The organism is Alloacidobacterium dinghuense (assembly GCF_014274465.1).
GTDB classification, from domain to species: Bacteria; Acidobacteriota; Terriglobia; order Terriglobales; family Acidobacteriaceae; genus Alloacidobacterium; species Alloacidobacterium dinghuense.
Genome location: NZ_CP060394.1, coordinates 288357 through 403699, shown reverse-complemented (window position 1 = coordinate 403699; position 115343 = coordinate 288357). Strand labels below are relative to the sequence as shown.

General features: G+C 54.9%; 95 protein-coding genes and 2 pseudogenes (2 of these 97 cut by a window edge). 42 read left to right on the top strand and 55 right to left on the bottom strand.

The genetic code is table 11. The features are described from left to right. A protein-coding gene (locus H7849_RS01645; protein ID WP_186743693.1) for a putative quinol monooxygenase crosses the window boundary here: on the top strand, window positions 1-29 show its 3' end. Its footprint begins 268 nt before the window's first position; 29 of the gene's 297 nt are visible here — the last part of the coding sequence; its start codon lies beyond the left edge, outside the window; the stop codon is at window positions 27-29. 305 nt (window positions 30-334) lie between these two features. Then, window positions 335-580 (top strand): carboxymuconolactone decarboxylase family protein, encoded by a 246-nt coding sequence (locus H7849_RS01640; RefSeq protein ID WP_186743692.1) that lies wholly within the window; start codon window positions 335-337, stop codon window positions 578-580. Window positions 581-608: 28 nt separating this feature from the next. On the opposite strand, the gene H7849_RS01635 is transcribed toward H7849_RS01640, so the two are convergent. The 9 genes and pseudogenes from H7849_RS01635 to H7849_RS01595 all read right to left on the bottom strand — a co-directional run bounded on the left by H7849_RS01635 (window position 609) and on the right by H7849_RS01595 (window position 8577). Further along, window positions 609-1223, bottom strand: coding sequence for an HD domain-containing protein (locus H7849_RS01635; RefSeq protein WP_251106537.1), 615 nt, complete (start codon window positions 1221-1223; stop codon window positions 609-611). Between the two features lie 2 nt (window positions 1224-1225). After that, window positions 1226-3241: a protein-disulfide reductase DsbD family protein gene (locus H7849_RS01630; protein WP_251106536.1), complete on the bottom strand. Its 2016-nt coding sequence runs from the start codon at window positions 3239-3241 to the stop codon at window positions 1226-1228. A 168-nt stretch (window positions 3242-3409) separates the two neighbouring features. Next, complete coding sequence (locus tag H7849_RS01625; RefSeq protein ID WP_186743690.1) at window positions 3410-4021, bottom strand: peroxiredoxin family protein; 612 nt, start codon at window positions 4019-4021, stop codon at window positions 3410-3412. Between the two features lie 236 nt (window positions 4022-4257). Next, complete coding sequence (locus tag H7849_RS01620; protein ID WP_186743689.1) at window positions 4258-5679, bottom strand: DUF7482 domain-containing protein; 1422 nt, start codon at window positions 5677-5679, stop codon at window positions 4258-4260. A gap of 610 nt (window positions 5680-6289) precedes the next feature. Further along, a complete protein-coding gene (locus H7849_RS01615; protein WP_186743688.1) occupies window positions 6290-6721 on the bottom strand; it encodes a DoxX family membrane protein in 432 nt (143 codons plus the stop codon). A 20-nt stretch (window positions 6722-6741) separates the two neighbouring features. After that, window positions 6742-7215, bottom strand: a complete 474-nt coding sequence (locus H7849_RS01610) for a hypothetical protein (protein WP_186747934.1) — start codon at window positions 7213-7215, stop codon at window positions 6742-6744. 40 nt (window positions 7216-7255) lie between these two features. Beyond that, window positions 7256-7336, bottom strand: a pseudogene (locus tag H7849_RS01605) (hypothetical protein); the annotation flags it as partial. A gap of 78 nt (window positions 7337-7414) precedes the next feature. Next, window positions 7415-7702, bottom strand: a complete 288-nt coding sequence (locus H7849_RS01600) for a hypothetical protein (RefSeq protein WP_186743687.1) — start codon at window positions 7700-7702, stop codon at window positions 7415-7417. 167 nt (window positions 7703-7869) lie between these two features. Further along, complete coding sequence (locus H7849_RS01595) at window positions 7870-8577, bottom strand: DUF1223 domain-containing protein (protein ID WP_285288951.1); 708 nt, start codon at window positions 8575-8577, stop codon at window positions 7870-7872. A 239-nt stretch (window positions 8578-8816) separates the two neighbouring features. On the opposite strand from H7849_RS01595, the gene H7849_RS01590 reads away from it, so the two are divergent. Genes H7849_RS01590 through H7849_RS01580 form a run of 3 tightly spaced genes read left to right on the top strand, consistent with a single transcriptional unit; the run spans window position 8817 to window position 10143 of the window. Further along, a complete protein-coding gene (locus H7849_RS01590; RefSeq protein ID WP_186743685.1) occupies window positions 8817-9284 on the top strand; it encodes a DoxX family protein in 468 nt (155 codons plus the stop codon). Beyond that, complete coding sequence (locus H7849_RS01585) at window positions 9281-9907, top strand: sigma-70 family RNA polymerase sigma factor (protein WP_251106534.1); 627 nt, start codon at window positions 9281-9283, stop codon at window positions 9905-9907. The genes H7849_RS01590 and H7849_RS01585 overlap by 4 nt, the downstream gene beginning before the upstream one ends. Beyond that, window positions 9898-10143, top strand: a complete 246-nt coding sequence (locus H7849_RS01580) for an anti-sigma factor family protein (protein ID WP_186743684.1) — start codon at window positions 9898-9900, stop codon at window positions 10141-10143. The genes H7849_RS01585 and H7849_RS01580 overlap by 10 nt, the downstream gene beginning before the upstream one ends. 33 nt (window positions 10144-10176) lie before the next feature. On the opposite strand, the gene H7849_RS01575 is transcribed toward H7849_RS01580, so the two are convergent. Then, on the bottom strand, window positions 10177-11109 hold the full coding sequence (locus tag H7849_RS01575; protein WP_222439750.1) for a ketopantoate reductase family protein: 933 nt from the start codon (window positions 11107-11109) through the stop codon (window positions 10177-10179). Between the two features lie 93 nt (window positions 11110-11202). Between H7849_RS01575 and H7849_RS01570 the strand changes: the two genes are divergently transcribed. Both H7849_RS01570 and H7849_RS01565 read left to right on the top strand, forming a co-directional pair. Continuing rightward, window positions 11203-11496, top strand: coding sequence for a hypothetical protein (locus H7849_RS01570; RefSeq protein WP_186743683.1), 294 nt, complete (start codon window positions 11203-11205; stop codon window positions 11494-11496). Between the two features lie 1561 nt (window positions 11497-13057). Further along, the gene (locus H7849_RS01565) at window positions 13058-13579 is read left to right on the top strand and encodes a Cif family virulence factor (RefSeq protein WP_186743682.1); all 522 of its coding nucleotides are present in this window, start codon (window positions 13058-13060) and stop codon (window positions 13577-13579) included. Here H7849_RS01565 and H7849_RS27245 read toward each other — a convergent pair. The 8 genes from H7849_RS27245 to H7849_RS01520 form a co-directional block, all read right to left on the bottom strand. Further along, window positions 13515-13790, bottom strand: coding sequence for an anti-sigma factor family protein (locus H7849_RS27245; RefSeq protein ID WP_186743681.1), 276 nt, complete (start codon window positions 13788-13790; stop codon window positions 13515-13517). The genes H7849_RS01565 and H7849_RS27245 overlap by 65 nt on opposite strands. A gap of 30 nt (window positions 13791-13820) precedes the next feature. Next, window positions 13821-14303: a sigma-70 family RNA polymerase sigma factor gene (locus tag H7849_RS27240; protein ID WP_186747088.1), complete on the bottom strand. Its 483-nt coding sequence runs from the start codon at window positions 14301-14303 to the stop codon at window positions 13821-13823. Beyond that, window positions 14210-14587 (bottom strand): hypothetical protein, encoded by a 378-nt coding sequence (locus H7849_RS01550; RefSeq protein WP_186743680.1) that lies wholly within the window; start codon window positions 14585-14587, stop codon window positions 14210-14212. The genes H7849_RS27240 and H7849_RS01550 overlap by 94 nt, the downstream gene beginning before the upstream one ends. Before the next feature lie 1065 nt (window positions 14588-15652). Then, window positions 15653-15796: a helix-turn-helix domain-containing protein gene (locus H7849_RS26610; protein WP_251106778.1), complete on the bottom strand. Its 144-nt coding sequence runs from the start codon at window positions 15794-15796 to the stop codon at window positions 15653-15655. After that, window positions 15783-16154, bottom strand: coding sequence for a DoxX family protein (locus H7849_RS01535; RefSeq protein ID WP_186743679.1), 372 nt, complete (start codon window positions 16152-16154; stop codon window positions 15783-15785). The genes H7849_RS26610 and H7849_RS01535 overlap by 14 nt, the downstream gene beginning before the upstream one ends. 50 nt (window positions 16155-16204) lie before the next feature. Further along, window positions 16205-16522 (bottom strand): hypothetical protein, encoded by a 318-nt coding sequence (locus H7849_RS01530; RefSeq protein ID WP_186743678.1) that lies wholly within the window; start codon window positions 16520-16522, stop codon window positions 16205-16207. A gap of 153 nt (window positions 16523-16675) precedes the next feature. Next, window positions 16676-18085, bottom strand: a complete 1410-nt coding sequence (locus H7849_RS01525; protein WP_186743677.1) for an ATP-binding protein — start codon at window positions 18083-18085, stop codon at window positions 16676-16678. Window positions 18086-18093: 8 nt separating this feature from the next. Further along, window positions 18094-18783: a response regulator transcription factor gene (locus H7849_RS01520; RefSeq protein ID WP_186743676.1), complete on the bottom strand. Its 690-nt coding sequence runs from the start codon at window positions 18781-18783 to the stop codon at window positions 18094-18096. A gap of 147 nt (window positions 18784-18930) precedes the next feature. Between H7849_RS01520 and H7849_RS01515 the strand changes: the two genes are divergently transcribed. From H7849_RS01515 to H7849_RS01505, 3 genes are read left to right on the top strand one after another with little or no spacing between them, the layout of a single operon-like run. Further along, complete coding sequence (locus H7849_RS01515) at window positions 18931-19419, top strand: Spy/CpxP family protein refolding chaperone (RefSeq protein ID WP_186743675.1); 489 nt, start codon at window positions 18931-18933, stop codon at window positions 19417-19419. 42 nt (window positions 19420-19461) lie between these two features. Next, window positions 19462-20406 (top strand): hypothetical protein, encoded by a 945-nt coding sequence (locus H7849_RS01510; protein WP_186743674.1) that lies wholly within the window; start codon window positions 19462-19464, stop codon window positions 20404-20406. A 39-nt stretch (window positions 20407-20445) separates the two neighbouring features. Further along, a complete protein-coding gene (locus H7849_RS01505; protein ID WP_186743673.1) occupies window positions 20446-21138 on the top strand; it encodes a hypothetical protein in 693 nt (230 codons plus the stop codon). Between the two features lie 367 nt (window positions 21139-21505). Here H7849_RS01505 and H7849_RS01500 read toward each other — a convergent pair whose 3' ends face one another. From H7849_RS01500 to H7849_RS01485, 4 genes are all read right to left on the bottom strand, one after another. Further along, window positions 21506-22771 carry an MFS transporter gene (locus tag H7849_RS01500; protein ID WP_186743672.1) on the bottom strand — a complete coding sequence of 422 codons (1266 nt, stop codon included), beginning with the start codon at window positions 22769-22771 and terminating at the stop codon, window positions 21506-21508. 82 nt (window positions 22772-22853) lie between these two features. After that, window positions 22854-23948: an SIS domain-containing protein gene (locus H7849_RS01495; RefSeq protein WP_186743671.1), complete on the bottom strand. Its 1095-nt coding sequence runs from the start codon at window positions 23946-23948 to the stop codon at window positions 22854-22856. A gap of 107 nt (window positions 23949-24055) precedes the next feature. After that, on the bottom strand, window positions 24056-25027 hold the full coding sequence (locus tag H7849_RS01490) for a 3-keto-disaccharide hydrolase (RefSeq protein ID WP_251106533.1): 972 nt from the start codon (window positions 25025-25027) through the stop codon (window positions 24056-24058). An 80-nt stretch (window positions 25028-25107) separates the two neighbouring features. Beyond that, complete coding sequence (locus H7849_RS01485) at window positions 25108-26466, bottom strand: Gfo/Idh/MocA family protein (RefSeq protein ID WP_186743670.1); 1359 nt, start codon at window positions 26464-26466, stop codon at window positions 25108-25110. A gap of 183 nt (window positions 26467-26649) precedes the next feature. On the opposite strand from H7849_RS01485, the gene H7849_RS01480 reads away from it, so the two are divergent. Then, complete coding sequence (locus H7849_RS01480; RefSeq protein WP_251106532.1) at window positions 26650-29133, top strand: GH92 family glycosyl hydrolase; 2484 nt, start codon at window positions 26650-26652, stop codon at window positions 29131-29133. Window positions 29134-29176: 43 nt separating this feature from the next. Here the strand turns inward: H7849_RS01480 and H7849_RS01475 are convergent, their stop codons facing one another. Then, window positions 29177-31042: a beta-L-arabinofuranosidase domain-containing protein gene (locus H7849_RS01475; RefSeq protein ID WP_186743669.1), complete on the bottom strand. Its 1866-nt coding sequence runs from the start codon at window positions 31040-31042 to the stop codon at window positions 29177-29179. 238 nt (window positions 31043-31280) lie between these two features. Here H7849_RS01475 and H7849_RS01470 point away from each other — a divergent pair, with 238 nt between their 5' ends. Beyond that, a complete protein-coding gene (locus H7849_RS01470; protein ID WP_186743668.1) occupies window positions 31281-34856 on the top strand; it encodes a response regulator in 3576 nt (1191 codons plus the stop codon). Continuing rightward, window positions 34853-36010 carry a PP2C family protein-serine/threonine phosphatase gene (locus tag H7849_RS01465; RefSeq protein ID WP_186743667.1) on the top strand — a complete coding sequence of 386 codons (1158 nt, stop codon included), beginning with the start codon at window positions 34853-34855 and terminating at the stop codon, window positions 36008-36010. Before H7849_RS01470 ends, H7849_RS01465 begins: the two co-directional genes overlap by 4 nt. A gap of 92 nt (window positions 36011-36102) precedes the next feature. Here the strand turns inward: H7849_RS01465 and H7849_RS01460 are convergent, their stop codons facing one another. From H7849_RS01460 to H7849_RS01430, 7 genes are all read right to left on the bottom strand, one after another. Next, window positions 36103-36693 carry an alpha-galactosidase gene (locus tag H7849_RS01460; RefSeq protein WP_251106777.1) on the bottom strand — a complete coding sequence of 197 codons (591 nt, stop codon included), beginning with the start codon at window positions 36691-36693 and terminating at the stop codon, window positions 36103-36105. A gap of 127 nt (window positions 36694-36820) precedes the next feature. Continuing rightward, window positions 36821-38212, bottom strand: coding sequence for an efflux transporter outer membrane subunit (locus tag H7849_RS01455; RefSeq protein WP_186743666.1), 1392 nt, complete (start codon window positions 38210-38212; stop codon window positions 36821-36823). Window positions 38213-38214: 2 nt separating this feature from the next. Further along, on the bottom strand, window positions 38215-41406 hold the full coding sequence (locus tag H7849_RS01450) for an efflux RND transporter permease subunit (protein WP_186743665.1): 3192 nt from the start codon (window positions 41404-41406) through the stop codon (window positions 38215-38217). Window positions 41407-41408: 2 nt separating this feature from the next. Beyond that, window positions 41409-42677, bottom strand: coding sequence for an efflux RND transporter periplasmic adaptor subunit (locus H7849_RS01445; protein WP_186743664.1), 1269 nt, complete (start codon window positions 42675-42677; stop codon window positions 41409-41411). 313 nt (window positions 42678-42990) lie between these two features. Beyond that, the gene (locus tag H7849_RS01440) at window positions 42991-44058 is read right to left on the bottom strand and encodes a GTP-binding protein (protein WP_186743663.1); all 1068 of its coding nucleotides are present in this window, start codon (window positions 44056-44058) and stop codon (window positions 42991-42993) included. Beyond that, entirely contained in the window at window positions 44055-46772 is a 2718-nt protein-coding gene (locus tag H7849_RS01435; RefSeq protein ID WP_186743662.1) for a GH116 family glycosyl-hydrolase, read from the bottom strand. Before H7849_RS01435 ends, H7849_RS01440 begins: the two co-directional genes overlap by 4 nt. A 12-nt stretch (window positions 46773-46784) precedes the next feature. Then, window positions 46785-48410, bottom strand: coding sequence for a fucose isomerase (locus tag H7849_RS01430; protein ID WP_186743661.1), 1626 nt, complete (start codon window positions 48408-48410; stop codon window positions 46785-46787). A gap of 462 nt (window positions 48411-48872) precedes the next feature. On the opposite strand from H7849_RS01430, the gene H7849_RS01425 reads away from it, so the two are divergent. Then, the gene (locus H7849_RS01425; protein ID WP_186743660.1) at window positions 48873-52310 is read left to right on the top strand and encodes a TonB-dependent receptor; all 3438 of its coding nucleotides are present in this window, start codon (window positions 48873-48875) and stop codon (window positions 52308-52310) included. 412 nt (window positions 52311-52722) lie between these two features. On the opposite strand, the gene H7849_RS01420 is transcribed toward H7849_RS01425, so the two are convergent. Beyond that, window positions 52723-54639, bottom strand: a complete 1917-nt coding sequence (locus H7849_RS01420; protein ID WP_186743659.1) for an alpha-L-arabinofuranosidase C-terminal domain-containing protein — start codon at window positions 54637-54639, stop codon at window positions 52723-52725. Window positions 54640-55075: 436 nt separating this feature from the next. Here H7849_RS01420 and H7849_RS01415 point away from each other — a divergent pair, with 436 nt between their 5' ends. Then, window positions 55076-56827 (top strand): proline--tRNA ligase, encoded by a 1752-nt coding sequence (locus H7849_RS01415; protein ID WP_186743658.1) that lies wholly within the window; start codon window positions 55076-55078, stop codon window positions 56825-56827. A 132-nt stretch (window positions 56828-56959) separates the two neighbouring features. Continuing rightward, window positions 56960-58543 carry a rhamnogalacturonidase gene (locus tag H7849_RS01410; RefSeq protein ID WP_186743657.1) on the top strand — a complete coding sequence of 528 codons (1584 nt, stop codon included), beginning with the start codon at window positions 56960-56962 and terminating at the stop codon, window positions 58541-58543. 18 nt (window positions 58544-58561) lie between these two features. On the opposite strand, the gene H7849_RS01405 is transcribed toward H7849_RS01410, so the two are convergent. From H7849_RS01405 to H7849_RS01365, 9 genes are all read right to left on the bottom strand, one after another. After that, complete coding sequence (locus H7849_RS01405; protein ID WP_285288921.1) at window positions 58562-59836, bottom strand: oligosaccharide flippase family protein; 1275 nt, start codon at window positions 59834-59836, stop codon at window positions 58562-58564. Then, the gene (locus tag H7849_RS01400) at window positions 59829-60974 is read right to left on the bottom strand and encodes a glycosyltransferase (protein ID WP_186743655.1); all 1146 of its coding nucleotides are present in this window, start codon (window positions 60972-60974) and stop codon (window positions 59829-59831) included. The genes H7849_RS01405 and H7849_RS01400 overlap by 8 nt, the downstream gene beginning before the upstream one ends. Continuing rightward, on the bottom strand, window positions 60974-62185 hold the full coding sequence (locus H7849_RS01395; RefSeq protein WP_186743654.1) for an acyltransferase family protein: 1212 nt from the start codon (window positions 62183-62185) through the stop codon (window positions 60974-60976). Before H7849_RS01395 ends, H7849_RS01400 begins: the two co-directional genes overlap by 1 nt. Window positions 62186-62196: 11 nt before the next feature. Continuing rightward, entirely contained in the window at window positions 62197-63384 is a 1188-nt protein-coding gene (locus tag H7849_RS01390) for an O-antigen ligase family protein (protein ID WP_186743653.1), read from the bottom strand. Window positions 63385-63514: 130 nt separating this feature from the next. Beyond that, the gene (locus tag H7849_RS01385) at window positions 63515-64444 is read right to left on the bottom strand and encodes an SLBB domain-containing protein (protein ID WP_186743652.1); all 930 of its coding nucleotides are present in this window, start codon (window positions 64442-64444) and stop codon (window positions 63515-63517) included. Next, window positions 64428-66767: a GumC family protein gene (locus H7849_RS01380; protein ID WP_186743651.1), complete on the bottom strand. Its 2340-nt coding sequence runs from the start codon at window positions 66765-66767 to the stop codon at window positions 64428-64430. Before H7849_RS01380 ends, H7849_RS01385 begins: the two co-directional genes overlap by 17 nt. 13 nt (window positions 66768-66780) lie before the next feature. Beyond that, window positions 66781-67539 carry a GHMP family kinase ATP-binding protein gene (locus tag H7849_RS01375; RefSeq protein WP_251106531.1) on the bottom strand — a complete coding sequence of 253 codons (759 nt, stop codon included), beginning with the start codon at window positions 67537-67539 and terminating at the stop codon, window positions 66781-66783. Window positions 67540-67763: 224 nt separating this feature from the next. Further along, entirely contained in the window at window positions 67764-68519 is a 756-nt protein-coding gene (locus H7849_RS01370) for an NTP transferase domain-containing protein (RefSeq protein WP_186743649.1), read from the bottom strand. Further along, the gene (locus tag H7849_RS01365) at window positions 68512-69507 is read right to left on the bottom strand and encodes an NAD-dependent epimerase/dehydratase family protein (RefSeq protein WP_186743648.1); all 996 of its coding nucleotides are present in this window, start codon (window positions 69505-69507) and stop codon (window positions 68512-68514) included. The genes H7849_RS01370 and H7849_RS01365 overlap by 8 nt, the downstream gene beginning before the upstream one ends. Before the next feature lie 351 nt (window positions 69508-69858). Here H7849_RS01365 and H7849_RS01360 point away from each other — a divergent pair, with 351 nt between their 5' ends. Genes H7849_RS01360 through H7849_RS01350 form a run of 3 tightly spaced genes read left to right on the top strand, consistent with a single transcriptional unit; the run spans window position 69859 to window position 72542 of the window. Then, complete coding sequence (locus tag H7849_RS01360) at window positions 69859-70830, top strand: glycosyltransferase family A protein (RefSeq protein WP_186743647.1); 972 nt, start codon at window positions 69859-69861, stop codon at window positions 70828-70830. Next, window positions 70827-71768 carry a WecB/TagA/CpsF family glycosyltransferase gene (locus H7849_RS01355; RefSeq protein WP_186743646.1) on the top strand — a complete coding sequence of 314 codons (942 nt, stop codon included), beginning with the start codon at window positions 70827-70829 and terminating at the stop codon, window positions 71766-71768. The genes H7849_RS01360 and H7849_RS01355 overlap by 4 nt, the downstream gene beginning before the upstream one ends. A gap of 24 nt (window positions 71769-71792) precedes the next feature. After that, window positions 71793-72542: a transaldolase gene (locus H7849_RS01350; RefSeq protein WP_186743645.1), complete on the top strand. Its 750-nt coding sequence runs from the start codon at window positions 71793-71795 to the stop codon at window positions 72540-72542. On the opposite strand, the gene H7849_RS01345 is transcribed toward H7849_RS01350, so the two are convergent. The 4 genes from H7849_RS01345 to H7849_RS01330 all read right to left on the bottom strand — a co-directional run bounded on the left by H7849_RS01345 (window position 72531) and on the right by H7849_RS01330 (window position 75480). Further along, on the bottom strand, window positions 72531-73085 hold the full coding sequence (locus H7849_RS01345) for a D-glycero-alpha-D-manno-heptose-1,7-bisphosphate 7-phosphatase (protein WP_186743644.1): 555 nt from the start codon (window positions 73083-73085) through the stop codon (window positions 72531-72533). The genes H7849_RS01350 and H7849_RS01345 overlap by 12 nt on opposite strands. Beyond that, window positions 73082-73690, bottom strand: coding sequence for an SIS domain-containing protein (locus H7849_RS01340; protein ID WP_186743643.1), 609 nt, complete (start codon window positions 73688-73690; stop codon window positions 73082-73084). Before H7849_RS01340 ends, H7849_RS01345 begins: the two co-directional genes overlap by 4 nt. A gap of 53 nt (window positions 73691-73743) precedes the next feature. Then, window positions 73744-74676 carry a glycosyltransferase family 2 protein gene (locus tag H7849_RS01335; protein ID WP_186743642.1) on the bottom strand — a complete coding sequence of 311 codons (933 nt, stop codon included), beginning with the start codon at window positions 74674-74676 and terminating at the stop codon, window positions 73744-73746. Between the two features lie 117 nt (window positions 74677-74793). Further along, a complete protein-coding gene (locus H7849_RS01330) occupies window positions 74794-75480 on the bottom strand; it encodes a DNA alkylation repair protein (RefSeq protein ID WP_222439749.1) in 687 nt (228 codons plus the stop codon). Between the two features lie 107 nt (window positions 75481-75587). On the opposite strand from H7849_RS01330, the gene H7849_RS01325 reads away from it, so the two are divergent. The 3 genes from H7849_RS01325 (at window position 75588) to H7849_RS01315 (ending at window position 79780) form a co-directional block, all read left to right on the top strand. Beyond that, on the top strand, window positions 75588-77276 hold the full coding sequence (locus tag H7849_RS01325) for a lipase maturation factor family protein (RefSeq protein ID WP_186743640.1): 1689 nt from the start codon (window positions 75588-75590) through the stop codon (window positions 77274-77276). Then, entirely contained in the window at window positions 77269-78723 is a 1455-nt protein-coding gene (locus tag H7849_RS01320) for a phytoene desaturase family protein (RefSeq protein ID WP_186743639.1), read from the top strand. The genes H7849_RS01325 and H7849_RS01320 overlap by 8 nt, the downstream gene beginning before the upstream one ends. Before the next feature lie 142 nt (window positions 78724-78865). Next, entirely contained in the window at window positions 78866-79780 is a 915-nt protein-coding gene (locus tag H7849_RS01315) for a LysR family transcriptional regulator (RefSeq protein WP_186743638.1), read from the top strand. Between the two features lie 634 nt (window positions 79781-80414). Here H7849_RS01315 and H7849_RS01310 read toward each other — a convergent pair. Continuing rightward, entirely contained in the window at window positions 80415-81509 is a 1095-nt protein-coding gene (locus tag H7849_RS01310) for a LacI family DNA-binding transcriptional regulator (RefSeq protein ID WP_186743637.1), read from the bottom strand. A 172-nt stretch (window positions 81510-81681) separates the two neighbouring features. Between H7849_RS01310 and H7849_RS01305 the strand changes: the two genes are divergently transcribed. The 14 genes from H7849_RS01305 (at window position 81682) to H7849_RS01240 (ending at window position 100228) form a co-directional block, all read left to right on the top strand. Next, window positions 81682-82374 carry an L-ribulose-5-phosphate 4-epimerase gene (locus H7849_RS01305; protein WP_186743636.1) on the top strand — a complete coding sequence of 231 codons (693 nt, stop codon included), beginning with the start codon at window positions 81682-81684 and terminating at the stop codon, window positions 82372-82374. 81 nt (window positions 82375-82455) lie between these two features. Continuing rightward, the gene (locus tag H7849_RS01300; RefSeq protein ID WP_186743635.1) at window positions 82456-84195 is read left to right on the top strand and encodes a sodium:solute symporter family protein; all 1740 of its coding nucleotides are present in this window, start codon (window positions 82456-82458) and stop codon (window positions 84193-84195) included. A gap of 9 nt (window positions 84196-84204) precedes the next feature. Then, window positions 84205-84417 (top strand): hypothetical protein, encoded by a 213-nt coding sequence (locus H7849_RS01295; protein WP_186743634.1) that lies wholly within the window; start codon window positions 84205-84207, stop codon window positions 84415-84417. A gap of 147 nt (window positions 84418-84564) precedes the next feature. Then, a complete protein-coding gene (locus tag H7849_RS01290; RefSeq protein ID WP_186743633.1) occupies window positions 84565-85986 on the top strand; it encodes an L-fucose/L-arabinose isomerase family protein in 1422 nt (473 codons plus the stop codon). A 273-nt stretch (window positions 85987-86259) separates the two neighbouring features. Next, window positions 86260-87864, top strand: coding sequence for a ribulokinase (locus H7849_RS01285; RefSeq protein WP_186743632.1), 1605 nt, complete (start codon window positions 86260-86262; stop codon window positions 87862-87864). Window positions 87865-88011: 147 nt separating this feature from the next. Beyond that, window positions 88012-89241: a S41 family peptidase gene (locus H7849_RS01280; protein WP_186743631.1), complete on the top strand. Its 1230-nt coding sequence runs from the start codon at window positions 88012-88014 to the stop codon at window positions 89239-89241. A gap of 52 nt (window positions 89242-89293) precedes the next feature. Continuing rightward, window positions 89294-91507 (top strand): penicillin-binding protein 1A, encoded by a 2214-nt coding sequence (locus H7849_RS01275; protein WP_251106529.1) that lies wholly within the window; start codon window positions 89294-89296, stop codon window positions 91505-91507. Window positions 91508-91539: 32 nt separating this feature from the next. Further along, complete coding sequence (locus tag H7849_RS01270) at window positions 91540-91773, top strand: glutaredoxin family protein (RefSeq protein ID WP_186743630.1); 234 nt, start codon at window positions 91540-91542, stop codon at window positions 91771-91773. A gap of 190 nt (window positions 91774-91963) precedes the next feature. Beyond that, window positions 91964-92245 (top strand): hypothetical protein, encoded by a 282-nt coding sequence (locus H7849_RS01265; RefSeq protein ID WP_186743629.1) that lies wholly within the window; start codon window positions 91964-91966, stop codon window positions 92243-92245. Between the two features lie 390 nt (window positions 92246-92635). Continuing rightward, entirely contained in the window at window positions 92636-93505 is an 870-nt protein-coding gene (locus H7849_RS01260) for a c-type cytochrome (protein ID WP_186743628.1), read from the top strand. Window positions 93506-93539: 34 nt separating this feature from the next. After that, window positions 93540-95114, top strand: a complete 1575-nt coding sequence (locus H7849_RS01255) for an acido-empty-quinoprotein group A (RefSeq protein WP_186743627.1) — start codon at window positions 93540-93542, stop codon at window positions 95112-95114. Window positions 95115-95155: 41 nt separating this feature from the next. Further along, window positions 95156-96715 carry an acido-empty-quinoprotein group A gene (locus H7849_RS01250; RefSeq protein WP_186743626.1) on the top strand — a complete coding sequence of 520 codons (1560 nt, stop codon included), beginning with the start codon at window positions 95156-95158 and terminating at the stop codon, window positions 96713-96715. 194 nt (window positions 96716-96909) lie between these two features. Then, window positions 96910-98982 (top strand): S46 family peptidase, encoded by a 2073-nt coding sequence (locus H7849_RS01245; RefSeq protein WP_186743625.1) that lies wholly within the window; start codon window positions 96910-96912, stop codon window positions 98980-98982. Continuing rightward, window positions 98957-100228, top strand: coding sequence for a PP2C family protein-serine/threonine phosphatase (locus tag H7849_RS01240; RefSeq protein ID WP_222439748.1), 1272 nt, complete (start codon window positions 98957-98959; stop codon window positions 100226-100228). The genes H7849_RS01245 and H7849_RS01240 overlap by 26 nt, the downstream gene beginning before the upstream one ends. Before the next feature lie 77 nt (window positions 100229-100305). On the opposite strand, the gene cysK is transcribed toward H7849_RS01240, so the two are convergent. Further along, window positions 100306-101361, bottom strand: coding sequence for a cysteine synthase A (gene cysK / locus H7849_RS01235; RefSeq protein ID WP_186743624.1), 1056 nt, complete (start codon window positions 101359-101361; stop codon window positions 100306-100308). Window positions 101362-101746: 385 nt separating this feature from the next. Here cysK and H7849_RS01230 point away from each other — a divergent pair, with 385 nt between their 5' ends. Then, window positions 101747-101986, top strand: a complete 240-nt coding sequence (locus tag H7849_RS01230) for a hypothetical protein (RefSeq protein WP_251106528.1) — start codon at window positions 101747-101749, stop codon at window positions 101984-101986. A 204-nt stretch (window positions 101987-102190) separates the two neighbouring features. Here the strand turns inward: H7849_RS01230 and H7849_RS01225 are convergent, their stop codons facing one another. The 3 genes and pseudogenes from H7849_RS01225 to H7849_RS27235 form a co-directional block, all read right to left on the bottom strand. Beyond that, a complete protein-coding gene (locus H7849_RS01225) occupies window positions 102191-102856 on the bottom strand; it encodes an HAD-IA family hydrolase (protein ID WP_186743623.1) in 666 nt (221 codons plus the stop codon). A 91-nt stretch (window positions 102857-102947) separates the two neighbouring features. Continuing rightward, window positions 102948-104153: a pyridoxal phosphate-dependent aminotransferase gene (locus H7849_RS01220; protein ID WP_186743622.1), complete on the bottom strand. Its 1206-nt coding sequence runs from the start codon at window positions 104151-104153 to the stop codon at window positions 102948-102950. A 346-nt stretch (window positions 104154-104499) separates the two neighbouring features. After that, window positions 104500-104919 (bottom strand): annotated as a pseudogene (locus H7849_RS27235) (Clp protease N-terminal domain-containing protein); the annotation flags it as partial. 173 nt (window positions 104920-105092) lie between these two features. Here H7849_RS27235 and H7849_RS01210 point away from each other — a divergent pair. Next, window positions 105093-106349 (top strand): cation:proton antiporter, encoded by a 1257-nt coding sequence (locus H7849_RS01210; RefSeq protein WP_186743620.1) that lies wholly within the window; start codon window positions 105093-105095, stop codon window positions 106347-106349. Here the strand turns inward: H7849_RS01210 and coaD are convergent. The 4 genes from coaD to H7849_RS01190 all read right to left on the bottom strand — a co-directional run bounded on the left by coaD (window position 106346) and on the right by H7849_RS01190 (window position 110098). Then, a complete protein-coding gene (coaD, locus tag H7849_RS01205) occupies window positions 106346-106840 on the bottom strand; it encodes a pantetheine-phosphate adenylyltransferase (RefSeq protein ID WP_186747078.1) in 495 nt (164 codons plus the stop codon). The genes H7849_RS01210 and coaD overlap by 4 nt on opposite strands. A gap of 115 nt (window positions 106841-106955) precedes the next feature. Next, entirely contained in the window at window positions 106956-108032 is a 1077-nt protein-coding gene (recA, locus tag H7849_RS01200; protein ID WP_186743619.1) for a recombinase RecA, read from the bottom strand. Window positions 108033-108187: 155 nt separating this feature from the next. Next, window positions 108188-108538, bottom strand: coding sequence for a nuclear transport factor 2 family protein (locus H7849_RS01195; protein ID WP_186743618.1), 351 nt, complete (start codon window positions 108536-108538; stop codon window positions 108188-108190). 3 nt (window positions 108539-108541) lie between these two features. After that, window positions 108542-110098, bottom strand: coding sequence for an FAD-dependent thymidylate synthase (locus H7849_RS01190; RefSeq protein ID WP_186743617.1), 1557 nt, complete (start codon window positions 110096-110098; stop codon window positions 108542-108544). On the opposite strand from H7849_RS01190, the gene H7849_RS01185 reads away from it, so the two are divergent. Both H7849_RS01185 and H7849_RS01180 read left to right on the top strand, forming a co-directional pair. Then, the gene (locus tag H7849_RS01185) at window positions 110097-111014 is read left to right on the top strand and encodes a YqjF family protein (RefSeq protein ID WP_251106527.1); all 918 of its coding nucleotides are present in this window, start codon (window positions 110097-110099) and stop codon (window positions 111012-111014) included. The two genes, H7849_RS01190 and H7849_RS01185, sit on opposite strands and share 2 nt — an antisense overlap. Window positions 111015-111068: 54 nt before the next feature. Next, complete coding sequence (locus H7849_RS01180) at window positions 111069-111401, top strand: hypothetical protein (protein ID WP_186743616.1); 333 nt, start codon at window positions 111069-111071, stop codon at window positions 111399-111401. Between the two features lie 71 nt (window positions 111402-111472). On the opposite strand, the gene H7849_RS01175 is transcribed toward H7849_RS01180, so the two are convergent. Continuing rightward, the gene (locus H7849_RS01175; protein WP_186743615.1) at window positions 111473-112492 is read right to left on the bottom strand and encodes a hypothetical protein; all 1020 of its coding nucleotides are present in this window, start codon (window positions 112490-112492) and stop codon (window positions 111473-111475) included. A gap of 326 nt (window positions 112493-112818) precedes the next feature. Between H7849_RS01175 and fabG the strand changes: the two genes are divergently transcribed. Continuing rightward, window positions 112819-113562: a 3-oxoacyl-[acyl-carrier-protein] reductase gene (fabG, locus tag H7849_RS01170; RefSeq protein ID WP_186743614.1), complete on the top strand. Its 744-nt coding sequence runs from the start codon at window positions 112819-112821 to the stop codon at window positions 113560-113562. A 178-nt stretch (window positions 113563-113740) separates the two neighbouring features. Continuing rightward, window positions 113741-114508 carry a DUF1223 domain-containing protein gene (locus H7849_RS01165; RefSeq protein WP_186743613.1) on the top strand — a complete coding sequence of 256 codons (768 nt, stop codon included), beginning with the start codon at window positions 113741-113743 and terminating at the stop codon, window positions 114506-114508. Window positions 114509-114524: 16 nt separating this feature from the next. On the opposite strand, the gene H7849_RS01160 is transcribed toward H7849_RS01165, so the two are convergent. Continuing rightward, window positions 114525-115343, bottom strand: partial view of a YihY/virulence factor BrkB family protein gene (locus H7849_RS01160; protein WP_186743612.1) — the 3' portion only. Its footprint extends 120 nt past the window's final position; only the last 819 of its 939 coding nucleotides appear in the window; the start codon falls outside the window, past its right edge; its stop codon occupies window positions 114525-114527.

Sequence of the window (115343 nt, the reverse complement as noted above, 5' to 3'; positions counted from 1 at the left end):
CCGTGGATATCGTCGCCGAGAAACTCTAGTCTCAGGACACGTTCCACTTCCGCCTGTTTTATCGCGGCTTCGACAGCTCAAGCGCTCTGCGGGGAGGCCGAACTCGATCACGCACCCAGTGTAACCTTCGCGCAGAATGGCTCGTCAGAGTTCGAGCGATAGTCGATTGGCCATAGCGCGTAAAGACTGAAAAGGATATCAACCGTTTCGGGTCTTCTCCGTGGGATGAGCTTTTCGGCTAAATTTGATTCCAATCTCACGAGGAGATAGTGAAGATGTATAACACTCAAATCTTGCGAAGCTGAAGCAGCTCGATGAAAACGCTTCGGATGCAATGAAGGCCTTTTGGAATTTCGACAAAGCGGCGTTTGCACCGGGCGCGATCGATGTACTAAACAAGCAGTTAATGGCGGTCGCAGTCGCGCTGACTACGCAGTGCCCATACTGTATCGAGCTGCATGTCCAGGCGGCGCGCAAAGAAGGTGCGACGGATGCGATGCTTGCTGAAACGGCGGTCATCGCTGCGGCGATGCGTGCCGGTGGCGCGATCACACATGCGACGCATCTTTTTAAAGAGTAGCTTTGTTTGGCTCGCTGTTGGGGCCTTCCTAGGATGTGGACGCCGCAAAGAAGCCCTTGCGGCGCCCCGCTTCCAACTGAGGCTTCAGATATTCCCACAGCTCAAGACAACCACTCTCGATCTCAGGGCCCACCCGTTCGACTACCCTCTCGTAACTCACGCCGTGTTCCAGCCAGCTTCCACCTTTTTTGTTGAGGTTCAAGAGGACAGGCATGCAGCGGTCGATAGCCTTGGCGAAGCGAGCCTCATCCGATTCTCCCGCATCGAATTCTTTCCATAGCCCCAGGAGGAAGTCGCCTGTCTTCTTGGGTGCCAGGCCACAGATGCGCTCCAAAGCCTTGAGTTCTGCAGCCTTCCTTTCCTCCCACCCGCCTTGAGCAAATACGAACTTGTCGCCAGCGTCGATCTCGCCAAGATCATGTACGAGCAGCATCGCGACGACGCGGGTGACATCGATCTTTAGCTCAAGCGTGCGCGCCATCGACATAGCGAACAACGCGATCTGCCAGCTGTGCTCGGCTGTATTCTCGTAGCGCTCTTCCCAAATGGGCCGAACCTTTCTCAAGACGCCTTTCAGCTTGTCAATTTCCAGCACGAATTGGATGGTGTCTGGGATGTCCGTAGCCGCTGTGTTTCGGGTCATCTTTAGCTTCCAGTCTTTCCGCCAGGCAGCGGAGCCGGCATCTGACTATTTTGCTGTATTCCGGCCTGGCGGATCGCATCGAGGACAACGCCGCGTGTAAGCAGCTCAGGCAGAACGTGCGTTGCTCTTTCCCACGGTCCCGAAATGATTACATAGGTCGGGACTCCGCTACGCCCAACACGGCTGAGTTCGCTCGTGATCTCCGGATCGTAGCGAGTCCAGTCAGCGCGTAGAAGGACGTAGTGTCGACGAAGGAGCTCCTGCTCGACGACGCGATCTTGCAAAACCGCCTTTTCATTTACCTGGCATGAGAGGCACCAGGCTGCCGTGAAATCAACGAAGACCGGCTTGCCTTGGCTCTGCGCCTCTTCGAGGGCAGCATTAGAGAAGGGGCTCCACCGCAGGCGATCAGGTTGAGCCGTGACCAAAGGAAAAGCGAGAGCTGCTGCCGCCGTCACTGCAACGGCGATATATCCCCAACGTCGGGCAGGCCAACGTCCGAGTATCCATCCTCCGATAGCGAGGATCAGCAATCCGACCAGCAGTCGGGCGACATGATCGGTGCTGTCTCCGGTTGTGCTTCCGCTGAGACGGCCATAGATCCAAATCAACCAAACCACGGTAAGGAAAAGGGGCACGGAAGTGAATTGCTTCAAGGTCTCCATCCAGCGGCCAGGGCGCGGCAACTTACTTGCCCATCCAGGAACAAAGGTCAGCGCGAAATATGGTAACGCTAAGCCAAAGGCGAGGGACGTGAAGACCGCGAAGGTCACGAGTGCATTTTGAGACAGCGCAAACCCAATGGCAGCTCCCATCAGCGGTGCAGTGCAAGGTGTTGCTACCACCGTTGCGAGGACACCCGTGAAGAACGAGCCGAAATAACCGCCTTTGCGGGCGAGGTCGTCTCCGGCGCTCGTCCAAGTCAGACCGAGGTCAAACATGCCTGCTAACGAGAGCGCCATAAAAAACAGCAGGCAGGTCATAGCGACAACAAAGCCTGGGGACTGAAGTTGAAATCCCCATCCAGCCTGTTTGCCTAGAGCTCTGAGCGTAAGCAGCGCGCCTACGATTAACCAAAATGAGCAGAGGATGCCGGCTGTATATGCCATCCCATGCGCTCGCTGACGTGTCCTACTCTCGCCGGCACGGCCTACAAGAGCCAGTGCCTTGAGGAAAAGCACCGGGAAAACACACGGCATCAGATTCAGGATGATTCCGCCCGCGAAGGCAAGCACGACTGCGAGAAGAAGCCCTCGTTCATCGCCAGCACCTGAGTGCGCAGTCGCTGATCCGACTGGCACATCAAGCATGTATGACCGTCCATCACTCAGCTTCAGGACGCCCTTAAGCTCTTTCGGCAGCATATCGGAGATGTCGGCTCGCTCTGTCACGAGCCTTATGCCGTCGGCTATGGGCTCGATCTTCTGATCTGCTGCGTTCCGGATCGAATCGTCATCAAGCGGATAATATTCCGCCGAAATCTCTTTCTTGCCAGTGACTACGTTGAGCATCAACGTGTCACGAGTCGCAGTCACGCCGATCTTAACCGCTGTCGGCACCTTGACTGGCTCTGCGCCCACAGCGGCATCGATGAGCTTGTTGGTTTCTGAAGATGCCTGCGGAATTACGTTGAGATTGAGACCGAGGTACGCCTTTCCAGGAACGCACACTTCTCTGCAGACAAGCCATCGTACGTGCGCTTTAAGGTCAGCGTTCCCGAGTGGAGCTTGCGGGGAGGTCGAAACGTTGAACGGAAATACGGCCGTACCCTCGTATCCATAGTCCATCAACGGGCCAAGCGGTAGTCTCGAAGGCGCGGGATACTGCATTGGCCCAATGGAAAATCCTGACGGCACCGACCATTGCACTTGCGGAGGCTCGCCGGAGTCTCCAGCGTAGACCCAGTAAACATGCCAACCGGGCTCAAGAGTCAGCGCCAAAGCGACTCGGCTTCTACCACCAGGCGCGATTGTCCCGGCATCGGAGATCAACTCCGCAGTTAGGTGCTGTGCTTTCACTGGCCCGGGTGCACCGGTTCCCGATTCCCGTAATTGAGCTTGGCAAAATGGGGCAAGAGCTATAAGGACTGAGAGGAGAAGTAGAAGACGATGGTGAAAGCTTTGCATGTTCGACCTGCGGCGCTTGAAGAAAAGGCTGCGCCGGAAATTCTCGACGCAGCCCCCACGTTAATTCGTGGAAAGGTGGTCAATGGCATCCTGTGCAGACAGGCGATCGCCGTGGCTATGGCTGATCTTCTCAAAGGTGACTATTCCCTTTTTGTCGAGAACGAACGTAGACGGATACGCCGTCTCGTGCGGCGCGTCCCAACGCAGTCCATACAAATTAGTGACCTTATAGTCTGGATCCGCTACGAGAACAACATTGGATGGTAACTCGGCCTGTTTTTCAAGAAACTCCTTCGCATGTTGATCCAGATCGGCAGGCGGTCCTGGGTAGACCAAAAGCACTCTCGTGTTCTTCTCTTTGAAGTCTGAGGCATGATCCGCGAAATCATGAACCTGCTTTACACAGTAAGGGCACTCATAGCCTGGGAAACCTCGCAAAATCACCAGAACGAGATCGTGTCCACTCTGCTCAGCCGACAGCTTAACGGCCTTTCCTGTTGGAGTCGAGAGCGTAAAGTCAGGTGCCTTAGCGCCAACAACCGGAGTCTGGCCAAAGGCGGATGCTCCCAGAACCAACGCGCAGGTGATGGCGAGCAAGGATCCCCAAGCTCGATTGAGATGAACTCTGGCGGCCTTTGGGGCTCTACCGGACAGAAATGCAAAATCGGACATGACGAGGCACCCCCTCCTATGGAATGCATATCTGACAAGCAGCTTTAAGAAAAGTTACAATGCGCCGCTACTCTTATTCACTTTGCGGTGAAGTAAGATGCTCGAGGCTGGCGTTTGAGCGCTAATCGAACCTCTCAAAGAGATCGAAGTCATATGGATCGTTGAAAGGAAAGGAGGGATTGTTCAAACCTGATGATGTCATGTCTGAACAATCCCATGGGGAACAGGGTTGTTGATCAATCCAATCTCTGGACGATTGGGCAGTTGATGGAGAAGCCGGCGCTGCCGAACGGCTTCCCACCTGGACCAGTTAACAAACCATCCTGGACGAAGGTCAATATCTGAAACTCCTCGCGAAGTTGACCGCGATATCCGCGATTGATAGCGTCCTCCGTCCACTCGTAAAGATTGGCATCCCACGCCGGGCTGTAGTCCAGTGCGATCGTGGGAATACCGCCGAGTGTGTTGTTCGGTCTGTATCCGTCGGCGAGATCTGCAGAGAGACCTTGGCGCAGGGGGTTGTTGCAGCTACCGTCCTCCGCTCCGTTAGTTGCAATAAAGATTCGCTCGATCGGGCTGGAGAAGCTGTCGTCGTGACCCAACAGAAGCTTGTCCATCAAAGGTGCGTAGGTGTTGTGTTCTATCGCGGCTGCGAGAGGAATGCTCGCATCCATGGAGAGGTACCACACCGGCCTTCCAAAGCTGAAGCCGTTGATGAGGTTGAGGGTGACGGTCATGTTGTATGGGTCGATCGCAACAACCTGATCATGTACCTTCGAATAGTCGACGTGTCCGTCGGGGAAATTGATCTGGCTCGCGTCTACATTAAACGCCACCATTGGAGCGTTGTAGACAACGTTGCCAGCGTTGGTGATGGTCACATATGGGCTATAGTTTTTGTCTCCAATTTCTCCAGGTGCAAATGACTTCGGGGGAAATTCCTGACCAGCAGGTCCAGGAACAATGTTCCGTTGCGGGCTAAAGTCAACCGTCCCTTTGTCGAACACGATGTTTCCATTGCCATCGAGTGTACCGGTTCTAGCGGCATTCTCGGCGAAACCCAACTTCGCTGAGAAGTTCAACCCCAGTTCGTTGGCGATTCCTTGGTCGGAAACATCAGTAAGGATGTACCAGATAGTCTTCTTGGTGCCTTTGAGAGTGCCCTTGTACAGGGGGATCGTGATTGTACCGTTGACCGCGTCGACCTTGCCCGTATTTAGGAGTTGGACCGGCCCGACCAAACTCGGATTGACCGTGGAGGGCGACGGGCCAAAGTATGACAGACCGACGGCGGCACCGGTAGACGCGGGAGCAGGAAAGAGATCGCATCCTGGCCCCGGGCCACGTGGGCCGGGGCCAGGGCCTTGTTCAGAGTTAAAGTTAGACGAACTCCCGGCTACCGAAGCGGCGGCATCTGTCCTGACTGCCGACTTTGCAACTGGTCGTTTCGCAAGACGGTGTATGGCCATCGCTTCCGGAGATACAGGTGGCTTCGAGACAACTTGGGCCTGTCCGAAAGCTGCGGCAGGGATGAGACTACTCATCATCGTTGCGCCTGCAACGATGAATACTTTAGTGGACGAGATAATGCGTGATCGCATGGCGGTCACATTCAGGTCTTTACCGATGGGGAAGGACCTACGAAGAGCGGGAACCATTGTCGGACTCCTTTGAGGCGCTGCACGACAAGATGTCGAGTAAGTATCTCTGCACCTAGCCGTGTGGTTATAAGAGTGGTCAGTATGTGATTAGTTACAAGAAACACCATTCATAATTACGATTTTTATAAGTCACTAAGTAGACCCTGGGGACTGGTAGCTATTTCCGACGTGCTTGTAACTTTTCTGGAGCGAACAACTCTAACAATGAGCAGCCACGCAGGGCGTTAAGTGCCTATTAGCATTCTTATTGGTGGGATCATCAAAGAGTACCGCGTCCCGACGTGCCTTGTTTACGACGCCGGCAGCCAACGTCCTGATTAAGGGACTGAGTGGTGAGGGAAGGTGTGAGGCTTGTGTTGTCTGCTTAGGTACTGTCTCTAAGTGCAGCTGCGTTAGAGGCCCTCCGCCAGCATTGTGGCAAGGCGAAGTGAGCTCAAGCCGAAGGCCCGTGCCATTCGTTTGCGGGAATCGACTCGATCGTCGAGACCGATGGAAGTCTAGCGAGCATCTTCCCACCCGCGGGCATTAATACCTAACCGAATTGGTAAAGAGCTGTGAGTGACGGATAACCACGCGATGACTGTCGCGGAGAATAGTCCCGGATCCTCTACAGTGAACGACTCAGCTGGCGATCTATGCTGTAGGAATTGAATCGAATCCCCGCCAGCAGAAGAGAATAGACCAAGGAATACGTGAGTTGTACTCCGACCGTCGGCCAGTCTTGGCGCAATGTAGAGCCGAACATTAAGACAAGCATTAGAACCGAACCCGAAATTAAAGCGCGACGAGTCTGGAAACCGAAGAGTACGCAGGCGCCTATCACTGCCTCGACAATCGGCAACACATAGCCGAAGCCGTACACAGACCACACAGGCAGGGCGGTCTTCTGGAACATCGGAAGCAGGGACTCTGCGAAGTTCCTGAGACCGACTCTCCAACGAACGACGCCATGCAGGCAAATGTTCAAGCCCAATGCGATACGCAGAAGCGCATAGGGCAGCGCTATACTCCTCAACCACAGGTCCATCTCTTCGGTCATCACACTCTCCCTCGTTGGGGTCACATGACAAGGGCCTCAGAATCGTCCTCGACCTGGGGAGGGCAAAACCACCCCAATTCAGAGGCGTGCGCGAAGCTCTCGCGCAACACGGTGGCTTGCTCTTTGGCGTTGAGCTTCGTCTTCTCGAAGGCCAGTGTCACAGCCTCGGAGACGGACGCGCCGGAACGCAAAGCGCTCAACAACAGGAATGTTTCTCGACCAATTCGGCGATAGTAGACAGAGTCTTCAAAGCGATGAACTGCTAACCAGACTCGTTCCCGCGTCATCATAGGCAGCTTCGGGCGGTTCTGCGATTCGCGTCGACTCGCAGCGTTGCTCACGATCTCGGTCTCTGGGGCATGCTTCTTGACGGCGAGCACAAGGCTGTCGACCGGATAGCTCAATTCCAGCAGTTGGAGATGCGGTTGCAAAGACAGCTTCGACTCTGGTCTTATCGCTTGTGCCTCTTCCGCCGTAAGTGGCGTCCGCGCCATCGACCATGTAGTTTTCCGAGATGATCTCCAGCCAGTCAACCACCGGCTTCTTGGAGAGAATGTGGTCGTAATGTGGAACTCTTAGGCCGATGCCGACGCCGTAGAAACGATTGGCAGACATGATTACTCCGATTCTGAATCCAGCGAGAGGCGCGTGTAGGAGATCCGTCGAGAGTTGGATCTCCTACACGAGTTGAGGTTACTTCGAACCGTCTGTGGCGCAGGCGCCTTGACCCTTGCAGGCATTCTTACCAGCGTGCTGCTTGTCGCCGCCGCCCTGGCCCTTGCAATCGTTCTGTCCCTTGCAGGCGTGCTTGGGCAGGTCCTTCTGATCGGCTGCTACCGCGACACCGGCAAATGCGGAGGAGCTGGCGGTCGCTTCCGAGTGTCCGGAAACAGGTTGGGCGTTGAGACGGGCAGTGGTGCCGCCAAGAAGGCCGGCGAAAGCCGCGGCCAGCACGAGGTGGTTTACATTGTTGCTCTTCATGAAGAGTTCCTTTCGTCGGTTGGGCATAGGGCTCTATACCTCGTGATATTGATTACTGCCTACTGCAGATGGCTTGGAGGAGTGCATTCGGATTTCAATGAGTGCCCTTACCTTGCCGCATGTTTGAAGCTTAAGGAAGAGGATGGTTACATCGCGTCTCACATTCCTCAAAGAGGCATCGTCGCAGCGCCGAGGATTGCCCCCCGGTGCGACTCCTGAGCGAAAAGAATCAAGTGATGGCCTGAGCCGCTACTTCTTGAGAGCCCCTCCGGAAACGAAACGTGGATAAGTTGCTCACCCTCATCCCTCACCGTAGCCACGCGCGCCAGGGAGCGAGCAACGGAGACATGTTGAAGTTGCCTGCCGCTGTTCTCTCCTCGCAGAACGTTGGATCGGTCCGTATCATCCGCTAGAACTGCGATGACACCGAGGGGCTTCGATGGATTTCCGGCGAAGGCAAACTTCACGTCGATTCCCTCTGAAGTAAGCGCAGAAGAGACGATGCGGAGCTTGAGATGCTCTCTTCGTGCATCGTCGCGCAAAGCGCGCTCCAACGCGGGGCCATCACTCCCAACGAACTGGTCGCGACCATTCAAGACCATTTGTGGTGTGTAAGATCCCTCCGGGGAGAGGCGCGAGGCGTAAACACTCTGCCTTTCGGTAAACACTCGCGAGGAGTAAGGATCTTTCCTGCCGAGATTGTTCCAATAGGTCACGTGCTCGCTGATACCAACGATGAGTTGCCCGGCAGTCGTCTGCTTCAAATTGATCTGCCGCAAGAGCGAGTCGGCTGGCGGGCAACTTGAACATCCTTCCGAAGGTAAACAGTTCCACGATCGCCACCGATGATGGCGTGGCGTTGATTGAACTGTCAGGAGAAGCGGCCATGCGACTCCAGGGGGACAGCCAGGAGAGCAAGCGAAATTGCGAACACGGGACGAAGCTGCATTGGGATTCCTCCTGCCAAACGGCCAACATCTGACGTACGAGCCGCGAAACGGTTACACATCCCGCCTCTGACATGTCTTGTAACCAAAACGTTCCCCGCGTTTCTAACGAGGCACAACGATGTTCTCGCTACTCGCAAGCGAGGCATACACGTCACGAGGAAACGATGGCTCATCTGTTACATCTTTATCGCCGCGTCGCATCGGCGTTTTCATCCTTTCAATCCGCGATGCTTCTGCTGGTGCGCCTCTACTGGGGATTTCAATTTGCCCAGACTGGGTGGGAAAAATTACACAACTTGGCGAAAATTACGGGGTTCTTCGACAGTCTCAATATTCCGTTCCCAGCTTTCAGTGCCCTGTTCGTCTCCACCCTTGAGTTTGTCGGAGGTATTCTTCTTATGCTCGGCCTCTTTTCGCGCCCCGTCGCACTTCTGCTGGCGTGCAACATGTTCGTTGCCTACTGGACCGCGGACCATGAAGCGCTCTCTGCGATCTCTTCCAACCCTAGAAAGTTCTACGCGGCGGATCCTTATACCCTTCTGTTTGCGTCGCTGATGGTTCTGATCTTTGGGGCAGGTTTCTTTACAGTTGATATTCTCGTCGCCAAGCGGCTGAAAGCGGTTGAGCAGTGAACGTGGTTTTGAACTGGACAGAGCCAGAAATAATCGCTGCTATTCTTGCGGGAGAAATTCAGCTATATCATGAATTGATCCGTCCCTACGAGCGCAGTGTCTACGTCATGGCTCTGTCGTATATGAAGAACGAGGCAGAGGCAGAGGACGTAGCGCAAGAGGCCTTCATTAGGGCGTTTCGAAAGCTCGAATCATTTCGCGCTGAATCTAAATTCAGCACGTGGCTTATCAGTATCGCGATCAACGAGGCGAGAACTCGCCTCCGGAGGCAGGCTCTTGTCCGAATGGAGCCGCTCGATCAACTTCCGGACGAAGATAAAAGCATCTCACCTGCTCTCTTGCGTGACTGGCGCGAAATACCATCACAGGCCGTGGAGCGGGAAGAGGTTCGAAATCTGATTCAGCTGGCGGTTGAGCAGCTTCCGGACATCTATCGCCAGGTTTTCCTTCTGCGCGATGTGGAAGAACTCACGATTAGCGAGACAGCAGAGGCTTTGAATGTCAGTATCCCCAGCGTTAAGGTCCGATTGCATCGTGCACGTTTGATGCTACAAAAGCAACTGGCCCCTCAGCTAAGGACTGTAAATCGATCATCGAAGAGGGGGTGGCTCCCATGGTCATAGATTGCAAGCACGTTTGGAACTACATTTCTGAATATCTGGATGGAGCGCTCCCCGACGAAACGAGGGACACGGTGCAAAAGCACCTGGACCACTGCGAGATCTGCTCGGCCGTTCTGGACTCCACGCGCAACGTGATCATCCTGACTGCCGACGATCGCATCTTCGAACTTCCGGTTGGCTTCAGCGAGCGGCTTCACGCGCGCATCGATCTCGAGTTCATGCGTATAGAGCCGTGAAGAACGCAGGTCCTCAGGACGACGCGGCCGTGATTAGTCCGATTTGTGGCCGGCCACGTAGAGTGCGAGGATGTCGGTCACGGCTCTGTTGCGAGGGACGGGTATACCCATCTTCTCTCCCAACTCTGCAACTGATGCACTCAGCCAGGGCAACTCCAGACGATTCCCGCGGAGGAGATCCTGATACATCGAAGCTGTCATTTCGGCTGGGAGGGTATCGCAGAACTCCAATTGCTGGTCGGCATAGTCCTTGGCAAGCGTTACGCCACGAGCACGCCCTACATTTACGGTTTCGCGCATCACATCGAGTAGAAAGCCTCGCGTCTGTTCGTTCGTCCTGATCGCCCCGATCGGTTGCCGCATGGTGGCTGTTGTGGCTGACAAGCCGACGAGGAAAACGAACTTCTCCCAAATCTCCCGTTCGATCTCATTGCTGATCCTGGCTCCGATGCGGGCACTCTCGCAGGCGCTCAGGAGTTCCAGGGCTCGCTGTGAACCTGCACCGTCAAATTCTCCAAAAACGAGATTTTGAATTGGCCCGAAGTGCCGGATGACGCCGGGCTCTTGGATGGCAGCCGAAATGTAGCTTACACCGCCCATCACAGACGGTTTAGGAAGAACCCTCAACAAGACTTCTTCCTTCTGAACTCCGTTCTGAAAAGAGATCACCGCCGCGCCTCGTTCCGCCAAGGGGACGAGCTCTGGAATAGCCTGCTGTGTGTCCCAGAGCTTGACCGTGAGAAACACGAAGTCGGCGTATTTGATTTGAGCCACTCTGTTAACAACTTCCACCTCAGGAAGAGAGACGTCCCCCAATGGGTTAACGACGCGAAGTCCAAGCGACCGCATAGCTTCGAAATGTGCACCTCGGGCAACGAAAGTCACATCATTGCCCGCAGCCGCTAGCCTGGCGCCAAAATATCCTCCGACGCCTCCCGACCCGAAAATTACAATCTTCAATGACATCTGAGTACCGCCTTTCACGATAGAGCCTGTGCGAGAATCTGACGCGTTGACCAGCCTGTCAGATACACCATCCATCGAGTTCAGAGACGTAAGTTGCTTCGCAAGCGACCTCCGGTTGCGATTGCCGAACACTCGCTTCCGCCATTTTCGATGACGATATCCGTACCTGTCGTTCCGCATACCGTGGCTGAACAGGCCCGGGAATGGAAGATCGCGGTCGAGCAGGCAGAGAATGTCGCAAAATGGCAGGTAAGCTTCCACCCGGAGCCACTCGTAGCCTCGAACAATCCGAAGCGGCGGGGGTGGACTTGTTACCACGTCTTATGCGCCTCCACGGAGTCACGCCGGGCACCATTCGGTCAAGTCATTCCAGTGGAAGCGGCTTAGTAGCCGCTTGCGTTGCTTTTAGAGTTTCATTTGACTCCTGGGGAAAGTGACGGTAGTAGGTCGTGTCCGGTAGCCCATCATCCGCCCAAAGCAATGCCGGTCTCGGGGAACCTTGCCACGAGGCGACTTCTGGTAACAGATCCCAATAGACTAGTGCCGCGGCGATTCCCATGAACCCAATCGAGGCTGTCGCGCACAAATCGCGGACTTCGGCGATTCTGGTCCGTGCCCTCATCGGTGGGGTGGCAATCGAGTCTCTCCCCCAGTGGTTTCGGAGACAATTCTTTGCGCCTCGGTGCGTTATCTTCTCGTTTTTCCATTAGGCCATTATCGTCGCTTCCGTTTGAGCAGTGTAGGCAGCATCCGCGCTTCCTACACTCTTAAGCGTTAGCAGGCGAGCAATCATGACATCTCGCCGCGAGCATCTCAGACGAAGGGCGCAGTCCTGCTCCGACCACCCTTCGAGAATCGACATAACGAAGACAAAACGCTCGAAAGCGCCCAGGTCACGAATTGCGGCGAACGGACTGTTCTGTGCTGGAGAACGGATCAGTGAAAAGCTATCGCCTTTCTCGGCACGGGCTGAATCATTTGTATTGCATGCTCAATGATTGCGCGCCGTGTGAATGTGATCGCCCACGCACTGACGACACCCGTCTGTTCCACGCACTCATCCAACGCAGAGATGAAACATCGTTCAGCTTTGCCATCGTTTCCGGCTAGCAGCAACGCGAGCAGATAGAGGCTACATCTCTTGAATAAACGTTTTGCAGAAATCACTCGCCGTTGCATACAATCTGATCTCATCCCCAACGAACTCTACGGTATCCAACATATCCACCTCCCTCGCTCCAAGGACTCCTGGGCGCCGAGTATCGAATAAACCAATTCTGAGAGAGCAGAACAACTCCATCAGAACACTTCACGCCGCGTTTGCTCGAAATTGTGCAGAGTGATTTGGATCTGCGCTTGCGTGATGCGAGCACAAGGGCTGCCAGCAGCCAGCATATGGGCCGTTTGCCATCGGGTTATCACAACCGCAGCGCACAAGTACATCATTCGTGGTGTCTTGTATGCGCGTACTTGGTCTATGTAATTTCCGGATTGCTTTCGAAACCGGCTTCGTAAGCAGGAAGGCATTTGAAACATATGCCCCTGCAGCAAAGTCCAACTCAGATCGCATCGTATCCTCTGCGGCCTTGAGGTTTGATCTACTCCTCGATGGCCTAAGTGGAATTCTGCGGAGGAGCTGTGGTTATGCTTATAGGCAGAGAGCTCACATAGGTAGCAACAAGTGTGCGCATGGTCATAACCTCGTTTCGTGAAAGAGCTTGGATGCCAGATCGAGGATCGCTAGCAAGGAATTGCCGTTGTACCTCGTCGACCCACAAAAGTTCGCTGGCCAGGAAAGCTGGTTGGCTTTCTAGAATCTCTTCGATATCAGGGCCAGCTGGCTATACGATTTCCAGGTCGAGCAAAGGTGACAACAAACAAGAAAATAAAGGTAAGATTTATGGATTGCTGGGAATTGTGGAAACGCACTTCTCCGAGGGCCAGTACCGTGGCTATGGACGACACGTATGCAATCAATCTGGCGAAGAGCCGTTTTCGAGAGGGCTTTAACAGAGCAGACGAGGAAATGGTGTTGTCGGTTTATGACTCCTTATTCTGTGATATGTCCTTTGGTCTGCCCAGTTTTTACGACTCCGATGCAAAGGACGTCTTCCGCGCGCGGTTGAAGCGGTTGTTTCGCGACTACAGCGCGGAGATGGCGGTCCTCATCATCAAAATCGTTCTGCACGCAGATACAGCCTATGATTGGGGATGGCATGTATTGAATCTGAGCGACCGGCTAATCGGCACCCGGCGTCAGGTGCGAACCCGTTATTTCGAGACATGGAGGCGGGATACAGACCGCGGATGGGTGATTACCAGCTTCATTGATAATTTGGATGAAGCTCCGAAGATGCCCGAAGAGATGATCTGGGAGATGCAAAATACTACGAGCGACGCTCGTGTCACTCGCCTTCGCGAGAATGATTTGCAATTCTCCGGGATAGAGCGTTCGTCAGGCGTTCACTGATTGCATCATCGAATGCAAATGTCTGCTCATCACCTACCAGAGCGATAACGTTCCGTGTGCCATTCAGTATGGCCTTGCAATGTCTGCACCGGTCAAAATGGAACTCAAGCCGTGCCTTCATCTCGGGGTCCACATCGTCATCCACATAGTTGGAGATTTGCCGCCACACTTCAAAACAGCTGATCTCAACTATGATCCTCTCGTCCGGCATTTGGCCCTCGTTTCTCACCTGCTGAACTCCTCAGAACGGCCTGATGCGTTTGTACCCATGACCGCTCACGTTCCAATAGCCATCGAATCCCGGCGCCAACACATCTCTCACCTGGAATCGTGCTCGCAGCAAGCGTGTCTTCACTGACGCCTCGCTGATTCCCAACACTGTTGCCGTTTCCGCGACACTCATATGCTGAACGTCGCGAAGAATAAGCACATCACGGTACATCGGCTTCAACGAAAAAATCGCGCCTCGTAGTGCTTCTCTCAACTCCTTCCGGTGTAAGGTCTCAGAAGGTATTTCCCTCCAGTCCGCAAAATCAACTGGTATGTAGTCTCCTTCTTCGTTGTCGATACCGCAATCTATGGATTCCTCACCAGCTCTCTTGAGCCGCCTCAGTCGCAAACGTGCCTCATTCATCGTGATCTGCGTAATCCACGTACTGAACTTGCACTCTCCTCGAAATTGCTTGAGATTCTTGAATGCCTTGAAAAGGGCCTCCTGCGCGATTTCCTCGCATCATACTCATTCCTAACAATAGAAATGGCGGTGATATAAACCATCTTTTGATACGGACGAACAAGCTCCGCAAAAAGCTCGCTCTCGCCATCGCATATTCGGCGTATCAGAACTGCTTCTTTCAATGCCCCTTCGTCTTTCGGCTCGCCTGCATGCGCCGGCTTCCAGCCTGAATCGGAACGGGAGCGGTCAGCCGGGACGACCCGCGCCGTGGCGAGCGCTTGATTCTCCGCGTCTATCCTTCCTTCTTCGTGTTCTGGAAGCTCCGCGTTCATGACTTTTTTGTCAACCGTTTCTTCCGTTATCCTGTAGTTTTTCTCCGGATCAGCGCTAATTACAAGGGAAAACTAGCCGCCAGTAGCAAATCCTGGGTAAAGCGTCATTCCGCCATCGACGAACAAGGGGGTGCCGGTGACGTAATCAGACTCATCGGAAGCCAGAGCCCAATTGCATTGCCTCCTTCTGCGAGAATCTCCTCAACGATCGACGCCGCGGCATCCGGTGCATTCGGATGATCGATGGCCACCTTGCGCCGGCCTTCGCCAGGGCCTTTGCAACGCCTGCTCCGATTTCCGAGCTCGCGCGGTAACCAGTGCCACCTGTGTAAAGGTTGGTACGTTCTGTTTTTCATACCTTGCCCTCAGAAGGGTATTTGTGAACTGAACCGACAGTGCTCTCCGCCACGTGCCTGCCGAAAATCGGCGAGCTGCGACGAGAGGCTTTTCCGGGTACGAGCCTCAGAAATCCAGACGCTTAGCGGATCATCTCCCTCAGCGATAACAGCGCCGACGATCCATTCATCCACAGTGCGTCTGATTAGCCAAAACTGAGAAAGTTACGAATCTGCGGGAATTCTTGATTCGATCAACTCGCCAACCCCCACAGCAGGCACATGTCATTTTCGGCGGGCACAGAACCTAGCATCTGGACGCTGAGGTGAGAACGGCCGTACAGGAGATTGGAGTCGACCTCAATAATATGGACCCTCAGCAGCGCACGGAGGAGCTTGCAAAGCAGGGAGCACCGTCTCATCATAGTGATCCTCCCCTCATCTCGACTGCGTTGCACTACGGATTACGCTACGGTCTTGCTCCCGCAACCGGGGATTTCCAACGACTTAGAGGTCGTCCGCCTCTTGTAAGTCCTTTAAGGTCGTGCAGGGGCCGCGCTTTCACGGCAGCAACGAGGGTTCGAATCCCTCCGGGGACGCCAAATATATCAACGATTTGGATGCTGCATCGACGTGTCCGATGTTGACTGCGGAGCGAAGAAGAACCAGAAACGAGCCAATTCAATTCGCATTGCTGAATCGCCGGAAGTTCGGGCAAACGTGCTCCCCGTTATTCGCTCGATTCCATGCCAAGCGCTTTCATCTTTTCGTAGAGAAGCCTTCGCTGAATTCCCAGTCTACGCGCCGCATCAGCCTTATTTCCGCCGGTCTCGTTAAGTACGTTTTGGAGAAGCTTCCGTTCACTTAGCCGAATTACTGTATGCCACGAATGTACATAAGGCCGAGAGGACCAACGTTGTGATGGTCTTGGATGCTGGATCTTTGCGCTGAATATGAAAACCCGTGGCGAGGATCATGACGACCGTTAGACCGGCTGCAGCTGCCGGCGTCAGTTGCGGCATTACCCCTGTCAACGTAGGCAGGATCACGCCTAAACTGCCGCCAAGTTCGGAGACGCCGATAAAATGCAACATCGGCCTTGTTAAGCTCAGCTTGCCGGGTCCTGGTGCCGCGTCTTTGAGAACCTTTTCGATGCCGAAGAACTTCATCCCACCAGCGAACAGGAATACCACGGCAAGCAATGCTTGGACTACCCACAGAAAAGTATTCATTTTTCCACCTACTTTCGCTCTGGTTTCATCGATTCGATCACGAACCACAACTATTGCGCGTGCTTAGGCTCGGTGATGTCGCCCGTGGAACTCCATGTCACGCCTTTGGTTCCTGTCAGTAGAGCGATTGTCGAGAAAATCGTCGCTAGCACCCAAAATACAGGGCCTAGAATGCTAGGCCAGACGGGCGAATAACCGGGAACAAGGACGAAGAAGATAAAGCCGGTATCCGCGATGCCTACAGTAGCGAAGTTGATCCAATACCCCCACACGCTGTTCCGCCAGTTCAACGTCGCAGCCACGGAAATGGCAATGATCGAAAAGAAGAGGAGGTTCCATGCATCTTGGAATACTCGGCCTCGCACCATTGAAGAATCCAACGATCGACCAAGCACGTATACCGAATATGCGGCCAGAAGATGCAAGCAGGCCCAGATAATGTAGAAAGCTGCACCGATCCTTGAAATTGTGTTCGACGCACTCATAAGATCACCTCTTAGGAAGACACCCATTCTCAAAGGTCAATTTGGCGAGAACACGGAAGCGATGAAGCGAGCAGCATTGTCCTCTAACAACTCTGGCAACGAGATATTGATTTGCAAGCCGTGTGGCATAGCGTTTTCGGCACGGATCGTTCCTTTATGGCTTCGGATTACCCGATCGGCAATCGCCAAACCTAAGCCAGCACCTCCCGATCTACGATCCCGCGCATCCGCGACCCGATAGAAGGGCTGGAATATGTTGCCGAGATCAGACTCACAAACTCCAGGCCCGTAATCACGGATGGTCAAGGAGACAAAACATGAGCCATCCATTTCCTCGCGTTGAAGGGCGACTTCGACTGTCGTCCCGTCTGCCGTGTAATGAATCGCATTTCGCACTACATTTTCGATCGCACTGTGCAGAAGCTCTGCATTCGCGTGCACGAAATGCTGTTCCTGGGCTTTCAATGTCACAACCACATTCCGTTTCTGCGACTCGAATCCAGCGTCATGAACAATCTGAGATACGAGTTCGGTTGCATTCACTGTTGCCATTTCAACCGGGATTGCAGAGGTATCAAGCCTCGCGATGGTCAACAATCGCCCGATCATCTCGTTGAGCCGCTCGATGTCACGTTCCATATGGTCGAAGGCGGGATCGTTCCCCTTTTTTCGGCGTCCAAGATCGAGCGCCACGTTCAGCCTGGCTAATGGCGAGCGCAGTTCATGAGAGACATCGTAGATGAGCTGACGTTGACGTGCGACGAGCTCCGCGATGCGGTCTGCCATGACGTTGAAGTCGCGCACCAGCGCTCCCAATTCGTCGTGCCGGCGCGCGATCTTCTCAGTTGCACGAGTACTTAAATCTCCGGCGGCCAGCTGTTGAGATGCTTCTCGCAAGTGCAGGATCGGCGTAGTGAGATAGCGGGTGAGCAGGTAACAGATACCTCCGGAGACAAGCAAAGCGACACCCCATCGCAAGGCAATGGCTGCCCAATCGACGCCCAAGGCGGCGCGAGGTCCGGCAGGAAGTTCAGTGGCAAAAATATACTCCCGTGCGCCGCTGCCCGGGAGTATCAACGCAACACGAACGATGCCGTATTTGATAGCGAAGTCGGACGCTCCTGTGGCTGTTACATGAGACCTCATATCGGCAAAGGTCCCGCAGTCTTTTCCAGCGATGGGTTGTCCGTTTAAATCAAAAAGACACGCTCGCAGTTGCGTATCGCGTTCAAACCTTTCGATGTAAGTCGATGCGGCTGGAACGCCTCCCCGTTCAAGTTCTGCGAGCGCGATCATGCCGGATGATCGCGCAGTGTCCGTCAAGCTCGAATGCCATCGCGAAGGAACGCTTCCTGGGCCGAAGACAAATGTAATAATCAACGCGATGCCTGTAGCAATCGCTGTCGCCCAGAACCAGAGAAATATCTTTAGGAAAAGGCTACGCATCGGGATCTTCATTCTGCCTCGGATCGCGCCACGAGGAGATAGCCACTGCCACGGACAGCTTTGATTCGTTCACCCCCATGGTTCGAACCAAGCTTCTTGCGGATATTGCTGATATGCACATCGATGACACGATCGAAAGGGCCGAGCTTGCGGCCGAGCACAGTCTCCGTGAGTTGCTCGCGGGTCACGACATGTCCGGCATGCAGCAACAACATTTCGAGCAACGTAAATTCCACGGTGGTCAGGTTCAATAGAGAGCTTTGCAATCGGGCCTCGTGCCTTGCGGGATCGAGTCGTATATCGCCGACAATCAATGGATCGGCTGCCGCGTTGACGCGATGAGTGCGCCGCAGAATCGCGCGAATGCGTGCAATGAGTTCTCGTGCGTTGAATGGCTTAGGCAGATAATCGTCCGCTCCAACCTCCAACCCGAGAATCCGTTCAATGTCATCACCCCGGGCAGTCAAGATCAACACGGGAACAGGAGACCGCGCTCGCAGGCGGCGCAATAGATCGAGGCCGCCCATGCCGGGGAGCATCAGGTCAAGGACAACAAGAGCATGTTCCTGTGATAGCGCCCGCTCAAGGCCGTGTGGACCATCCTGCACTGTCTCAATTGCGAAACCTTCGGTGCTCAGACGCTCGGAGAGGAGCTCGCACAGTTCGACATCATCATCGACGATAAGGACTCGATCCATTCTGCGCAGCTACCGCAGATTCGATACTAGTCCAAACCCCCTGACCACAGCGCCAGCCTTTACAAAACTTTACCCTGCTTAACCAATCTTTATCGCACGCTTGGGCCTTGAGTGCTGGAATCGAAATGTGGCGAAGAGGTGCCTGATATGAAGCGAAAAGTAATCTGGGCAAGCATAATTTTAGCGCTCGTTGTAACTGGTATCACCATTGTTCGAGCAGAGACACGAGGCTGGCACGGGTGGTGTGGTCGCGGATTACGCCATCCCGGTCCTCTCGGCTACGTGGCACACGAATTGGATTTGAGCAACACGCAAATATCACAGATCAAATCTCTCTGGCAGGCTGAACGTCCGACAATCTCGGCGCTTGTTCACGAGGCTGCAGCCGAAGTCAGAGAAATGGATGCAGCCACAGTCGAGGAAAATCAGGATGTAGACAAAGTCCAGGAAATTGCCTCTCGCCAGGGCGCAACCATTGCAAAGCTGCTCATTGAGAAAGAACAGCTGAGCTCGAAGATCTACACATCGGTGCTAACCCCTGTTCAGCGCACCCAGGCAGATGAACTTCAGAAACGGTGGCACTTGCGACTGGATAAAATGGCAGACCGGTTGGGCAGTGCTTCAGGCAGAGAGTGAGGACAACCAATGCTTTCGCTACCTAGAAAATCCTCTTATTTCGTGGCCTTGATTGTCGCACTTCCAATTCATGGCTTTGCTTCACCTCTGGACAGCAACTTGCTGCCACTAGTTCCAGCCGGCGCCCAAATCGTAGCGGGTATCGAAGACCCGCACAACCCAGGCTCAAAAGGCCGCTTGCTTCTAGTCACACATAACAACAATCTCGATTTTTACGATTGGGTGTCCTTGGTTGGAGTGGATGCTCATAGAGAAGTCGATGAGGTCATTGAGGTCGCTGCATCTTCTTCACGGGAAGAATTGACAGAACATCTGCTATTGGTTGCAGGTCGCTTCGATCGGGAATACATCTTTCGCGCGGCAGCACGGAACGGCTTGGCAACAAGCGAATACGAGGGTGAAAAGGTACTCCTTGTGAAACCCTTTGCGCGCGAACAGCAAGAGATGCTGGATACGCGCTGGATGGCGATTCTCAATGACCGAATAGCGATCTTTGGAACGCCGTGGCTAGTCAAGAAGGCGTTGGAGCGCAATGCTGCACACGCGTCAGCCGACACACTCCTATTAAACCGGCTGGCGCAGTTGCCTCCGGATGTAAATTCCTGGAACGTGCTCGTCATGTCATCGCCGATGCTTGCCAGACATATTGCGGCTGAACAATTGCACGCTCCGTGGGCACATATATTGGACGGCGCGAACGATCTAACAGTGGGTATCCATTATGGACCCAAAGCCCGTGTGGATTTCGCACTTCGCACTGATAACAACCCGCAGTCGGCATATCTCGCATCGGTGTTAGCGCAACCGCATCTGTTGCAAATCAGTTTGTCGCAGACATTCCGTCCACAGATCGTGAGTCTCTCTTCAGAGCAGCGCCGCGTGCAAGGTTCGATCACCTTGCCGGGAAAGCAATTCGATGCGTGGCTTGCCAGGGTTTACCACAGTCGCTCTCCTACCTCTGTTTCCGATACAGCGGGAGCACGCTAAAAAAACCTGTTATCGATGCGAATCATTCGGAGATCACTCATGTCGGGAAAACGCCATACAAGCTTATCTCTTTTGCTCCTTACCATCGTCTATGTGCTGCTCCTCTTTGCCGGAGGTTCGAAGCTGAGCGCGGCCTTCCACATTCCTCATGACTCTTCCGCCGTTAGCTTCATGGCAAAGAACAGTTGGGCGATCAAGTGGGGTTCCTTCTGTGAATTAATTTCTGCGCTCTCACTCGGCATCTTCATGGCTGCCTGTGTCAGCCGTCTCCGGTTGCTTGGCATTCGGGCTGTGGGAGTACAAATTGCTTCCTTCGGCGGTATTGGAACGACCACGATGCTGACCTTCTCCGCCCTGACGAGCTGGTCTCTTACCAGGCCCGGAGTTGCGGAAGCCAGCGGTGCGGTGACCGCACTGCAGGCGCTGACCTTCGATGGAGGTGGGCCTGGTTTTGCTGTCTTCCTGGGGCTTTTTATCGTCGGGGTATCCGTAGTTGCGGGTCTCAACAAACAAATCCCGCATTGGCTTATGTGGCTCGGCATCGTGGTCGCGACCTCATGCGAACTGGCTTCCCTCACGGTACTGACCTTCACGGCTGGCTATTTCATTCCGGTGGGCCGCTTTATCAGCATCGTTTGGATGATCGGCATTTCGCTAAAGCTGCCGGGCAGCACCGCTGACAAGTGGTCAAAAGACCCGTACCGGACATCCATGCAAGCTACAGAAGCCTGATCTCTCTGTCTAAGATCCTGAGGAACGATACATCGGCTTCGCGCACCTGATGAACTGCTCCCCACTGTGCGAAGTCAAGTTGCCGAATGACCGGCATCGGCGGCGCGCCGTCGTAGCTGTAGGTGTAGACAAGATGGTGCTCAAAGTGGCCTCGCTAAGAAATATGGGAGAGGCAAAAGCACCTTATCACAAGTCTTTGGTCTCTTTGGTTGTTACTGAAGTGTGCAGGTCTACAAGAAGTGGAATACAGGAATTATCTTGCACCAGTGGTGCAGCCTAAATCCTGTTTTCGGTGCAGAATTATTCCGGCAGCCACACGTCGCATTGGCGTAGTAATTCCCTGAACTTGTTGAACTGGCCTCGCACTTCAAGCGGCAGTGGAAAGATCTGTCTTCTTTAAGCGAATCGTCGCATTGTTGACGAGCGGTTTCGCCCAGAACCCAACGCTGAAAATAAAGCCGAAGGTCAGGTAAAGAAGGATCAGTCCATTTCTCAATCCAAATTGATCGCCAATTCGCCCGATGACAGCTGGCATCACAGCGCCGCCCATGATCCCAGTCGCAAGAATGCCTGTGAAAGAACCGTGGTACTGCGCAACCGAATTGAGCGCCAGCGAAATCAGGATCGGCCACATCACCGAAGCGAACAAACCGACCAGTGGAAAGGCGACAGCCGATATTCCGGCAGGACCGAAAAGCGCCAGAGAAAGAAAGCAGAGAGCGCCAGTGGAAGCTCCAATCAACACGCGCCGGCTATCGAATACCTTCAGCAGCAACACTCCGGCCAGACAGCCGGAAGTCATCAGCCCCCAGAACCACGAGACCGCGCGAGCGCCGGTAGTATGAGGATCAAAGCCGTGATACTGGCTGAGGAACTGCGAAATCCAGTTGGCTGAACCCTGTTCGCAACCGACGTAGGCAAAGATGGCGAGGAAATACAACCACACCAGCCGCTTGCGTATCAGGCTTCTGTACATCTCGAGCGTGCCAGGGCGTTCCTCATCCGTATGCTGGACGCGTGGAAACCTCGACACGCACAGCACCAGAACCATCGCAACCGCAATCGCGCTGAAGATCCAGTAGAGGGAGACCCACGGTAACGCAGCAGGAGTGATCTTTCTCAGCCCTAGGAGCAGCAGGTTCGAATCCTGCAAGCTGGGACGCAGGTTCAGTACTAAATAGGAATAGATATGCGGACTAATAAACGACGCGGTACCAAAGAACAGCTGAGCCAGCACTTCGTTGAAGGCAAAGTGTTCTTCTCCGCCTGAGACGCGCAGTAAAGGATTGATAGCAACCTGCAGAATCGCCATTCCCGTGCCAATCAGAAACAAAGAAACCACCGCCACTTTATAGGTCGGAAAGAGCGCAAAACTGATGGAGCCAATCGCTGCGGCCACAAAGGCCCAAATCATCACAGGCTTTTCCCTGAAGCGCTCAACCAGGAATCCAGCCGGGATCGACATCACTCCGTAAGCAATGAAGAAAGAGAAAACCAGAAATCCAGCGGCGGTCAAACTTACACGGAAGTTACTGATGATATCCGGCACGATCGGCCCGAGGATATTCGTGAGCAGAGATATGACAAAGAACGTAAGCAGGACCAGGAAGACCATGTATCGATTTCGAGCCATACACTATCCTGAAAATCCGATCATTGGCAGACGTGCTTCCTGTCCAGTGCGAACCGATCCAATTGCCTCATAGATAACTCAACTATGTTTCACTCACTTTTGATTCCATCCTTGTTGAAGACGTACTTCCGCCGGTCTGAAGTCCGTAATCATCTTCGACGATGTAGGAAGCAAAGCGGAATGAGTCACAATCGACGCCGGCAAGCTGCGCCAGGCGCTCTGCCGCAAGTTGTGCCGGGATAACGTCCGTCAGGAACTGCCAATGCACAGGTGATCGAGGAAGCTGAAAGATCAGGTCCGCGGCGTCTTTTGGTAAGTCGTGACCGGTCAGCATCACCGAAGCGCCTAAGTCTCGCAAGTCATGTGCTACCGCCAGGTCTTGGTCGCGCATCTGCTCTCCGTCGATCCAGATTGCGATTCGCACGTCCTTCATCATCACTTCCTGCGGTCCATGCCGAAAGCTACCAGTTCCCATCGCGGTTGCCGGCAATTTCGCACCCTCTTCCCAAAGAAGGCCGGCCTCATAAGCGCTTGCCAAGCTAGAGCCGCGTGCCATGAAGTAATAAGGCACACCCGGCAGGAGCCACGAGGTATCCGCCAGCAGGTCCCGCCACTCTGTGATGCTCTTCGCCGTCTCGGCAACAGTAGAGGAGAGCGCAGCTGCGATGTCCTCATCGAAAGAACTTACCGCTGCACTGGCTATGGATGCTGCCGCAACCGCCAGTGCAGAATAAGTATTCACAGAGATGCCGTGGTCAGCTTTGACCGGAATCACCAAGGGGATCTCGGCCTCCTTCGCCAATGGACCATCTTCAAAATTGGTTACACCGATCACAGTCGCGCCAGCCGCGCGGGCCTTGGCCAGCAATTTCACAATCTCAATGCTTCGACCGCTGCGAGAGAGAACCAGGATCGTTGCATCCGAAGGAATTTTGCTGAACTGCAGCAACTCTGCTGCGTCGAGCATATACACAGGCAGACCGCCGGCATGGAAGATCGATCCTGCACTCAACGCTGCGTTCCAACTGGCGCCGATTCCGGTAACGTAGACGTGGCGAGCGCTACGTATCACGTCCGCCGCTGATTCAAGCAGTTTTCGTTCTGTCCCGTTCAGATGATCGATCACTCGCAGCAGCTCATCAGGCTGGCGGAGTATGTCCTGCAAAAACCGGGTCATTCAGTCCCTCAACACTGCTTATCTCTGATGAAACCTAATCCAAGGAGTCTGAAGAGTCGTTTGCACCACCCTGTCTGGACTCTCCAGAATTCTCAATGCGAAGGCACTTACTGTGATGGCGTAATCACGATATTGCGAAAGGCGACGTGACCCTTTTCGCTGCCTTGCAGGTAGATCGGCCCGGGCATTCCTTCGTGACTGTCCACCGCGCCTCCTGTAATACCGGGGATCTCCTGGTTATCGATGACCGTCTTGCCGTTCAGAACAACCGTGACTCTGCGCCCAATCAGAGTGATATCGAACGTCTGCCAAACATCCGGCGTGCGAGCCAGTTCCGGGGACGGAGCAAGAAAACCATAGACTCCTCCCGTATGGTGACTTGGCGGCTCTGCTTCCGACTCAGTCTCAATCTGCACCTCGTAGCGGCCACGGATATAGACTCCGCTGTTCGAATCCTTGCCGCAGTTAAATTCAAGATGCAGCTTGAAGTCCTGGAACTTCGTGTCGCTGATCAGCTCGGGACCGTTTCCGGGGCTGACAAGGTTTCCATCCTTCGCTGTCCACACAGGCGGACCAGGGGCGCTCATCTTCCATCCGGTCAGGTCTTTTCCATTGAATAACTGAATTGGCTTACCCCACTTCGGTTCGCCTGTTTTCACAAGAGCAGGCGCCTTTACCCCAACCCATTGCCATGTCTTCCCGTCCGGACCATTGACTGTGCCTGTCAGCGTTTTGCCTGTCAGCCTAGCTTGAAATACCAGGTCTGTCTTGCTGCCTTCTTCGTCTTTTGGAGAAACAAAGGTAAGCTGGCCATCCGACACCTCAACTTTGGGCAAGGGCCTTGCATTTCCCCAACGGCCAACCATCTGCGCCTTCAGTTGGCCATCTTCCTGCCGTATCTCCAGCCATGAAGGATAGTCTCGATCTGGAGACTTCAGGGTAAGATCCCACCGTCCAAGAAAAGGCCCGGCTGAAGACGAACTGCTACCGGAACTCGCTGCCTGGGCACGCATCAAGGTGCCGGCAAAGATCATTGCAATGGCTGTAACTGTGATGAAGCCGATCCTCTGCAATTTCACGAAATCAGAACTCCTTTGCTCTTGGCTTGACCTGTGGAATGAACTTGATGAGCCGTGAGAACTCTGCTGGTGAGTTCCACTCATCCAAGCGATTTGATCGTCTGAGAAGTCTCATCCCAGCACACCGGATTCTTACGGAAATAGGACTCATTCGCAAGGTGACAAGCCAATGCTGCGTGGTGACCGAAAACTGCATCCTGCACAACCGGCTTGCGCGACCGAACCGCTTCGAAGAACTTCCAGAGATGCGGCTTGAGGTCGTCATAGTCGTTTCCGTTGAAAGTGATCGACTCCGGTGCGGGTTCCTGACCAGGTATGGGATCGTGCTCCTCGTGCCATTGCTTGACGTAGGCGTTCCTCATGCTGGCTGGAAACGATGCTGAGTAGTAACTTGGAGAAAGATCGACCCCAGCCTGCGGGATATACGTAACACTGAACTCGCGGAGTTCGATAGCACCTTTGTGTCCCTGAAAGCGCGTGACTTCGGTGGATTCACAGGCGAGCGTCAACCGCATATACACAGGGATGCCGCCGTATTCAAAGAGAACGGGATGCACGTCCGGCATATTGCGTCCGTCCTTCCATTGATAAATGCCTCCAAATGCCGACACTCGCTTCGGAGCCTCATTGATGCCCAGGACAAACTGCATGCCGCTGATCAGATGAACGAGCAGGTCTCCGGCAACCCCCGTTCCGTACTCCTTCCAGCAGCGCCAGCGTGCGAAGACCTTTGGATCCAAAGGTATCTTCGGCGCTGTTCCCAGCCATGTATTCCAATCCAGGTTCTCGGTCGACAAGTCCGGTGGAGGAGGATATTCCCAGGCGCCATTGGGATCGTTGCGCCCGTAAGTTGCTTCGACCAGATTCAGCTCTCCTATCGCGCCCTTCTCATAGAGTTCCTTCGCTTTCGCGCAAAGAACTGAGCTCGTGCGCTGCGCGCCTATCTGAACAATTCGATCCGTCTTCTTCGCAGCCGCGACCATCGCCACTCCATCCGCCGGATTGTGGGACATGGGCTTTTCACAATACACATCCTTGCCTGCGGCCAGGGCATCAACCACTACCTGTTTGTGCCAATGATCGGGAACAGCCACAATGACCGCGTCGATATCTTTTGAATCGAGCAGTTCCTGATAACGGCGGGTCGTCCGGATTGGTTTACCGACGATCTCCTTTGCGAGTTCGTGGCGGCCGTCGTATAGATCGGCTGCGGCTACGCACTCCACTCCGCGAAGCTGCACGGCTGTTGTCAGCAGTCCTGAGCCTTCCATCCCAACGCCGATGATTCCAAAACGAACCCGATCACTTGCAGGAACCGCTTGCGATGCGGAAGGAATTGGCTCGGCACTAAGGAAGTTGGATCCGGAGATCAGAGAAGCACCCGCGACGCCGGCAGTAGTCTGCAAAAAATCGCGCCGCGAAAAGAGCGCCTTATTCATAGTTTTGATTCTCCTCGATGATTTTCAGGACTTGTGCAGTCTGCCCATACAAGGTCCGTGGCCATTACAAGCTTTCGCGCTAGGGATTTTCAAGTTCTTATTTGCTGGAAGCGATTCTCAAGGCTGACTGCCTCAAATACTTGCCATCTACAATGCAACCAGAGCCTGCGGTGAATTTTCCGCGTGCAGATCCTGTTGGGAGTGATGATGCGCAAGGTGGAGTGGAGCGATCGGTGGATTGGGTGGTCGGCTGGGTTGTTGATCTTGTTAGCGGTGGGCGCGGCAACTGCGTGGACGCAAGCAAGTGACAATGTGGGAGGCGATCCGGCGGCGCTGGTGAATCCGCTGATCGGGACGACGAATGGAGGCAACGACTACCCAGGCGTAACATTGCCACTGGGCATGTTTGCGTGGAGCCCGGAAGAACCGCGGAACCGTCCGCGGCAGCAGGTGCAGGGCGTGCCCGGGTCGATGCACGACGACCGTGGGCGTCCCGCGGCTCCGGGCGGCTATGAGTATTCGGCTAATCGTATCAGCGGATTTTCATTAACGCACCTGATGGGCACGGGTTGCGCCGGCGCCAGCGGTGATATTCCGTTTATGCCGTATGTCGGCGAGGTGACCTCATCGCCGGCAGACGATGCAGGCGCAGAAATTTATGGCAGCACATTTTCACATGACGAGGAGACGGCAAAGGTCGGCTATTACAAGGTTAAGCTCGCGAATGGCGTGACGACGGAATTGACGACCACGCTCCGCACCGGGTCGGGACGCTTCACTTACCCCGCAGGCAAGCCGGCGGTCATGCTCGTGCGTACCGCGTATTCCGAAACCGGAAGCACGGACGCGCGTGTAAAGATTGACGCGGCAAACCGAACAGTTTCAGGATCAGTGACTAGCGGCAACTTCTGTGGATATCTCGGCACCGCCGACCGCCGTAGTTACTACACGCTGTATTTTGTGGCGCATTTCGATGCGCCGTTCTTGAGCATTGGCACTTGGCAGGATTCGGTCGCGCGACCGAAGTCGAAGGAAGCGCACGGTGGCACGACTTACGGCCCAAAGGGATTCGTCCCCCCAGGAAAGGGATCGGGCGGATGGATGGTACTCGACACTTCAAAGTCTGCAAGCGTAGGTGTGAGCGTTGGCATTTCGTATGTGAGCAAAGAAAATGCCGAGGCGAATTTGCGCGCAGAGAATCCTGCGGGAACCACGTTTGAGACAGTGCGCGAGACGGCACACGTAGCCTGGAAGAATGCGCTGAGCCGCATCGAGATCGAAGGCGGCACGCATGACGAGCAGGTGGTCTTCTACACTGCTCTCTACCACACACTCATGGGCGAGAACCTGTACAGCGACGCAGACGGCCACTACACAGGCATGGACGGAAAGGTGCACACAGTCGCTGCACCGCAAAAGGCGCAGTACAGCACCTTCTCCGGCTGGGATGTGTACCGTTCACAGTTACAATTACTGACTTTGCTGGAGCCCGAGATAGCCGGAGACTTCGCCCAATCATTACTGAACCAAGCGAACCAGAACGGAGGCGAGTGGGACCGCTGGACGCATAACTCGGGAATCACCCACGTCATGAACGGCGACCCGGCAGCACCGGCGATTGCCGACATTCTGGCCTTCGGCGGCACAAACTTCGATACGAAGGCCGCCTACAAATCGCTGTTACAGGCGGCTATCGTGCCAACTGCACATGACCTGAGCAATGAGGGATGCGAAGTCGAGTGCGTGGGGCAGCGACCCTCTCTCGATCAATGGTTAAAGCTGCATTACATCCCCGTAGGCGCAAATGCCTGGGGGCCGGCAGCAGACACTCTGGAAGACGCTACGGCGGATTTCGCTGTGTCGGAGCTGGCGCGCCGCATGGGCGATGACACAACGCGCAGACAGTTCCTGGAGCGGGCGCAGTACTGGAAGAACATTTTTAACCCGCAGGCGACGCCGGAGGGTAGCTATATCCAGAATCGCAATGCCGACGGCACATGGCCGAAGTTTGATCCCGCGTCCGACGATGGCTTCGTGGAAGGCAGCGCCGCACAGTACCTGTGGATGGTGCCCTTCAATGAGAAGGGGCTGTTCACAATGCTGGGCGGGATGGAAAAAGCGAGCCAGCGCTTGAATGCATTCTTCTACAACCCGGATGGCAGCCTGGCGGTAACACAGTCCGGCGGCCTGCACGCAGAGTTGAGCAACGAGCCTTCCATTGAGACGCCGTGGCTATTCGATTTTCTGGGGCAGCCGTGGAAGACGCAGGAAGCTGTGCGCCGGGTACTGAACACCATCTGGACAAACTCCCCAAAGGGCATGCCTGGCAATGACGACCTGGGTGAGATGTCGTCGTGGTATGTGTGGTCAGCGATGGGCATGTATCCGGAGATTCCAGGGCGCGCGGAACTAGTGCTTGGGAGTCCGTTGTTTACGGCGATACACATCCGGCGCGCCGCAGGCGATATCGTCGTGAAAGCGCACGGTGCTGGAACCAATGCACCTTACGTGCAAAGCCTGAAGGTGAATGGAGAGAGCACGATGAAGACCTGGCTGCCAGAGAATTTTGTGGAGCACGGCGGGACGCTGGAATTTGAGCTGAGCGGAACACCGGATAAGCAATGGGGAACCAAAGCCGAAGATGCGCCGCCCTCGTTCGAGCCATGAGACAGGAATCTTCAATCGGCACCATGACAAATAGTAAGCAGGGTCAACTTACCTTCAAATATGTCGTATAGGGCCGCTCACCTAATGACGTAAAGGACAGCATCGTCATTGGGCCACTTGCCGAATCCACCCGCCACTCACGTTGGCTCATGCGTTTGGCCGCGAGCAATTCTGCGCGTGTCACCTTGGGCAATGGCCCGTCCTGATCCTGCTTCACAGCCATCAGCACCAGCGGTCCTTGTAGCAGAGCTACCGTTTCAGCGTGCCGCGCATCAATCATCTCCAATCGCATTTTCAGCGGGAGTTCAAGCTCAATGCGGTCACCAGTCTTCCACTCGCGGCGTATTGCTGCGAATTTTCCGGGAACTGAGATCCCGGTTTTCCTGAACCCATTCACTGAAATCGACGAGCCCTCCGCCCATGCAGGAATGCGGAAGTGTAGCGTTAATTCTGTCGGCATTGAGCTTGTAACCGTAAAAGTTACATGATCCTCATACGGGTAGTTGCTCTCTTGCGTGATTGAGAGACTAGCCCCATTTTCGGCCCATCGCAGCGTCGAAGGCACATAAAGATTCACATATACAGCTTGGGGGCCGCGGAAATAGGCGTTGATTTGGTAATCTGCTGCCACCTGCGGCAGCGTGCCCGAGCAGCATGCCCAGCGAGCCTGCTTATAGACGCGCTTCCCATCAAAGTTGTAGTCGGCATAGTAAAAGTTCTCACCATCACTCTGCAAAGGTTTCGCTCCTAACACGGTGTTGTACATCACACGCTCCATGCTGTCGCCGTAGCGAGAGTCGCGGGTTACCCGCAACAGATACCGCGTGAGCTTGAAGTGGGCGTACGAACCGCAGGGAGTCTCAAAGCTGTGGTGGGTGTTCGTCAAGCTGTCGAATACATCGTTGCTGTCAGGCGCACGCAATGCCTCATCCGGCCCCCACCCACCTGTTGCGTAGCTCTGCTCCTGCAACATCGCAAAAGCATTCTTCGCCGCGTGCAGATGCTTTTCGCTTCCCGCAACCAGGTAAGCCATCATTGCCGAGCTTAGCGAGTTCACATAACTATACGCATGCCTGCCCTTCAGCACGTTTTCATTTCGCGAAAGCGGATCAAACCAGGTCTCGTCATCAAGGTACTGTAGTCCGAGATCGTAGTACCGTCGCCCAGCGCCGCGTTGGTATGCCAGGAAGAGATTCTCCGGCATTGTGTACGATTCGTCCCATGTCCATGAAGCATCGTCCTTGGGCTTGTCTGTTCGCCAAGGGACGTCGTGCTCTACGGCATGTCCAGGGAGGTGTGGCAAGGCTGTATTCGTTGTTTGCTCTAGAATTGATAGTGCTGCTGGATCCTTCACGTATGTGTGCGAATCGAGCAATCCTAGCAACAGCTTGTCGTAGGTGTACGCTGGAAAGCGATTCTTAGTGTAGAAATCGTCGGTGATAGTTTGCGCGTATAGCTGGTTTAATCTCAGTACTTTGTCTCGCGTCGCCTGATCGCCAGTAATGGCGAAGACGCGAGCTAACGCAGATACCCATTGTCCAAATGTGCACGCAGGCGCAAACCCTGTATCAAAACCTGTGCGATAGTCATAATCGGGATTGTATTGGTACCATCCACCGAGATCCTCGCCGGGTGCCGGCATTCCAGACATCTGCCTGAATGGCTTCAGTAGACTGTCTTCACTCAGCTCCATTAACACCGCATGGGTGTTCATCAGTTGCGACTCGGGCAGGTCGCTCGAAATCAACACGTCGCCGTAGCTAAACTCGGCGAGAGGCGCGATTGTCGTCTCTGCTCCCCAGGCATTACGGCCGGATAATCTGCCGGCGAACGCTCCAGCCGCAAGAGAACCTGTCTTAAGAAATCGTCTGCGTGAAATTGGCGCTGGTCCCTGTAATCTGATTCCCATTTAGACATCATGCAACCTCATCAGCACGGCTGTCACGTCAGCAATCAACTTGTCCAACGTAATCAAGGTCGAAGCAGCCCATCTTATATCTTCAAACGCTCTTCTTGAACGATGATTGGCCGTTGCAGTCTCCTTAGTTTTGGTAAACGGAAGTTCAATAGGTCGAAACTCCTCTTTCGCAGCTACAATGGTCCATCGTCGGGAGCAGCACTTCCGATTCTCTAGATCGGAGCTTTCAATGAGTCTGCTGGCTAACTTCAAGATTCGGACCAAGGTTCTAATTGCCCTGCTCCCGCTGGTCGTCATGGTTATCGTAGGGGCGACGTATGCATCGATCGAAATGCAGAGAATCGACGGTTGGTACAGCAACCTGATCAACAACGATGTCAAAGCACTTCACGATCTGACCATTGCTCGTTCACTAAGCACTCAATTCGGGCTTCTCCTGTATAAGGAGATTGCAGAAACTGACGTCGACACGATGGAGGTGATCGACGCGCATCTCGAAGAGACTGTGACACAATTTCACGAGTCCGTCGACGAAGCGAAGCGTGCCAGTCTAAATCTTGGAAGCACGATTGACGTCGCTACTACCCAATTCGATCTGGTGGTCTCTGATTCACGGCCTGTACGAGCCGCAACCTTGGCCAGTGACAACGTCAAGGCCATGCAACTGATGCGTGGGAAATTAGACCCTGAATTGCTCAAGGCCCGACAAGCTCTGATCCAGTTGGATGATGGGTTGAGGTCGACACTTGACCAACGATCGGAGGAACTCACTCTTAGGACCCATCGCACAATTCTGTTCACGTGGATCGTAATAACACTTGGTCTGACCGCATCCTTTATTCTTGCGCTCACGATCGTACAGGTCGAGGTGGTGAAGGTGGTGTTATCATTCCGCGGCCGCATTCTGGATGTGGTGGCTGGACGTCTGGATGAACCAATCACCAATCTCCACCGCCCCAATGAGATTGGCGAGATGAGCCGTGCCTTGCAGGCCTTGCAGGCCGCCGCCCGAGAGCGCGAGACGCAGGGATGGGTCAAAGCTGAGGTCGCTGCCACGGTTGAGCGACTGCAATCAGCAGACGACTCAGCGGAGTTCGCTACAATCCTGCTCTCGCGGATCTCGGAGTCGTTCAATCTCCTGTATGGCGCGTTCTATCTAGCTGAACAAGACCGTGCGCGCTTCGCTCGCGTCGGCGCATTCGCAACGGATATTTCGACAAAACCGCGGGAGTTTGCGCTTGGCGAGGCCCTGGTGGGCCAAGCCGCTATCGAGCGACGTACCCTTCAGATTGCTTCGACGACGGATGAGCCTCTCCAGGTTTCTGCAGGTGTCGGGATCGTGACGCCTGCGTGCGTCCTCTTTGTACCGGTGATCAATCAAGACGCTGTTCTGGCTGTTATTGAGTTGGCGCCTTCCGTCGCAGTGTCAGCACGCCAGCAGGCGCTTCTCGACGCGCTCTTACCCACCGTGGCGCTCAATACCAAGATCCTTCTCAGCAAGCTTGAGACGAGGAAACTGCTGGAACAGACACGTGTACAGGCTGCAGAGCTGGCAGTTGCGAAAGAAGCCGCAGAAGCGGCCACAAAAGCCAAGTCGGATTTTCTGGCCAACATGAGCCATGAAATCCGAACACCGATGAACGCCATCATCGGCATGACACATCTTGCTTTGAAGACCCAACTATCTCCTAAGCAGGAAGACTATCTGAAGAAGGTGAAATCTGCAGCGCAGGCGCTCCTTGGGATAATCAACGACATCCTCGATTTCTCCAAGATCGAAGCGGGCAAGCTTGATATCGAGAAGACAGATTTCAGGCTGGAAAACGTCCTCGACAATCTATCGACGATTGTTGGTCAGAAGGCTCACGACAAGAACCTCGAATTTTTGATCGCACCACAGCACGACATCCCGCCCAATCTGATCGGCGACCCACTACGCCTTGGACAAATTCTGATCAACCTCGTAAATAACGCGGTCAAGTTCACCGAACGCGGCGAGGTGCTAGTGACAGTTGCTCTGGAAGAGCAGCTGGCAGACCGCGTCAAGGTGAGGTTCTCAGTCCGCGACAGTGGCATAGGCATGACACCCGAGCAGAGCGCTCGCCTGTTCCAAGCGTTCGCGCAGGCGGACACCTCGACGACGCGAAAGTACGGCGGCACCGGGCTCGGGCTATCAATTTCTAAGCGCTTGGTAGAGATGATGGAGGGTAACATCTGGGCCGAAAGTGAGCCTGGCGTAGGCAGCACCTTTCATTTCAATGCCTGGTTCGGCATTGGAACCGCAGAGAAACACAAACGCTTCATCCCTGATCTGGCGGGTGTTCGCGCCCTCGTTGTCGATGACAACGCACAGGCGTGCGAGATTCTGACCGATGCACTACGCGTATTCGCGCTCAAAGCTGAATCGGTTTCGTCCGGGGAGGATGCCGTGCGGGAAATCGTGGCCGCAGATTCTCAGGATCCTTATCGACTGGTGTTGATGGATTGGCACATGCCAGGGATGGACGGTCTGGAGGCGAGCCGCATCATCAAGCGCAGTGATCGGCTGCAGCACATTCCAAAAATCGTGATGGTGACAGCATTCGGAAGAGACGACATCCGGGCGAAAGCGGAGGAAATTGGAATCGACAGCTACTTGCTGAAGCCTGTCAATTCGTCGCTGCTCTATGACACTCTTGTCGATTTGTTCGGTGTTGCGGGGCCCGAGGAGCACCGTTCTCTCGCGAGAAAAGACGACGCCGTTTTGCACGACGCGACCGGCATCCGGATCCTGCTGGTTGAAGACAACGAGATGAACCAGCAGGTTGCCACGGAATTGCTGGAGAGCGCCGGAGCAATCGTAACCTTGGCCAATCATGGTGGAGAAGCAGTAAAAATCCTGACTGAAGGCGATCGGCCTCCGCCATTCGATGTGGTGTTCATGGACCTGCAAATGCCCGAGATGGACGGTATCACCGCAACCAGGCTGCTGCGGAGTGATCCACGTTTGCAGAAGTTCCCAATTATCGCAATGACCGCTCATGCTCTTGTTGAAGAACGCCAACGCTGCCTCGATGCAGGCATGAACGATCATGTGCCGAAACCGATTGATCCGGATACCCTGTTTTCCACTTTGCTGCGATGGGCAAAACCGCGTCCAAAGCAAACCGCCGAGGCGCAAGAAAAAACCGTAAGCACCCCTGATGAGGAGAGACTACCGGAGATCGCAGGCATCAATATGGCGGACGGCCTGAATCGCGTTGCGGGTAACAAGCATCTCTACCGCAATCTGCTGATGCAATTTGCCGCGAAACAAGGCGACGCCGCCTCCGAGATTCTGGCTGCAATTGCGAGCGGGGATCTCAAGCTGGCGGAACGCGTCGCTCATACGGCGAAAGGCGTCGCCGGAAATCTTGGAATAACCGATGTCCAGTCTGCGGCTCAGAACCTGGAAAAAGCAATTCGCGACGGAAGTGACTCGGTCCTCCCACTGCTCGACGAGTTTGCAGCAATCCTTGGAACTCAGGTTGACATCATCAAGCGCGTATTGCACGAACCGCAGTTCAACAAAAGCGACGAAGTGCAGCCGCCGTTCAATGGAGAAGCGACAGCTGATGCGATCTCTCAACTCAAAAGCCTGCTCCAGGCAAGTGACGGAGCTGCGGAAGAGGTATTTCATCGTCTTCAGGAAGCGGTTGGAGTAGTTGTGGAGAAATCCAAACTAGATGCGTTAGGCGCTTTCATCAGTGAGTTTGATTTTGAGAAAGCGCTCGTAACGCTTGATGAGATCACTGACGATGTGAGCGCGAAACGGGAAGTGAAATGAATCAGCCAGATCAAAAAAAGACCATTCTTTTGGTAGATGATGCTCCGGCCAACATTCAAGTCGTGAATTCAATTCTGAAAGACACATACAGAATTCGGATAGCGACCAACGGTGCGAAGGCACTTGAACTAGCCAGCACACTACCTTATCCGGATCTCATTCTCCTCGACGTCATGATGCCTGAGATGGACGGGTACGAGGTATGTTCGCGATTGAAATCAAATCCGGATACAAAAGATATCCCTGTGATCTTTCTTACGGGGCAAACCGAGATTGAAGATGAGACAAGAGGCTTCCAGGTCGGGGCGGTCGATTACATTCACAAGCCGTTTTCACCGGCAGTTGTGATGGCGCGCGTGGAAACTCATCTAGTGCTCCGCGGAATCCGCGAGCAACTCGCGCAGCAATTGAAGACGATCCAAAAGGAAATGGAGACCGCGCGGGAAATCCAGCTGTCAATTCTTCCAACGGAGATCCCAACCCTCGAAGGCCTGGAGATTGCTGCTCGCTACATTCCCATGACATCGGTCGCAGGCGACTTCTATGATTTCATTATTGTCGACAAAGAACGCATGGGGATTCTGGTTGCCGACGTCTCTGGACACGGTATGCCCGCCGCGCTCATCGCTTCAATGCTGAAGATTGCACTGGCCGCTCAAGTTGCACATGCTGCCGATCCAGCCCGGGTATTATCGGGTTTGAACGAGACGCTGTGCGGCAAATTCCAGCATCATTACGTTACAGCGGCATACCTTTTCGTCGACATGGCAAAGAAAACATTAAAGTATGCAGGCGCTGGACACCCTCCCCTGTTGTTCTGGAGTGCCTCCTCTGATGGGATACGATCCATAGAAGAGAATGGCTTGTTTCTCGGCAAATTTCCATGGGCAACGTACTCTTCTGTTGACCTGCCCCTTAAGAGCGGCGACTGGTGCCTGCTTTACACCGACGGTATTCCGGAAACTACAAATCAATTGGGTCTTGAATTCGGCGCAGAGCGCTTCAAGCAATTCCTTGCAATGGAACAGAGCCCAGATGCAAATCAATTTGCAGATCATTTGCTTCAGGAATTATCTCGGTGGGCGGCTCGTGGTCTGAGCGAAGACTTGGATGACGATATTACCATGCTGGCAATTCACGTAACTGGCAACTGAGTACACGAATCAGTGTCACTTGGAAATTTCTTTAATAAAAACGAGCTCTGAAGGATTCGAAACAGGAAGAAACACTTGTGCGCCGTCTCTCATCAGTTCGCGACCTGAAAGACGATGGTCTTGGGAAGTGTGGTCTTGAAATGAAAGTTGATATATCCCTCCGGTTTCAAGCCTTGTAATACAAATGCGTGCCGTGGCTCGTCAGTTGATGATCCATGAAAGGCAAAGAGGACACCCTTGCCATGCACGCCATCGAAATATTCGGTCCCATCCCAGTGAACACCATCAGGTCGAGGCGAAACGTGATAAAGATCAGCTTCTCTGATCAGGGGTCTCAGCTCTGATTTATAGGGCGCGATTGCTTTACGAGCGGTTGCATGCTCTTCCGCATTCCATGCCGTATCAAGCATCAGCGTGAACCACCCCATCATGCCGCTACGCAACACATATCGAAAATTATCGATGGACGCCGTTGGCCATTTTTCAACGTAGGTTTCGAGCATTGCCGGTGGCAGAACATAGCTCGCATCGAAAAAGGCTCGCCGGTTCGATAACGGATCATACGAATCCGAGATTGAGAAATAGTCCCCGTTCGCCGCGCTGCTAAAATCCACCATTCTGCCACCATCATTGCAGATTTCAAGAAGCAGGTTTGGGAACAGACTCCGAAGCTGAGACTGAATGTCATAGTACGCCAGAGTCGCATGGTAACTGACATCCGTGGCATTCGAACTATCAGCCCAGAGATGGCTAAGAGAAAGAACAATTGCTTGATCGTTTTATTCATCGCGAAATTCAGACTCTCCGCGTTTACTGTTGCCATCCCCCGCCGAGTGCATTGTAGAGTTGCACCAGCGCCAGCCGCTCATTGAGCTCTGCTTGGGCCAAAGCGATTTGAGCGTTGAAGTATCGTGTGTCACTGTCTAGTACTTCCAAGTAGCTCGTGACGCCGCCATCATAGCGAACATTTGCTAGCCGGACGGTGTCTTGCGCCGCAACAGTCAACAACTCCTCCTGAGCACGATATTCCTGGTCCTTCCTGTACGCTATCAACGAGTCTGAAACTTCACCGAAAGCCTGCTGAATGGACTGCTGGTAGAACAGCACCCCTTCCTGCTGTTGAGCCTCCGCCAGCCTGACATTGGAGCGAAGCTTTCCGGCGGTGAAGATAGGCTGAGCCAATTGGCCACCGAAACTCCAGAAACCTGCCGGGCCTGTGAAGAGATTCGTAAGAGCTGTACTGTTATAGCCGGCTATTGCCGTTAAGCTGATATCTGGAAAGTACGCCGCTTTTGCTACCCCAATTTGCGCGTTGGCTGCAACCAGTTGTTGCTCGGCAGATTGAATATCGGGTCGCCTTTCCAGCAAAGATGAAGGTAGACCTGCGGGAACCGTGGGTGGAAAGTGGTTTTCGACTAGAGTCTTTCCACGTGTGATGGGTTCGGGGTTATCGCCCAAAAGAATGCTGATCAAATTTTCCTGCTGCTCGATCCGCCGTTCAAGATCAGGAATGCTCGCAGCTGCCGTGTAAACCAGCTGCTCAGATTGGCGTACATCGATCATGGAGGTCGTGCCGCCGGTTTGGCGTATCTCTACCAGCCGTAGTGATTCTTTGCGGGACGTCAGCGTCCGGCGCGATATCTCCATCTCAGCATCCAATTCCAGCAATTGAAAATATGCGGACGCAACATTGCTCACGAGGCTCCAGATCACAGCCTTTTGACCCCATTCTGTTGCGAGCAAGCTGGCGCGTGCCGACTCAGTTGCTCTGCGATACTTTCCCCAAAAATCCAGCTCCCACGACAGTGAAAGGTTCACGAGGTTTGAGCTGGTATTTGTCGCGTCCAGCAGTTTTGTCTTAGGTATGCGTGTGTTGGCTGCAGACGCGCCACCATAAATGGCCGGAAACTGATCCGCGCGCGTGATTCCCACCTGGGCCTGCGCCTGCAAGACGCGAGTCGCCGCAATGCGCACGTCATAGTTTTGCGCCAGTGCTTTACGAATCAAGGCTTGCAGTTGTTGATCGTCGAAGACAGTCCACCACTTTTCATCGGCAATCGACGCTGTGGTCTGAGCCGCTGCGTCGGGAGCGAGTCCGCGGTAGGCATCTGGAGCGGCGATCTGCGGACGCTTGTAATTTGGGCCTACAGTGCAGCCCGTCAGCGTTAAGACGAGGAGAACCAGCCAAGCCCTATCGATCATGGCTAGTCCCCCTCCGAGTGCGTGACGGTTGGCAAAGTAGCTGGCGGTTTTTCTTTCTCTTTACTGAAGAGGTTGCCGAAGCGTTCCACTACATCAAAGAAGACCGGAACGAAGAAGATTGCGATGACGGTGGAGGCGAGCATGCCCCCGATCACGGCGGTTCCCAGCACCTGGCGCGAGATAGCGCCTGCACCGGTCGCCGTATACAACGGCACACAACCCAAAATGAAGGCGAATGCAGTCATCAGAATGGGTCGCAGTCTCAATCTGGCGCCGGTCAGGGACGCTTCCATGAGTGGCTTGCCTTTGTCATACTCGAGCTTGGCAAATTCCACAATCAGAATGGCATTCTTGGCCGATAGTCCAATCAGCATGACTAGCCCGATCTGGGCAAACACATTATTTTCAAGCTCGCGGTAATAAAGTGCGAAGAGCGCTCCAAACACAGCGATCGGCACACCCAGCAATACGCTGAAAGGCAAGGTCCAACTCTCGTATTGCGCAGCCATGATGAGAAAGACGACGAAGAATGCCAGACCAAAAATAACAGCGGGAGAAACACCCTGTGCCGCCTTTTGCTCCTGGTAGGACATTCCCATGTAATCGAATCCCATCTGACTGGGCATTGTCTTGTGGAACACGTCTTCCAGTGCTGCCATGACCTGACCGGAACTGTAACCGGGTGCCGCCGAGGCATTAATCTGTACGCAATTGAACAGGTTGTAGCGCATGAGAAACTCTGGGCCACTGCGCGGATATGTGCTAGTAAGCGTACTCAAAGGAACCATGTCACCCGATGCGTTCCTGACGTAAAACTTGCCGAGATTCTCCGCGTTGGTCCGGAAATCGCCATCGGCCTGAACATATACCTGCCACTGCAAGCCAAAGCGGTTGAAAAAGTTAACCAGCGACCCGCCCATAAATGTCTGCACCGTTTGATACAGGTCACCCAGTTGGATCTGCTGAGTCATGGCCTTGGCGTTGTCGACGTTGACTCCAACTTGAGGAACGCTAAGCAGTGCGGTCGTCAAGACTCCCGCCAGTTCCGGTCGTTTTCGCGCTTCCTCCCAAAAGAGCCGCGCATTTTTTGCAAGAAGCTCAACACTTCCACCGGACCTGTCTTCAAGAATGAAAGTAGCGCCTCCAGAAGTGCCTACACCCGGAATGGCCGGCGGGGGGAAAGAAAATGCAATCCCCGATGGATCTTTTGAGAGCGCTTCCTGCAGATGGCGCTTGATCCCGTTGTAGCTTTCCTCTGGAGTCTTGCGTTCTTCCCAAGGCTTCAGCGAGATAAAGAAGAAGGAGCTGTACGTTGCGTTAACACCGCTTAACAGGCTGTATCCGACGACCGTGCTGACATATTGCACGCCGGGCGTGTCCATGATGATTTTTTCAACTGCGCGTGCCGCATCCGACGAGCGTTGGAGCGAAGCCGCATTAGGCAATTGCAACCCGCCGTACAGGTACCCCTGGTCTTCATCAGGTAGAAAGCTCGTCGGGATTTTCTTCCCGTAGTAGCCGGCGCCAACGACGATCAGGCCGAGGATGAGAAACGCAAAGATTGCCTTGTGGATCAGGTGCCTGCACACATTCACGTACCCGTCCGTCGCATGCCCGAAGACACGGTTGAACCCGCGGAAGAACATGCCGAGGGGCCCTCGCGCCTCTTTTCTAGGGCGCAACAACAAGGAGGCAAGCGCTGGGCTGAGCGTCAGAGCATTAAATGCAGAGAAGAGCACTGAAATCGCGATGGTGACTGCGAATTGCTTATAGAGCTGTCCGGTTATGCCGGGAACGAAGGCCGTGGGAAGAAACACCGCGGCCAGAATGAGTGCGATGGCAATGACTGGTGACGAAACCTCCTCCATCGCTTTCTCGGCAGCGTCGTGGGGATTCAACCCATGCTCGATATGGAGTTCCACCGCCTCTACGACGACGATGGCATCGTCCACAACCAGCCCAATCGCAAGAACAAGCCCGAGAAGCGATAGCGTATTAATCGAGAACCCGAGTATCGGAAAGACGACAAAGGTTCCGATCAGTGAAACGGGTACGGCGAGCAGCGGAATCAGCGTTGCCCTCCAACCCTGCAGGAAAATGTACACGACGATGATGACTAGGATCAGAGCTTCTATCAGTGTCTTGTAGATTTCGTGGATACCGGCGCTGACGGCAAGGGTCGTGTCAAGGGCTACGATGTAGTCCAAGCCCTGCGGGAACCGCCCTTTTGCTTCCTGCATCATCTTGAGGACGTTACTTCGCGTCTGCAGCGCGTTGCTGCCGGGCGTGAGGTATAGCGCGACGAGGGCCGCGGATTGTGCAGGCTTACCTTCTCCCACTACTCCCAATCGCGCTTGATACGAATAATATTGGGATCCCAGCTCGATACGCGCCACATCCTTCAGCCGCAGAATCGATCCGTCAGGCGTTGCGCGGACAACGATCTCACCAAACTCCTGGGCCGTAGGTAAACGGCCAGGAGCCCGCACGTTGTAAGTAAATTGCTGACCGGCCGGGACGGGCTCGCCTCCAATCTGGCCTGCAGGATTTACCTTGTTCTGAGCCTGGACCGCCTTCGTGATGTCAGACACGGTCACACCTAGGCTCGCTAGCCGATCAGGGTTTACCCATATGCGCATGGCATAGGGTCCCGCGCCGAATATCTGAACCTGGCCAACTCCCTGAATGCGAGTCAGCGCATACTGCAAATTGATGGTGGCGTAATTAGCCAGGAAAATGTTGTCGTATGTACCGGCGGAAGAATAGAGGTCGAGCAACATAAATGGCGCAGTCGTCCCAGGCTGCACGATCACGCCTTGCTGGGTCACCTCAGATGGCAATTGCGAGTTGGCCTGCCCGCTGCGCATCTGGGCCAGAATCTGGTCGGTGTTGATGTTGGTCCCTAACGCAAAATCTACATAGAGGCCCATCGTGCCGCCGGAACTCGCACTCAATGAATACATGTAGTTCATGCCGGAGACACCCGACATCTGCTGCTCGATCGGAGTTGCAACCGACTGAGCAATTGTCTGCGCGTCCGCACCGGGATAGGTGGCTTTCACTTGGATCATCGGGTCGGCAATCTCGGGAAACTGCGCTATGGGAAGCTCGAGAGTTGCGATCACGCCGACCAGCACCATCAAAATCGCAATGACCATCGCGACGATGGGTCGATTGATGAAGAATTTCGCCATGATCAGTTGCCTCCGCCAATGGCTGCAACTGGCACGTATGGCTTCGGATTGACGGGAATTCCCTCTTTTGCCAGCTGAGGCATTGCCGCGACGGCCAACGATAGCCTCTCAATGCCCTCGACCACAACCTTCTCGCCCGGCTTCAGCCCCTCAGTGATGACCCAATTCGGCCCAACTCGTTCGCCCACCTTTACAGGCCGAAACATTGCCTTGTTTTCAGGACTGAGCACAACAATCATGTAATCCGATTGCACTTCAATGACAGCTGGTTGTGGCACAAGTAATGCGTTGCCATTGTCAGCCACTTTGATTCGCACGCGGCCGTATCCACCTGGACGGAGCACAGCCTGCGGATTAGGAAATTCAGCGGCCATTTGGATCGTGCCGGTTCCTGTACCAACCTGCCGATTCACATAAATGATTCTGCCCTTCGCGGAATACGGGATATCATTCGCCTGGATCAGCTCGACAGGCATCTGGGGTCGACTCCCCCTAGGGAGCCTCCCCGTAATAAATGCCGTAACCTCTGGCGCAAACTTGAGAAAAAGGCTCTCGCTCGGGTTGAAGTAAGCCCAGATGGGATTTACCTGTGACACAGTCACCATCTTCGTGCTGGTTCCCACCAGATCGCCTATCTGCGAATTTGAAACGCCAGCAATGCCGTCGATTGGTGAATAGACTTTCGTCCAGGTAAGATTCAGCTCCGCGTTCGCCTGACTGGCCTTTGCGGCCTGCAGCTGTGACTGCATGGCCTGCTGGGTGGTTAAGTCGGTGTCGAGGTCTCTCTGTGCGATTGCCTTTTGGGCCGCCAGCGGGGTATCGCGCGCGACGTCGTTGTTAGCCTTGGCCAAATTGGCCTCGGCGGTACCTACCTGCGCTTTGGCCTGGTCTACCTCAGCCTCGTACTGGCGCGGATCGAGAGTAAATAAAAGCTGGCCTTTCTTAACGAAGAAGCCATTCTGATAATTCTGCTGCAGCAGGTAGCCCTGCACCTTTGGAGTGATCTCGGCATTCACCGGACCGTTCAGTTGAGCCACCCACTCCCCGTAAACAGGAACATCCTGTTGCACGACATCTGCTACCGTGACATCAGGCGGACTCGGCTTAGCCTTCGGTTCTTCTTTGGCGCAACCAACAAGCGTCGCAAGTAAAAATAATCCGATAGCCACCGAGCCCCAGTCTGGGCTCTTTACCAATTGGGTCGTCCACTTGCGTTGTTTCAAATCGAGCAGCGACGATCCATACAAGGGAAACGCACGCGTAGTCCGCATGAACACACTCCCGGTTTCTATACTCTGAGGAAGGGCACTCACAAACAGCAACACTGTTCCCAGCAGTAAGTTCGAAAACTCAGAGCACAGCCACTGAACGACTGCTGACGCAGCTAACGTATGCCTATGGGGCCCGGCAGAAAACTGGCAGAAGTGACAGTGTGTGCTCGTTTCCCCGATTGACAGCCGAGTAATTACATGATTTGCAAGTGTCTATGGTTGTAGATCCTTCAGGAAGTTGTATTACCGACATATTGTCGAGAGAACGACCGCCGATCGCGTCTGGTTCATGGCGCGATCCCCTCGCGTATCCCTACAACCTCAGATTCCTTCGTTCTGGCTTTGGGGGCGCGGGGCTAAAGCAATCCAGCCGCTCGTGGTATCTCTTGCCCGCGAGATATTGCAATTGCTCTTCAACAACATCTCGCACTTGTGCCGGGTCTCCGGTTGCACGCAAATTCAAAACCACCTCATGTATGGGCGCCGGCGAAGCATCTAAGTCTCCCTCTACAACAGGCTCCTCTCCATTGGCGCATATCGCCGCCTTTAACCATCCGGAGGACGAGTTGCCAAAAATCTTCAAATGCGCAATTGCAATATCCGCGGCCGTAAGTGCGTGATCTAGATGATCCATAAAAGGACCAATTACCGAAGCTGGAGTAAACGGAGTCTCAGGCTCAAAACTGAAGCTAAGATTGAGCCATGCTAAGGATGCCTCCGCTTGTGCATATCGCTCATAGTCAATCTCCAGTGATTTTGCACCTGCTATGAGATCACCAGATAGAATTTCATCCAGCCATGCCTGGACGCCTTGACCGGTCTTTGCACTTACATATCTGGTCTTTATGTTCGAAATGGGAGCTACATCCCTCTGATTTATGTCCGATTTGGTGATACAAACCAGATCGGCTTCCTGTAGCTGCTTCCGAAACAGGAATGCGTTGTCGTTATCGCCATCACTGGTAAACAATACGGCAACTCTCGCTGGATCAACGAGCACAGTCAACGGCGCAATTCTGTAACTGCCGAACTCTTGCAAGAGCGGAGAAAGGACCGTCGCCACGAGGTCAGTGCAACTCCCAACGGGCTCCGCAAAGATGACATCTGGCGAATGCCCGCGTATTTTATCCATCACTCCAATCAATTCAGAAAACTTGCAGCAGAAGCATCCTCCTGTGACTTCTCCGGAGGTAATACCGCGCATTTCTGCATGACGTGTATCTACTAATTCGCTGCCCTGGTCATTCAGAGTGACCGCACTACGAAATCCTTTCCGCGCAAGAAGGTCGGCAGCAGTCAGAATGAGGCTCGTCTTTCCTGCTCCCAGAAAGCCGCCCACGACTACAATCCATGGTCTCTTCACTTGAAGTGGTGCGTTCATATCAGTGCTTCAATTCGCAGTTCGCTACCAGCCGACAGATTCGCTACGTCCTGGAGCGTCACGATCAAATTCTCACCAGATTTCGCTGCATGACTCAGCAATATTTCTCCGCCGTAGTGCACAATTGCTGCTGTTCCCGCCGCTGAGATCTCAAGGGAGCGGCAGCGAAGATTACCTGCGAGAACTTTCAGTCTGAATTGCACAGCACTTGCCTGGCCTTGATAGGAAAATGTGCCCCAACCCGTTCCAGTTGCCCAGAAGCACTTGAATCCGGAATGAGGAAGTCGTGGCGTTGCGACTACCGCTGCTCTCGTACCGTCATAGCTGAATCCGCTGATCGACATGAAGGCCGACCAGGATGACATGGCTCGAGCATAATGATGTCCACACTCGGCTTCGTCCCATGGATTCCGTTTTTCGCCGTCGAAGCGCAGGCGGGCATTCTGCACGATCTCGATCCCCTCATCAGCCATGCCCCACGAAATCATCAATGCCGCAATTGTGTATTCCAGTCCCGTCCACGCCTCGGCATAGTACGGGAACGGAATATGCGGTCGTTCGGCCTTTCCGTAGTCACAGACAACGACTGCCGATTCTTCGTTGAGCGCGTACGTGCGCTCTACATTGTCGTGGTCGGCAAGCGATCGCTTGTGGTTATACCGGTAAATAGATCGCAGGGTTGTGCGTATATTTTCTTGAGATGTCAGCGCTCCCATGCCTCCCACATCAACCAGATACTGCCCGACCAGTTGATCAACCAGACAACCGTTGCCTACCTGATACTCGGGGGCTTCTGTGTTTTCTGAGCCCATGTTACTGGTCAAATTCGGTGCGATCTCCTCCTTTCGGAATCCACGAATCTTCTGGACGTAATATTCGCCATTAAACAAATTCGTGTCGATCCACCGTTGCCCTTCTTCAAACAGACGTTCGTATTCGCTCGCGGAGGAGTTGTCGCCTACAGCTCGCGCCATCTCATCGCATGCATGCAACGCGCCCAGATAATAAATGCCGCACATCGGATTCGGACCGTAAAACTCAACGTCGTATGTGTTGTGTTGGACGCCTTCTAGAACGCCATCGCGATTTGCATCCCATCCGTCCGGCGCCCAGGCAAACTCGAGAGCCTTTTTCACGCGCGGCCAGATGCCACGCAACCATGCGTCGTCTCCGGAAAGCTTCCAGTCGAGCCACGCGTGGATGATCTGACCCATCTGGCCATCCGCCGCCGCAAATCCGGAACGCGCCTTGCCGTCGGGCAACAGTTGTCGAAAATGAATCGCGCCTGCTTCGTCCATGGAATAGCCAAAGGCACTTTTGCGCAGAGACCTTGCAAACGAAGGAAAGAGGAACGTCGTCGCCGTCTCGTAGTTCCACACATGCGCGCAGTTTCCGAAGCAACACCCCAGCTTGTCGTCGCTGCCTTCAAAGCCGTGGAATTCCCCGTCGGCAGTGAGGAAACACGTTGTTGTCCCTAACGTCGAGAGGTTTGCACTGGCCGCATCCTTTATCGCAGCAGGCAGTGTGCTTACGTTGAACGCATTGACAAACATCCGTGTTCGCGATTCCAGGCTATCCAGATTCCTGGCTGCGTAGGTTACAGATTCCCAGGCATCTTTGAAGCGGGTGGCATAGTAATTGCCGATAACCGTCTTCTCTTCTCCCGGAGGCGCCGTCCAACCGCACCACTCTGGCGTGCGGTTCGGAAAATGCCAGCTTAGTATGAATTGAAAACTTGCAGAATGCCCCGGCAGGATCGTGTTCTGCAAACACAGGACTCCAACCGAATCAAAGGGCTCTGGCTGCGCTCCTAAATCTCCTTCTTTCGAAAACTGGTCCCAGAAGAGCAGCGGCGAATTCCACCACCGACCTTTTGGCCATCCGACCCAATGTGAGACCTGGGCGCCGGCACTCGGCATCGCCGCCAATGCGAAACTGCCAGCCATAGGATCGTCAGCCGCCAAACCAGGATTGGACATCAAAAGCCCTACTGCACTCCCCGTTGACCGAAACTCATTGAGGCGCTTGTCATGATTCCTCTCGCTTGTCTTCACGGGATTGTCCAGGGAATATGCAATGCTGACTTTTGCCGCCCCGTGACCAGAATTTGTTACGCGATAGCGCAGAATAGCTACGGGTAATCCTGAATCGTCCGGCTCATGAGGAATGAATGGCGAGAAGGCTTCGAGTTCCACTTGCACCGGCAGTGATCGATCCTGAAAGTCAATGTGAGCCAGAGGATATCCCCCGGTAAAAACCGCAGCTTCAAGACGACTCAGACCGGGAGCGTTTTCTGAGCCCAGCCCGTCCTGTCCCTCATATGGTGGAAGAAGACGCGACTCGAGAACACGGGCAACAGGTTTCTGACTTCCCGCCTGTACCCAAATGGATGCAAACGCGTAGGGCGGGCGAAATCCCTTATTCGGACGATTAAAAATCTCCCAATTGCAAAGCTGTCCGCGTCCGCCTAAGCCAATGCTGCCAGCGGCTACTCCACCCAACGGGAAAGAAATCATTTTGAGCTGGCGACCACGAAACTGCCTCGGGAAATGAATTTCCTCATCCGCCTGCGTAGTTACGGCTCGCCTGCTCTTGGCCTCCTCATCTTGGCTCAGCTCTTGTCCGGGCCACTGTCCGATTTGGGTTGACGCGCCGACGGCGCCAGCCGCGTGCCGCAGAAATTCCCGCCGATCCAGCTTCGACTTATCTGTCATTCGTTGATCGCTTTAGAAGTGGATTTCGCCACACAGGTGAACCTTCACTCCCATCTCATGAAACATCGCGGACTTGACCGCGAGAGCCTTGCTCGCCACAGCAACATTTGGCGCGTAGGCGATGCTCACATGGTTCGCCCGATGCCGCGCCATGAAGGCGTCTCGCGTAATGCCATGAAAAATAGCGCTGACCAGCGGCCATTGACTAGTGGTGCTTCTCCATCGGCGAGCCGTCTCCTCAGCAGGCAACTCCACCACCGAACCTCTGCCAATATCAACGTGAAGAGATCCCCCTTCGACAAACACCCGGCTCCAGACAATTTCCCCAGCCTTGCCGATGCCTTTCAGCGTGCCCCCGCCCAGCGGAAAATACATGGGTGGCTGACGTTCGCTCGATGCTCCTTTATATCCACCAACAAAATGGCTTGCAGGAGCCGCCCCTGATATCTGCAGCACCCAGACGAAATCATCAATGCCATTGCCCGTGAAGTGCTCACCCCAGCGAACATCATGGAGTGTCGTAGCCGGATCAAGCTGAAGCGCATTCCAGCACAAATTCGTCACCAGTGCGTCGAGCCCCGCTCCCTCGTCCACTTCATTGAAATGCGGTACCGGCTGCCCCGGATAAAGTTCCTTGCCCGGCTGCACATCATAAACAGGCGGACGCTCTACATTGTTCAGCAGCCCTTCCACCAGGTCTGAAGCAGGCGCCATGTCCTTCAACCCCTGCTGGTATTGAATGCCAATCGCATCGCAGCCGAACTCATGCGCGATGCGAACTGCGGCGATATACATTTTGCACTGCTCGAGGATCTGCTTGTCCGTAAGATCACTCGTCTCGTCAGGACCGGTAACAAATCGCAGTCCTCTTTTGTCCAGCCAATGCCGGATGTCGGCCGCTTCCTCGTCTTGAACAGTACGCATCCGCGCCACAAGCGCCGACTGGCTGAGACGCTCTTTGAAAACTCCGGTTGGGTTCAACAACTCGTCATCAATGATCGCGTTGTACATACCCATGCAGCCTTCATCAAACACTCCTAAAATCGCCTTTCGTCTCTTCAGTGAAGCTGCCAGATCTGTCCCGAGATTTTTCGCGTCAGATGGAAGTTGCCCGGCATCGAGATCGCGTACATGGCTAGTATCGTGAACAACCTCTTTATCCCTGATCCACGCTCGCAATCCGTTGAGAAAGAACTTGTCTTTGAAGTCTTCGCTCCAGAGGGAGCTGAACTTTACTCCGGCTTTCACCAGTGAACCGTTGAGATTCAACAATCCAACTAAGCCCGGCCACTTCCCCGACCAGTTAGCAATTGTAAGAATCGGTCCACGATGACTGCGTAATCCAGGCAACACATGATGCGTATACTGCCAGGCGGCCGTGGCGAATATCAGATTCGCCTTCGGATCAATGTCAGCAAAAATATCCATGCCCATTCGCTGGCTGGAAATGAATCCGTGTCCTTTGAGGAGATCGACAGGAAAAGCACGCTTTACGCGCACCCCTTCCTGCTCGAGACTTCGCGTCAGTTCGCGTTCCATCTCTTCTTGTGCAGGCCAACAAGCCAGATTTGCGGACTGCCGCAGGTCGCCGCTCGTAATGAGCACCACTTCTTTGATTATGTCCTTCGTTACAGCCATCGAACCTCCCTTTTGGGCATCCATTGAATGGAGCGCTTGCCAGCGCAGTCCAGCATAACCCGTCACAGTCCAACCGCTAAGTGACGACTTCAACGCAACGTTAAGCCTATCCACACTCTCCACGTCGGGCCGTTACGATCTTTGAACGTTAATCAATACAATCCCGCTGAGTTACTTGACAATTTTGTGATGGGAGAGCTAGCATCCTCGCCGGTAAACATTTACCACTTAAGGAAGTGTCTTGGTATCAACGAGGATCGTAAGAAGCGATCCGAGTAAAGGGATTTTCTGTGAAGAAGCACGGAAATCCTAAACGAAGCTGAAAGACTCAGAAAACGTTTCCGTCACACTGTAATTGACCGCTTTTCGAACGGGCCTGCATTGCCTCGTTACAGATACTTAGCAGTAGACGAGGCACATAAATAGTCTTGCGACGACTGACTTGAATATTAGGAGGTTAAGATGCTTCGTTCTCGATTCATATTGGCGAGTGTCGTTATCCTCGCCCTGACACTTGCGCCACGCAGTTGGGCGCAGGAAAACGCAACCATAACCGGAACAGTACTGGATCCCAGCGGTGCCGTTGTTCCGAATGCCGCCATTTCGCTTACCAATCCTGCAACTGGCCAGGTAAGGCAAACCGTATCCAACAACGATGGTATTTATCTGTTTGCCAACGTAGGCGTTGGCAATTTCACACTGAGCGCATCAGCGGGCGGCTTTGTGAATTACACCAGGACCGGCATCTCAGTGAACACCGGCCAGACTCTGAAAGAAGATGTCAAGCTTACGATTGGCGCTGCCGGCCAAACGATCACTGTCCAGGCAGACGCACTGCAGATTCAAACGGAAACCAACGAACTCAGCAACCTCATCAGTGGTCAGCAGGTCACGCAGTTGGCAACCAACGGTCGCAACGTGACCGCGCTTGCAGCCTTGGGCATGGGCAAATCGAATAATTTGCCGTTGTTTAGCGGCGTGAATGCTCTCACCTCCGCTAACGGTATCAGCTTCAATGGAACCCGCGTAACCCACAACATCTACATGCTGGATGGAGGCGAACTGAACGACCGCGGCTGCGGCGGCTGCTTCAGTTCCCTGCCCTCGATGGACGCACTCGCGGAATTTCAAACGCTCGACAGCAATTATGGCCCTGATTACGGCATCGGCTCTGGCGGGACCATCCTGATGGTTCTCAAACAGGGCACCCACGACTTCCATGGCGCAGTCTGGTACTTCAACCGGAATGAGGACTACGACGCCAACAACTACTTCATTAACTTCGCCGGCAAACCGCGGCCCGAGTTCCGTCTAAATGAACCCGGCTTCAACATCGGCGGCCCCGTGTGGATTCCCCACGTCTATAACGAAGGAAAAACCAAAACATTCTTCTTTGTGAATGAAGAGTGGCGAAGACTCATTCAAGGAAGTTCGCCCAACGTTGTGAACGATATTGCTGCGGCGAATTTCCCGACTGCAGGACAGTCATTGGCATATCAAGTTCCGGCTAACGGAAAGATTCCGATCGTCCCCGTCACTACTGATCCAGCCAAGCAGGCCCTATACACGCAGGATGGTTTGACTCCTGGCCAGCCATTCCCGAACAACACCATTCCTGCCAACCTGATGGATCCCAACGCACTCCTCGAGTTGAATGCGGGCACATTCCCAAAGCCAAACCTCGGAACCAATCAATACATCTCGTCGATTCCCCAGCCTACCGACGTTCGTGAAGACGTCGTGCGCATCGACCACAACTTCAGTTCGAAGTTCCAGTTCAGTGGCCATTACCTGCACGATGCAGTTACCCAGACGTACTACCCACCGCTGTGGGGTGACAGCACGTACCCAACCGTGGGCACAGCCATGCTCAACCCCTCGTGGTCCTCGAGTTTGAAACTCACGCAGACCTATACCCCGTCGCTGCTGAATGAGACCTCGTTCCTCTTCAGTGGCAACACCATCAATCTTGATCCTGTTGGCATTTCAGCGCAGCCATCCGGATGGTCGGCGAGCAGCTTCTTCCCATTGGCAAACAATGTCGGAAGTCGTATGCCAGAGATCGACCTGCAAGCTCCATACAGCGTCAACTGGAGTTCCAGCTACTACCCATGGAAAAATTCGTACTTTGGTTATGAACCTCGGGACGACGTGTCGTGGACGCATGGAAAGCATCAGTTCAAGTTCGGATTTAGTTGGTTGCACGCCGTTAAGAATCAGCAACTGCAGGCCAATACGCAGGGCACGGCAGTGTTCAACAACAGCAGTTTTGCCCAGGATTCGTATGTCAACTTCCTGCTGGGCGATGCCGCTAGCTTTACTCAGCTGCAGTTTCTTGCCGGCAAGCACTGGGTGAACAATAACTATGGCTTTTACGCTAACGACAACTGGAAAATCATTCCGCGTTTGACTCTCAACATCGGACTTCGCTTCGATGGACTACCGCACGCCTTCGAACGATTCGACCAATTCGCGAATTTCGTTCCCGCGGATTACGACACGACCCAAGGGTATCCGCTCAATCCAGACGGAACCCTGAACCCCGCTTCACTCACGAGCTTTAACAACCAGCCGTTCTACCTCAATGGCATCCGCGAGGCCGGAGTGAATGGTTTCCCCCGCGGAAACGTTCAGAATCGGTACGACACCTGGCAGCCGAGAGTCGGTTTTGCCTACGATGTCACCGGAGACGGAAAGACTGTACTCAGGGGCGGATTTGGCATGTTCTTTGAGCGTGTCCAGGGCAACGATGTATACAACGCAGCCTTGAATCCACCCTTTGCCTATCAGCCTTCCGCCAACAATGTTTACTTCTCCAACCCAAATAGCAGCGCTCTGACTGGAAGCACAACATCTCAAACATTTCCATCGACTCTTACCAACCTCAAGTATCAGTACTCGCCTCCGGGAACTGCAATGTATAGCCTCGGAGTACAACGGCAGGTAGCACCATCGATAGTCGCCGTCTTGCAATATGTTGGTTCGTTGGGTTGGGACCAGAACGACGATCGACAGATTAATACCCTGCCATTAACCGATCCCGCGGTGGGTTATGCCAAACGGCAGGCAGTCGCCACCAACACTGCCAATGTTGCTCTTGGCATTCAACCAAACGCCAACCTGTACCGAATTTTCCCCGGCTTCAGCGGCGTCCAGCAGGAGGAGAATGAAACCAATTTCAACTACAACTCACTCCAGGCAGGTTTGCGTATAGAGAACCGGCACGGATGGACAGTGCAGTTCTCCTACACCTGGTCACACGAGCTCGACGAGGTGAGCAACGATCTAAATCAACTTACAAACCCCTTCAATGCGCATTACGACTATGGGTCTGGCGCCTTCGATCGACGCAACATCTTCAACGCTAGCTACATCTACAATCTTCCCTGGTTCCTGCACAGCTCAAACACGGCTGAGCGCACGATCCTCGGAGGATGGGTGTTCTCTGGAATTACATTCGCGCAATCGGGGCTACCCCAGCCGATCAACTACACAGGGCCTGATTCACTTGGACTAGGTGGCAACGGCGCTACGAACCGTGAGAACCAGGTAACAGGTGTGTCCTACCCCAAGAAGCAGACTGCCTGGTTTAGCACAAGCTCCTTCGCAAATCCAGTCGCCCCGTGGAATGGTGGCACAAATCAAGGGTTCGGGAACTCGGGAAAAGATGCGGTTATCCTGCCCGGACTCTTCAACTTCAACATGTCGCTGTTCAAGAACATTCCGCTTACTTCAAACGAAGCCGGACCAAAACTTGAATTGCGGTTCGAATCCTACAATACGTTCAATCACACCCAGTTCCAGGGGATTGACGCGAACTCGTCGGATGGGAACTTCGGGCAAGTCACCTCGTCCTACGACGCTCGGCGCCTGCAACTTGGGGCGAAATTCTTCTTCTAGAAAATCTATCAAGCGGCTAGAAGGGGGAGTTTATTCAGGCAGAAAAGGGGTGCTCCGACTAAGCGGGGAGCGCCCTTTTTCTTGGAGATAATTTTGCCCCCAAAATCCTTGTCAAGTACCTTCCTGGTTACTACCTGTCATAACTAATGAATCTAAATAACTTAATAGGAAGCCAGAATTGGCGTACTATTTCGCCTAAGTTGGTATCCTAGATATAAGGGCATTAAAAGAGGACTGAAGCAATACCAGCTTTTGGAACAATCCCCCGCTAAGTGATTGAAAACACCAGAACCGACCTAACCCTAGCAGAATCAGCAGCATAGCGGGGGATGATCCCCCGCTATCTCATTGAAAAATAAAGACGCGAGATGCGGGGGAGGGGGAGGGGGCCGCCGCCTGGGTAGGCGTTGTTTCAGCGCTGATCCAACGACAGCACCTGAATTGAATATGCCGGCATGGTGTGATGTAGAGTGCTGCCCACATTCGGCAGCGTGCTTTCAACCGGAACAATATTGTTAGGCTGATCGATCGTGTTGGTAGCTTGCGTGTCGTGCGCTTCTAAACTCACCAGTTTTCCGGTGCTCGCGAGATTTGCGCCTGAGAACTTGATGTCGACTGTCTGCGATTTTGAAGACGCGTTCACCAGCTTCAGATAAAGCCGCTTGTCCTTCGAGTCCCGCGTGATCGAGTAGAACAGTTTCGGCCCTCCATTTTCCAGACTGGATGCAAGTGTCTCGTCGCCGACGTAATCTGCAAACATCACCTGCGCGTAATAGCTGGGCGAACCGTAGCTGCGCATCGCGTCATAGCCGATAAGATCCGTTTCCCATTGCATACCGCCGGGATTCACGTTCACGAACAACGGCGCATACGCGGCCATCACAATAATGTCGCTGTTCCGCTCCATCCCCGTCATCCATGCGGCGTCACCCAGTGCCGCACCAAAGTTCGGTGTCGGGGAACCTTCACGCGTCGCCCACTCACCCACAAAGATCTTGGGCCCGGTGCGATCTGTCTTGTCGTAGTGCGTTGTGTCATTGAAGAATTCTGTTGCGCGCCTGTAGTAGTGATCATCGACTACATCAGGGCGAATACTTTTCACAGGCGTTGTCGCGATCAGCTGTAAATCAGGGTATTTCGCCTTAATCACCTTATAGAACTGCGCATAGCGCCCATCGTAACTACCGGAGCGATCGAAGAAATCCTCGTTACCGATTTCGACATAGTTCAGCTGGAACGGTTCCGGGTGTCCATTCTTCGCGCGAACCGCACCCCACTTCGTGTCCGTCCCACCGACGACGTACTCAATCTCATCCAGAGCGTCTTGAACATAAGGATCAAGATCTGTTCCCGGATTCACATGCTCCTGCGCCATCGAGTATCCCGCATAGACTGCAAGCACCGGCTGCATCTTCAGGTCTTCACACCATTCCAGGAACTCAAGCAGGCCAAGACCATCCGATGAATGATAGCGCCATGGGCTGGGATGCGTCGGCCTATCAACGAGCGGTCCGATGGTCTTCTTCCACTCATAGCGCTCGGGTATGTGATCGCCTTCGAGATAGTTGCCGCCAGGGAAACGCAGAAAGGCGGGATGCATGGCCCCTAGCTTCTCCATCAGGTCAATGCGATTGCCGTTGACTCGGTCACGGTAAGTAGGAGGAAACAGCGAAACGAGGCTTAGCCAAAGTGCGCCGGGATGTGCAACTGTGAGCACCAGGTGATTTGCAGCTGACGGCTCAATCGCTGCAGTCTTTAGGGTGAAGGTGTATTGCTTCCAGTCTGTGGTGACCCCCGAAATCGTAGTCGTGGCGAGAACCTTTCCACTCTGATTAGCGATGAGGCCGATCGTCACGGGCCCAACAACTGTCGAGTCTTCCTTGGCATAGAAAGAGCCTTGATAGGTGGTATTGGGACGCAGCGGCATTCCCCAGTAACCTTCGTTGAGAACGCCGGCCGGATTTGACTCATCAGCTCTGGCAACATCAAGGCGAAGGCTGTGTGGAAGCGCTTCGCTTGGCCCCGTGCCCTGGTCGATGCTCATTCTTGCTTGCGCAGAACCATCTTCAACAAGGATCCAGTTCGGAACGTTCGACCTGTTAGGCCGGAAGGTCCGGTTGCGAACCATCTCCGCATAGAGGCCGCCATCATAGGAGAAGTTGATCTCTTCCGTCATCAGCCCATATAGCGTCGGGCTCACCTTCGACACAGGCTTATCGACCTGAATTGTCAGGATGGCGGGCGCCTCTCCAGTTTGTGCACACACTACTGCCGATACGACGAGGCAGATCGTCGGGACTATGAATTTGGCAAACGTTTTCCTTGACATTTAGTCACCTTTCAGGGAACGTGGCGCTGCCAGTATACAGCCGTTCCTCTTTCTAGAATTTCACCCATTGAGTAAACATTTTCAGGACAATGTTGTGATCTTAAGCAGGCTATCTGTGTTCTCTTTTAGAAGAGCTCGCGCGCCATCCGGTTCGGAAGCGTTTGGGACTAGCTTGTCAACTCTCACGAGCTGAGAAGTGCGACCACCTCTATCATTCAGCTCACAGACGATCGGCCCTTGAGCATTCCCTGCTGTAGACGTAAAGGCAATGATCGCTCTCGCGCCCGAACAGCCCATATCTCCATGCCAAGGTTGCAACGATCATCAAAGATAATTGCGCAAGCCTGCAATCGATGCAGATCCTTTCATGAGGACTGTAGCGGTTAGAATGAGAATTTACGCCCCATCCCAATTATTGAGAAAGCACAAAGTAAACATGCATCGTTGGTCGAAATTGTTCATTCCTACACTTCGGGAGGCTCCGGCAGATGCCGAAGTCGCCAGCCACAAGTTCCTTGTCCGCTCCGGATACATCCGGCAGCTTGGTGCTGGAATCTATTCCTACTTGTTTCTCGGACAGCGCTCGATCAACAAGATCATCGGCGTCGTACGCGCAGAAATGGACAAGATTGGCCAGGAGTTTCTCCTGCCCGCCATTCACCCCTCTACCATTTGGGAAGAAAGCGGCCGCTGGACGGCGATTGGGCAGAATATGTTCCGCCTGCAGGACCGCAAGGGCGCATGGCTTAGCCTCGGCTTCACGCACGAAGAGGTCATGACCGACATCGCCCGGAAGGAACTGCGCAGCTACAAACAACTTCCGCAAATTTGGTATCAAATTCAGACCAAGTTTCGTGATGAGCCACGTCCGAAATCAGGGCTGTTGCGTGTCCGGCAATTCATCATGAAAGATAGCTACTCCTTTGATCTGGACGCGGCTGGTCTCGATAAGAGCTTTGACCTGCACGATCAGGTGTATCGCGCCATCTTCACGCGCTGCGGACTGAATTTTGTTGCCGTCGAAGCCGATTCCGGCGCTATGGGCGGCTCGCAGTCGCAGGAATTCATGGTCTATACCGATGCAGGCGAGGACATCATCGTTAGCTGCCCCAAATGCCACTACGCTGCCAACCTTGAAAAGGCAGTTTCGCAGCTCTCGCCTGTCACTGAGCTTGATGCAACTGGGGACGGCATGCCGGAATTGGTTACAACTCCGGGTATCGCAGCAGTTGCTGATGTCGCGAAGTTCTTCAATATCTCTGAAGCGCAGGACATCAAGTGCGTCGCCTATATGGCAGAAACAAAGAAAGCCAGGGGCGAATCAGTCTGGAGCCCGGTGGTTGTCTTTCTGCGCGGCGATCACCAGGTCAACGAAACAAAGCTGCTTGGTCTGATTAAAGCATCCGACTTGAGGCCGATGCAGCCAGAAGAACTCGACCGCTACATCCACGGTCCGGCAGGCTTCCTCGGACCAATCGGTCTGGTTCCCGCTAAGGCCATCGGTGAAGAGGGCGTCATAGTCATCCTTGACCACGCTCTCGAAGGGCGCCAGAACATGGTCTGCGGCGCCAACAAGCTCGACTATCACTATCGAAACGTGACGCCTCAACGCGATTTCAAATGGACGATTGCCGCGGACGTGCGCAGTGTGGTTGAGGGCGAAAGTTGCCCGCAATGCTGCTCTCCGCTGAAGGTGGCAAAAGCAGTTGAGATCGGCCATATCTTCAAGTTGGGCTATAAGTACTCTGAGAGCATGGGTGCACGTGTCCTTGACCCGAACGGTAAGGAGGTAACTCCGATCATGGGTAGCTATGGCATCGGCATCGAGCGCATTTTGACGTCGGCCATTGAACAGAGCAACGATGCCAACGGCTTCTGGCTTCCGCGTTCGATTGCTCCATTTGAGGTTGTGGTGACGATTACGAACGTGTCGGATTCCGCACTGTTAACCGTCGGCGAACAGATTGCCGCAGATCTGGAAGGGGCTGGATTCGACGTCCTCCTCGACGACCGCGAGGAGCGCGCCGGAGTCAAATTCAAGGACGCCGATCTGATCGGAATTCCTTACCGCATCAACGTTGGCAAAAAAACTGCCGAAGGCAAAGTCGAGATCGTAACGCGCGCCACCTCTTCCAGCGCTGACGTTGCCATCTCTGACGTGGCGACGACGCTACAGAAAGCGGTCTAATCCAATCGGAGCGTTCCGCACCCGGGAACGCTCCACCTTAGAATCTTCCCTAGAGCATTTGCATGCGGACAAATCTCCAGGGAGTAATGTATCGTTTTTAAGAGGTCAGACCACTTTGGGGGAGCGAACCATATGCAACAGCCGCGCCGCGATTTTCTGAAATACACCACAATTGGAGCGGCGGGGGCGCTCGCCCCTATGAGCCTCGTTGCGCAGTCTGCCTCAGGCCAGCCCCACGGCAGTATTTATGACGTGCGCTCTTTCGGTGCTACCGGCGACGGCAAGACCATCGACTCGCCCGCGATCAATCGGGCTATTGATGCAGCAGCCAATGCAGGCGGCGGCACGGTACTCTTCCCCACCGGCACTTACAATTCATTCTCCATCCGTCTGAAAAGCAACATTGCCCTCCAAATCATGCAAGGCGCGACCATCCTTGCAGCCGAAACTCCAACCGACCGCAGCGACGGGTACGACCCCGCTGAGTCGAATGCTCCCTGGGAAGATTACCAGGACTACGGCCACAACCATTGGCACAACAGCCTGATCTGGGGAGAAAATCTGCACGATGTATCCATCTTTGGCCCGGGTCTTATCTGGGGCAAAGGCCTGAGCCGTGGCTCACGCGAAGAACCGCGCGCCGAGGAACCACGTATCGGCAACAAGGCGCTCGCACTCAAGAGCTGCCGCAACGTCACGCTCGCTAACTTCTCCATTCTGAAAGGTGGTCACTTCGGCGTCCTCGCTACAGGCGTAGATAACCTGATCATCGACAATCTAAAAATCGATACCGATCGCGATGGCATCGATATCGACTGCTGCAAGAACGTTCGCGTCTCGAATTGCGCCGTCAATTCGCCGTGGGACGACGGCATCTGCCCGAAGAGTTCGTTTGCTCTGGGTTACGCCCGCGCGACGGAGAATGTAACCATCACGAATTGCTACTTGAGCGGCAGCTACGAGCTCGGAACGCTGCTTGACGGCACTTTCAAGAAGTTCCCGCCGGACTTTCACGTGCCTCGAACAGGAAGAATCAAATTCGGCACCGAATCGAATGGCGGATTCAAGAACATTACTGTTTCAAACTGCGTTTTCGAAGGCTGCAATGGCATTGCGCTTGAAAGTGAAGATGGCGCGCTGCTGGAAGACATAGCATTCACCAACATCACCATGCGCGATATCTCTGAAGCGCCCATCTTTATTCGTCTTGGCAGCCGGATGCGAGGCCCGAAGGGCGTTCCCATCGGCAATTGCCGCCGAATCATCCTCAGCAATATCGTCAGCTACAACGCGGTTTCGAAATACGCGGCGATCATCAGTGGAATCCCCGACCATCCAATCACCGATTTGAAGATCAGCAATGTTTACCTGCATCATCAAGGTGGCGGAACGGCGGAGATGGCAGCGCTTCAACCCGCCGAAAATGAAGTCGGCTACCCTGACCCGCACATGTTCGGCCCGATGCCCGCACACGGATTCTATATTCGTCACGTAAACAATATCGAGCTTACAAACGTTGAGATTGCCTACGATTCGCCGGATACGCGTCCCGCCTTTGTGCTCGATACGGTTACAGATGCCGATCTTTTCCGCATCAAGCTTCCTGGCGACAATCATTCCCCTTTTCGCCTGCGCAAGGTGGCAAGCTTCCGTCTCTTTGGCTGTCCAAAGATAAAAGACAAAGAAATTTCGACCGCCGAATCGGCAGAATTCTAAGATAGGCGCAATCTGCGATCACACAAGCTGCGTAATCGCAATTGTTCGCGCGTCTTCTTTAGCCCGAAGATATTGCAAAACAACCCAGCTCCCTGCGGCCAAGGCGGCATCTGTAAGCAAACTAGCTATGGCTGCTCCTCGCCATGACCAGCGTGGAATCAGCGCGACATTGAGAAGCAGATTCATTCCTGCGGCTCCCAGTTGAGTGGCTGTTCGATACCATTGTGACGCGGATCCAGTGATAGTCGTCCCCCATGCGTAGTGTAGCCCGCGAATCAGCGGCAGCAGGCACAGCCATCGCAACGCCTCCACCGAGCCCCGAAACGATCTCCCAAATACAAGGGGTAAAAATGAAGAGCCTGCGAAGAGCAACAGAGCCATGACGACACCATACGGAATCGTCCGGCGCAACAATCGCCCGGCAAGCGCAGATGCATTACACACTCTGCGCCCGCCCTCGCGGAAAAAGCGCGGCGTGGCCGCTGTATAGATGGCGTAAATTGGAACGCTGGCAACATCAATAATTCTGTAGGCCGCGGCGTATATCCCCGCTGCCTGCAGCTGACCCATGCTTGCTAACAAAGTCTTATCGATGTCGTTATAAACAGAAATCGAAGAACTGGACAGCGAAAAGCTCAAACCATCCGTTAGATCGCACATTTGGATACGTGCGAAGGCAGGCCATCCCAAAGACCTTGTAACCCAGCTGAAAGAGACGATGGCTGTTGCGAGTGAGGAAAGCCAATAAATCCGCGTCCACAAGAGCGCATCAGCATGACAATGCGTAACCAACACCAGAAGAAACAGCCCCAAAGCGGACACCGCACGGGTGATATTCGAAAGCGCTGTTAATCTCGCAGTATGTGTCAACATGCCTGCCCCTTGAAAGGCGCGGCTTGAAAGTTGCCAGATCTTTCCGAACAAAGCGTCAGACAGCGCAATATAGGGAATCAGCCGTTGCAATTCTGGTTTAAGAGTGAAATGACCGATTGCTATAGCCAAAATGAGAAGCACTGCAAATCCGCAGGCACTAATTAGCAGAGCGCTGCCCCATGTGGTCGAGAATGACTCGCGCACCCGGCTGATATTGCGCACGAGAATCATTTCCATTCCTAAGCTGCTAAATTGACTGAGAACATTGACGAGAGCGACAACACCGACAAATGCTCCGTAATCATGGCTTCCGAGCGTTCGGCCGATCAGGATGAAATATGCAGCCTGAAAAACTAGAGACACTCCATGGCCTGCAATCATCCATAGCGTATTCCTCTGCAAGCTGGCCGACTCAGGCATGCCCCCTCGCAATCACCTCTTCGTACTTGTTCTCGAGCAAGTGCGTCTGCGCCGCCAGGTCAAAGTGAAGTCCAGCGTAGTATTTTCCTGCGTCACTTATTTGTTGCCAGATCCGATCGTCCTCCATAAAGCGAATGATTTCCTGAGATAAACCGGAAACATCACCCGCCCTCGGCAGAGAGTTTCGCCGATCCGCTGGCAGGGCTTCTGTAACGCCTTCCGTAGCGAATGCGACCACAGGCAAGCCTTCAGCTTGGGCCTCGCAGAGCACCGTTGGCAGACCTTCGCAATCACCGCTACTTGCTGGAACGCTCGGGGCTACCAGCACACTGGCTCGTCGCATCCACTGCCGCACAATTGCATGCGATTGATGACCGAGAAAAACGATATTGCTTGAATGCAATGCAGCCTCGTGCTCCAATGCTCTCCGCAAGGGCCCATCTCCAACGATGGCGAGCCGGGCTTCAGGGATGGCTTTCTGCACGCCACTCATCGCGCGGATCAAATGAATACACCCTTTCTTTTCAACCAGCCTGCCAACAAAAAGCGCTAATCTTGGATCGCGCTTTTCCTCTCGCTGTTTCTTGCTACAAAGTTCCACGCCGATCCGGTGGACCCAGAGCTTCTGTTGGGGAAAGCCGCGAACAAGTGCACGCCGACGAACGCTCTCGGAAACGCAGACAAACAATGTTGCATACTCCCACAGCTCTTCTTTGCGCCGTAAATACGTTCTGGTCGTTGGCCAGACCTTCAGAAATTCGTCGGTACACGAGACGTCATATCCATGTAAGGTCACGATGAGTGGAACTCTCAGCTCCTTCGCGACAGGCAACACAGCGCATGCATCGATAGCAAAGTGCGCATGTACGACTTGAGAATTTTGTTTCGCTACTACAGCGGTGAGTTTCTGGCTTCGTCCCGTTCTCAGGAAGATTCTGCGCTTAGCTTTTTCATGCCATGCCTCGGACCTGCACAAGGTAATGACCGGGTGCGTAGTCAAATCCAGACCGCCACGTACCCGCTCAAGGCCTGCAAACAAGGGTTGAAATCTTCGAAGCGCGCGTGCCTGCGAAAGGACAAAGGTCTCAGACGGTGGGAGAAGTTCGTTGCGGTAGACGAGTACTCTTCTCGATTGCATTAAGTGCCTCGTGATTGAACTCGGGTAATTTTTTGTTTGAGTCGTAAGAATGGGCTCTCCCAGAAGTGATAGGACAGCATAGCCAGCAGAACTGTTACGCAGAAAGCCAACGCCTTGTTGAGTATCAGACTGAGCGCAGAGTGTTGAGACGTCCAAGCCGCAAAAGAAGGTACAGAATTGGTTGAATGCTTTTGTACCTCATCGACAATTAAGAATGCTGTTTCATGAAAGACGTACAATCCGAAAGAAATCTTGCCGAGGTAGATTACCCATGCAGGGACACGCCGTCTTGGCGCACCCAACGCCGCGAGCAATAGCAATATGCATCCGGATGCGACAAGCTCATAACCTAGGCAGAATTGCAAGCAAGAGGCTTGCACTCCCGGCCGTTTGATTCCGGTCGCGTACGCTGCGAGCAACCACAACCCGACACCTGCGCATCCCGATGCGCACCGAGCCATATGGCCGATTTTAGGTGTACCTCCGTTCAAGGCAAGCGCAAGCAGCGCACCCCAGGCAAAGAATTGAAACTGAGTAAAGCTGTTCAGCCATACTGTATTGTGTGCATACATCGAGTCAACGGATATAACGCATATGGTCAATATTGAAACTGGAACGACCCCGATAGACGCGCTGGTAAGCCATCGCACGCCACCGAACCTGGCCAGTAGAGGCCACGCTAGGTAGAACTGCTCTTCTACTGAAATGCTCCAGAGAGAGCGCAGAGGCGTTTGTATCCAGGGATGAAGCGCAATGTACCAGTTTCCCGCTAAGAAGAAGTACGCAAGGACTCGGCCTGACTCCATGCGCATTGCATGAAAGTACCGTCCACCCAGGAAATAAACAATGGTAATACCAAAATACAGCGGCCAGATGCGAAGCATGCGCCTCAGGTAAAAGGCACCCACTTCAATACTTCCATGCGCCTTCTGCTCACGGCGCAGAAGCTCAGTGATAAGAAAGGCACTGAGCATGAAGAAGAGGCAGACTCCAAAGTTCCCCGCATCTTTGATTGCAGCTAATACGTGAATCAGGCTATTGCTGTTTGTCGTTGAAGTTCCTGCCACAGTATCGTTCGAAATGCTATGACAGAGATAAACCGCGAAGAACGCGAAGAAACGGAGAACATCCAGTTCAGGACGGTAAAAACGGCCGGTTACTTCCGCTGAGCACATGTCAGCGTCCGCGTAAACGATCTGCGTCGTCACCATGCCGATCTAGATCATGGCGTGCGTAGGCACGCAGCCAACTTCGCGGGCCCAAGGGCGAATCGCCGCCGCTCCATGTGTTCACGTGCCAGGATTTCTAGATTGGCCAACACACTAACGTACAAGACCCAGAAGAGGCCATTGAATGTGAGCAGTGTATTTTCGTCCAAGTCATACACGCCCACCAAGAGGAGCACAAAGATCATCCAAAATGAACTTCTCATACTCTCTGACTGCAGAATTGGCCAGAGCTTGCGCCAAGCACGCAAGTAGCTCAAGAGAAACAGCAGTAGGCCGACAGCGCCGAGTTCGAGCCAGATTTGGAGAAAGCCATTGTGCGCATGGAAGACCACGAAACGCAATGCGAGAATGACGTTGTATGACTCGCCCTTCATGCCCTGCCAGAATGCAGCGAAGCCATAGCCCAACATCGGATGCTTAAGGATTGCTGCCCACACCTGTTGCCAGATCGCCGTTCGCCCACTCAGAGTCGCGTCTCGCCCTAGTAAGTCAGTAAGCACCGGGAAATACATCCACGCAGCGATAGCTGAAGTTGCCACAACGAACGCTGCAACAAGCAAGGCAAGCGCACGACTCCATGGCTGGAAGCGTTCCAGGAGACGCAATAGGCCGTAGCCAAACAGCAAGCCCCCCTCAATCATCCAGGCTGCACGAGATCCACTCATCACGAGCACAAATGAGAACAGCAGAAAGTAAACAAGACGCCTGACATTTACGCGGCCAATAGAAAGCAGCGCCGCCGAACTAAATACCATCGCACGTCCACAGGCATTCTTCTGCGTGAAGACTCCCTGCCAATTGCCGAAATGTCCTCTGGATGCTTCCATTCCAATCGATGGCACAAATAACGCCAGACAGATCGTTACAAGAGCCAATACGGCCATTGTGCTCACCAAAATCGATAGCTGCTGCCCAGTCTGAAATCTTGATGCAAAGTACAGGGCAAACAAGGTAGCCAGCGCAAACGGAATGGACCGCCGAAGAGTTGTCAAAGCATCTTGGGACCACAGTGTTGAGCAGACAGCAAAAGCCGCAATGAAGACTGCCCACTGCAAGGAGAACGCAAAACGTCGCAGACGGCGCAGATGCAAAAGCAAAAGAACGCAAATTCCACCATTCACCAGAATCTGCGCTCCGATGCCAACAATCTTGCTTAGACCAGTAGCCGCCGTATTGGTCATCTCGTTTGCTTCGTTTGGAGCTATACCAGGAATTGCTCCCTGGATCGCAAAGAACGCGAGAATACAGGCGGATATGACGCTTTCAATTTCAACTTGTCGTAGCCATAGTGCGGCCCGGGTCTCGTATTTTTTATCGTGCTGCATAAATGGCTGCCGAACTCGTTGAAGACAAAATACTGGATGTACCCAGAACCACATTTCTTGCCATACTGAAGGGAATGTAAAGCACGTCATCCGCTTCGAGTTGGAGGTCCGGCTTCTTCCCCCGCTCCATATCGCGCAAAGAGATGGTGCTCTCCTGATAGCTCCCACTCACCTTACGAATCAATCTGGTCGCACCTTCGTTCGCCGTCCGGTTTGCCCCCGACGCCAAGGCAATGGCCTGCAACACAGTCAATCCCGCGTCATCCTGCATGACATATCCACCGGGGCGAGCAACATCACCAAGCACGTATACGATTCCAGCTTTGGGCACAAGCACCGTGTCCCCTGGAAAGACGACCGTTTCAGCCTGAAGACTGGCAACTGCATCGTTCGGCAGAAACACAACGCTCTTAACGTTTTGCTCCGCGCGCTTGATCGTGATATGCCTGTCCGCTGCTTCCGTTAAACCTCCAGCCATTGCGAGCACGTCGAGCAAGCCACGTCCGGTAGTTACAGTAAATGCCCCGGGCTTATTTACTTGACCAAGAACCGTTATGCTCTGCGTGGCATATTCTTCGATAACAACTGAAGTTTCCGCGTGATTGAGATAGTGTTCTTGCTTATAGATCTCCCCAATGGATCGAGCTGCATCTGAGGGTGTAAGCCCTGCTACTTTGAGTGGTCCAGCAAGTTCTAAGTCGATTTCTCCCGAATCCTTTACGCGCACTTTTTGTTCCAAGTCCGGTTCACGAAAGATGGTGATATGCAATAGGTCGCCGCGACCTATCAATAGGCTTTCGCGGATATTCCCTGTAGAAGTGCCTGTTTGTCCATCTGCAACCCTGGACTGTCCAAGCTCAAAGCTAATCAGAAGGCAAACCAGAATTAGGCCCCCCGCGCTATTCCGGAGCTGCATTTGTCACTCCTTCAGCGTTATATGTACGGCTGCGGTAGCCATAATATTCGTAGAAGTCGGAAGATCGTCCCGGTACAGCATTGAGGACGGTGCCCAACATAACGTGCTCTGGCAATTGCCTACTAAGAATCTGATGGCTCCGGTGGATCGCCTTTTTCTCCGTAGCTCCGTATCGAGCTACGAGCAACACTGCATCACAGAGCTGCTCCAGAACAATCGCATCAGTAACTGGAAGAGCCGGCGGTCCGTCCATCACTACGAAGTCATACTCCGTCCTCCATCGCGCCACCAAAGTACGCATCCTTCGCGATGCCAGCAACTCTGCTGGAAAGGGAGGAACCGTACCGCCACACAGGACATAGAGATTCGGCACTTTGTCGCTCGGTAGCGACTGAGGGTGAATATGATCGCTTGATAAGGCTTCACTGAGACCGTTTTGTACCTGCAATCCCATTCGGGCATGCAGCACTGGACGCCGCAAATCAGCGTCCACTAAAAGAACGCGTACGCCCTGCTGGGCCAGCACGGTTGCCAAATTGAGTGACACCGTGCTTTTTCCCTCGCCTGCATTGGAGCTCGTCACGAGTACTACTTGTGGAGCCTTACTGCTGCGCGACAACATAAGTGACGTTCGTAGGGAGCGCAATGCTTCGACAAAGGGACTGCTAATGTAAGTCGATGACACAATTTGGAATGTCTGCGGATCGCTGGACGGCTTTGAGTATAAGAGCGCGCTTGTTTGACAAGGATTGCGGGATAATGTTCGACCCTTTCGTATCTCCGGAATCAGTCCTAACAGCGGGTTTCCAGTTAATCGCTCCAGTTCTTCAAGTGATCTAACCTTGGTGTCGCTAAGATCTCGAAGAAATGCCGCTCCGGCACCGAAGATAAAACCACCGACGATGGCGGCTGCGTAATAGAGCAAAACATTCGGGCTTTTCGGCCGATTCGGAGGGGGCACACGCGCGGGATTTACTACTGTAATGTTGGTGGATCGCAATCCCTCAAGTACTCCCGCCTGTTTCAGCTTTGCCAGCAGCCCTTCATAAACGTCACGACTTTCATCAGCCTCCTGCTTTGCGAGACCATAGGCAATCGCCTTGTCATTCAAGGCATTGACGACCTTCTTCTGTCCCTCAAATGCGTCGCGCGCCGAAGTTTCAGCTCGTGAAGCAATCTCATAGTCCGTTCGAGCCCGCTCGCCGATGCGGTGCACCTCATCCTGTATTTCCTTCTCGATTCCATTCAGCTCTGCCTGTACTTCTGCGATACGCGGATAAGCACTGCCATATCTGATCTTGTCCTCGTCCAGTTCTGCTTTTGCCGTCGCCTCCTGAGTTCGCAAGTTCTGGATCAGGCTCAATGAATTCGCCATCGACGCAACAGCACCAACGCTGGCGTTCCCGCTAAGTCCTGAGATCAACTCGGGGTCGCCGCTACGGGCAGCGCGATAGACCGCCTCCTTCAAGATACGATTCGACTCCGCTGCGGCCAAGGCTTCGTTTAGGCTTTCGAGCCGCGCCAAGACTACATTGTGTGACTCGTCGTCCCCAAACATACCCGTGTCACGCTGAAGAGTGATCGCCTTAGCCTGCAAATCCTCTGTCTGTTTCCGTAAATCGTCCAACTGTGTCGTGAGCCAATTCGACGCCTGCGCTGTGGCTGTGAAGCGCGCTTGAAACGAGTAATCCATAAGGGCGCTGGTCAGATGATTCACCACCTCGGCGGCGAGGCGTGGATCAGGACTCGAATAGCTGACATTGATTAGCCGTGTGCCCGTCACCGTCTCCACCTTCAGATGACTCGCAAATATTTTGAGAACCACATAGCGCCGGTTCGGCGCATGATCGAGAGGTACGGCCAACGGTTCGACCGGCCTCTTCCAGAAGAAGAGCCACGGTGGAAGTAGCCGCTCATGCCGTGTTTTCGAGGGCGGATAGAAGTCTTCGGTCGTTTCGAGATGAAGATCCTGAATTACGCGGAGTGCCAGCGACTCGGAGTTTAGGATGTTCGCTTCTGTCTGCAACGTTATGTTGTAGTCCAGTGCATCAGAAGCGGAGTCAGCAGCATCACCCATCACGCTGCCCTCAAGCCCGAAGGCCCCCGAACTATCCTTTTGTATCTGAATCTGACCGGTTGCCTCGTAGCGGCGTGTTGCAAACAGGCAATACAACGTGGTCGCCGCCAAGAACACAGCAAAGATGCATAAAAAAATCGCCCAGCGCTTTTTGAGTACTGCCGTCGCTCCTCCCAATGTCATCTCGTCTTCGCGGATGGCACGAAGATCAGGAACTTGCGCAATCCTCACAGGGGCAACGGCCATATCATCCTCAGGTCTAAGCGTTGCGCATCATGACGACTGAGCCGTCAAAATCGAAATTGAACTCCATCTCGCTGGCTCCCGCGTCCGCCATGGCTGCGCGGAGACGCTTTCTGTCCTGGGTGTGTAACAGTAGAAAGCCGTTGCCACCGGCGCCTACGAGCTTACCGCCGGTCGCGCCACCGCGGCTTCGGGCTAGCTCGTACAATTCATCCACTCGATCATTCGTCATACCTTTCGATCGGCCTCGCTTCCGTAACCAGTGTTGATGCATAAGTAGGCCAAGTTCATGTACTGCGCCCGCTTCAAGCACACGGCGTATCTCCTGCCCAAGCTGCTTCACGAAATGCAGCCCATCCAACATGTCCTTTTCACGCTGCTCCGAACGCTTTCTTTGATCGTCAAGCAGCGCCGAAGCGCTACGCGTCTGTCCGACAAAGAAGAGCATGAGTGAGTCGCGAAGTTCCTTAAGCGCCGTCTCGCTGACCCTCAAAACAGTCATACTTACTGAATCGTCGGATTTATATTCCTGACAAAGAAGACCGCCATATGCAGCAACGTACTGATCTTGCTTGCCGACGGGCTCCTTCAAACGGTTCATTTCGATATCGACTGCCTCGCGCGCCAGTGTCTCGGCAGTTGTCCTCTTTCGCTCGTATGCATAAAGAGCGTGGATCAGGCCCACTAAGAATGCTCCCGATGAGCCCAGACCTGTTCCAGCCGGAACATCGGCAATACTTACGATCTCCAGCGGACGAGGTGCCTGGTGCAACATCAATGCCTCCCGAAAAAGCGGATGCCTCACCTCTTCACATGTCTGTGTATGTTCCATCTCTGAATACTTCAGGAAGTATCCTGGCAAGAAACTTTTATTGATGGTGATATAGACGTACTTATTAATGGCGGCTGATAGTACAAAGCCCCCGAATTCTCGATAGTATGACGGCAAATCCGTGCCACCACCGCCAAAAGAAATGCGCAGGGGCGTACGCGTTATAATCACCGTTCGCACCCGGCCAGAGATAGCAGCTCGCTCTCTCTCGATTTCCGAAGAGCTTCCAACATCTGCTCCGTCGCACGAAAGCCTTCAGGAGATCCGATTTCGTAGAACCGAGTATGTACCTCATGTGCAGCCAGCCTTCGATTCGTGGCTAGATCCCGCATTACATCAGCGAGGTCAAATCGCTCATCATCTGGCCAAGGGGCAAGGACGCTGGATCGCATCAGACTCAGGCCATAATCGACATGGCGCATCCTTGGCGTGCGGCTATGCTTGTCATAGAAAAGGATCTCTCCGTCTACCGCCTCAACATTGCTCGCATCCCATTGCCTGTCGCTCCTGACAACTGTCATCAATGCCGGCCTCCCTGAGAGAAGAAAGGCTCTCCATGCGCGCACCGGGTTTGCCAACAGGTAGCTGTCACCGTACATCACGAAAAAGCTGTCGCCCAGCAGTGGTACAGCGCGTCGCAGTGCGCCGCCTGTTCCCAGTAGACTATTGCCGTCATAGGAATATCGAATGTGGCATCCGAATCTTGCCCCATCACCCGCAAAGGCCTCGATCTGATCTCCGAAATGCCCGCAGCAGATGACGATGTCCTCGATGCCTTGCCCAACCAACAGTCTTAATTGGTGGGCGACAAAGGGCTCGCCACTGATCTTGAGCATGGATTTCGGAACATCATTCGTCGCAGGCCGCATGCGCGTGGCAAGCCCGCCGGCAAGAATTGCGAGAGGAGGTAGATCGCTATGCATAACAGACTCGCCCGTCGGCAATCATTTCCATTAAGGCGATGCGAATGGCTTCGCGGCTTGTATAGCGGCATGCCCAACCCAATCCCCTGACTTTGTTGCAATTAAGTCGGACGACTGGCACGTCGCCCCTCCAACCCCGGTCGCCGCCGGTGTATTCAAAGTCCGGTAGCACATTCAGCTGCAGACATTCTGCAGCAAGCTCCGCGATCTCCGTCACCGTAATCGCGTCCTCGCTGGCAACATTGAAGATAGCGAAGGGTTCTTTAGAATGCGCCTCGACACGTAGCAGAGCACTTACAACATCGGAAACATGAATATAGGACTTGCTTTGTTTCCCGTCTCCAAGAATCTGCAATCTCTTCGGATTGATTATCAACCGGCGCACGAAATCAAGTCCGACGCCATGAGTCTGCCGGGCGCCTACCACATTTGCGAATCGAAACACGCATGCGGTTAGATCGAACATCGCACAGTAGCTGGCGATCAACGCCTCGCCAGCGAGTTTGCTCGCACCGTAGGTCGATATCGGAATCAATGGACAGTGATCCTCATTGACTTCATAGGTGCCAAGGTCGCCGTAAACACCGCTTCCGGAGGCATACAGCAACCGCCTGACGCCTGATCGACGCATGGCTTCGACGACGTTGTTCGTCAACCGTGTCCCCTGCTCGAAATCAATCTGAGGCTCGAACACTGCACGAGCAATGTCTGGATTCGACGCCAAGTGCACCACAACGTCATACCCAGCCATCGCCTCGGTCAAGGCCGTTAGATCTTGTAGATCGGCGCGCCGCACATGAAGCCGACGATCGCTCTCATGCGCTTCGTAATGCCACTCACGCCCGGAGGAGAAATTGTCGTACAAGGTAACGCTTTCGACACAGTCATCCTCAAGAAGCGCACCTGCAAGATGGCTGCCGATGAAACCGGTCCCACCAGTCAGAAAGTATCGGCGTCCCTGGACATTGGCAGATGAACTCGTAAACATTGGGCAGATATCAAAGACTGCAGGTACTTCTGAATACTACTTTTCTTAAAGGAGCCAACTAGCTCGTTGGTCCAAAAATGCGATGAGCGAGTTACTAAGCATAATCGTGTCGATTGCTGATTTGCAGAAAACGCTAACAAATTCTGCCCCGGCTGGAAACATTACCGAAGTTTTCTTGTAAATTATGCATTTGACTTGACTTGTGACACATATCCAGCGATATATGTCCATAACTAGACCAATAACTTAGTACGCTGTTACTTATTGCTTGACTTAGCCTTGGATTCTTCCTACTCACCGCCAGGACAGACGGATGGAGGTCCATGCCCAAAACTGCCTCGAGGAGTAACCTTGCAACACTCAATTACCGTCGGCCTGCCTGTTTACAATGCAATGCCGTTCTTGCCAGAGGCGATGGAAAGCATCCTTCAGCAAACAGCAAGCAACTTCAGCATTCTTGTCGTCGTCGATGGAGCAACGGATGGCAGCCTTGAATACTTGGAAGCTATACGGGACAATCGTCTTCGCATACTCTCACAGGCACATGCTGGGCTTCCAGCGACTTTGAACCGATTGCTTCGGGAGGCGAAAACAGGCTGGCTCGTACGTCAGGACGCCGATGACGTCTCCTACCCGAAAAGGATCGAGCGCATCCAGGAACACATTTCACGAGAGCCCGACGCTGGTATGTTTTATTCTCTGGCTGAGTATTATCCATCGAGCCACAGCATGGGGCTGTTTCGAAGCAGCCGCGGATCGCCGCAGGAGCTACGACAAATCGTACAATCCGGCTACTTATTGTCAATCTGTCATCCCACCGTGGCCCTGAATGTTGAGAAAACCCTCGCGGTAGGTGGATACCGCAATTTGGCGCATGCTGAAGATGCAGACCTCTGGTGGCGAATGGCCCTCCAGTATGACATTCATCTACTGCCGGAGATACTCCTGGGTTTTCGGCAGAATGCTTCAAGTATCAGTTCGCGATATTCGTACATCCAGGAGTTACACGGACTCTACATTCAGTACCTGCTGTTGTCGCATTTATCGGACCAGAAGGCACTACCCTTTGCCGATCTCGTTTCGCTGCTTGAAACCAGGATTTCGGCGAGAAGGCTCGAGGCGAAACGGCAGCTTCGATGCTTAAATATGAACCTTGGTGCAAAGCACTATGGAGGAGCCTTTATGGCGCTTGTCCTCTCCTTTCTTGCTTCGCCTGCCTATTTTGCCCAACGTGTGAAAGACGAATTGTTTCCGAATACCTGCGTGGCGAATGGAGTTTCTCCCGAGTTTTTCTATCGCAGAAAGGAAGTCTTTTGGCCATGAGTCTGAGCAGATTCTTCGATATAGAGGTCAAGAGCCGGAAGAAGCTTTCGAGGCCATTCCCCGCACAACCCCGATGCCCGATCGCCGGTGTCCCTGTCAATTGCCTGACAATGGAGGAGGCCTCCCAACAAATCATCGATGCGCTTCGGCGGCGTTCCTCCGCAGCGCCATTTCTCGTTATGGGCCCAAACGCACAATTGATCACTGTAGCGCAGAAAGATGACCGCCTCTTCGAAGCCTTGCATGCATCTGCGCTGAATGTTCCGGATGGTATTTCCGTCGTGCTTGCATCCAAAATTCTCGGAGGGAAGTTGACGAGCCGCGTTCCGGGAGGCGAGCTCATGGAGATCCTTTGCCGCGATTCCGCACGATATGGTTTAAGAGTTTTCTTTCTCGGAGGGTTGCCTGAGGCCGCAGCGTTAGCTTCTAGACAATTGCAGCGGCGTTATCCAGCCCTGTCGATAGCCGGTACATATTGCCCTCCCTTAGGATTTGAGCGCGACTCAATGGAGTGCGCTCATATTCGCCAGCTCATCACGGAAGCCGCACCAGATCTTTTGTTTGTGGCGCTTGGAGCTCCCAAACAGGAGATATGGATGCACGAAAACTGCTCCACGCTTCCAATTGGAGCAGCCATGTCAGTCGGAGCTGCCTTCGATACCCAATGCGGTCTACGGAGACGTGCACCACGATGGACCCATAGGTTGGGTTTGGAGTGGCTTTACCGCCTGATACATGAACCCAGGCGTCTCTGGCGCAGATATCTGATCGGTAACCCACACTTCGTCTACCTCGTAATGAGGCAACGTTTCCTCTATGGCCGTATCGCTGGAAGAGATAGCACCTTGTCGTTCACAAGTTTCGGCCAGAAACATGGTTCCCTGCCATCTTCTCTTAAGCCCGCGTGCGATCCACTCACCATCGAATCGCAGACTTAACACCCCATAAACAAACGAGAATACATGCCTGAAATCGATCAACTACGCGTCAAATTATTCTGTGATGGAGCTGACTTCGGCAGTTTAATCACATGGTCGGCAGATCCGCGCATCAAGGGATTCACAACAAATCCGACACTTATGCGCAAGGCGCAGGTTGTCGACTACGAAGCGTTTGCCAGAGAGCTCCTCAAGGTGATTCCGGACCGCCCTGTGTCTTTTGAGGTGCTAGCTGACGATCCCGAGACCATGGAGGAACAGGCGCTAACTATCTCCGCCTGGGGGCCAAATGTAAATGTAAAAATGCCCGTTACGAACACATGGGGCGCATTTACAGGACCGGCATTGCGCCGGCTCTCCCGCTGCCGTGTGGCGCTGAATGTCACGGCGCTCTTCACGCTGGCACAGATTGAACGTGTGGCAGACTGCTTGGATCCAGACACGCCCACCATCATCTCTGTCTTCGCTGGGCGTATCGCTGATACAGGCATTAACCCGGCACCTCTCATGCGAGATGCGGTTCGAATGCTGGAACCGCTACGGAATGTAGAACTCCTGTGGGCAAGCCCGCGCGAAGTGCTGAATATATTTCAGGCAGAAGACATAGGTTGCCACATTATCACTTTGCTCCCAGAGATGCTCGGCAAACTCAGCCTCATCGGCAAAAATCTCGATACCTTTTCCCAGGAAACAGTCCGTATGTTTTATCGTGACGCGTGCGCTGCTGGTTATCAAATCGACATCCGGAAAGAAGCCACGATACTAGCTGTTTAGATCGCGCACTATGATTTGCGCTGCCTGCCATAGGTCAGCGGCAATATGATCCGCCTCTGCTGCTGGCGGAAATAGCGCGCCTATTCCGATAGTTCGCGCCCCTGCCGCCAGCCCGCACTCGATATCCGTTTGGCGATCGCCAATCATCCAGGATTGTCGGAGATCAAGCGCAAACAAATCGCGCGCCTTTAGAAGGAAATATGGCGACGGCTTCCGGCAAAAGCAATCCCCAGTTACCAAAGGATGATGGAGGCAGTAGTAATAGGCGGCGAATGAAATGCAAGCCTCAAGCATAGCGGTCTCAAGGCGTCTATGAATCGCGTCAAGCGTACGCATGGTCGCCTTACCCTTGGCATAGTTGGGCTGGTTTGAAACAAGGAATAAGAGATAGCCGTCATCCTGCAGTAAATGCAATGCAGAAATCACTTTCGGAAGGAGTTCGAATTGCTCGGGCCTCAGCGGCGATTCATATGCACCCGTTGCCGGATTCCAGATATTGCTGTTTAAGACTCCGTCGCGATCAAGAAATACTGCACGCCTCATGCTGAAACCAGTGTTGACTCCCACTTGGTACTGTTCACCTTGAGCCGCGGGTGGGAAACAATAAGATGCCACACGACGGCCTGAAAGGCTTCAACAAGTGGTGTGACCATATCTTCGACGATTGTGGGGATGATGACACACGCGTCCGCCACCTGGGCGGTATAGCCTCCATCTCGTCCTACAACCCCGAGAACCTTTGCTCCTACTTGTGTCGCAAGCTCAACACTACGCACAATGTTAAGACTGATACCGTGCGCAATACTGCCGCCCCCAACGGAAAACACTACTACAGCATCGCGCGCATTCAGCTTGCTAACGCGCAGCCAGTTGGCATAACAAGTTTCCCAACCATCATCGTTCGTACGCGCAGTCAACTCCGAAACATTGTCACTTGGCGCATAACACTCTATTTCGGCGATCTTCCTGAAATCATTGACAGCATGGCTGGCATTCGCTGCGCCACCTCCGGTTCCTAGAAAAAATACCCGCCCCCCGTTATCACGGACCCCTGCCAAAAGCTCTGCCATACGATCCAGACACGATGGCTCCAGTCGAACAGCAGTTTCCTGCGTCGCTTGCAGAAACAGCATAGTGTGCACACTCATATCCGCTTAAAATCTCCCCATTTATTCCCTGGATCTGCTGGTCTTAGATCTGCTCATTGTCTAAGGCTGCGCAGTTTATGGCGTAGGTTTTCCGGCAACAAGCAAAACGACATAAAGATCACAAACTGCTTTAAGCCGAATCGGCCGTTCCAAAGGAATTCCCAAAACAGTTGCCCTTGTACAAACGGCCCCGCTCGACATTTACGTGCCCGAGAGGCACATTCAGTCGCAATGAAAAATGAATAGGCATGGGCACTCATCGTGGGACGAACCTGCTTAGCCCAGGCAAGGGATGTTTTCCAATCTGTGCCTTGACTCACGCTTTCACCTTGACCGCCGGTACGCATAAGAGTCAGCGCCTCGGGAAGCATGACGATCTCCACATCGGGTCGTGCGGCAACCCTTAACAACCAGTCCCAGTCCTGATGTCGCTTCAGCCCACTTACAAAAGGGACTTCGCACAATAGGCTTCGCTTCGCTAGGAGCGTCGAAGTTTGTAACATTCCATCGCCATAAAAAAAGCTATCCCGGCAAAAGAGATACTCTCCCATGTTCTCGCCGGTGGCGTAGAGCCGACGCGGCAATACCTGATCTCCGTCAGGACCATAAGCACGTAACCTGGAGCTAATGACCGGATGGCGAAGCAGAACATCCCAAGCAGCATCCACTTGCTTCTCGATCTTTTCTGGCATCCATTGATCGTCATCATCTAAAAAAGCCACCCATTCGCCGCATGCTTCACGCACACCAAGATTCCGCGCATCCGAGCCACCTACATTTTCTTCGAGCACAATTACTCTAAGGCGCGCATCCTCGATTCCGCCCAAGGCCCGAGCCGTTTCTACATCCGGACCATCAACCACCACTAAAACTTCAATTGGGGAATAGCTCTGCCTGAGAGCGCTCTCCACAGCACGCGCTACCAGGTGTGGACGTTTACACGTTGGAATCACCACACTGACCAAAGCGGATTCGCGCAAGCTCATCTTCCCATAATTAGGATTGGCTGCCACTCAAAGAATATAAAGGGTCTTATACATTGGATAGTTCCGACTTAATAAGTAGGCAAACCAAAGTAATCGAGTGACAGATTGGTCGAAGTTTCAAGTGAAATCAAACATGCCTGCAAGCATCTTCTTACGCTGCGCAACAGGAAAATGCTCGATCGCGTAGCGCAACGTCGTTCGGGGAATCTTCGCATAGTGCGTCCGCAGAAACTGAATCAATCGCGCCCTATCTTTGATACCCGCCTCGCGCAATACCCATCCCACTGCTTTATGAATCAGGTCATGCCCATCATCGAGCAGCATCTCAGCCATCTCCATAGCATCGTCTAGCTCCCCTGCCCACACCAGTGTCATGGTAGAGACCATTGCGATACGCCGCTCCCACAAACTGGCCGATTTCGCCAGCTTGCGCAGGATCTTTCGTGGATGGCTTTTCAGGTGCTCTCCGAGAATGGGGCGAGCTGAAGCATCCACCAAGTCCCAGTTGTTAATTCGACTCGTATTCTTGAAATAAAAGTCGACGATCACCCTGCGTTGCTTCTCATCGCCGCGCGCATACTGTATGACGAGAATCTCAAGTGCCGCCGCGCGAAAATCGTGGATTCTCGAATTGAGCAGCTTCTGCAAATCAGGCAGAGAAAGTGCGCGATGTCTCAACGCAATTCTGCGCATGGCAGGAACTGGAATCCCTAAGAAGACATCGCCTTCGCCGTACTCACCCTTGCCGCTTTTAAAATAGCGCGCCACTTGCAGGGCCCGGGCTGCATCGCCTGCCTCTTTCATCTCTCGTTCAAGATTTGCTCGCGTTTGCTTCTCGACCACCATATTCCGATCAACAGTCTACTTTGAGAGCAGGCAACATACCGAAACAGCTATCATGTCCAACATCTATGATAAGGAGTAGTTCTATCCTGCAAAGAATCTTCGGTCCGGAGACCGAGTCAACTGAGCCAGACGACTCACGCAGGACCAGCCACCTCATTCCGCGCTGGATATTCCTCCGAGCTCTCGGACTGATCTACTTCTCAGCCTTTTATTCATTGGTTTTTCAAATACGTGGTCTCATCGGACCGGAAGGTATTTTGCCAGCTCAACAATACCTGCAGGCCGTAGATCGCTCCTTGCCCGGACTTACACGCTTCTGGTTTGCGCCTACCCTCTTCTGGTTTTCAACCAGCAACCATGCACTCATCGGCGTCACGGTCACCGGACTGATCGCCTCCCTGCTCGTCACCATCAATGTCTGGCCGCGCCTCACCTTGCTGGTTTGCTTCGCCTGCTTCCTTTCCTTCGTCAGTGCCGCCGGTGATTTCTCCAACTATCAGTCCGATGGAATGCTACTCGAGGCGGGCTTCATCTCGCTTTTTTTCGCGCCGCGAGGTTTCTGGCCCGGACTCGGAATGGTGTCCGCTCCATCCCGGGCCAGCCTCTTCCTGCTCTTGTGGGAGTGGTTTCGCATTTACTTTGAATCCGGATTGGTAAAGCTTCTGAGTGGCGACCAGGAGTGGCGCCACTTCACCGCGATGGATGAGTATTACCAGAATGGCCCGCTGCCCACTTGGATCGGCTGGTATTTGCAACATCTGCCGCATTGGTTTCACGCCTTCACGGTCGGCGCAACACTCACGATGGAACTGGCACTCGTCTTCCTGTTTTTCCTCCCGCGGCGATTTCGTATTGCTTGCTTCTTCATCGTCACACCTTGGCAAATCGTTGTGATCGCAACGGCGAATTACACCTTCCTGAACTATCTGGTTCTGTCGCAGGGTTTCTTGCTCCTCGACGATCAATGTATCGTGCGCATTCTCTCGCAACGATTCCGACCTGTACTATTCAATTCCGAACCAGATCTTCCCCTGGAACAGACTCAGGCAAAGGACCTCTTGCCTCTGCCGGAGACCGCAAGCGACGCGCCATCGGAACCAAAGCCTGCTCCACTTAAGAAAAGCTGGCGGAAACATGCTTCAGCAGTCCGACTCGCCATGAGCGCAGTCTTCCTCACATGGGTGTTCTACGTCACAACAGCCGAACTCATCCACATGCTGTGGCGTCAAGCTCCGTTACCATCGGCGCCGATTGCGGCACTTGAACCATTTCGGATTGCCAATCAATATGGCCTATTCGCTGTCATGACCCGTGGCCGCTACGAAATTGAATTCCAGGGCTCATATGACGGCGAAAATTGGACGGCCTATCCCTTCAAATACAAACCGCAGGCACTCAATGAACCACCACGCGTCTATGCGCCCTATCAACCGAGGTTCGACTGGAACCTATGGTTCGCCTCCCTCGGCGATTGGCGACAGAACTCGATCGTGCCACTTACGGAAGAGCGACTGCTGACGACAAGCACCAGTGTGATTCAACTCTTCGCTGGCGATCCATTTCATCAGTCCCCACCGAAATACGTCCGCGCGGTACTCTGGCAGTATTGGTTCACTTCCATGGCAGAGAAGCGTGCAACGGGTCTATGGTGGAAACGTCAACTGCTCGGCCTCTATGCCCCCGCATTAACTGTGAAACCCGACGGCGCTTTCGACGTCGCGCAATGGCCGGAGCCCCTTCCGCCCCATGAGTGACAACAGCCTTCTTATCGGACAGAAGCATCATCAACTCCACGGATGCCACGCCGTTGTTGTCGGCTCCGGGCCCAATGGCATGGCCGCCGCCATTGTTCTTGCAGAAGCGGGTTATGGAGTCGAGCTTCACGAGGCACAGTCAACGATCGGCGGCGGCGCTCGCACCTTAGAGCTCACTCTTCCAGGTTTTCTCCATGACTTCGGTGCGGCAATTCACGCCATGGCCGCAGGATCTCCCTTTTTTTCTTCTCTGCCGCTCAGCCAGCACGGAGTCGAATGGATTCACCCTCCACTTCCTCTGGCGCATCCGCTCGATGATGGCACCGCTGTGATATTGGAGCACAGCCTGAGCGATGCAGCACATATGCTTGGCAACGATGGCAGCCGGTGGTACCGAATCTTCAAGCCTTTGGCAGAGAATTGGTCTCAAATCGCAGCTGAGGTTCTGCAACCCGTCATTCATATGCCGCGCCATCCATTTCTGTTCGCGCGTTTTGGAATTTCTGCCTTTGCGTCTGCCAAACTATTCGCCAGCACATTTTTCAAAGAAGCGCGGACTCGCGCTCTCTTCGCTGGCATCGCCGCTCACTCGTTTCTTCCGCTCGCTGCGCCTCTTAGTTCCTCTGGTGCAATCATGCTTGCAGCGGCAGCGCATGCAGTAGGCTGGCCCATGGCTCGCGGAGGATCGCAGTCCATCACCAACGCGCTTGCTTCAATCCTGAAAGAACTCGGTGGATGCATCCACACCAACTCACCCGTCACTTCACTTGATCCCTTTGAACGTAACACGCTTTTTCTCTGCGACATCAGCCCTCGCCAATTACTTGCAATCACTGGGCACCGTCTGAACCCAGCTTTTCGGCACAGTCTGGAGACATTCAAGCCTGGTCCTGGCACGTTCAAGGTTGACTATGCACTCACCGAGCCCATTCCGTGGAAGGCTGCCGATTGCCTGCGTGCCGGAACAGTCCATCTCGGTGGTACGTTCGAAGAGATCGCTGCCTCAGAACGTGCAATTGCAGATGGACAGCACCCCGAACGTCCCTTCGTGCTACTCACTCAACCAACGCTCTTCGATGAGACCCGCGCCCCTCAAGGCAAACATATCGCCTGGGCATATTCCCATGTACCCAACGGCTCAACCTTCGATATGACCGATCGGATTGAAGCGCAGATAGAGCGCTTCGCACCAGGTTTTCGCGACTGCGTCCTCGCCCGTCACATCTCTTCGCCCGCCACGCTTGAATCGATGGATGCCAACCTTCTCGGCGGCGACATTAGCGGCGGAGCCATGACGCTTTGGCAGACCATCTTTCGTCCAACCCGAAGAAATTACTCTACGTCCGATCCAAATATCTTTCTTTGTTCCGCTTCGACACCTGGAATTGGAGGCGTTCATGGCATGTGCGGCTATCATGCAGCGCATGCGGCATTAAAACATTGCTAAGCGCAGAACTCGCACGGAACATAGCTTCGCCTGCTTACAAAAGTTCTTTATGCTGGCATTTCCATTGGCTTCGGGATATAAGCACTATAAACAACCTCAATCGCAACCCCAACCCAAACACCACGTGGGGACTCATTCTTAAATGGATTTCGAGCAGCTCAGAACTTTCCTGGAAGTAAGCAGATTAAAAAGCTTTTCCCGCGCCGCTGAGAAACTGGGCGTCACCCAGCCAGCCATTTCAGCGCAGATACGCTCCCTCGAAAACGAGGCTGGCGCTCGACTCTTCGATCGCGACGGCGGCAAGGTTACCTTCACTGCCGCCGGGCGTCTCTTCGAACCATTTGCCGAGCACTGCCTGCAGGTCCACAGCCACATAATGGTTGCTATTGGTGAACTACATCGTTCACCGCGCGGAGAAATCTCCGTGAGCGCCAACGAGGCCACCAGCCTATACGTCCTGCCGTCGGTCTTCGCCCAATTCAAGAAGCAGTACACCCGCGTTAATCTCTCTATCGTCCGTGCGGACCGTGCACGATCGCTTGAGGCCGTTCTCAACCGCGAAGTCGACTTCGGCATCGTCTCTCTTCCGGTAAAAGATGTCCGCCTTACCGTGGACATCATTCACAAGGATGACCTGGTTCTGGTCGTCCCCAAGACACATCCTCTGGCAACCCGTGACCAGGTCAAATTCTCAGAGATCTTGCAATATCCTCTTTTATTACCCAAGCACGGGCGACAGCGGGAGCAGATTGACGACACCTTCCGCAGCAACGAGGTGCAGCCGCGCATCGCCATGGAAGTCGACTCCAGCGAACTCCTCAAGCGCCTCATCGGTGCAGGCCTGGGAATGGGCTTCTTGCCGCGTTCCAACATTCGCGATGACGAGCGCAATGGCCTTCTGAAAACCCTCAAAGTGGAAGGCGTTCGCCTAAGTCGCGAGCTGGCTCTCGTTTTTCGCAAAGATAAAACACTCACGCGCGCGGCGCACGCATTTCTCGAAATCGCCACAGGCCGCGCACGACCGATGCCCGTTCCGACGAATACAAAAACTCGCTGATCTTAGGTCGCCAGTAAATACGATTAAGGCGAGCCAGTCCCTTCGAAAGAGTTCTCATCGACAAAGGAATTCGTACATCGTCAGCCGCCTGCTTTATACAAAGGCAAAGCGAAAGAATATGCGCGCCTGGCAATGTTCTTCTTCTGGCTTTGCGTGATGGGCGTCGGCAATTTTCTTTCCTATGTGCCGATGCGTACATTCACCACGCACGCTGACATGGTGACCACAGCAATGTCTCTCCCTGGGTCATCGCATTCGTCCTCGGAATCCCTTTCGCAGTTGCAATCTGGCATTTCTTCGCGAGAATTTTGCCGGATGCGGAGGCGTTTCTATTCCCCGACGACCCTGCCCACCCCAGGTAGTCCTCGTGCTGCTGACCACCTATTTTTCTTCGTTTTCTTTGGAGGCTCCGGTAGGCGCAATTACGGAGACGCCTCCCACGCGCTCTCAGCAATTTCTGAATACGCCCTTTCCTGCACGTCACCCTCGTCTGCTGGCAACGAAGAAAGGAAGACACCATCGCAGGATAATCTCAGCAAATAACTGACCCGATAGAGTGCCGAAGCCGTGCCATAAGGGAGCCACAAAATAAGTGCGGGCTTTAGCCGCCGGGAACTTTTTCGCACCTCTCCAACTACTCCATCTCCGCCACCTTGCGCATCTTCGCCTTCTTCATAGCCGTCCCCGGAGGATAGCCGGTCGATTGCCGCACCGTAAGCTTCGTCTGAATGTGCCACGACTTCTTCGCATGGCTGTGCGTGGGCTCCACATGCGAACGCAGCGCACCAAACGCCGCCCTGGCCAGGTCATTCCGCGCCATTCGTACCGTGGTCAGCGGAGGATAAACAAACTCGGCAAGGTGAATATCGTCAAAGCCGATGACCGAAATGTCATCAGGAACGCGCAAACCCTTGCTGGCCAGCACACGTAGCGCGCCAATCGCTGTCATATCGTTCGAACACATCATCGCCGTCGGCAAGTCTTTGCTATTCAAAATCTGCTCCATCGCTTGCATCCCGCCTTCGAGCGTATGGTCACCTTCCACCAGCCACTCCGGAGCAGGCCGCACGCCGATCTCCGCGGCCGAACTCAGAAATGCCTCTTTGCGAAGCTGGCAGCTTCTCTGGTGCATCGGTCCGCTGATAAACCCCAGCTTGCGGTGCCCCAGCGCCCCCAGATGCTGCACCCCCTCGCGAATCCCATGGAGATAGTCCACCGCAAGCGTGCTGACATTTTCGCTTGGCGGCGCGGCGTCCACAAACACCATGGGGATATTGCGGGAAACCAGCTCGTCAAGCAGCGGCTCTTCGATGCCAAAGGTCATCACGGCCACGCCTTCCACATTTCGCTCAATCATGCGCCGAACGCAAATCTCCATGCGCTCCGGATCGTAGTTCGTCGACCCGATCAGAATCTCGTAATTATTCTCAATGGCAATGTCCTCGAACCCTTGAATCAGCTCGGGGAAAAAGGGATTCGTGATTTCTGAGATGAGCAAACCAAATAGCCGGCTTCGTCCAGAAACGAGTGCGCGCGCCTGCGTGTTCGGGAAGTAGTTCAGTTCTTCGATCGCTTTCCAAACGCGCTTGGTAAGCTCTTTATCTACGGTCGGTACACGGTTGATAGTGCGTGAAACGGTGGCAATGGAGACACGCGCGTATTTCGCTACATCGCGAATGTCCAGCCGCTTCTTCTCACTCTTCGTCTTTCTGGGTCTTTTCTTGATCATTGATAAAAGCGATCTTCCGCTTGACTTGGCAAGTGTAAATTGCATAAGGTCAAAGCGCTAGTAAACGTTTGCCAGAAAATCCATTTACCTGAGAAAAATCTGGTAAGAGCATTTCATAAATCGCTTTAGTAAGATGACCACTGCAGCTGTTTTCTGCACGAGGACAAATACCATGCTAGACGATCTCCGCGCACAAGTTCTTGAAGCCAACCTTGAGTTGGTTCGTCGCGGCCTCGTTCTCTACACCTTTGGAAACGTCAGCGGCATCGATCGCCAGACAGGCCTCGTTGCCATTAAGCCAAGCGGGGTTCCGTACGAATCAATGCACGCCGGGCACATGGTGATTACAGACCTCGATGGCAAAATCGTTGAAGGCGATTTACGTCCCTCATCCGATCTCGCCACGCACCTGTTGCTCTACCGCGAATTCCCCAAAATCGGAGCCGTTGTACACACGCACTCTGAATATGCCACCGCCTGGGCACAGGCTGGACGGAGCATCCCAGCCTACGGCACCACACACGCCGACTACTTCTATGGTCCGGTTCCCGTAACCGACGAAATCACCGCAGACGACATCAATGGCGACTACGTGCACAACACCGGCCTCGCCATCGTTCGGCGCTTTCGCGACCTCGACCCTGAAGCAGTACCCGCAGTACTCGTCGCTGGCCACGCTCCCTTTTGCTGGGGAAGGACACCAGCGGACGCTGCACACAACGCGGTAGTGCTTGAGGCAGTCGCTCGCATGGCTTTCTACACAACAGCACTCAACCCAGAATGCAAAGGAGTGTCCCAGGCCCTGCTGGATCGCCATTACTTCCGCAAACACGGCGCCCATGCAACCTACGGACAAAAAGGTTGAGAGCTTTCCCCCAGTTCGATTCGAGACTTATGCAAGTGCCTATGAACAAGGACAGTCACAATAACCGAGGCAATTAAGAGCATGCCCTTTCAATACGCCCACCGCCTTTTCAGCCATCCCCAGGCTCTGGCTTTTTTTCAAGGCAAATCACTCGCCCATCTCAACGGTGTCGACATACTCGTCATCGCCGTTTACTTCGCCATCGTCATCTTCATCGGCTTCTACCTGAAGGGCTCAACCAACACCAGCGAAGAGTTCTTTATGGCCGGCCGCGAAATGACCGCCTGGATCGCCGGCCTCAGCTTCGTCTCCGCCAACCTCGGATCGCTCGAACTGATGGGCTGGGCCGGCTCCGCATACCAGTACGGCATCCTCGCCACGCACTGGTATTGGATTGGCGCGATCCCCGCCATGCTCTTCCTCGGCATCGTCATGATGCCCTTCTACTACATCTCGAAAACCCACTCGGTCCCCGGCTACCTGCACCTCCGCTACGGTGATGGAGCCCGCGCACTCTCCGCCGTCAGCTTCGCATTCATGACCGTCCTCATGAGCGGCATCAACATGTACTCGATGGCCATCGTCATGAAGGTCGTCCTCGGCTGGAACCTCAATTTCAGCATCTGGGTTTCATCCATTACCGTCGCCCTCTACGTCGCCCTCGGCGGCCTGCGATCGGCAATCTTCAACGAAGTCCTGCAATTTCTTTTGATCTGGCTCGGCGCATTGCTCGTTCCCATCCTGGGACTCATCGAAGTCGGCGGCTGGACGAACCTCCGCCAGCAAATCCTCACCAACCTCGGTCGCAACGACTACGTCCATCTCTGGAGCACCCTCGGCCACTTTCACGACAACCCAATGGGCATCCACTGGACCGGCATCGTCTTCGGCCTCGGCATGGTCATCAGCTTCGGCTACTGGACTACGGATTTTCTGGTAGTCCAGCGTGTACTCTCCGCGCACAACCTGCGCGCTGCGCGCATGGCCCCCATCATCGGCGCAGGATTCAAGATGGCCGTCCCGTTCATCGTCATCCTTCCCGGCCTGCTCGCGCTCTCCGTGCTGCCCTTCCATCTCGTCGGAGCGCCGGAGGCAGCCGCCACCGGCCAGCATAGTTACAACGAAGTCCTTCCCCTGATGCTCGTCCGCTATTGCAGTCCCGGACTCCTCGGCCTCGGCGTCACCGCGCTCATCGCCGGCTTCATGTCCGGAATGGCAGGCAACGTCAGTGCCTTCTCCACCGTCTGGACTTACGACATCTACGGCGCATTCCTGAACAAGAAAGCCACCGACCAGCACTATGTCGCGATGGGCCGCTGGTGCACCTTCATCGGCGTGCTCATCTCCGTCGGCACCGCGTATCTCGTTCAGCACGCAGCCAGCATCATGGATTACGTGCAGGCGCTCTTCAGCTTTTTTATCGCGCCGCTCTTCGGAACCGTCATTCTCGGCATGCTCTGGAAGCGCGCCACCAGGGCAGCTGGATTCTGGGGCTTGCTCGCCGGAACCCTCACCGCCATCGGCCTCTGGGCATGGGTGCACAACGACCCCTCGGCGCTGCGCTACGTCGCGCTCTCTGCCGACGCCAAAACCATGGCCGAAGACATGTACCGAGCTCTGTGGTCATGGCTCGTCTGCGTCATCGTCACCATCGTGGTCAGCCTCATGACCAAGCCCAAGCCCGAAGCTGAGCTCGAAGGCCTCGTCTACGGCGCATCGAAAATTCCCGAAGAACACGATGACCATTGGTTCCAGAAACCCATCATCTGGGCCGGAATCATCGCCGTCCTCTTCGTCGTTCTCAACGTAATCTTCTGGTAGGAGAGAAAAATGCGCGAATCAATGTCGATCTGGTTTTTCGCCGGCGTCCTCTTCCTCATCTACGGCGTCATCATCACAGCAATAGGTTTCTGGGAGTTGGCAAACCCTCCCGCGCATCCGCCTGTCTTATTCAACCTGCACCCCTCGATATGGTGGGGCGGCATGATGGCAATCGCTGGGCTGGTCTACACAATCCGCTTCTGGCCGCGCGTAAGAAGGTAATGTCTGGGTGCCCACATCTTGAAAAGATGTGGGCTTGGCAGGATATCGGGTGCCCCATCCTTTGCGAAGCAAAGGGTGGAGACCACAAATTTAAGACATGCAATAAAGGGCTGTAGCCCCTGAGGGAAATTCCAAAGGACCCACCAGATGAAAAAGCAACTCACATTCGCAGTCATTGTCGGCAGCCGCGGATTCTTCCCGCACCACCTCGCGAAAGAAGGCCGCGAAGAGATGACCAAGGTACTCGACGCCGCCGGCTACAAAAGCATCGTGCTCACGCCCGAGCAGACGCAGCACGGAGCCGTCCAGACCCCCGACGACGCCCGCCACTGCGCCGAGCTCTTCAAGCAGCATCGCGAAGAGATCGACGGCATCATCGTCACCCTGCCCAACTTCGGCGAAGAGCGCGCCATCGTCGACGCTATTCGCCTCTCCACGCTCAAAGTCCCTGTGCTCGTGCAGGCCACGCCCGATCGTGCCGACATCATGAAGATCGCCAACCGCCGCGACAGCTTCTGCGGCAAGATGTCTGCCTGCAACAACCTCATGCAGTACGGCATCCCCTACTCGCTCACCGCGCTCCACACCGTCTCGCCCAGCTCCGACGCCTTCAAAAAAGATCTCGCCTGGTTCGCGGCAGTCTGCCGAGTCGTCAACGGCTTCAAGAACCTTCGCATCGGCGCCATCGGCGCTCGCCCTGCGGCTTTCAATACCGTCCGCTACAGCGAAAAGCTTCTCGAACTCAACGGCATCTCCGTCGAAACACTTGATCTTTCAGAAGTCATGGGCCGCATCGCCCGCATGAAGGACACCGACGACACAGCACAATCCAAACTAGCCGCCATCAAGTCCTACGTGTCTACCAGTGGAATCCCTGAGGCAGCCTTGATGAAGATGGCCAAGCTAGGCGCGGTCATCGACGGTTGGATGAAGGAAACCTACTGCACCATCAGCGCCATCCAGTGCTGGACCTCGCTCGAAGAATACTTCGGCGTCGTCCCATGCACCGTCATGAGCATGATGAGCGAGAACCTCTTCTCCAGCGCCTGCGAAACCGACGTCGTCGGCGTGCTCAGCATGTACGGCCTCGCTCTCGCGTCAGAAACACCCAGTGCCTTGCTCGACTGGAACAACAACTATGGCGACGACCCCGACAAGGCCGTCTGCTTCCACTGCTCCAACCTGCCCAAGCACTTCTTCGCCGACGTCAAGATGGACTACCAGGAAATTATCGCCGGCACGGTCGGCAAAGAAAACACCTTCGGCACCTGCGTAGGCCGCGTCAAAGCGGGAGCCATGAGCTATCTCCGCTTCTCCACCGACGACTTCAACGGCAAAATCCGCAGCTACGTTGGCGAAGGCGAATTCACCAGCGATCCGCTGGAAACCTTCGGCGGCGCAGGCGTAGTCCACATCCCGAAGATGCAGAAGTTACTTCGCTTCATCTGCGAACGCGGATTCGAGCACCACGTAGCCGCCAATTTCTCAACCGTAGCCAGCCCAGTCTACGAAGCATCGACGCGCTACCTCGGCTGGGATATGCACTACCACGAGAACCCCAACGCCTAACCCCACTCAGGGAAGTCATCCTGAGCGGAGCGAAGGATCTGCAGTTGCGTACAAGCCACGAACAACGGGTGCCCCATCCTATCGCGCTGTAGTTGCGCGATAGGGTGGGAGACCACAAATGTGAGTTCTATCAAGAACAAGGTAGGCGCGGGTCCTTAACACCGGGTGCCCCACATCTCAAAGAGATGTGGGATCAGAACAAGGTAGGTGCGGACTTTAGCTCGCGCATTCAAAGATCAACAAAAGGGGGGGCTTCAGCCCCTGAGGTAACAGATGTCCACAATAGCAGGCGTAGATTTCGGAACCCTAAGCGTGCGCGTCACCCTCCTCGACAGCGCCCGCGGCGGGGAAGATGTAGCAAAAGGCCGCCTTGCCACCGCCGTCGCCGAATACCCGCTCCACCGCAAGCGCGAAGACCCCGACTACGCCACGCAGTCCCATCAGGACCAGATGGACGCCCTCGTCAAAGCCACTCGTCAGGCCATCCAGGACGCAGGCATCGACGGCTCCCAGATCGAAGCCATGGCGCTCGACACCACCGGCTCCAGCGTCATCCCAGTCGGCGAAAACCTCCAGCCACTCGACGACTACTACCTCTGGTGCGACCATCGCGCCAAAGAGGAAGCGCAGCAAATCACCGAGCTCGCCCACCGCGAACAGCTCGAAGCCATCGAGTGGTGCGGCGGCGTCTACTCCCACGAGTGGGGATTCGCCAAGCTCCTCCACTGGCTCCGCCACAACCCCGACAAGCGCGGCCGCTTCGTCACCGCCTTCGAACACTGCGACATGGTCGCCGCAACTCTCTGCGGCGTCACCGACGCAAAGCAGGCGAAACGCAGCGTCTGCGCCATGGGCCACAAATGGATGTGGAACCCGAAATGGGACGGCCTGCCCTCACAGGAATTCCTCTCTAAACTCGATCCGCTCTTCGAAGGCATCCGCGAAAAACTCGCAGGCAGCTACGAAACCTCCAACAAACTCGCCGGCCATCTCTCGCCCCAATGGGCCGAAGCCATGGGCCTGCGCGCCGGAATCCCCATCCCCGTCGGCGCCTTCGACGCGCACTGGGACGCCATCGGCGCAGGCTGCCGCGAGGGCGACGTGGTCAATGTCGTCGGCACCTCTACCTGCATCATCGCCATGCAGAAGAAGGCCAACCTCGTCCCCGGCGTCTGCGGCGTCGTCCCCGGCAGCGTCCACCCCGCTTACACCGGAGTCGAAGCCGGCCTCTCCGCCACGGGCGACATCTTCGAAGCCATCGCCCGCCGCGCCGGACACAAAGTCTCCGAATTATCCAAGGGCCTCGAAAGTTACCGCGCCGGACAGACCGGCCTTCTCCGCCTCAGTTGGGACAACGGCGACCGTACCGTCCTCGTCAACTCCGAGCTCGGCGGCGTCACCCTCGGCTGGAACCTCATCCACACCGCCCAGGACGAGCTCTACGCCGCCATCGAAGGCACCGCCTTCCACACCCGCATCATCCTCGACCGCATGGCCGAATACGGCGTTCCCGTCGACCGCGTCATCAACGCCGGCGGAATCCCCCAAAACAACCAGGTCCTCAACCAGGTCTACGCCGACGTCCTCGGCAAGCCCGTCCTAGTCCCCGCCGGAATCCCCACCAGTCTTGGCTCCGGCATCTTCGCCCTACTAGCCGCCAAAGCCTTCCCATCCATCGAAGACGCACAGGCCAGCATGTGCCTAAGCTACAAAACCTTCACGCCCAATCCGGAAGCCCACTCCACCTACAACCGCCTCTTCGACCACTACAAACGTCTCTATTTCGCCCTCGGAAAACGCAAATCCGACCCCACCGTCATCGGCGACGTCCTCCCAAACCTACGCAAAATAGCCGCGGAGGTAACGCGAGGAGCCTGAAGGCCCGCGCCAATCGCCTCACCGACTCCATCAGATTCGGCCTGTCAGATGGATTCGCCAGCCTTCGCCAACCAAAACCACGGGAGCCAAAACGCACATTACTGGAGTATCATCTTCCTAACAGCTCCCGGCTGCCTGAGTTCAGCTATGTCTAAAGGTTTTAAGCGCGCCATCCTTGCAATTTCTGTACTTCTAGTGATTGTTGTTTTCCTCGGCGGATTCGGCCTGAGCGGCGTGCGCGCCGGAACGCAGAATGATGGCGCCTATCGACAGGTTGGTGTATACGAAGAAGTTCTGCATAAGATCCAAAGCGACTACGTCGTTGAACCAAGCATCGCCAACGTCACCAATGGAGCGCTGCACGGCCTTCTGGAATCGCTCGACTCCGATTCCAGCTATCTGACTCCTGTCGAATACACGGCCTACAAGGCCCATGCAAATGAAGGCACAGCGCAGGTTGGACTCAATATCTCCAAGCGCTTCGGATACGCAACCGTCGTCTCCGTCATGCCTGGCAGCCCAGCAGAACGCGAACAGATTCAGGATGGCGACATCGTCGAGTCCATTGCCGGCCAGTCGACCCGGGAAATGTCCTTGGCCATGATCCGGTTGATGCTTGAGGGCAAACCGGGAAGTGACGTTACCTTCTCTTTGGTTCGTCCGAATCGCGGCAAGTCGGAACCTGACAAAATTACCCTTACGCGAAGCGCGATTATTGCCCCGACAATGGGCGAACAGCAATACGAGAACTCAAGCATCCTCTATCTCAAGCCAATCGTTCTTACCAAGGCGCGCGTCGACGATATTGAGGCCCACCTCCGCTCGATGCAGAAGAATGGCAACAAGAAGGTATTGCTGGACCTACGCGATGTAGCCGAAGGCGACGAGAACCAGGCAGTCCGGCTGGCAAATGCCTTCCTGCAAACGGGCACGATTGCTTCGCTTGAGGGTCAGAAAGTGCCGAAGCAGATCTTTACCGCCGAACCGGGAAAGTTCATCACATCTGCGCCACTTGCGGTTCTTGTCAACCACGGAACTTCCGGTCCGGGCGAATTGGTAGCTGCGGCGATCCTGGACAACAAGCGCGGCGACGTGGTCGGCGACCGTACCTTCGGTGAAGGCACAGTGCAGAAGACCATCGAAATGCCCGATGGCTCTGCCCTGATTCTTTCGGTGGCAAAGTATGAATCGCCTTCCGGCAAAAAGATTCAGGATGAAGCTGTAACGCCGAATGTGGTCGTGGCTCCGAACATCGATCAGTATCTGGCGGCGGAGGAGGGTCCGGACAACAACCAGCAGACTGCGCAAAAGCCGGAGTCTCACCCGGACGACCAACTCAATAAGGCTCTCGATCTTCTAAAGCAAAAGAGCGCCTAGCGTCAGTATTTTCGTATTCGCCTTCTCGTTTCCGATTCACGGGTCCACACAGTTGAAGCAGCGGCCTCAAGCAACTAACGGCGGCTTTCGCCCCGGCGCGGGACGGCGCAAGGTAGCTGGCGGTGTAGCGCTGGCGGTACTGCTGCTGCTGGCGGTCGTCGTTGGCTCCATGAGTGGATTCATGCTGGTCTACTCGGTCAATCTTCCACAGATTGATGACCTGATGCGTTACCGGCCCAACACCACCACAGACCTCTACGACGCGCACGGTCGCATCTTCGGCTCGTTTGCTCTCGAACGCCGCGTTCTGGTCAATTACAACGATCTCTCTCCCCTGCTCCGCGAGGCAGTGATCTCCATTGAAGACAAGAATTTCGAGAGCCACTGGGGTGTAAACTTCTTTCGCGTGATTGGAGCGGCCTATCACGATCTGACTTCGAAAAACCGCGCACAGGGCGCCTCGACGCTGACGATGCAGTTGGCGCGCAACCTCTTCCTTTCGAGCGAGCGTACCTTCGGTCGCAAGTTGCAGGAGGTTTTGCTCTCCATTCAGATCGAACACACCTTCACGAAGCAGCAGATTTTTGCTCTGTATGCCAACCAGATTTACCTGGGGCGTGGAGTGTATGGGTTTGAGGCTGGGTCGGAGTATTACTTCAGCAAGCAGGCCAAAGACCTCACCCTGCCGGAAGCGGCGCTGCTGGCAGGTCTGCCGAAGGGACCGACCGAGTATTCTCCGGTGCTCAATCCTGACAGGGCCTTCCGGCGACGCAACATGGTCATCAATTCCATGCTTGAGGACGGCGTCATTACCGCTGCCCAGGCGAATGTTGCCCGCTCGGCTCCGTTAGGGCTGCATATCGAGGCTCCTCCGAACAGCGTGGCTCCGTGGTTCGTTGAGGAGGTCAGACGCGAGCTGGAGCGGAAGTTTGGGTCCGACCAGGTGCATCAGGCGGGGCTGAAGGTTTATACCACTCTCGATCTCGACCTGCAGGAAACGGCAAACCGCGTAGTGCTCGACGGATTGGCTGGTTATGAGCGCCGTCACGGCTGGCGCGGCCATCTACTCAACGTCATTGCGGGCGGCGTTGGCATGGAGGGGTTCAAGCATCCAGATTGGGTTGTTCCGCCGCAGACTGGAGCTTATATTCATGCGCTGGTGACAGGTGTTCTTCCTTACCAGGTCACGGCGCGAGTTGGCGATGATCAGCTTGTGCTGACGCCGGATGACTGGACATGGACCGGATTCCGGACGGCGGATGGATTCCTGAAGCAGGGCGACATCATTTACGTTCAACTGCGCGAAGAGGAGGGCAATCTGCTGCGCGGAACGCTCGAAGAAGACTCCGGCGTGCAGGGATCGCTGATGGCGATGGACAATGCTACCGGCGACGTTCTGGCCATGGTCGGCGGCCGCGACTTCAACATGTCGCAGTTCAACCGCGCAACGCAGGCGGAGCGGCAGACCGGATCATCCTTCAAGCCCTATGTCTACACCGCCGCGATCGAGGAAGGCGCGACTCCCGAAGAGAGAATTCTCGACGCTCCAACCTCATTCGGCGGATACACGCCGCACAACTACGAGGGCAACTACCTCGGCAACATCACCCTACTGAAGGCTTTTGCCGATTCCCGTAACATTCCGGCACTAAAGCTTGCCGAGCGGGTCGGCATGCACAAGGTCATCGATGTTGCTCATCAGTTCGGCATCACAGCCAATATTCCGGCGTACCTTCCAGTGGCGCTCGGATCGGTCGAGGTGTCGCTTGAGCAGCAGATGGCCGCCTACGCCGCCTTTCCCAATGACGGCATTCGTATTGCGCCTCGGCTGATCCGGCGCGTGACGACGGCTGAAGGCGCTCCGCTGATGGAAGACACTCCCGAAGTTACGGAGGCAACCAGCGCGAAGGTGGCGCGAACCATGATGGTTCTGCTGCGCGAAGTGACCCGCAGTGGGACTGCCAAGGATGCGGCGGTGCTGAGCCATCCCATCGGCGGCAAAACCGGCACGACCAGTGATTTCACCGACGCCTGGTTTCTCGGCTTCTCACCTTCGACGACCTGCGGCGTCTGGGTGGGCTACGACAACCGCGAGTCGCTCGGTGATAAGGAAACCGGAGCAAAGGCCGCGCTGCCGCTCTGGGTCGACTTTATGCGCGCCGCCATCGCAGGCAAGGACAACGAAACTTTTCCCGGTGAAACTGCACCGAGACCAGTGCACCTGGCGCAGGCTGCGGTGAAGGTTCCGACCCAGTCAATTCATTGAAGCCTGCACATAAAGTGCTGCATCTATTAGTTATGTCGCAGAAACGTGTCATTCTTTATAGCCAGCCCGGATGCCCACCGTGCTTTGCTGCCAAACATTTCTTCAGTTCGCGCGAGATCCCCTTTGAATACAAGGATGTGACCGCCGATCCGAAGGCGCTGCAGGAACTGATGGATTTAAACAGCCAGTCGACCCCGACGATTGTCGTCGATAACGAAGTCATGATCGGCTTCGACATGGACCGTCTGGAGCATCTGCTGGGCTGAATCAGTCATTTAGCTGTTCCGTATAATCAGAAAAGCCGCCCGTATCAGGGCGGCTTTCTTTATTTTCGGACACTTCATCTCAATTCCAACAAATCAGGCCATAATTCCCTGCGCCCACTCGCTCTTGTAAGTTATTGTGGATAGGTCGGTTGTCGCATTTCCCGGACGTGATGGAGGTTTTGCCAGATCCGTGCGTGCACTTCTGGAACGGTCGATGGTGGTATTGTTGGCGGCTTTGCTGATCTCCTATGCCGGAGACTGGCTGGTCTACCGCTATCGTCTGGCCCACGGAACGGCACTCGGCTCGGTCAAGGTGAACCAGTTCCTCGCCGTTCCGCTTAAGGACGGGAAATATGAGCTTGATTGGACCGGCTCACAGCAGGTGGAATGCGCGCGCGCGATTTTTCCGCGAGGGAGCGATGATCCCTGCTGGTGGCTCAAGCGCCACGCCGATCAATGGACCAAGCCGTAGCACAGAAACCGACTGAGGATGGCATGGTTGGCGCAAAACGACGCTTGCATCACTAAACCCGCAGTATCATTCTCGTAAGCAATTGAGTAGTATCCGTAATTTCCATGAACTCTGAGTGCCCCGTGCCGACACGGGGCATTTTTTTGCAGGGTGCTCCTGCGCTTGCTGCATGGGCGGTGCTGTGCACACACGATGACCGAATCCGGCTCGAATTTTTTTGCGCAGATGGCCCAAGTCGGCTTTCCGGATAGCCACTGTTCTGAAACAATGGCTTTGCAACCGTTTCAACTGAAATATGATTTCATGCGATTGATCAAGTATCCGGGATAGTTGTCGTTATGGCATTTTCCGGCGCTGTTCATCTCGGATGGATGAGGATTTTTACTAAATATGAAGAGATTTTTAGGTGCAGCACTGTTAGCCGCAGGCGGTGGAATTCTTGTCTCTCAGGCCGTGCGGACGCCTATCTATGCAGCCTCTGGATTTCAGTCGGGCACTCCGACGACGCCACAGAACCAAACCACCCAATCCGGCTCGCCGGTGAAAGGCGAAACAGCGGCAGCGAACGTGTCGCATACGTCGGATCTGGCGAAGGCCGGCGGGGATCTCTTCGATCAGAACTGCTCTTTTTGTCACGGCCGCGATGCCATGGGCGGCGAGACAGGGCCTGATTTGACTCGGTCGAAGCTGGTGCTGGCTGATGTGGGCGGAGACAAAATCTCTGAGGTTGTGCGCGACGGGCGACCGCAGAAGAATATGCCCTCCTTCAACTTCTCGAATGATGAAGTGCTGAGTCTCGTGGCGTTTATTCACGCGCAGGCGGCCAAGGCTGCATCGCAGAATGGGAAGCGTCGCGGCGTAGACGTCTCCGATCTGCAAACGGGAAACGTTGACCAGGGCAAGCAGTACTTCGATGGCGCGGGAGGCTGCGCGAATTGCCATTCACCTACAGGCGATCTTGCAGGCATCGCCGCGCGCTACCAGGGGCTTCAGTTGGAAGAGCGCATGCTGTATCCGCGCGAAGCCAAGAGCCGCGTGACGGTGACACTTCCTTCGGGCGAGAAGATTTCGGGAGTGCTCGCATATCAGGATGAGTTTGTCATCGGACTGCGCGACGAGAATGGGACCTATCATTCGTGGTCGACCACAAACGTGAAGTATGTCGTCGACTCGCCGGTGGATGCGCATGTGGACCTCTTCAGCAAGTACACGGACGCTGATATCCATAACCTGATGGCGTATCTGCAAACGCTGCGCTGATTTCGCTGATCGCATGAGGGGCTTTTCTGCCAATATGACGTTGCTGAAACAGGGATTGGTTCTTGCCGCGCTTTCTCTGCCGTCTTTGCTGACGGCGCAGAATCTTGATTCAGCGCAGATACTGAAGCCTACGCCGGATAGCTGGCCGCTGTATCACGGCGACTACTCAGGCATGCGGCACAGCAAGCTGACGCAGATCACGCCGCAGAATGTTCATGAGCTGACGCTGGCCTGGGCCTTTCAAACGAACCAGGCTGCGGATATCAAGTCTTCACCACTGGTGGTGGATGGCGTCCTGTACTTCACGGTGCCGGACAATATCTGGGCCGTGGACGCGCGTTCCGGGCAGATGCTCTGGCACTTCAATAAGCCGACGACGAAGGGATTGCATATCGGTCATCGCGGCGTGGCCATGTACAAAGGATGGCTGTACTTTGTCACTCCGGATGCGCACCTGATTTGTCTGAACGCGAAGGACGGCACGGTGCGATGGGATGTGGTGATTGCAGACGTGAGCAAGGGCTACTGGATGACGCTGGCGCCGTTGGTCGTAAAGAACCACGTGATCGTCGGCGTGTCAGGTGATTTCGACAACCTGACAGGATATTTGCGAGCCGTTGATCCCGAGACAGGCGAAGAGCAGTGGCAGTGGAACGCCACTGCTCCCGTGGGAACTCCGAACAGCACGACGGGAGGCATGACGTGGATGACGGGTACGTATGATCCCGATCTCAACCTGTTGTATTGGGGGACAGGAAATCCGACTCCGGTTCTGAACGGGGCGAGTCGCCCGGGCGATAACGCGTATACCTGTAGCATTGTCGCCATCCACGCGGATACGGGAAAGCTTGCGTGGGGATATTCGGTTTCGCCGCACGATACGCATGACTGGGATGCGGTTGAGACTCCGGTACTGGTGGATGGGGATTTTCACGGCAAGCCTCGCAAGATGCTGATGCAGAGCTCGCGCAATGGCTACTTCTTTGTTCTGGACCGCACGACGGGGGAGAACCTGCTGACTGCTCCCTTTGGCCCAACGAACTGGACGCTTGGCATCGATGAGCAGGGACGGCCGATTCCGAATCCCGCAAAAGAACCCGCGCCCGATGGCCGTTTGATCGCGCCCGACGAAGGCGGAATGACGAACTATCGTGCGCCCAGCTTTGATCCGAAAACAGGCTTGTTCGTCGTCGATGCGCATCCCAGCTGGAGCATTTATTTTGCAAAGCAGGCCGACGGCAACTACGGATGGGCTGGGGCCGACTATGGCCTGTGGGGCAAGGGCGTCATCGAAGCCATTGATTATCAAACGGGAAAGATTCGCTGGAGCCATGAGGTTGGCCACGGCGGTTCAGGCGCCGGAGTATTGACTACGGATGCGGGTGTGACCTTTACCGGCGATGCTTACGGAAATGTCCTGGCATTGAACACAAGTAACGGCAAGACTTTGTGGCACTCCGGAATGGGCGCACCGATGCAGAGCTCGCCGATTACCTATGAACTCGATGGCCGCCAGTATGTGATGACGAGCAGCGGAGGTGTGCTGTTTGCCTGGGCGCTCCCACACAGCTCCGTTCCAGCGGGCGGCGCGGTGACGGCAGCTCGCTAGAGTCGTTTTTTAATGTTTCTGATTGAAGGTTAGAAATCGATATGAAGTTTCTGAAGAATGCATCGGTTGTTGTGTTGAGTGCGCTGGCATGGAGCGCTTCAGCACATTGGCTGCACGCGCAGAATGTAGATGCGGCGACGTTGCTCAAGCCGCCTGCGAATAGCTGGCCCAGCTATCACGGTGATTACACTGGCCAGCGTCACAGCAAGCTCACGCAGATTACTCCGAAGAATGTCGGCAACCTCACCCTCGCGTGGGCATTCCAGACACAGCACACCGCGACCATCAAGTCTACGCCGATCCTGGTCGATGGAATCCTCTACTTCACGATTCCTGACAACGTCTGGGCCGTCGATGCCCGCAGCGGCCACCAGCTCTGGCATTACACCTACCCTCCAAATAAGGGCGATCATATCGGTCAGCGGGGCGTAGCCATTTACAAGGACTGGCTATTCTTCCGCTCACCCGACGCCCACCTGATCTCACTGAATGCGAAAGACGGAACCGTGCGCTGGAACGTCGAGGTAGCCGATGTCAATAAAGGCTACTGGGCGACTGAGGCGCCGATGATTGTCGGCAATCATGTGATCGTCGGTACCGGTGGCGATCTGGACAATCTTCCCACGTTCATCAAATCCTTTGACCCCGAAACCGGCAAAATGCAATGGGAATGGAACGTGACGCCGCCCTCAGGCACGCCAGGCGGATCGACCGGAGGAACCACCTGGATGTCCGGGACGTATGATCCGGATCTCAACCTCATCTATTGGGGCACCGGCAATCCTACGCCAGTTCTAGCCGGCAAAACCCGTCCCGGGGACGATCTCTACACCTGCAGCATCGTCGCCCTGAATCCTGATACCGGGAAACTTGTCTGGGGATTTTCGGCTTCTCCGCACGACACGCACGACTGGGATGCTGTAGAGATTCCTGTGCTCGTCGACGGAATGTTTCACGGCAAACAGCACAAGATGCTCATGCAGGCTTCGCGCAACGGCTACTTCTTTGTACTCGATCGCACCAACGGGAAAAGCCTGCTGACCACGACCTTCGGGCCTACCAACTGGGCGCTCGGCCTCGACAAGGATGGGCGTCCCATCCCGAATCCTGCGAAAGAGCCGGCGCCTGATGGCCGTATCATCGCACCAGATGAAGGTGGAATGACGAATTTCCGCTCACCCAGCTTCGATCCGAAAACGGGCTTGTTCATCGTGGATGCTCATCCAAGCTGGAGCATTTACTTCTCGAAGCCAGCCGACGGCGACTACGGATGGGCTGGCGGCGATTACGGTCTATGGGGTAAGGGCGTCATCGAAGCCATTGACTACCAGACGGGAAAGATTCGCTGGAGCCATGAACTCGGTGAAGAAGGATCGGGCGCAGGAGTGCTGACAACCGACTCCGGCCTGATTTTCACAGGCGATGCGCACGGAAACTTTCTTGCGCTGGATACGACGAACGGAAAAACGCTCTGGCACGCTGGTTCAGGGGCGGGCATCGCCAGCTCTCCGATCACCTATGAGCTGGATGGCAAGCAATATTTGCTGACCAGCGGAGGTGGCGTGCTCTTTGCCTGGAAGCTTCCTGACGCGGTCCACTAAGTCGAAGAACGGCGGGGGTCCGGCGCCCAGATCTCTGCCTGCTCTCTTCTCACGGCTTTAGAACCGCCTCTACCCTTTCCTCTGTCCGCCTTTTCACGCGGCTGGACATCCGCAGGAGAAACACTGGACACCTGCGCTATACTTGCTGTTCCCAAAGAAGCCTCCCCGATACATTTCTCGAACGAGGTAATTCCGTGAAGAATGCTTTCCTTCGCACTTCCTGCATCGCGCTGCTTTTAGGTTTTGCAACTACAGGCACTCGCGCCGATGAGGGCATGTGGACCTTCGACAATCCGCCAGTCAACCTGATTCAACAGCGATATGGCTTCACGATTACGAAGGAATGGCTGGATCATGTTCGCCTCTCGTGCGTGCGTTTGAATGATGGCGGATCGGGTTCGTTTGTCAGTGCGGATGGATTGCTGCTTACCAATCATCACGTGGCTCGCGGACAGCTGCAGAAGAGTTCGACTGCCGAGCATGATTACGTTCACGATGGCTTCTACGCGCCCACCTACGATCAGGAGATGAAGTCGCCGGATCTTGAAGTCAACGTTCTGCAATCAACGGAGGACGTAACGGCAAAGGTGCAGGCGGCGGTAAAGCCCGGCAGCAGCGATGAGGATGCCTTCAAGGCGCGCAATGCGGCCATCGCGGCGATTGAAGCGGACAGCCTGAAAGCCACCGGACTTCGGTCCGATGTTGTAACGCTGTATCAGGGCGGCGAATACTGGCTCTATCGCTACAAGAAATACACGGACGTGCGCATCGTCTTCGCTCCGGAGGATCAGGCGGCATTCTACGGCGGCGATCCCGATAACTTCACATATCCCCGTTACGACCTGGATATGGCGCTCTTTCGCGTCTACGAGAATGGCAAGCCGATTCACACAGAAAACTATTTGAAGTGGAGTGCGAACGGACCATCGAAGGACGAACTTGTTTTTGTTGCCGGGCATCCGGGCTCGTCGGAGCGGCAGGATACTGTGGCACAGCTCTCGTTCGATCGCGACATGGCTGATCCGGCAATACTCGCTTTGCTTGAAAGCCGCGTGAAGACATTGCAGCAATACTCAACGGGCGGTGCCGAGCAGACGCGACAGGCCGCGAGCCAAATCTTCGGGCTGCAGAATGCGATCAAGGTTTTCCGTGGACGCATCGACGGACTCAACGACAAGAAGGTGTGGGACAAGAAGGTTAAAGAGGAAACGGATTTTCGCCAACGCGTCGAAGCCAATCCAATGTGGCAGAAAGATTACGGCGATGCGTGGAAGGAGATTGAACGCGCGGTTCAACAGGATGAAGCTCTGTTTCCGGTAACATTTCACCGGCGTTCAGGCTCTCAGCTTCTGGCAACGGCTTTAAATCTGGTGCAGTATGCCGCCGAAGTTACGAAGCCGGACGGAGACCGCCTCCCCGGCTTCCACGAATCCCAGCTTGAATCGCTGAAATACGAGCTTGTGTCGCCGGCTCCTGTGTATCCAGGGCTCGAAATAGCGCAGATGACCGGGGGCCTGGAAGAAGCGAGTAAGAGCCTCCCTGCCAATGACGAGTGGCTCACAGCTGTTCTCAACGGACAGGAGCCCGCCGTGGTTGCGAAGAGCCTCGTGGACGGCACCAAGCTTGCCGATCCGGCAGTGCGCAAAGCGCTGCTCGAAGGTGGACAATCCGCCATCACTGCTTCTACGGATCCCATGATCGTGCTGGCGCGCAAGATCGATCCCATTGTTCGCGCCGATCGCAAGAAGCAGGACGCGATTGACAGCATTGAAGAGCGCGCGGGTGAGAAGCTCGGCAAAGCTCGCTTCGCCGTCTATGGCAAGAGCAGCTACCCGGACGCGACCTTTACTCTCCGGCTCAGCTATGGCGCGGCTTCGGGATATCCGATGAATGGCACGATCGCGCCCTATAAGACGACCTATTACGGGCTCTACGATCGCGCGACGAGCTTCAACAATGCTCCGCCGTTCAACCTGCCGAAGCGCTATGTCGAGCGGCACGACAAGATCGATCTTTCCACACCGCTCGATTTCGTTTCGACGAATGACATCATCGGCGGCAACTCGGGATCTCCGGTAATCAACAGCAAAGGGGAACTGGTGGGTCTGATCTTCGACGGCAATATTGAATCCATTGTTGGCGACTTCATCTACGATGACTACCAGAACCGCTCTGTCGCCGTGCATAGCTCAGCAATGATCATGGCGCTCCGGCAGTTGTATGACGCGGGCAAGCTGGCAGATGAGATCGAGGGCAACGCACATTAAGGTTGAGCGCGCGATGAGCAAGCCTTCCGTACCGGTTTGGGATGTCCAGCCGGCGATTCGGCTGAATCGAGAAGATCCTTATCTGCAGCTGCAGCAGGTATTGGTTTTCGTGCGGGACCAGGACCGGAGCATGGAGTTTTTCGTTGACTGTCTTGGCTTCAACATTGCTCTCGACCACCGAAACGAGCAGGGCGACCGCTGGGTGATTGTTGCTCCCCCGGATGGAACGGCGAGGCTGTGTCTGGTTTTTCCTCCGCCGGAGTCGGATGACCATCCGCTGATCGGAAAAGGCCGGAACACCGTCTTTCTAACTGAAAATATCGAGGCGAAGTATCGCGAGTGGAAAGAGCGAGGCGTGCATTTTGTTCATCCGCCGGTAGCTGCACCCTGGGGGAGCGTGTACACCCAATTCGACGATGTGGATGGAAACCGATTCTGGCTGATAGGGTTTGACCAGGCGACACGCGATGTGGAGGAGCAGCGGCGACTCACGGAAGAACGTCTTGAAGTGGAGCGCCGCACTGCGCGTGAACTGGAAATCGCCCGACAGGTGCAGGCGAGGCTTTTTCCGCAAAGAATTCCCGAGGTGCGAACGCTGGAATATGCCGGCGTGTGCATCCAGGCGCGGCAGGTGGGCGGCGATTATTACGACTATCTCGACCTGGGCGGCGGATTGCTCGGGTTGGTGCTTGCCGATATCGCCGGAAAAGGAATAGCCGGTGCCCTGTTGATGGCGAATCTGCAGGCTAACCTGCGAAGTCAGGGAGCGACGGCTTCGGACAGACCGGAATCTTTCCTGGAATCTGTAAACCGCGTGTTCTACGAAAACACCGCCAATGCAGATTATGCAACGCTCTTTTTCGCAGAATATGACGACAACACACGACGCCTGCGCTATGCAAACTGTGGACATCTTCCGGCGCTTCTGCTGAGAAGCGACAACACGCTGGAATGGCTCGGTTCGACTTCAACGGTGCTGGGCCTTTTTGTAGGCTGGGCTTGCTCGTTTGAAGAGCGCCGGCTTAACCCAGGTGACATACTCCTGCTCTACACTGACGGCGCAACTGAATCATTCAATGAGGCTGCGGAAGAATTCGGCGAGCAGGGGCTGGTGGAAACGCTGCGACAGTATCGTGACTTGCCTCCGCGAAGCCTGATCGACGCGATCGTAGAGAAGGTCCGGGCATTCAACCATGGCGAGCAGCACGACGATATAACGCTGATCGTCGCCCGCTGCCGGACATGAAGCTGCGCGGAGCGTTCAATGAGAAGGCACGCAACGCATTGAACTTTCGCCCGCGCAGGCTTGAATTGCTGAGCTGATTATTTCGCAGGCTGTACCCACGCGGCAGGCGTTGAACGCGCGATCTCCATTTCTTCTTCGGTCATATCCACGGGAATGTCGGCGAAGAGCGGTGTCGTGAGATAACGCTCTCCTGTATCGGGAAGCATGCACAGGACCGTCGATCCTTTTGGCGCTTCGGCGCAGACCTGCAAAGCTGCGGAGAAGGTCGCGCCGGAACTGATGCCGACAAAGATTCCTTCCTTGCGCGCGAGTTCTTTGCTGCAGCGCATGGCATCTGAGTTGGTCACACGCAGAACTTTGCTGACAACGTTGGTCTCCAGCGCATCTGCTGTCAGCTTCGGAATGAAGTCCGGGCTCCAGCCCTGCAGCGGATGCGGTTTCCATGCAGGGTGGCTTATCGAAGCCGATCCATCGGGATTGCGCGCTTGTTCCAGACGACTCGAAACCATGGGAGCGTCATCCGGTTCGCAGAGGATGATCTTCGTCTCAGGGCGTTCTTTGGCGAGCACGCGCGCAACGCCCTTGAGTGTACCGCCGGTGCCGAATCCGGTCACCCAGTAGTCCAGCCGCTCACCCTTGAAATCTTCGAGAATTTCTTTTGCCGTCGTGCGCGAGTGCATGTCGGCGTTGGCTTCATTTTCGAATTGTCGCGTGAGGAACCAACCATGCGTTTGCGCAAGCTCAACGGCTTTCGCGGCCATGCCTGTACCCCTCACTGCCGCCGGAGTGAGCACCACCTTCGCGCCAAGAAACCTCATGAGTTTGCGGCGCTCGACGCTGAAGGTTTCCGTCATGGTGACAACGAGTGGGTATCCCTTTGCCGCGCAGACCATGGCAAGGCCGATTCCTGTATTGCCGCTGGTGGCTTCGACAACAGTCTGGCCGGGCTTGAGCTGACCTTTCTTCTCCGCGTCCTCGATGACACCGAGGGCAAGGCGATCTTTCACCGAGCCGAGTGGATTGAAGGCCTCCACTTTGACGAAGAGGTTGATGTCAGGCGGTGCGAGCCTGTTGATTTTGACCGCGGGTGTGTTGCCGACAGTTTCAAGGATGTTTGCGAATGTTTTTCCCATTGAACCGCTCCTCCGGAGACGCGCAGGTGTTTACTTCGTTGCTGATAGTCGACGCTTGTCCAAGATAACGCTTTTCGGAGCTTTGAGCAGCCCGCAAAGTTTCTCGTGAAGATGACGTGGCATGCTGGGCCGGAATCTCTCACAGACGGATGTGCGGGCATGAACGCCAGACTCTGGACACGACAACAGTTTGTGAAGGGTTGCGTGCAGTTCGGTGCAGGCGCAGTGTTGGCGGAGGTCGTGGGGGCACCTACGATGAAACTAAGCCGAGCGTGGCTACTCCTTGCGCTTCGCCTCTGCGCCGTCCTCGAAGTAATATGAGCGCATTGAAAGTCTAAGATTGCGTTGTAAGTGCGTGACGATTGCTTCAGGGGGAGAGACCGTTATGGCTATCAAAGGAGAGCGCAAGAAGGCTCCTATGCGATTTGAATCCATGCTTCAGATCGAGGTTCCGAAGGGCCGCGATGGAAAACATAAGCAAATTATTGAACTGTTATTGAATGACATCAGCCAGTTAGAGAATGGATCTGCATTGAAGATTCCGCTCGCCGATCTTCCCGACACGAAAGAAAACATCCGCTCCGCGCTGAGCCGGGCAACAGGCAAAGAGGAATCGATATTGTGACGTCCAGCTATCATGAATACCTCTATGTCTGGAAGCTTGAGAAGATGAGCGACAGCGCGACAGGCGGCAAGCAGTGAGGTAGCGTTGAGCGGCCGCCGATCAAAAAACGTCACAAATTCGGAAATTGAAGAACCGAAGTTGGCTCAGGTTTTAAATGCCTTGGGCAGCAGGAACAATCATTCTCGCGAAATGATCGCCGCGTGGCTAACGCCCGTTTTGAAAGAGTGGCTTGAATTCCACTTCCACGGCATCTTCCAGCGGACGCATCGTCACACCATCGAGTGACTGAACAATCCAGTCGGCTGCAGTCAGGCTTTCGACGGTGTGCGAGAAGAGCGTGGCGAGCACTTTGCATCCGGCAGCGTGCCCGGCGACTGCGCCTGCGCTTGAATCTTCAATCACGAGGCAATGCTCGGGGTCCACGCCCAGCAGAGCGGATCCTTTGAGGTATGGCTCCGGGTTGGGCTTGCCGTGCGTCACCATGTCGGCGGTAATGAAGTGCTCTGGAACAGCGAGCCCGGCATAGCCCAGGCGGGAACGTGCAAGTTTGCCGGTCGCCGAGGTGACGACGGTCCAGAACTTTTGCGGCAGTGAATCGAGGATGCGATGCACGCCGTCGAGGACCTGGATGTCGTCCCTGTCGGCGATTTCTATCTCTTCGATCACTTTCAACTCTTCGACGTCATTGAGGTCAGGGCGCAGCCTGCGCACGGTTTCAATGGCGCGCTGTCCATGCGCTGTCTTGATGGCGAGCGCTGCGTCAACGCCGCGCATTTCGCCCCACTTGGCCCAGCTGCGCTCAACCGACCCGAGCGAGCTGACGAGCACTCCGTCCATGTCGAAGAGAATTCCGCGCACTTGCAGCTTCATTGAAGACACGACTCCTATGCTGGTTTGATTCCGGCGCCGAAGGTTGGATGCAGATGGAACGGGCGCCTGTGCGAAGCAGGCGCCCTGAACGTTATGCGGAAAGCTTGGCGAAGAAGTCCTTCATTCGCTTCACGCCTTCTTCCACGTCGTCGTGCGAAACGGCATAGGAGAGGCGGATGTGGTTGTTCGTACCGAAGGCCTCGCCGGGAACGCTGACGACATGCGCCTCGTTGAGCAGGCGCCCCGCGAGTTCCATCGCTGTCTTTGCGCCGGGCTTACCCAGATATGCGGAGACATTTGGATACACGTAAAACGCTCCTTCAGGCTTGGTGCAGGTGATGCCAGGGATTTCAGCCAAGCGTGCAAGGATGCGATCGCGCAGCTTGAGGTAGTCGGCGCGCATTTCAGCGACGCATTCCTGCGAGCTCGACAGCGCTGTGATGGCGGCCTTCTGCACGAAGTGTGCGGTCGATGACGTCGACTGGCTCTGCAGCTTGCTCATCGCGGCGATGATCGGCTTGGGGCCGAGTGCGAAGCCGGCGCGCCATCCGGTCATGGCATAGGTCTTGGAGAGCGAGCCGAGGACGATGATGTGCTCTTTCGCGTCGGTGAACGAGCCGCCGCTCACCAGCGCTCCGGTATATTGCAGATAGACATAGCACTCGTCGAGCAACAGGTAGATGCCGCGCTCGTGCGCCAGCTTGACGATTCGCTCAAGGTCGGCAGGCGCGATGACGGAGCCGGTCGGATTCGACGGCGAGTTGAGAATGATGGCTTTGGTGCGTGGCGTGATCGCCTTCTCAATGGCGTCGGCTGTAACGCGGAAGTTCTCGGCCTCGTCAGTTTCGAGATAGACCACCTTGCCGCCGCCGTACTGGATGATGTCCTTGTACGAGACCCAGTAAGGCACGGGCAGGATGACTTCGTCACCGTGGTCGACGAGCACCTGAATCGCGTTGAAAATCGCAAGCTTGCCGCCTGTCGTAAAGACGGCTTCTTCCGGCGTGTAGTTCGAGCCAAAATCAGCCGTATGGCGCTCAACGATGGCCTTGCGTACTTCAGGGATGCCGGAGACGACGGTGTAGCGCGTGAAGTTCTCGTCGATGGCCTTAATGGCCGCGTCCTTGATGTGGCGCGGCGTGGCGAAGTGCGGCTCGCCTGCTCCAAAGTCGACCAGCTTTGCGCCCTGCGCGCGCAGCTTGGCGGCTTCTGCGGTCACGGCCATGGTGGCAGAGACCTCGATGCGTCCGATGCGATCGGCGAATATCTTTGTGGGGGTGCTTGTCGTTGCGCTCATGCTTCTATTTTTTCAGATTTTTGCAGGTTGCAGGGGACTAAATTGAGGCGAGATCATCTCCCGTTTTGTCGCGGAGTTCTTGCACATGAAGGAGCACCCTGGCGAGATGAGGTGGCCAGATGGAGATTGCGGTAATGCTCCATTCCACCCTAATGATCTGATAGATAGTTGATTTGCCCTGGTCCTGGTCAATCGAGAGAATTTCCCCCACAACGGGAATGCGTTTTTCCCAATGGACCTGGATCGGCTGGCCGGTCTCTATCGGAATGATTTGAACCTCAATAGAGCGTTGCGTGGCGACCGTAGTGTGGCTGGTGCCAACAGAGGAGCCGGAATGTCTGCCTTCACGGGCTATGGTTTCGCGAACGGTTTGCAAGTTGACGCCGCGACTAATCAGCATCCTGCTGGCGTACGAGTTGGATTCCCGCAGAAGTCCGAGAAACAGATGCTCGGTTCCGATGTGCTGATGCTTCAGCCGTTCGGCTTCCTCAGCGGCATAGGCAAGAATGCGTTTTGCTTCCTCCGTTAGCGGCAAATCAACTGAGGTCGAAGTCTTGGGCCCTTTGTTGACATACTTCTCAACTTCTCCACGGAAAACTGCCAGCCAGTCTCCTTCGCCAAGCCAGCGGGTAACGACATATTTGTCTTCCCGCAACATACCTAACAGCAGAAACTCCGGCCCAATGTAAGCACTGCCGAACTCACTCGCTTCGTAACGCGCGAAGAAGATCACCCGTCGTGCTTTTTCTGTATATCGCTCGAACATGCTGCCCTTCCTCCGGTTGCGACTTGGCATCCCTCGCCTGCTCTGGTAAATCTTAGCTAGCTGGCGGCGTTGCGTGCCCTGCTGGATTCCGCATTCTCGAGGATGCACCATCCTCGACCACGTCTGCATCTTAACCAGAAAACTTTCCCGAGACGAAAAGGCTGGCCGCTCTTATGACCCTCCTCCTCATACAGATGTCCATCGTTCTCGGCGTCACCGTCATTTGCGGATGGCTGGCGCGCAAACTTGGGCAGTCCCGCGTGATTGGCGAAATTATTGGCGGGATCTTGCTGGGACCTTCTGTGTTGGGAAGGATTTCGCCGCATGCCTCCGCTGCACTCTTTCCTGAATCTTCGCTGCATTCACTGGAAACCCTTTCCACTGTCGGCCTGATTCTGTTTCTGTTTCTGGTCGGGATGGAGCTTGACCCAGAACAACTCTCCGGTCAGCGAAGAACCGCGGTCATCGCCAGCGCGGCCAGCATTTTTGTTCCCTTTTTTGTGGGCGCGGTGCTTGCGCATCCGTTGCGCGTTCGTTTTGCTCCACACGGAATCGGCAGCATACCGTTTGTCATTTTTCTTGGCATTGCGATGAGCATTACCGCGTTCCCAGTGCTTGCGCGCATTCTGGAAGAGCGGGGTCTGCAAAATTCGCCTTTGGGTGTGACCGCGATTCTGTGCGCTGCTGTCAATGACCTGGTCGGCTGGCTGCTCCTGGCTCTGGCGATGACCTTGATCGGCGCCGATGGCGGCTCGGCTTCCCTGCCGATCCGGCTCGCCGGCCTGGGCGGATATCTGTTGCTGATGCTCGGCATAGTGCGGCCGCTGGCTGCGCGGGCTGTGCATCTTCGCAAAAAGCCGGCGCTTACGCTGGAACTGCTGGGCGCGGTGATCGCCGGACTTCTGGCCTCAGCTGCGGCTACGCAATGGATCGGCGTCCATCCGCTCTTTGGCGCCTTTCTTGCAGGCGTCTGCTTCCCGCGCGTTCCGCACTGGCAGCATGCGATACGCGCGCGGCTCGATATGATCACCTCTGTCCTGCTGCTGCCGTTGTTTTTTGCTTTGACCGGGCTACGCACGCGGCTCGACCTGCTGAACGACGCTGCAATGTGGTGGTGGGCTGGGATTGTGCTCGTCGGCGCGGTCTTTGGCAAGATGGGCGGAGCGGCACTGGCGGCGCGCTGGACCGGGCAGTCGTGGCGCAATGCGGCGGCGCTGGGCGCTCTGCTGAATACGCGCGGGCTGGTGGAGTTGATCGTTCTGAATATCGCCTACAACGTTGGCGCGTTTTCGCCCACGCTCTTCACCATGATGGTGGTGATGGCGCTGGTGACGACCATGAGCACCACTCCGATACTGAACCTGCTCGGGATCGAGAACGGAGATGTGCAGGCAGAGCGCGCGAGGAATCTCGAAGCGACGGCTGCTTAGTGGCCGTTGGCTGGGACACGCGCCTTTAGACGATCGATAACAAATTGCGGCACAAGTCCTTCGATCGAGCCGCCCAGAGTGAAGACCTCTTTGACCAGGCGCGAGCTGACAAACGAATATTTTCCGTCCGGCATGAGGAAGATGGTTTCGAGTTCGGGCGCGAGACGGCGGTTCATCAGGGCCATCTGCAGCTCGTACTCGTAGTCGCTGATGGCGCGGATGCCGCGCATCACGGCCTGCGCATGCTGTTCTCGGACGAAGTCAACGAGCAGGCCGTCGAAGGTGGCTACTGAGACGTTGGCGAACCCGGCAAGTGCTTCTGTGAGCATCTCTACCCGCTCTTCAACCGTGAAGAGCGGGTTCTTCGATGAATTCCTGAGGATGGCGACAACGAGGTGATCGAAGATCTTCGACCCTCTGGCGATGAGGTCCAGATGTCCGTTGGTTACTGGATCGAAGCTGCCGGGATAGATGGCTTTTACTGTATTCACGCCAGATGAATTGTAGTCGCGATGCAGATCGCACACAATTTCCTCACTAGACAAAAAGAGAGGCCACCGAAGTGACCTCTGCCAAAGCTCTTTAGGTGTGAGTACAACACTTGCGCTACTGACGTCTTGCTGGTCGCACCGCTTCCTGCGCGACGGCTGCACCGTTGACTGGCACAGGTGGGATTTCTGTTGGTGCCGGAGCACCGATCTTCAGCTTCTGGCGGAGTTCGGTGTTGATCTTTTCGAAGGTTTCCTTGTTGTCTTTGAGGAATGTGCGGACATTCTCGCGGCCCTGGCCGATGCGCTCGCCACTATAGCTGTACCAGGCGCCGGACTTCTCGACGATGTTGTTGTTGACGGCGAGGTCGAGCACATCGCCTTCGCGCGAAATGCCTTCGCCGTAGAGGATGTCGAATTCGGCTTCGCGGAAAGGCGCGGCGACCTTGTTCTTGACGATTTTGACCTTGGTCCGTGCACCGACGACGACATCGCCTTCTTTCACAGCCGAGATGCGGCGAATATCGATGCGGACCGAAGAATAGAACTTGAGCGCGCGGCCTCCGGTCGTCGTCTCCGGGTTGCCGAACATGACGCCGATCTTTTCGCGAATTTGATTGATAAAAATGAGGCAGGTGCGCGATTTCGAGACGGTTCCGGTAAGCTTGCGCAGCGCCTGCGACATCAATCGTGCCTGCAGGCCCATATGCGAGTCGCCCATTTCGCCGTCGAGTTCGGCTTTGGGGACGAGCGCGGCGACCGAGTCGACGACCAGCACGTCGATCGCTCCGGAGCGGACGAGAGCTTCAGTGATTTCGAGAGCCTGTTCGCCGTAATCTGGCTGCGAAACGAGCAGGTTGTCGACATCGACGCCTAGTTTCTTGGCGTAACCGGGGTCGAGCGCGTGCTCGGCGTCGACGAAGGCTGCCATGCCGCCCTGCTTCTGGGCTTCAGCGATGATCTGGAGCGTGATGGTGGTTTTGCCCGAAGATTCCGGGCCAAAGATTTCAATGACGCGGCCGCGGGGCACGCCGCCTACGCCGAGCGCGGCGTCAAACGAGATCGAGCCGGTGGAAATGGTCGAGATCGGCACGACAGCCTCTTTGCTGCCGAGACGCATGATGGAGCCTTTGCCGAATTGCTTCTCGATCTGCGAAAGCGCCAGTTCTACGGCGCGGGTACGGTCATCAGCCACAATACTTCTCCAGTTCTTTAGCGCGGTTTAGCGCCAGAATACGCGCACTTTATGAGGAAAAATGGGTCGAATTGAGGCGATTCTAACAACTCTTTTCCCGAGGGCGAAGAAAAATAGAAAACTTTAGTAATCTTGCCACATTCTGTGTGCTGCTCTCAAGGGCGGATGTCCATCTTTCGGATCAATCCATCCTCGATGGTGTAAACATGCTCGACCATCGTGTCCGTAAGCAGATTTCCTGATACATCATGCACCACCTGATGGACGGTAACGACGATCTGGCCGTCCTCCTCGGTCCTGAAGCTTTGCGGTTCTACGTTCGAGCTGACGGCCTTGAACTGGCGCGTCCAGTAGTCGCGGACGGCTTCTATTCCATGCACGCGTCCGCCCTCCCAGCCGTTCGGCCAGTCGACATCCGAATGCACGGCGGCGAGCACGGTGTCGATCTCGCGGCGGTTGAAGGCGGCGTAGATATCGCGAAAAAACTGTTCAGGCAGTGCCGACATTTTCTACCTCTTCAGCATGTCTACCGGTTCGTTTACGTCCGTGACGCGGAAATGCTGTGCCAGCGCCGGATGCTGTTTTTTAACCGCTTCATACATCTTCCAGGCGACACGGCGGTAGGAGAAGTGTCCCTGCGGCTGGGAGCGCAGTTCGGAGATGTAGACGGCTTCAGCAAAGTCCATCTTGAAGAGGGCGCGCATGCGGGTGCCCAGCGGCAGGATGTAGTCGGCAGAATCCGTTCCGAGTTTGTCATGAGCATCGTGCGCGGCTTGGACTGCAGATTCGTAAAGTGGCTGTAACCCAGCCTCAGACACGCCCTCGGGAATGTCGTATCCGTGGGCGGTAGTGTAGCGCTGAATAATCTGCACGCAGCGACGGTGGCGGTGCATATCGCGGAAGCCGCCGATGTCCATCAGGATGTCGAAGCGGAGGTTTTGTCCGGCGGAGAACTCGCGCAGCAACTCGTCGTGCCTGCCGCGATGGCGCGTACCCAAGGCGATGACCTCGTTGATGCGGGCTTCGTTGAGAGACGAGACTGCGTCGCGCAGTTGGCGGTAGGAGTAGTGGCTGGCTCCGTAGAGAAGTGTGGCGGCAATTTCGCCTTCGAGAGATTCTTTCCGCTCAACCAGGTCCACCACTGGAGCTGGCGCAATCGCCTCATCCTTCATAAGATCGGCAACCGCCTGCGCCAGTTCGCGCTTCGTTTCGATTTCGTAGTTATTCTGCGCAGCGTATTTCACCAGGGTGGGCGCGGTTTTCACTTCCCGCATGAGCAGAGCCTCGGCTTTGGCGCCAAGGGCTGGATCGAGCGCGGCGACTTCCTGCTGCAATTTGCCAAGTTCCTCGGCGTGGACGTTCCAGGCCGGGCCGGTGGCGGCACCGCGCAGGCGTTCTCCCAGCTGGCGGATTTCGGCATGGGGGCTAGAAAGCAGCCGCGAAACCTGTGTCTCCAAGGTGCGGGCGTTGACGATCTGGCCGAGCGAAGTGTTCGTCGCGAGCGGCAGCAGGTAGCGGGCTACATCAAATGCGCGTGCCCTCAAAGTCCGATCATAGCTCTCCTGCTTCATTTCGGAGGGCTTGGCCACCTGTTTGGTCAGCGACTCGAACATGCCCTCCGCGAGTTCGTGATAAGCGGTAAACAATCCTTCAACCGAGGTGCGATAGAGTTGTGCGGCACTCCGATCTGCCCCAAAATCGGGCATGTACCATCCGCTTTTCTTGAAATTCTGGTACCTTGTAGACCGCTCCTGACCATCCCAGCGCTGCTCGTCGACAAGGGAGATAGCGGCCAGCAGGGACAGCCGTTCGATGGCGAAGGCGATATGAGCCAAATCAGCGATAGAACGGTGACCGTACTGGAAATAGAATGTGTTGAGGAATTGTTCGGCGCGCTGGCTGCTGATCTCTTTGAGAGACTCTTTCATGGAGAGTGCGGAGCGTGAATACTTGGCCATGGCGTAGGCCAGCACCTCGGGGTCGGCGCCATGAACGGCGAAAACTTCTGTCTGGTTTTGAGGCTCGGCAGGCGTGACGACTACGGGTTCAGCGACGATTTCTGGCATGTTGGCCACCAGAATACGGCATTTGCCTCTGGAAGAGGCGTCCCAAACTTGCGGAGTTACGAACGTACTGGAACTGCAGCGCCGTGCGGCCCCTCCCCTGACCCAGAATCCTCGCGAAATGAAGGAGATTCTGTCTGAGACCAGTCATCGACCCTGGCCGCTGCCGCGCAGTACATGGGCGATGACCCAGCGCTGGAACGATCTTCTTTTTGCGCACTGGCCCGTGCCTGCGGCAGATCTGACACACCTGCTGCCGCCTGGGCTTGTTGTGGATACGTTCGACGGCTCAGCGTGGGTGGGGGTGGTTCCCTTCTGGATGGATCGCATCCGGCTGCGCGGCTTGCCGCTGATTCCGGGCGCAAATCATTTTCCCGAATTGAATTTGCGGACGTACGTGCGGGAGCGGCACTCGAACCTGGCGGGGGTATATTTCTTCTCGCTTGACGCGTCGAACCCGGCGGCAGTGGCTGTTGCACGCACCTTCTTCAAGCTGCCCTACTACTGGGCGCACATGAAGATTGAGACCAAGGACCAGCGCGAATTTCATTACCAGAGCACGCGGCTGTTGACGCTCGACCACATCCGCTTTCGCGCCAGATATCGCAGCTTGCAACAGCCAAGCGCGAAGGGCGGCATCGAGTCGTTCCTAACGGAGCGCTATTGCCTCTACACCACCGACAAGCGCGGCACGCTCTATCGCGGCAATATTCACCATATGCCGTGGCCGCTGGAGATGGCCGAGGCAGAGATCGAAATCAACGAGTTGCCACGGGCGCACGGCATTCAGCTGCCGGACACGAAGCCGCTGCTGCACTATGCGCGCGAGCTGGTGGTCTATATTTGGCAACTGGAATTGCTGCCGGCGCTGGCCAAGCACGCAGCGGCGCAGGCGGTTCCGGTAGCGAAGCCTCTATAGTTCTTGATCGGAACGAGCAGGTACAATGAGTGCTTCACTTCGGAGGCAATACTTTTGATTAAAAAGATTGCAGTATTTTCTGTCTTCGTTTCGGGCCTGGCACTTGCACAGAAAGCGTACGAAACAGCGAAGGTCGGTGATGTCCAATTAGTCCCAGCTGCCGCCCTGCGTCCATCTGATCAGAGCATGGAGAACTATGACATTGTACTTTCCACTTCTGAGAATATTTACACTTGCCGTTATGTGCGTCACTTTCTCTACCGTCCGAACGACATCGTAGTAGGCTCTGAGGTAAAGTTCCGAGTAGATGGTGGGCACGGTTATGTTGAACGGGAGTCAGGAAAAGAAGTTAAGTGCTCAATCATTCGTGTGCAGAAAAACAATTAAGACGATTGTGAAAACGTGGGTAGCTGGCTAACGGCACGTTCCTCGCCTCATGAGCCTCGGTTCTTTCTCCTTTACCAGCGATAGACCGTGAAATTGTCCAAATAAACGGTAGCCGAACCGCCCGGCCCCAAGCCGTCGATCTGAAAATTCGTCAGCAGCGTTGAACCCCATCCCAGCGCGAATGCAGACTTACCGAAGGCGAAGTTCAGTAGGGATTGGACACCGTCAAACCAGACAGATTCATACGTCACATTTCCGTAAGCGTCTCGCGACGCTACGATCTGCACGTGGTGCCAGGTATTCACGCTCCAGGTACTGGGTGGAGGACATGGTGTTCCCGAATTCACCCACGTGTCTACGTACCATGTTGGCGAACCCGAGTTGATTGTGTAGTCCCACGCTCCCGCATATCCATCGCACTGGAACCCATAGATGATGGTTTGCCCATTTGCGATGACCTGATTCAGATCCATCTCGAGATTGGCAATTCCGGCGGCAGACCCGCTGATGTACACCTGGGCGTCATACACAAAATGAGTGGCCGAAGTATCGATACCGAAAGAGGTAGAGAAAAGCTGACCGCCGTAATTCAGGTAGCTCATCGAAAACTGCCGGGCCTGCCCACTCAATGAAGGTGTATTCACCAGCGCGGTGTAACCCCATGCAGCTCCGGGAGTTCCCGGATCGTAGTTTCCTGACCAACTTGTCAGCTGCTGGATGTTGTGTACAACCGTCGCCCGGGTGGGAATGGAGGGTCCATTCGTGACAATGAGACTGACGTTCGCAACGCCCGCGGCTCCGTAGACACCCCAGCACTTCACATGCAGAGTGTGCGCGCCGAGTGCCGGCGCAGTGACGAGTTGGTTGACTGCATCCGCGTGGATGATCGTGGTATCCGTCCGACTGTCGAACGAGTACCCCATGGCTGCCGTCGACTGCTGGCCGCAAGTGAAAGCATTCGCCTGGAGACTGAATGGCGAACTGACTTGAACACCATCGACCAGATTGCTCACGGTGACGTCGGCGTAAGCCAAGGACACAGGAAGCAAAACGACGAACGACATGAATAATGCAGAGATCTGCTTCTTCATTGCTTGACTCCTGAAATGTGGTCGGGGGGCCCGCCGAAGCATGCTCCGGGCGATGGTGGGAATGAATTTGCTGAATAGGCCAAGCAGCCTAAGCTAAGGCCAAACCTATCCCTTCAGCCGGGATCAGTCCCAACGGCTAACGTTTTGTAAACGGAGGCCCTGAAAGATGCTAAGTCTTTATCTCGCCCAATCGAGATTGTCAAGAAATTTGCGAAGATGCTTCTTGATCAGCGAAAGGTGTGACTTTGCTTACGCCTGGGTCCAAGGATTCATGGCGAACCACTATAATCCTTCTTCGTAAAGCTATTAGAGAGTTGAGAAGAACAGTGGCGTCATTGGAAGGAAGAATTGTGCTCGTTACCGGAGCATCGCAGGGGATTGGGCGCGCTTGTGCTGTTGCCCTGGGTCGCGCCGGAGCCAGCGTCGCCGTTGCTGCGCGCAATGAATCGAAGCTAAGTGAAGTAGTGGCCGAGATTGCCACGGCGGGCGGCAACGCGAAGGCATTTGCGCTCGACGTCGCGAACGAAGAATCGATCAAGGCAACCGCAAAAGCTGTCGTCGAACACTTCGGCAGCGTGCATATTCTGGTCAACAACGCAGGCATTACTAAGGACACGCTGCTGCTGCGCATGAAGCGCGCCGACTGGGATGACGTGATGACAACCAACCTTACCGGCGCGTTTCTGCTGACGCAAGCACTGATCAGCTCGATGATGAAGGCGCGCTGGGGACGCATCATCAATGTTTCGAGCATCGTCGGCGAAACAGGACAGGCCGGGCAGGCGAACTATGCCGCCAGCAAGGCTGGACTGATTGGATTCACCAAGTCGCTGGCGCGCGAACTGGCTTCGCGCAACATTACCGCCAACGCTGTCGCTCCGGGATACATTGAGACGGCGATGACCGCTGTGCTCGACGAGAAACAGCGCACGGCAATGTTGACCCAGATCCCGCTGAACCGCCCAGGCACGGATGAAGACGTGGCACATGCGGTGCGCTTTTTGGCGTCAGATGAGGCGGCTTATATTACCGGGCATGTTCTGGACGTCAACGGCGGCATGTACATGTGAATTTGCCATTTAGGCAGCCGCGCCTTCGGCGCCATTCTTGCTCTTCTGTGCTGTTGTGCCTTTTGACGCGGGTGTGCCTTTTACTGGGTTAGACGTGCGTAATATCTCGCTGATCCGGTGTAACTAAGGCTTTTCATCTCACGTCGAATGAGCGAGCCTTTGTTGCAGGTGGAACGCCATGAATGTTCGAGCTTTTTCTCTCCTTGCCTTCGCCGGATTGACATTTGCCGTTTTTGCGCAAAGCACTCCGTCTTCATCGGACTCGAAGCCCGCCGTGGTTGCGGAGCTGTTTACCTCTGAAGGTTGCTCAAGTTGCCCGCCCGCGGACGCTCTGCTCGTGCAAATGGACGGCAAGACCTACGCAGGAGCGCCCATCATCGTCCTAAGCGAGCACGTGGATTACTGGAACCACGATGGATGGCGCGATCCCTTTTCTTCAGAACAGTGGACCCAACGCCAGAATGATTACAATCTGCGCTTCCGACTCGACAGCGTGTACACGCCGCAGATGGTGATCGATGGCTCGCAACAGGTGAACGGCAGCAATGGCGGTCAGATAGGGCATGCGATTGAAACTGCGGCCGCACAGCCGGGCAAACTGCAAATCACGATCGCCGACGCGTCCTGGAACAACGACGTGCTGCATGCCACTGTTTCCGTTTCAGACCCTTCGCCACAGGCGGCGAAAGGGACGACCCTTTACGCCGTACTGGCCGATGATCAGGACACATCGAACGTGGCGAAGGGGGAAAATTCCGGACGCACCCTGACGCACGTCTCCGTCGTGAGAGTGCTGCAGAAGGTCTCGTCACTGCATGGTCCATATTCCGGGCCTGTCGAGATCAAGCTGCCGCATGGCGTGAATCGCAGCAAGATGCGATTGATTGTCTTCGCCCAAAAGGGACAGAACGGACAGATCTTTGGCGCAGCGCAGCGAGAGGTCTGAACTACGCCTTTCGCAGCTACGATTGTCTTGCTCTTCTTCTCTTTACTAGCTCAGCATTGAATTCGGCTCCGATAAGCACGGCCAAGGAGCTGATATAGAGCCACAGCATGAATCCGGCGACCGCCCCGAGCGAGCCATATGTCTTGTTGTAGTTCGATAGATGGCCCAGGTAAAAGCTGAGGCCGAACGAACCAAGAAACCACATTGCCACGGCAACAGCAGCCCCAGGGAGCGTGGACCAGAAGCTGTGGCGCGCATGTGGACCCAGCCAATAGACGAGCTCAACTCCGGCGACGAAGGTAACGATGGTAAAGATCCATCGCAGCACCGGCCATATGTGAGCATAGGTTTCAGGCACGGAGAAAAATATTCTCAGGAAGTGGCCGAACTCAGGGCCGACGACAAGTGCGAGTAGCGAAAGCAATGCAAGGCCGCCGACGGTAAATGTCAGCAGCAGCGCCTGCAGGCGCTCGCGCCACCAGGAGCGGCAGTTCGTTACGTCATAGGCGATATCAAGAGCCTCGATGAGCCCAGAAAATCCTCCAGTCGCAGCCCACAGATAACCGAAGATTCCAAAGGAAAGCACCTTGGCGTGGCCCGGCCCAAGCACACTTAGGATCATCGTCTGCACGAGCTGCATCGATTCCTGCGGGATCAAAGCTGCGAGGACCGCAAGCAACTGGCTCACCATGGTCGTGACGGGCAGATACCAGAGGAGGGACGCAAAAACGATGAGCAGCGGCACCAGCGAAAAAGTGAAGTAGAAGGCAAGCCCGGCACCTGCGGTAAAGACACGCGTGCGAATCAGTTCACGATAGACGAGAAGAATGAAGCT

What these genes read in the sequence shown, in the direction of transcription:
- H7849_RS01435 (WP_186743662.1), bottom strand. Translation starts at nt 46,772, where the DNA reads ATGACAGATAAGTCGAAGCTGGATCGGCGGGAATTTCTGCGGCACGCG.
- H7849_RS01455 (WP_186743666.1), bottom strand. Translation starts at nt 38,212, where the DNA reads ATGATCGATAGGGCTTGGCTGGTTCTCCTCGTCTTAACGCTGACGGGC.
- H7849_RS27245 (WP_186743681.1), bottom strand. Translation starts at nt 13,790, where the DNA reads ATGCCGGACGAGAGGATCATAGTTGAGATCAGCTGTTTTGAAGTGTGG.
- H7849_RS01175 (WP_186743615.1), bottom strand. Translation starts at nt 112,492, where the DNA reads ATGAAGAAGCAGATCTCTGCATTATTCATGTCGTTCGTCGTTTTGCTT.
- H7849_RS01635 (WP_251106537.1), bottom strand. Translation starts at nt 1,223, where the DNA reads ATGACCCGAAACACAGCGGCTACGGACATCCCAGACACCATCCAATTC.
- H7849_RS01580 (WP_186743684.1), top strand. Translation starts at nt 9,898, where the DNA reads ATGGTCATAGATTGCAAGCACGTTTGGAACTACATTTCTGAATATCTG.
- H7849_RS01470 (WP_186743668.1), top strand. Translation starts at nt 31,281, where the DNA reads ATGAGTCTGCTGGCTAACTTCAAGATTCGGACCAAGGTTCTAATTGCC.
- H7849_RS01550 (WP_186743680.1), bottom strand. Translation starts at nt 14,587, where the DNA reads ATGAACGCGGAGCTTCCAGAACACGAAGAAGGAAGGATAGACGCGGAG.
- H7849_RS01340 (WP_186743643.1), bottom strand. Translation starts at nt 73,690, where the DNA reads ATGAGTGTGCACACTATGCTGTTTCTGCAAGCGACGCAGGAAACTGCT.
- H7849_RS01500 (WP_186743672.1), bottom strand. Translation starts at nt 22,771, where the DNA reads ATGGCTCGAAATCGATACATGGTCTTCCTGGTCCTGCTTACGTTCTTT.
- H7849_RS01615 (WP_186743688.1), bottom strand. Translation starts at nt 6,721, where the DNA reads ATGACCGAAGAGATGGACCTGTGGTTGAGGAGTATAGCGCTGCCCTAT.
- H7849_RS01190 (WP_186743617.1), bottom strand. Translation starts at nt 110,098, where the DNA reads ATGCCAGAAATCGTCGCTGAACCCGTAGTCGTCACGCCTGCCGAGCCT.
- H7849_RS01430 (WP_186743661.1), bottom strand. Translation starts at nt 48,410, where the DNA reads ATGGCTGTAACGAAGGACATAATCAAAGAAGTGGTGCTCATTACGAGC.
- H7849_RS01255 (WP_186743627.1), top strand. Translation starts at nt 93,540, where the DNA reads ATGACGTTGCTGAAACAGGGATTGGTTCTTGCCGCGCTTTCTCTGCCG.
- H7849_RS01385 (WP_186743652.1), bottom strand. Translation starts at nt 64,444, where the DNA reads ATGCAGCTCCGGAATAGCGCGGGGGGCCTAATTCTGGTTTGCCTTCTG.
- H7849_RS01405 (WP_285288921.1), bottom strand. Translation starts at nt 59,836, where the DNA reads ATGCCTGAGTCGGCCAGCTTGCAGAGGAATACGCTATGGATGATTGCA.
- H7849_RS01230 (WP_251106528.1), top strand. Translation starts at nt 101,747, where the DNA reads ATGGCTATCAAAGGAGAGCGCAAGAAGGCTCCTATGCGATTTGAATCC.
- H7849_RS01620 (WP_186743689.1), bottom strand. Translation starts at nt 5,679, where the DNA reads ATGGTTCCCGCTCTTCGTAGGTCCTTCCCCATCGGTAAAGACCTGAAT.
- H7849_RS01495 (WP_186743671.1), bottom strand. Translation starts at nt 23,948, where the DNA reads ATGACCCGGTTTTTGCAGGACATACTCCGCCAGCCTGATGAGCTGCTG.
- H7849_RS01195 (WP_186743618.1), bottom strand. Translation starts at nt 108,538, where the DNA reads ATGTCGGCACTGCCTGAACAGTTTTTTCGCGATATCTACGCCGCCTTC.
- H7849_RS01505 (WP_186743673.1), top strand. Translation starts at nt 20,446, where the DNA reads ATGTCGGGAAAACGCCATACAAGCTTATCTCTTTTGCTCCTTACCATC.
- H7849_RS01270 (WP_186743630.1), top strand. Translation starts at nt 91,540, where the DNA reads ATGTCGCAGAAACGTGTCATTCTTTATAGCCAGCCCGGATGCCCACCG.
- cysK (WP_186743624.1), bottom strand. Translation starts at nt 101,361, where the DNA reads ATGGGAAAAACATTCGCAAACATCCTTGAAACTGTCGGCAACACACCC.
- H7849_RS01465 (WP_186743667.1), top strand. Translation starts at nt 34,853, where the DNA reads ATGAATCAGCCAGATCAAAAAAAGACCATTCTTTTGGTAGATGATGCT.
- H7849_RS01440 (WP_186743663.1), bottom strand. Translation starts at nt 44,058, where the DNA reads ATGAACGCACCACTTCAAGTGAAGAGACCATGGATTGTAGTCGTGGGC.
- H7849_RS01515 (WP_186743675.1), top strand. Translation starts at nt 18,931, where the DNA reads ATGAAGCGAAAAGTAATCTGGGCAAGCATAATTTTAGCGCTCGTTGTA.
- H7849_RS01610 (WP_186747934.1), bottom strand. Translation starts at nt 7,215, where the DNA reads ATGGCGCGGACGCCACTTACGGCGGAAGAGGCACAAGCGATAAGACCA.
- H7849_RS01485 (WP_186743670.1), bottom strand. Translation starts at nt 26,466, where the DNA reads ATGAATAAGGCGCTCTTTTCGCGGCGCGATTTTTTGCAGACTACTGCC.
- H7849_RS01260 (WP_186743628.1), top strand. Translation starts at nt 92,636, where the DNA reads ATGAAGAGATTTTTAGGTGCAGCACTGTTAGCCGCAGGCGGTGGAATT.
- H7849_RS01590 (WP_186743685.1), top strand. Translation starts at nt 8,817, where the DNA reads ATGGCTCATCTGTTACATCTTTATCGCCGCGTCGCATCGGCGTTTTCA.
- H7849_RS01355 (WP_186743646.1), top strand. Translation starts at nt 70,827, where the DNA reads ATGAGTCTGAGCAGATTCTTCGATATAGAGGTCAAGAGCCGGAAGAAG.
- H7849_RS01365 (WP_186743648.1), bottom strand. Translation starts at nt 69,507, where the DNA reads ATGTTTACGAGTTCATCTGCCAATGTCCAGGGACGCCGATACTTTCTG.
- H7849_RS01420 (WP_186743659.1), bottom strand. Translation starts at nt 54,639, where the DNA reads ATGTCAAGGAAAACGTTTGCCAAATTCATAGTCCCGACGATCTGCCTC.
- H7849_RS01400 (WP_186743655.1), bottom strand. Translation starts at nt 60,974, where the DNA reads ATGCAATCGAGAAGAGTACTCGTCTACCGCAACGAACTTCTCCCACCG.
- H7849_RS01300 (WP_186743635.1), top strand. Translation starts at nt 82,456, where the DNA reads ATGCCCTTTCAATACGCCCACCGCCTTTTCAGCCATCCCCAGGCTCTG.
- H7849_RS01600 (WP_186743687.1), bottom strand. Translation starts at nt 7,702, where the DNA reads ATGAAGAGCAACAATGTAAACCACCTCGTGCTGGCCGCGGCTTTCGCC.
- H7849_RS01210 (WP_186743620.1), top strand. Translation starts at nt 105,093, where the DNA reads ATGACCCTCCTCCTCATACAGATGTCCATCGTTCTCGGCGTCACCGTC.
- H7849_RS01225 (WP_186743623.1), bottom strand. Translation starts at nt 102,856, where the DNA reads ATGAAGCTGCAAGTGCGCGGAATTCTCTTCGACATGGACGGAGTGCTC.
- H7849_RS01350 (WP_186743645.1), top strand. Translation starts at nt 71,793, where the DNA reads ATGCCTGAAATCGATCAACTACGCGTCAAATTATTCTGTGATGGAGCT.
- H7849_RS01240 (WP_222439748.1), top strand. Translation starts at nt 98,957, where the DNA reads ATGAGATCGAGGGCAACGCACATTAAGGTTGAGCGCGCGATGAGCAAG.
- H7849_RS01625 (WP_186743690.1), bottom strand. Translation starts at nt 4,021, where the DNA reads ATGTCCGATTTTGCATTTCTGTCCGGTAGAGCCCCAAAGGCCGCCAGA.
- H7849_RS01325 (WP_186743640.1), top strand. Translation starts at nt 75,588, where the DNA reads ATGATAAGGAGTAGTTCTATCCTGCAAAGAATCTTCGGTCCGGAGACC.
- H7849_RS01380 (WP_186743651.1), bottom strand. Translation starts at nt 66,767, where the DNA reads ATGGCCGTTGCCCCTGTGAGGATTGCGCAAGTTCCTGATCTTCGTGCC.
- H7849_RS01375 (WP_251106531.1), bottom strand. Translation starts at nt 67,539, where the DNA reads ATGTTGCACCAGGCACCTCGTCCGCTGGAGATCGTAAGTATTGCCGAT.
- H7849_RS01335 (WP_186743642.1), bottom strand. Translation starts at nt 74,676, where the DNA reads ATGAGCTTGCGCGAATCCGCTTTGGTCAGTGTGGTGATTCCAACGTGT.
- H7849_RS01575 (WP_222439750.1), bottom strand. Translation starts at nt 11,109, where the DNA reads ATGTCATTGAAGATTGTAATTTTCGGGTCGGGAGGCGTCGGAGGATAT.
- H7849_RS01520 (WP_186743676.1), bottom strand. Translation starts at nt 18,783, where the DNA reads ATGGATCGAGTCCTTATCGTCGATGATGATGTCGAACTGTGCGAGCTC.
- H7849_RS01445 (WP_186743664.1), bottom strand. Translation starts at nt 42,677, where the DNA reads ATGCGGACTACGCGTGCGTTTCCCTTGTATGGATCGTCGCTGCTCGAT.
- H7849_RS01315 (WP_186743638.1), top strand. Translation starts at nt 78,866, where the DNA reads ATGGATTTCGAGCAGCTCAGAACTTTCCTGGAAGTAAGCAGATTAAAA.
- H7849_RS01220 (WP_186743622.1), bottom strand. Translation starts at nt 104,153, where the DNA reads ATGAGCGCAACGACAAGCACCCCCACAAAGATATTCGCCGATCGCATC.
- H7849_RS01475 (WP_186743669.1), bottom strand. Translation starts at nt 31,042, where the DNA reads ATGGGAATCAGATTACAGGGACCAGCGCCAATTTCACGCAGACGATTT.
- H7849_RS01165 (WP_186743613.1), top strand. Translation starts at nt 113,741, where the DNA reads ATGAATGTTCGAGCTTTTTCTCTCCTTGCCTTCGCCGGATTGACATTT.
- H7849_RS01395 (WP_186743654.1), bottom strand. Translation starts at nt 62,185, where the DNA reads ATGGTGACGACGCAGATCGTTTACGCGGACGCTGACATGTGCTCAGCG.
- H7849_RS01320 (WP_186743639.1), top strand. Translation starts at nt 77,269, where the DNA reads ATGAGTGACAACAGCCTTCTTATCGGACAGAAGCATCATCAACTCCAC.
- H7849_RS01525 (WP_186743677.1), bottom strand. Translation starts at nt 18,085, where the DNA reads ATGCGTAGCCTTTTCCTAAAGATATTTCTCTGGTTCTGGGCGACAGCG.
- H7849_RS01640 (WP_186743692.1), top strand. Translation starts at nt 335, where the DNA reads ATGAAGGCCTTTTGGAATTTCGACAAAGCGGCGTTTGCACCGGGCGCG.
- H7849_RS01345 (WP_186743644.1), bottom strand. Translation starts at nt 73,085, where the DNA reads ATGAGGCGTGCAGTATTTCTTGATCGCGACGGAGTCTTAAACAGCAAT.
- H7849_RS01250 (WP_186743626.1), top strand. Translation starts at nt 95,156, where the DNA reads ATGAAGTTTCTGAAGAATGCATCGGTTGTTGTGTTGAGTGCGCTGGCA.
- H7849_RS01535 (WP_186743679.1), bottom strand. Translation starts at nt 16,154, where the DNA reads ATGAATACTTTTCTGTGGGTAGTCCAAGCATTGCTTGCCGTGGTATTC.
- H7849_RS01305 (WP_186743636.1), top strand. Translation starts at nt 81,682, where the DNA reads ATGCTAGACGATCTCCGCGCACAAGTTCTTGAAGCCAACCTTGAGTTG.
- H7849_RS01370 (WP_186743649.1), bottom strand. Translation starts at nt 68,519, where the DNA reads ATGCATAGCGATCTACCTCCTCTCGCAATTCTTGCCGGCGGGCTTGCC.
- H7849_RS01290 (WP_186743633.1), top strand. Translation starts at nt 84,565, where the DNA reads ATGAAAAAGCAACTCACATTCGCAGTCATTGTCGGCAGCCGCGGATTC.
- H7849_RS01415 (WP_186743658.1), top strand. Translation starts at nt 55,076, where the DNA reads ATGCATCGTTGGTCGAAATTGTTCATTCCTACACTTCGGGAGGCTCCG.
- H7849_RS01330 (WP_222439749.1), bottom strand. Translation starts at nt 75,480, where the DNA reads ATGAAAGAGGCAGGCGATGCAGCCCGGGCCCTGCAAGTGGCGCGCTAT.
- H7849_RS01410 (WP_186743657.1), top strand. Translation starts at nt 56,960, where the DNA reads ATGCAACAGCCGCGCCGCGATTTTCTGAAATACACCACAATTGGAGCG.
- H7849_RS01450 (WP_186743665.1), bottom strand. Translation starts at nt 41,406, where the DNA reads ATGGCGAAATTCTTCATCAATCGACCCATCGTCGCGATGGTCATTGCG.
- H7849_RS01310 (WP_186743637.1), bottom strand. Translation starts at nt 81,509, where the DNA reads ATGATCAAGAAAAGACCCAGAAAGACGAAGAGTGAGAAGAAGCGGCTG.
- H7849_RS01425 (WP_186743660.1), top strand. Translation starts at nt 48,873, where the DNA reads ATGCTTCGTTCTCGATTCATATTGGCGAGTGTCGTTATCCTCGCCCTG.
- H7849_RS01295 (WP_186743634.1), top strand. Translation starts at nt 84,205, where the DNA reads ATGCGCGAATCAATGTCGATCTGGTTTTTCGCCGGCGTCCTCTTCCTC.
- H7849_RS01530 (WP_186743678.1), bottom strand. Translation starts at nt 16,522, where the DNA reads ATGGTGCGAGGCCGAGTATTCCAAGATGCATGGAACCTCCTCTTCTTT.
- H7849_RS01285 (WP_186743632.1), top strand. Translation starts at nt 86,260, where the DNA reads ATGTCCACAATAGCAGGCGTAGATTTCGGAACCCTAAGCGTGCGCGTC.
- H7849_RS01280 (WP_186743631.1), top strand. Translation starts at nt 88,012, where the DNA reads ATGTCTAAAGGTTTTAAGCGCGCCATCCTTGCAATTTCTGTACTTCTA.
- H7849_RS01185 (WP_251106527.1), top strand. Translation starts at nt 110,097, where the DNA reads ATGTTGGCCACCAGAATACGGCATTTGCCTCTGGAAGAGGCGTCCCAA.
- H7849_RS01390 (WP_186743653.1), bottom strand. Translation starts at nt 63,384, where the DNA reads ATGACCAATACGGCGGCTACTGGTCTAAGCAAGATTGTTGGCATCGGA.